Raw genomic sequence first — 110,685 nt, forward strand, 5'->3', positions numbered from 1 at the left:
CGACCTTCTTCATCTTGGTCTGATAGTCGTGGTCGTCGATGTTCGGACGCAGCTTGATCTCCTTGATCTCCTGCGTCTTCTGCTTCTTGCGCTGCTCGTTCGCCTTCTTCTGCGCCTCATATTTGAAGCGGCCGATGTCGAGGAACTTGGCAACGGGCGGATCGGCGTTGGGGGAGATCTCGACCAGGTCCAGGCCAACGCTGGCCGCCTGCTCGATCGCCTCGCGGGTATACATCACACCCAAATTCTCGCCGTTCTCGTCAATCACCCGAACCTTGGGCGACTGGATGAACTCATTGAAACGCGGGCCGGTCATCGGCGGCGGGGACATCGGGCGGCGGGTCAGAGGCGGACGTATGGCTGGGTCTCCGTTGAGAATGGACTTCTGTCGCTGCGAGCTAAGGACTCAACGCCCTCTTGAAAAGAGGCGCCGGGCTCATTCCCGTCGCTTTTGCGCCGCGCTGTGGCGGCGTGGCGTCAGTCGCGCGCCGCCAGGAAATCGCGCACGGCGGGGGCCAGATCCTCGCGCTCCATCGCCAGCGCGAGGGTCGCCAGCACATAGCCGGTGCGGTCACCGCAGTCGTGGCGGACGCTGTCGACCTGGACCGCGTGGAACGGTTGGCGGCCGATCAGCTTGGCCATCGCGTCGGTCAGCTGGATCTCGCCGCCGGCGCCCGGCTCCTGCGTGTTGAGCTCATCCATCACCTCCGGCTGGAGGATGTAGCGGCCGATCACGCCCAGCCGCGATGGCGCGACCTCCGGCTGCGGCTTCTCGACCAACCCGCGTACCTCGGTCAGCGCGCCGTCGTTCGCGCCCGGGGTGACGATCCCGTAGCTCGCGGTCTTGTCGGCGGCGACTTCCTCGGCGGCGAGCACGTTGCCGCCGACCCGGTTGTAGGCCTCGACCATCTGCTTGAGCGCGCCGGGCATCATCAGGTCGTCCGGCAGCAGCACTGCGAAGGGCTCGTCACCGACCACGTGGCGCGCGCACCAGACTGCGTGGCCGAGTCCCAGCGGCTGCTGCTGGCGAACGGTGATGAGGTCGCCGTAGGGGACCATCGAGGGCTGCAGCGGCGCGAGGCTCTTACCCTTGCCGGTCATCGTCGCCTCGAGCTCGAAGGCGCGATCGAAATAGTCGACCAGGCTCGACTTGCCGCGCCCGGTGACGAAGATCAGCTGCTCGATCCCGGCCTCGCGCGCCTCGTCCACCGCATATTGGATGAGCGGCCGGTCGATGACTGTCAGCATCTCCTTCGGCATCGTCTTGGTCGCGGGGAGCAGGCGGGTGCCGAGGCCGGCGACAGGGAAAACGGCCTTGCGTACGGGTTTGATGCTCATCGGGGGGTCACGGGTCCGGGATCGTCGGTGCTGGGCTGCACCTGGGTGGCGGTCTGCGGTTGGGGAGCGGCGCCCCCGTCCGGCGGCGGAAGGTCGAAGCGGTCGGCGCGGCGACGCTCGCCCACGCCTTCCAGCTCGTCGACGCGGTGCGGCCGCGCATACGGCGGCGCGGTCAGCAGGTCGGTCGGCGTCGGAGTGACGGTGGCGAACTTGGGCCGGACCGGAAGCGCATGGCCCGGCGCCGGCTGGAGATCATTGACCCGGCCACAGCCGGCGAGCGCAATCAGGGCAGCAGCGGGGAGGAGACGCTTCATCCGCGGCCCTGCTAAACGCTTTACCGCGCGCGCGCCAGCTTGCCGCTGCGCATCGCGCTTTCTATTTCAGCCGCATGCGTCGCTTCGTCCTGCTCCTCGCCCTGCTCGCCTCGGCGTGTCAGCAGTCCTCCCCGGCCAACCGCCAGGACAATGCGCCGGCTGCATCGGCCCCGCGTACCGGCGCCAAGCTGGACCGCAGCCACGCCGGCGCCGCGCTGCCGGACCTCGTCATCAAGGATCCCGACGGGGAGGACATGTCGATGAGCGAGCTGGGCGGCAAGCCGGTGCTGGTCAACCTCTGGGCGACCTGGTGCGCGCCGTGCATCAAGGAGTTGCCGACCCTCGACGCGCTGGCGCGAGAGCCGGGGGCGCCAAGCGTGGTCGCGGTCAGCCAGGACATGGAACCGCAGCCGGTCGTCGCCGACTTCCTCGCCCGCAACCACATCGGCAAGCTCGAGGCCTATCAGGACAGCGAGAACCGGCTGATGGGTGAGCTCAAGGTGGAGGTCCTGCCGACCACCATCCTCTATGATTCGACGGGCCGCGAAGTTTGGCGCTACACCGGCGAGAACGACTGGAAGAGCTCCGCTGCCAAGGCGCTGCTCGCCGAGGCGAAGTAGGAAGCGCCAGAGGACTGGTTCTGCTCGGCGGTTCGAACCTTTCCCAAGCCCGGTTCGGAGCTCAGTGACCAGCCGAGATGGTTTGCGAAAGCTGATCCTGACGCGTGGTCGGCGTCCCAGACGCGCCCCGGCGCGAGCCCAATTTACCCGCCTGAACAATAGGATTGCGCCTGCTTCGCTGACCGGTTGGCGGCGTCCGCAGGCTCTTTCTCATCGCCGGTCGGTCTTGCGAAACCATCGTCCGGCAGTGTGACCTTTGGAACCTTTCGCGTGCTTTCGCGGCTCTTTTACCGCGAATAGAGCGTCTTGCCTCACCCGCAATGAGCCTCCGCTCAGTCGCGAAGCAGCTCGTTGATGCTCGTCTTGGACCGGGTCCGCTCGTCGACCCTCTTGACGATCACCGCGCAGGCGAGGCTCGGGCCGCCGTCCTTGCCGGGAAGGCTGCCCGGCACCACGACCGAATAGGCCGGCACGCGGCCGTACATTACCTCGCCGCTCGCCCGGTCGACGATCTTGGTCGAGGCGCCGAGGAACACGCCCATCGACAGGACCGAGCCGCGTTCCACGACCACGCCCTCGGCCACTTCCGAGCGAGCGCCGACGAAGCAATCGTCCTCGATGATCACCGGGCCGGCCTGGAGCGGCTCGAGCACGCCGCCGATCCCGGCGCCGCCGCTGATATGCACGTTGCGGCCGATCTGCGCGCAGCTGCCCACGGTCGCCCAGGTGTCGACCATCGTCCCCTCACCGACGTGCGCGCCGAGATTGACGAAGCTCGGCATCAGCACCGCGCCGGGCGCGATGAAGGCGCCGCGACGGACGATCGCGCCGGGTACCGCGCGGAAGGCGGCCGCCTTGAACTCCGCGTCGCCCCATCCGGCGAACTTGGACGGCACCTTGTCCCACCAGTGGGCGCCGCCCGGACCACCGGCGATCGCCTCCATCGGGTTGAGTCGGAACGACAGCAGCACCGCCTTCTTGAGCCACTGGTTGACGGTCCAGCCGTCCGCGCCCGGCTCGGCGACCCGCGCCGCGCCGGAATCAAGCAGGGCGAGCGCTTGGTCGACCGCCGCGCGAACGTCCCCGCGGGTTTCGACCCCCACCGTGTCGCGCGTTTCCCACGCGGCCTCAATCGTGGCTTGCAGGTCGGTCATTCCTCTTCCCCCAGGATGGACGCGAGCCAGTCGCCCACGTCGCTGATCTCATGGTCGATGAACCCGCCGCCGGCGAGATGGTCGCCATGTTCCGAACCGTTGTTCACCCACACGGTAGTCATGCCCATCGCCTTGGCGGGCTCAAGATTGCGGGCCATGTCCTCGACCAATACTGCCGCGTCCGGCTCGATCCCGAAGCGCTCGACCAGCAATCGGTAGCCATGCGCGTCGGGCTTGGGGAGGTAGCTGCAGGCGTGAATGTCGACCAGCCCATGGAAATGGTCGCCGATGCCGATCGCCCGGAGCACGCGCTCGGCATAGCTCTGGTTGCCGTTGGTGAAGACGAAGCGGCGCCCGGGCAGCGCCTCGAGTGCTCTGGCCAGCCGCTCGTCATGAGCGACCCGGTCGAGCGCAATGTCGTGGACGTCGTCGAGAAAGTGGTGCGGGTCGACGTCATGATGGCGGATGAGACCTGCCAGTGTGGTGCCATGCTCGCGGAAATACTGCTTCTGAACCGAGCGTGCCTGCTCGGGCGCGCAGTCCAGGAGTCGCTGGACATAGGCGCTCATCCGCTCGTCGATGAGGTCGAACAGCCGCGTGCTCGCCGGGTAGAGCGTGTTGTCGAGATCGAAGATCCAGTCGCGGATATGGGCGAAACGGGGGTCCATTGGCCGCCGGCCGTAGACGCAAAGACGGCTTCAGCAAATCGAAAGCTTTCGTTAACCATATGGATGCAGTTTTATCGTTGTGGGACAGCTGTTTGCGTAGTGGAAGGGGTGGGGTGATGATGAGACGGTTCCTGGGCTCGAGCGCGTGCGCGCTGGTTCTCGGCCTGTCGGCCTGCGGCGGCGGAGGCGGTGGCGGCGTGAGCCCGATCCCGATTCCGCCGGCAACGCCGACCCCGACGCCGACGCCTACCCCCACTCCGACTCCGACGCCCACTCCGACTCCGACACCCACCCCCACTCCGACGCCAACCACGACCAACTACAACACGCAGGAATATCAGGTCTCCAACGCTGCGGTCGCCGCCAATGCGCTGACCGCCTACAACGCCGGCGCGACCGGCAGTGGAATCAAGGTCGGCGTCGTCGACAGCGGCGTGAACTCCTCGCTGGCCGAGTTCACCGGACGCATCGATCCCAATAGCCGCGACATCGCCGGCACTCGCGGGATGGGCGACGAGGGTGGTCACGGCACGGCGGTGTCGGGGATCATCGCCGCCAATCGCAACGGCGTGGGCTCGGAAGGCATCGCGTTCGACTCGACCGTCTTCATGGCCCGTGCCGACACGCCCGGAAGTTGCACCACGACCGGCGACGACGGCGGCTGCAAGTTCAACGACAACAACATCGCCGCCGGCATCGACGCGGCGCGGCAGGCCGGAGCGCGCATCGTCAACCTGTCGCTGGGCGGCAGTTCACCCAGCTCGATCCTGCTGGTGGCGATGCAGCGGGCGGTGAGCGCCGGGATGCTGATCGTCATCTCCGCCGGCAACGATGGCGAGACATCGAAGGGCGACAACCCCGATCCGTTCGCCGGCCTGCCCGCGTCGCAGTTCCCGAACAACGTCATCATCGCCGGCTCGGTCGGCGACTGGACCGACTCGAGCCAGACGGCGGTCACCCTCGACGTCCTCTCCTCCTTCTCGAACAAGGCCGGCAACGGCGCTGCCAACTATCTCGCGGCGCGCGGCTTCCGCGACCGAACGGTGGATGAGAACGGCACGGCGACCCTTTGGACCGGCACCAGCTTTTCCGCCCCGACCATCGCCGGCGCTGCGGCGCTGCTGATGCAGGCCTTTCCCAATCTCACCGCGTCGCAGGTGATCAAGCTGCTGTTCCAGACCGCCGACGACCTCGGCGCGCCGGGAGTCGATCCGGTGTTCGGCCAGGGGCGCCTCGATCTCACCAACGCTTTCAAGCCGCAGGGCTCGACGAGTCTCGCCGGAACCACCGTGACGGTCTCGACGACGAGCGGCACCGGCGACCTGCCGGCGGCGGCGGGTAATCCCGCGCAGAGCGGCAAGGCGCTCGGCGTCGTCATCCTCGACGGCTATTCCCGGGCCTACGCAATGGACCTCATGTCCACGCTGCGGACCGCGAGGCTCGACCAGCCGCTCGAACAGGCTCTGTCTGGCTTCGCCCGCATTTCCGCCGCGTCCGCCGGCCCGATCTCGGTGGCGATGACCGTCACGGACCACCGCGGCCTTCACGGAGAGCACGGCTTCGCGCTGGAAAAGATGGGGATCGGGCCAGAGGACGCGCGCCGCGCCCGGCTGGTCGCTGGATCGATGGTCGCGCAGATCGATCCCAGGACTGCAGTAGCGATGGGCTTTTCGGAAGGCGCCAAGGCGCTCGAGCGGCAACTCAGCGGACACGGCGCCGGCGCCTTTCTCGTCGCCCGCGACATCGCCGGCGATCCCGGCTTCACGGCGCGCCATGGCGCAAGCCTCGCCTTCCGCCATGGCCTGGGCTTCGCCAACCTCACCGTTGCCGGCGAGAAGGGCGAAGTCTGGCAGCGCATCCAGACCAACACCACGCCGCGGCCCTACAACTGGACCAGCGTCGGTCTCGACCGCCAGGTCGGCCGCAACTGGCTGTCGGCCAGCGTCGGTCGCCTCGCCGAGCGGGACACGCTGCTCGGCGGCCAGCTCGGGGCGGCATTCGGCGGCGGCGGTTCGGACAGCCTGTTCCTCGACCTTCAGGCCGAACATGATTTCGGACGCGGCTTCAGCGCTAGCCTGCTCGCCCGGCGCGGCTGGACGAGCTTCGCCGGCGGCCGGTTCCGCACCGGCGCCTACAGTTTGGACCTAGCCAAGGTGCGGCTGTTCACCGCCCGCGACCGGCTCGGCCTGCGGATCGCCCAGCCGCTACGGATTGAGAGCGGCGGTATCTCCATGTTCCTGCCGACTTCTTATGACTATGCGACCGGGACGGCGACCCAAACGCTCACCACTTATTCGCTCACGCCCGCCGGGCGCGAGATCGATGCGGAGCTGAGCTATGGTCGCGGTCTTTGGCGGACCGGCTGGATTGGTGCCAATCTGTTCGCGCGCCGGAACCCAGGTCATTTCGCAACGCTCGGACCCGATCTCGGCGCGGCAGCGCGGTTCAGCGTCGGCTTCTAGCTGCTAGCGCTGCCGGTGCTGGTCGAAGCCGACCTTCACCGGCACCAATGGTAGACGGCCCTGTAGCCCTCCGCCGGCGGCAGCCGGTCGAGCTGGTGGAGGAGCGGCGCTCCGACCTGCTTGGCTTCCCGCGCAATCAGCGGAGCGCAGCGGGGATCGACGTCGAGCGGAGTAGTAACGGCAGCGGCTGCGAACAGCAGGACAAGCATGGCGACTCTCCTAAGGAAGACGCCGGTCTACGCTCTTCCGCTCAGACGGTGAAGCTCTCGCCGCAGCCGCAGCTGCCCTTGGCGTTGGGATTGTCGAACACGAAGCCGGCGGTGAAATCGTCCTCGCGCCAGTCCATCACCGAGCCGATCAGGTACAGAACCGAAGCTCCGTCGACGTAGAAGGTGCCGCCCGGCGTGACGATCTTCTCGTCGAATGCCTGCTCGTCGGTAACATAGTCGACCGAGTAGGCGAGCCCCGAACAGCCCCGGCGCGGGGTCGACAGCTTGACCCCGATCGCATCCGCGGGAGCCTTCCCCATGAGATCGGCGATCCGCTGCTCGGCGGCGGGCGTGAGCGTGATGGCGGCCGGTCGCGGCGCACGGGCGCGGGTCGGTGCGTTCATCACAGCATCCCCAGTTCAAGCCTTGCCTCGTCGCTCATCTTCGAAGGATCCCACGGCGGATCCCACACCAGCTTGACCTCGGCGTCGCGGATCCCCGGCACCGACAGCACCCGCATTTCCACCTCACCCGGCATAGATTCGGCGACCGGGCAATGCGGGGTAGTCAGCGTCATCGTGACCACCGCATCACCCTCCTCGTCAACGCTGACGTTGTAGATCAGGCCGAGCTCGTAGATGTCGACCGGAATCTCGGGATCGTAGATCGTCTTCAATACGTCGACGATCGCCGCCTGGAGGTCACCGCCGGGTCCGTGCGCAGGCTCGTCCTTCGGCTCGGCCAGGAAGCCGGCGAGGTAGTCGCGCTTGCGCTCGAAGGTCTCGGCCGGCGTCTCCAGCCGCGCACGCGGCGGAGTGGCGACGCTCTCCACCTCTTCAAACTCGATCTTCTTCTCTTCACCCATTGCCAAAAATCCGTTGCACTCGGTTGAGGCCGTCGACGAGCGCATCAACGTCGTTGAGGGTCGAATGAGCCGCGAAGCTGGCGCGGCAGGTGGCGGGAACGCCGAGCACGTCCATCAGCGGCTGGGCGCAATGGTGCCCGGCGCGGATCGCCACGCCGGCGTCGTCGAGGATGGTCCCGACGTCGTGCGGATGGACGCCTTCGACCTCGAAACTGACAATCCCCGCGCTGTCCTCGGGTCCGAGCAGCCTAATCGAGTTGGTCCGGCGCAGTGCCTCGCGGGTCGCGGCGACAAGCGATGTTTCATGATTGTGGATCGCAGCGCGACCGATACCCTCGACCCAGTCAATTGCGGCATGGAGCCCGATCGCGCCGACGATGTGCGGGGTTCCTGCCTCGAACCGTGCGGGTGCGTCGAGGAAGGTCGAGCTCTCAAAGCTCACTCGGTCGATCATCGCCCCGCCGCCCTGCCAAGGCGGCATCGACTGCAGCAGCTCGTGTCGGCCGAACAGCGCGCCGATCCCGGTCGGGCCGTAGAGCTTGTGGCCGGAGCAGGCGTAGAAATCGCAGCCGATCTCCGCGACCTCCACCGTCAGGCGCGGGGCCGACTGGCAGCCGTCGAGCAGCAGCAATGCGTCCTTTGAATGCGCGATATCCGCCGCCCGTCTTGCATCGAGGATCGAGCCGAGCACGTTGGAGACATGGGCGAACGCCACGACCCGATGCTCCTCGCTGACCATTCCCTCGGCGGCGTCGAGGTCGATCCGGCCGTCGGTGGTTAGCGGGACGACGTCGAGCTGGTAGCCGGCGAGCTGCCACGGGACGATGTTCGAGTGATGCTCGAGCGCCGAGACGAGCACCCGCCCGCGGCCTTCCTTCGGCAGCTGCCGCGCGACCAAGTTGATCGCCTCGGTCGCGCCTCGGGTGAAGACGATCTCGTTTGCCGACGCGCCGATGTAGCGGGCGAGCGCAAACCGAGCGTCTTCGAACGCCAGCGTCATGTCCGACGAGCGCTGGTAGACTCCGCGGTGGACGGTCGCATAGTCGCGCCCATAGGCAAGCTCGATCGCGTCAAGCACCGCTTGTGGTTTCTGTGCAGTGGCGGCGGAATCGAGATAGTGCCAGTCGCCCAGCGCCGGGAATTGGTCGCGGACGTCGAGATCGGCACGGATGCGGGTCTCAACGCTCATCGTGCCACCTCGCGGAGCATGGCGCGGCTGTGAACGCAGAGCGCCTCGCGGGTCATCTCGTCGGCGACTTCGTCCCACAGGCCGAGCACGAACCCTTCGAGGAGCAGCGCCTTGGCCTCGGCCGGCGGCAGCCCACGCGACAAAGCGTAGAAAAGCTGGTCGGGGTCGAGTTCGCCGACGCTCGCGCCATGGGCGCATTTCACATCGTCTGCGTAAATCTCGAGCTCGGGCTTGCAGTTGGCGGTTGCGCCGCGATCCAAGAGCATGGCCTTGACCGACTGCTCCCCGTCGGTTTGCTGCGCGCTGCGGGCGACATGGACCTTGCCGAGGTAGGAGCCGGTCGCCTTGCCGCCGAGCACGGAGCGGACCACCTGCCGCGACACCGCGCCGGGTTCGAGATGGCGGACGTTGGTCACGACCTCCAACGTTGCCGTACCAACGCCGAGATTGGCGGCGTCGAAGTGGAAGCGGCTGCCTTCGCCAAGGAACACTTCCAGCTCGACCCGGCCATAGGTGCGCGCGGTGTTAAGGGCGAACAGCTCGGCCTCCGAGCCTGCCGCGAGCTCGACCCGGGCGCGTCGCACTTCCACTGCATCCCCGGACGGAAGCCAGACTTGCTGCAGAGTTTCGTTCGCCGCGACCCGGATCAGTTCGGGCTCGGGCAGCGACGACCAGATCGAGGCGAGCGCATCGGTGTCGGCGTAGCGATAGGCCTCGAGCTTGCGGGTCGGGAGCGCCGTCATGCGGCCGCCTCGACATAGCCTTCACGCTCCAGTTCGAGCGCGAGTTCGGCGCCGCCCGAGCGCTCGATCCGGCCAGCACGCAGGACGTGGACGCGGTCCGGTCGCACATAGTCGAGCAGCCGCTGATAATGGGTGATCAGTAGCACGCCCTTGTCCGGCGCCCGCATGATCCGGTTGATGCCCGCGCCTACGGCCCGGAGCGCGTCGATGTCGAGCCCGGAGTCGGTCTCATCGAGGATGGCGAACCTAGGATCCATGATCCCCATCTGGACCATCTCGGCGCGCTTCTTCTCGCCGCCGGAGAAGCCGACGTTGACCGGCCGCTTGAGCATCTCCGCGTCCATCCCAAGCTCGCCGGCCTGAGCGCGCGCTAGCCGGATGAACTCGGCGCCGGACAGCTCGGCCTCGCCCCGCGCGCGTCGCTGGGCATTGAGGCTCTCGCGCAAAAATTGAAGGTAAGAGACGCCCGGGATCTCGACCGGGTACTGGAACCCCAGAAACAACCCCGCCGCTGCGCGCTCGTGCGGCTCCCGCTCGAGCAATTCGACGCCGTCGAACAGCACCGACCCGCCCGTCACCTCGTAGTCCGGGCGGCCGCCCAGCACATAAGCGAGCGTCGACTTGCCAGCACCGTTCGGCCCCATGATCGCGTGCACCTCGCCGGCCGGAATCGACAGGGTCAGCCCGTCGAGGATCGGCTTGCCGGCGACGGTCGCGTGAAGGTCGCGAATCTCGAGCATCTTACTTCTTCTTGTCCTCGCCCACCGGGCAGTTGATCAGGTAGAACTGGCGCAGGCTGTCCATCGTGTTCTCGCGATACCCCTCGAGCATCCGGCGATCGTTGAGCGCCTTCTGACGATCGTCGAGCGCGGCCTCCTGCAGCTTGAGCTTGCGATCCTCATCGACGCTCACCGCCACTCCCTCGCGCTGCGCGCGCCGGCGATCGGCCAGGACGAGGCGCTCGGCGACGATCGTCTCCTGGTCGCGATACGCATCGAGCAGGAAGCGGCTCCGCCGCCCGGCCTCGCCCATGAAGGCAGGGTTGACCGCACGGCGGTCGCACTGGCCGACGTTCGCCTGCAGCGAGTCCATCTCCGACGAAACCGCGACGTACAGCAACAGAGGAATCACCCGACGCTTCCTTCCAGACTGATACCGAGCAGCTTCTGCGCCTCGACCGCGAACTCCATCGGCAGCTGCTTCAGCACCTGGCGGGCAAAGCCGTTGACGATCAGCGCTACCGCTGCTTCCGGGTCGAGCCCGCGCGCCTGAGCGTAAAAAAGCTGGTCCTCGCTGATCTTCGAGGTGGTCGCCTCATGCTCGATCTGCGCGGTCGGGTTCTTCACCTCGATATAGGGAACGGTGTGGGCCCCGCAGCGGTTGCCGAGCAGAAGGCTGTCGCATTGGGTGAAGTTGCGGACGTTCTCGGCGTTTGGAAGTACCCGCACCAGCCCACGATAGGTGTTGTCGGAACGGCCAGCGCTTATCCCCTTGGACACGATGGTCGAGCGCGTGTTGGCGCCGATGTGCACCATCTTGGTGCCCGTGTCGGCCTGCTGGCGGTTGTTGGTCAGCGCCACCGAGTAGAACTCGCCGACGCTGCCCTCACCCTTGAGAATGCAGCTGGGATATTTCCAGGTGATCGCGCTACCGGTCTCGACTTGCGTCCAGCTCACCTTCGAGCGGTCACCCGAGCATAAGGCGCGCTTGGTGACAAAATTGAAGATGCCGCCCCTCCCCTCGGCATCTCCCGGGTACCAGTTCTGGACAGTCGAATATTTCACCTCCGCATCTTCGTGGGCGAAGATCTCGACCACCGCGGCGTGCAGCTGGTTCTCGTCGCGCATCGGCGCGGTGCAGCCTTCGAGGTAGGAGACGTAGCTGCCCTTGTCGGCGACGATCAACGTCCGCTCGAACTGGCCGGTATTCTCGGCGTTGATGCGGAAGTAGGTCGACAGCTCCATCGGGCAGCGGACGCCCTCGGGAATGTAGACGAAGGTGCCGTCGGAAAAGACCGCGCTGTTGAGGCAGGCGAAGTAGTTGTCACGCTGCGGCACGACGCTCCCGAGATAGCGTCGGACGAGGTCGGGGAATTCCTTCACCGCCTCGCTGATCGAGCGGAAGATCACTCCCGCCCTGTCGAGTTCGTCGCGAAATGTGGTCGCGACCGAGACGCTGTCGAACACCGCGTCGACCGCAACCTTGCGCGCACCCTCGACCCCGGCGAGCACCTTCTGCTCCTCAATCGGAATGCCGAGCTTCTCGTAGGTGCGGCGAATTTCAGGGTCTAATTCGTCGAGGGAAGCCAAGGTCGGCTTCTTCTTGGGCTCAGCGTAGTAATAGGCGTCCTGATAGTCGATCGCTGGGATGTCGAGCTTGGCCCAGTCGACCTCCTCCATCTCCAGCCAAGCGCGATAGGCCTTAAGCCGCCACTCGAGCAGCCACTCGGGCTCGCCCTTCTTGGCCGAGATGTAGCGGACCGTCTCCTCGCTGAGACCCTTCGGGGCACGCTCGGACTCGATGTCGCTGGTGAAGCCCCACTCGTAGGTGGCCAGCTTCTCGGCGGCTTCATGGACTTCACGATTACGGATGCTGGCGTCGTCGGTCACTTAGGCTTCGCTCGCGAGGGACTGGAGGGAGACCGCGCCGAGTGCGCCGCGAACGGCGCTGCTGACGATGGTCATGTGCGGCTTGACCCGGCAGTGCGTGTCAAGCGCGCAGTCGCTGGCCTCATCTGAGCCGCAGCACTGTGTCATGGCGATCGGGCCTTCGACGGCTTCGACAATATCAGCAAGGCTGATCTCGGCGCCGGGACGGGAAAGGGCGAAGCCACCGGCCGCGCCGCGAACGCTTGACAGGAGGCCCGCCGCGGCAAGTCTGCCCATCACCTTCTGCGCGGTAGGCAGCGGAACGCCGGTCTCGCCGGCGAGCTCGGTCGCACTGAGACGCTCGCCCGCAGGACGGCGGGCGGCGGCGGTCAGGATCACGACCGCATAATCGGCGAGATGGGTCAGGCGCATGGCTATTCGGATGGCTCTGGTAGGAATTAGGGACTTGGCGCGGCAAACACAAGGGAAGTGGTGATGCTGAACTTGCTTCAGGAGCTGTTCCGTCACGTGAACATCGGCTTGCGGATGGGTGCTGAAACAAGTTCAGCATGGCGGTAGAGGGATGCGCATGGCCCTTTACCCTCTTCTTCGCCCCTTTGTTTTCCGGCTCGACGCCGAACAGGCGCACCGGGCAACCATCGCGGCACTCAAGCTTCGCAGCGGAACGGGGTTGACGCCTGAACCCGCCTCTACGCCGCGACTGGGTACCCGGGTCGCAGGTCTCGACTTTCTGAACCCGATCGGTCTTGCCGCCGGCTTCGACAAGGACGCGGAGGTGTTCGGGCCGATGCTGAACCTCGGTTTCGGGTTCGTGGAGGTCGGTACGCTCACGCCGAAGCCGCAGGCGGGTAATGGCAAGCCGCGCCTGTTCCGGCTGGTCGAGGATCGGGCGGTGATCAACCGCTTCGGCTTCAACAACCGCGGCCAAATAGATGCGCTGCAGAGGTTGAAGGCGCGTCGGCGCGGAAGCAGGATCGTCGGCGTCAACATCGGTGCCAACAAGGACAGCATCGACCGGATCGCCGACTATTCGGCCGGAGTGCGCGAGATGAGCTCCGTTGCCGACTATCTCACCGTCAACATCAGTTCGCCCAACACGCCCGGTCTTCGCCAGTTGCAGGACGAAGGCGCGGTGCGCGACTTGCTGGCCGCCGTTCGCGGAGCGCGAGCGGCAGATGGCCCACCCATCTTCCTGAAGGTCGCGCCCGACCTTGGCGAACAGGAGCCGCGCCAGATCGTCCGCGCCGCGCTCGATCAAGGGATCGACGGGCTAATCGTCAGCAACACGACAGTCAGCCGCCCTCCGCTCCGCTCCCGCCACGCGTTAGAGAGCGGCGGCTTGTCGGGCGCTCCGCTGCGCAGCCTTGCACTCGACGCGCTTCGGCGATTCCGGGCGGAGACCGGAGGACAGCTGCCGCTGATAGGAGTCGGCGGGATCGCCTCGGCGGACGACGCTTGGGAGCGGATCCGCGCCGGTGCCGACCTCGTTCAGCTTTATAGCGCGCTGGTGTATGAAGGACCCGGCCTCGCCCGCCGGATTCTTGCCGACCTCGAGCGCAGGCTCGACCAGGCCGGGCTGGCGAACATTGCCGAGGCGGTGGCAAGCGAGTAGCCCCTCGCCTATGCGTTCCCGCCTTTTCCTAGCGTTCGCCGTCCTGTCGCTGACCGGCTGCGCGACCACCACCGTCCTTCCGCCCCCAGCCGCCAGCCCGGTCGGTCTCGAGAGCGGGATGATCAGCGCCGCCGACCCGCGGGCTGCCGCAGCCGGAGTCGAGATGCTGCGCCAGGGCGGCACTGCCGCCGACGCAGCATTGGCGACGATGGTGGCGCTAACGGTGGTCGAGCCGCAGTCGAGCGGAATCGGTGGCGGCAGCTTCATGGTCACTGACGACGGGCGCGGCCATGTCCAGAGCTACGATAGCCGCGAGGCGGCGCCGCATGCCGCGAGTGGCGACTGGTTCTTCGTCAACGAACAGCCGCTCACCGTCCCCCAAGCAATCCCCGGTGGCCGCAGCGTCGGCGTGCCCGGCAACATGCGGCAGATGGCGCTGGTTCACCGCGACCACGGCCGGCTCGCTTGGGCCGCGCTATTCCAGCCCGCGATCAGGCTCGCCCGCGATGGTTTCCACATTACGCCCCGGCTGTTCCAATCGCTCGGCACCTACCGCGAGACGGGCGCGCTGAGCGCCGAGGCCCGCGCGCTCTACTACCAGCCCGACGGCAGCCCGAAACCGGTCGGAACGCTGATCCGCAATCCCGCGCTCGCCGCCTTCCTCAAATCGGTTGCCGCGCGCGGACCCGAGGCCTTCTACCATGGCGACAATGCGGGGCGGATCGTCGCCGCGGTCACCACCGCGCCGCGCAACCCGGCGCCGATGGCTGCAGGCGACCTCGCCACCTACGATGCAAAGGAGCGCATACCTGTCTGCGGCACTTACCGCACTTACCGGATATGCGGGATGGGCCCGCCATCCAGCGGAGCGACGACCGTTTTCGCGACTCTGAAGATGTTGGAGCGGTTCGATCTGTCGCGGCTCGGCCCGGACAACGTCACCAGCTGGCATCTGATCGCCGAGTCGATGCGTCTCGCCTACGCCGATCGCGACAAATATCTAGCCGATAGCGACTATGTCCATGTGCCGGTCGCCGGGCTGATCGACGCGGGCTACCTGTCGCAGCGCGCGCAACTGATTGCTCCGGACCGGACCATGACCAGCGTCGCCGCTGGCAACCCGCACGGAGCGCCAGTTGCCGCGGACCGCCCGCTCCAGCCGGTCGAACATGGCACCTCGCACTTCGTTGCAGTCGACCGCGCCGGCAACATCGCTACCATCACCTCGACGATTGAAAGCCCGTTCGGCTCGGGCCTGATGGTCAACGGCTACTATCTCAACAACGAGCTGACCGACTTCAGCCTGGTGCCCCAAATGAACGGCACGCCAGTCGCCAACCGGGTCGAGGGCGGCAAGCGGCCACGCAGCTCCATGGCGCCGACGATCGTCTATGCGGCGGACGGGCGTCCTCGCCTTGCGGTCGGCGCGGCGGGTGGGGCGACCATCCCGGCGCAGGTTCTGAAAGCGATTATCGGGGTGATTGACTGGCGTCTGTCGGCCCAACAGGCGATCGCCCTGCCGGTGCTATTCAGTCCCGGCGACACCGTGTTTGTCGAGCGTGGGAGCAGCATGGAAGCCATGGTGCCGCAACTGGAGGCGCTCGGGCACAAGGTCCAGGTTCGCGATCCGAGCTTCAAGGCCAATGCGATCGAGTGGGTCAACGGTCGGCTGGTGGGGGCCGCCGATCCGCGCAGCGAAGGGGTCGCGATCAGCGAATGAGAGGGGGAGAGGCGATGGCAAGACGCCAGGCGCTGGAGCCGTTCAACAGTCTCGTTTCAATGTTCTTCACTCGTGCGGCAGAGAAGGGCGACAAGCCCTTTCTCTCGGCCAAGCGGGACGGGGCGTGGCAGCACGTCAGCTACGCCGATGCGGCGCGCCAAGTCGCCGCGTTGGCCGCCGGGCTCCGGCGGATCGGGCTTCAGCCCGGCGACCGAGTCATGCTGGTCAGCGAAAACCGCCCGGAGTGGCTGATCGCCGACCTCGGCATCATGGCCGCAGGCTGCGTCACCGTCCCGACCTACATCACCAACACGGTCCGCGATCATAGCCATATACTGGCCAACTCGGGCGCGAAGGCAGTGATTGTCTCCAGCCAGAAGCTCGCGCAGCAGCTCGTCCCGGCTGTGATCCTTGCGCCCGACTGCCACCATGTCATCAGCATCGACGAGATCCGCCGGGCGCAGAGCGAAGCCGAGTTCCACCGCTGGCACGAGCTGACCCGGGACGGCGACGTTCAGACCATACGCACCCAAGCCGCGGCTTTCCGTCGCGAAGATCTTGCCTGCCTCATCTACACCAGCGGTACCGGCGGTGCGCCGCGCGGGGTGCGCCAGCACCATGGCATGATCCTCCACAATTGCGCGGCCTGCGTCGATGTGATCGCTAACGACTTCGGCTGGGACGAGGAGGTGTTCCTCTCCTTCCTTCCCGCCAGCCACGCCTATGAGCATAGCGGCGGACAGCATTTCCCGGTCAGCCTCGGCGCGCAGATCTACTATGCCGAGAGCCTCGAAAAGCTCGCCGCGAACATCGAGGAGGTCCGCCCGACCATCATGGTCGTCGTACCCCGACTCTTCGAGATGCTGCGGCAGCGCATCCTCAAGCAGATGGAAAAGGGCGGCGCGCTGACCCAGCACATGCTGAAACGCGCGTTGGCGATCGGGCAGAAGCGCTACGACGGCCATGTCCCCGTGTGGGACCTTCCGATGGATCTCATCCTCTCGCAGACTGTGCGGAAGCGGGTTCAGGCGAAATTCGGCGGCCGGATCAAGGCGATGGTGTCCGGCGGTGCGCCGCTCAACCCCGAGGTGGGGATTTTCTTCTCGTCATTGGGCCTAACCTTCCTTCAGGGCTATGGCCAGACCGAGGCGGGACCGGTGATCAGCTGCAACCGGCCGAGCGTCGGCATCCGCCTCGATACGGTCGGGCCACCGCTGCTCAATACCGAGGTCAGGATCGCTGGCGACGGCGAGATCATGGTTCGTGGCGAGAACGTGATGCACGGCTACTGGAACAACCCGGAGGAAACTGCCCGGGTGCTTCAGGACGGCTGGCTCGCCACCGGCGACGTCGGCCATTTCGACGACCATGGCCGGATCAAGATCACGGACCGCAAAAAGGACCTGATCGTCAACGACAAGGGCGACAATGTCTCGCCGCAGCGGGTCGAGGGCATGCTGACGCTGCAGCCGGAGATCGCCCAGGCGATGGTGTACGGCGACCGCCGTCCGCACCTGGTCGCCTTGCTTGTCCCCGAAGCCGAATATGCCGATGCGCCGGATCTTCAGCAGCGGCTCGCCAAGGCGGTCGACCGGGTCAATGCCGAACTCAGCGTGATCGAGAAGGTACGCCGCTTCATTATCGCCGACGCGCCGTTCACCACCGACAACGAGATGCTGACGCCCAGCCTCAAGATCCGGCGTCACATGATCCGGGCCACCTATGGCGAGCGGCTCGACGCGCTTTACGGCGGCGGCGGAGCGAAGTCCTAGCGGTTGGCGACCCGGGTGTAGGGCACGAACTCGCCAATGGCGCAGCTGCCCACCGTGAAGCCGCTCGCCGTGTCGATCACCCGAGCGACATCGCCGTCGCACAGGCCGAGCCCGCCGAACTGCTTCGTCAACAGGGCATAGCCGCCGAAACCGAGGTTGGTGCAGCTCCCGCGCAAGTGGTTGACGTAGGTGGTCCGGCCGTTGCGAAACAGCAGCGTGCGATCGTCGACCGTCACCATGTCGTTGGAACGCCAGTTCGACAGACAGCTCACCGGCTTGCCGGGAACGCGGCCGGCGAGTTCGCGGGCGATCTGGGCCTGAGCGCGGGCGCTGCGGGTCGGCGGGTCGGCGGGGTAGGCGCTGCAGGCGGCGAGGCCGGTCAGGAGCAGGAGGGGAATAGCGGCGGCACGCATGGCGTCTCTCCGAGTCTGATGAACCCGATCATGAACGGCTGTTCATGAACGATAGCTGTCCTTCGCTGCTCGAAGCCTCCCGAACTCCGCGGCATTGCCAGCGCGAACGAAGGGGTTGCTGTCGCGTTCCTCTGCGATGGTGGTCGGCAAGGTAATCTTGCCGGCGGCGCGATCCGCCTCGACCCGCGTGAGCCGGTCGGTGATCGCCGTCATTTCGGGCATCACATGAGTCGCAAAGCGCGCATTCGAAAGCGTATATTCGTGCGCGGCATAGACACGCGTCTCGCCCGGGAGTGCCGCGAGCCGCTGAAGCGAGGCATACATCTGCTCGGGTGTCCCCTCGAACAGGCGCCCGCAGCCCATCGCGAACAACGTGTCTCCGACAAAGGCGATTCCTGCCTCGCGAAAGACGTAGGCAATGTGCCCGAGCGTATGTCCGGGCACCTCCCACACCTCGCCATCAAGCGCGCCCACCTGCACTCGATCTCCCTCGGCAACGGTGCGATCGACCGCCGGGATCCGCGCTGCCTCCGCCGCCGGAGCGGTAATCGTGCAGCCGGTCGCCGCCTTCACCTCGGCGTTGCCGCCGACATGATCGGGATGCCAGTGAGTGTTGAAAATCTGCTTGGCCTGCCATCCCCGCGCTTTGAGGCCCGCGAGCGCCACCGCCCCGTCGCCGGGATCGATCACCGCCGCTTCACCCGTCTCGGGGTCGCGCAGCAGCCAGATATAATTGTCGCTGAACGCCGGCAAGGCGACGACCTCGGCCGCACGCATCACCATTCGCCGGTGTTGGGCATCGACGACCAGGGCTCGGCCGGAATCATGGCGCCTCCCTTCTGGAGCAGTTCGACGGAAATGTTGTCGGGGGATCGGACGAATGCCATGCGGCCATCCCGAGGCGGTCGATTGATCGTCACGCCGGCTTCCATCAACCGCCGGCAGCTCTCGTAGATGTCGTCTACCTCATAGGCGAGGTGCCCGAAGTTGCGGCCGCCGCGATATTCCTCCGGATCCCAGTTGTGGGTGAGTTCGACCTCGCCACCCTGATCCCCCGGAACGCCGAGGAAGATCAGGGTGAAACGCCCCGCCTCATTGTCGATCCTCCGACGCTCCTCGAGACCGAGGCGTTGAAAAAACGCAACAGTGCGCTCCGGATCAGCAACCCGAAGCATGCTGTGTAGAAATTTCACTTCGTCGACACTCCGTTCATCGTTATAAATGCACCGTTCGTCGCTCACGCCAACCGGCAATACCGCACGGGGGCGAGCAATCATACGACGAACGCAGGATGAAATGCGATGATCCAGCTTGCTCAGGGCCGCGCCGTCCTACTCGGCGCAGTTGCGATTTTTGCTCTTGGTCTCACCACCAGCGGCTATGCGCTTGGCGACGGGCTGCGCCGATCCAAGATGACCGAGCACCGGACGGTGACGGTCCGCGGCGTGTCAGAACGCAACGTGACCGCCAATCTCGCCACCTGGTCGGTCGGCTTCTCGCACGAGGGCAGCGATCTGAGCTCGGTCCAGCAGTCGGTCGACGAGCAGGCGCGCGCAGTGCGCCTGTTCTTCCAGCGCGCGGGCTTCCAGCCCGACGAGGTGGCCGATACCGACGTGTCATTCAGCCGCGAGCAGCCGAAGGACAATGACGGTCATCCGGTCGGGCCGCAGAAGCTGGTGGTCAGCCGCTCGATTCAGCTGAGAACGCGCGACGTCTTGCGCGCCCGCGATGCTTACACCCGCCAGGCGGACCTTCTTCGCGCCAACGTCGAGCTGTCCGGAAGCAACATCAGTTACACATTCACCGGGCTCAACGGCCTGAAGCCGGAAATGATCGCCGAGGCGAACCAAAACGCGCGCAAGAGTGCCGAGCAGTTCGCGCACGATAGCGGCGCCGCTGTCGGCAAGATCAAGACCGCGAGTCAGGGCTATTTTTCGGTCGGTGCGCGCGACGGCGAGGATTGCGACAACTGCGGCTCGTCAGGGGGGAGTTCGCCCTTTCAGAAGGTGCGGGTCGTCACCACCATCGACTACGATCTCGGCTGAGCCGCTGGCCGCGCCGGTGCCCGTTGGGGTGCCGGCGCCGTCACGGGACGACGGACGCTGAGCGGGACTTCGCTCATCGCAAGTGCCTCGCGCGCGGCCTTGCCCGTGGCTCCGGTCGGGTCGCCGGCCGCGGCACGGGTCCAGAAGTTGCGCGCTGTCGCTTCCTCGCCGGCCATGCTGGAAACGTGCCCCGCTTCGAACAACACGGTGGGATCGTTTGGTGCGAGCGTCAGCGCGCGGCCGATGGCCAGCTTGGCGGCCGGCACGTCGCCCTCGCGGATCGCCAGCGCCGTGCTGAAGTACCACAGGAAGGCGTCGCCGCTGATCGTCGCCGTCGCCTCGCTGACCTTGGCACGGGCCGTCTTGAGGTCGTTCTGCGCCTCGGCTGCGCGAGCTCGGTCGAGCAGGGCCTCGCCGCGCTGTTCGGCCTGCAGCCCGGTCCCGGCGAGCGCCCGGTCGAGGTCGAGGGCGGCCTTGCCCGGCTGGCCCGCGGCGATCCACAGATTGCCGGCGGCGGCCAGCGCGCGGGCCGTTGCGGGATCGCCGGGCTTGCCCGCCGCGGCAGCTGCCTCGAACTGGAAGGCAGCGTCGGCCGGCCGGCCGGCAGCGTTGGCCTCGAGCGCACGGCATACCGCCGCATCGGCGCTAGCGCCTGCGGGGCAGCGGCTGGCGAGCGCGGGCGCGGCAACAGCGGCGAGCAGGAGAAGGATCATCGGGCGAGCTCCACAAGATCAGCCAGAGCGCGGAGGATGGCGCGGATCTCGCGCGATTCCGACAGGCGATGTCCGCCGCCCTTGACGAGATGGAGCTGGACATCGGCTGAACGAAGCTGGTCCTTCAGCTGTACCGCGACAGAGAAGGGCACCTCCTTGTCCCGATCACCGTGCACAAGCCGCACCGGCCGATCGATCGCGATCTCGCCGTCGAGCAGCTTCAGGCGCTCGCCCGACTGCCAGAAGGGGAGGAAGGTTCGTCCCGGCTCGGGACCGTAGGGATTTGGCCGCTCGAGTCGGCCGATTTCCGCGAGCGCAGCCTTTTCGTCCGCAGTGTAGCCCCAGTCGGTGAAATCCGGTGCGGCCGCAATGCCGAGCAGGCCGCGGAATTGGTCGCCAAGTCGCAGTGCCAGGTGAAGGGCGATCCACCCGCCCATCGACGATCCGGCGAGGATCAGCGGGCCGCCTTCCGCCAGCGCTGACACATCTGCCGCGTCCTGCAGCCAGCCCTCGAGCGTGCCGTCCTCGAACTGCCCGGCAGAAGAGCCCGTCCCGCGATAATCGAAGCGCAGGCAGCCAATCCCCTGCTCGCCGCACCAGCCGTCGATCGCAACCGCCTTTCCGCCTTCCATGTCGGACGCATAGCCCGGCAGGAAGACAAGGGTCGGCGCCTCGGTTGTTGCCGGCAAGCGGTGGCGGACCGCGAGCGGACCGAGGGCCGTGATCGGCGGCTGGTGGGGAGCGTTCATCAAGTAGCCCCTGCCTCATCCGCACCAACCCGGCCAGAGAACGGCGACCAACTATTTCGCTTCGAGACAGTTCGATGACGCTTTTGCGTCATACAAATAACAATGGATTTTCACTATTCTGACCCTAATGAGACTGGTCCCATGAAAAAGCAGCTGCTCGCCGCGGCCGTCATGGTCGCTCTCGCCCTGCCGTCGGCCGCCTCGGCGGCGACGTCGGACTCCCAGGTCTGGACGACCGCCAACCTCACCGTGAAGCTCGCCGACAAGTGGCGGCTGCAAAACGAGCTGGTGCTCCGCTTCAGCGACAATCGCGACGGTCTCTACGAGATCGAGAACAACACGCTGCTCGGCTATAAGCTCAACTCCAACCTGACCTTGTGGGGCGGCTACACCTTCAACCCCCAGTACAGCCACGGCGACCTCACCACCCGCGAGCACCGGTTGCGCGAGCAGCTGACCGCCGACAAGCTGGCGATGATCGGGAACGGCAAGCTCAGCGGACGGCTCCGCACCGAGCAGCGGTGGCGCGAGAACGCGGACGGCACCGGCTGGCGCGTCCGCCCCTATCTGAAATACGCCCTTCCGCTCGGAGCCAAGTCGAAGACCGCGCTCATCCTGACGCACGAGAGCTTCCTCAACCTCAACACCACGCCGTTCCAGAACCGCCGCGATTACCGGATGCGCAACCTAGTCGGCATCTCGACCCCACTCAGCAAGCAGTTCAGCCTCGAGGCGGGCTACATGAATCAGTATACCTTCGTGCATGGCCGCACGGACACCAGCGACAACATCCTGTCGCTGACGCTAGGGGCGTCGCTCTAGCCTTCAGCTTACAAGAACATCATCTTTGCAATTGCCGCGGATTTGCGCTCCCCTGTTCGCCTGACCGGAAGAACAGGGGAGTGACCATGCGCCGAACGTTGCTGGGGTTGGCTGCGGCCGCCGCCATCCTCCATGCCGTACCTGCGGCCGCGCAGACAGCGCGTCCCGACCAGGCCCGCTTTCGCGAGCTTTACCGCGAGCTGGTCGAGACCAACACTACGCTTTCATCGGGCAGCTGCACGCAGGCTGCGCAGCAGATTGCCGCTCGGCTCAAGGCGGCCGGCTATGCGGACAGCCGGATCACCCTGTTCTCGGTGCCCGACCATCCCAAGGAAGGTGGGATCGTCGCCGTGCTGCCCGGCAGCTCGGCCAGCGCCAAGCCGATTCTGCTGCTCGCGCACATCGACGTGGTCGAGGCCAAGCGCGCCGATTGGACCCGCGACCCGTTCAAGTTGGTCGAGGAGAATGGCTATCTCTATGCGCGCGGAACGTCGGACGACAAGGCGATGGCCGCAATCTGGGCCGACGACATGGTCCGCTTCAAGGAGAGCGGCTACCGGCCGAAGCGAACGATCAAGATGGCGCTGACCTGTGGTGAGGAGACCACCTACGCCTTCAATGGCGCGCAGTGGCTGGCGCAGAACCGGCCCGACCTGGTTGCTGCCGAGTTCGCCCTCAACGAAGGTGGCGGGGGCGATACTGACGGGCATGGCAAGCTGCTGGTCCAGCAGATGCAGGTTGGCGAGAAGGCCGTGCAGAACTTCCGGGTCGAGACCCGCAATCCGGGCGGACACAGCTCGCAGCCGGTACCGGACAATGCCATCTACGAGCTTGCCGCCGACCTCGGCCGCCTTGCGGCCTACGATTTTCCGCTTGAGATGAGCGACACCACCCGGACCTTCTTCGCCAGGACCGGCGCCACGCGCGCTGACGCGATCGGCAAGGCGATGGTCGCGCTTGCCGCCAATCCGCAGGACAAGGCGGCCGAGGCGATCGTCAACACCGACAAGGCATATCATTCCATGCTGCGGACGACCTGCGTGGCAACGCTGCTCGAGGGCGGGCACGCCAACAACGCGCTTCCGCAGCGCGCCGCCGCCAACATCAACTGCCGGATCTTCCCCGGACACCGAATCGAGGAGATCCAGGCCAAGCTCGCCGAGGTCATGGCCGACCCGAAGGCCACGCTGACCGCGGTCCCCCCGGTGCGCCCGACCGCCAAGTCGCCGCCCCTTGACGCCAAGGTGATGGGACCGGCCACGACGCTCGCGGCAAAATATTTTCCGGGCGTCCCGGTAATCCCGTCGATGTCGACGGGCGCCACCGACGGCATCTTCCTCGAGGCGATCGGCATTCCCGTCTACGGCGTGCCGGGCCCGTGGGGAGATCCGGACGGCAACGGCGTGCACGGTCTCAACGAGCGGATCGAGGTCCGCTCGCTGATGGTTGGCCGCGATTATCTGACCGATCTTGTCAAGGCCTACGCCGACAAGGTCTGAGCGTGACAGGGCGGCGGGGACCGGCCATCGTCCAGCAATGAGCGATGCCCCGCCGCACCAGCCCGTTTCCCGCGCCTCCACCCTGATCGCGGCCTTCTCGACCATCGTCGAGTGGTACGACTTCACCCTGTACCTCTACTTCGCGACGGTGATCAGCCGCGTCTTCTTCGGGGGCGGCGCGGCATCGCTGGCGACGGCCCTGGCCGGTTTCGCCATCGCCTACCTCATGCGTCCCCTCGGCGCGCTCTACTTCGGCCATGTCGGCGACCGGCAGGGCCGCCGCCATGCCATGCTCCTGTCGGTAGCGCTGATGACCGCTGCCATGCTCGCCATCGCGCTGCTCCCGACCCGCTCGGCAATCGGCCCTCTGGCGGGCTGGCTGATGCTGGCCCTACGCTGCGTGATGGGTTTCGCCGTGGGCGGCGAGTATACCGGCGTGGTCGCCTATCTCCTCGAAGGTTCGCGCCCCGAGCGGCGCGGGCTGATCACGTCGCTGGCGGCGGCGGCGAGCGAGGTGGGTGGGCTGCTCGCGGTCGGCGTCTCGGCTGTCACCGTCGCGCTGCTCGACGCCGCTGCGCTCGACGCGTGGGGCTGGCGCATTCCCTTCCTGGTCGGCGCGGGCCTCGCCGCGAGTGTGTGGGTCGCCCGCTCGGCGATGCATGAGAGCCCCGAGTTCCGACGCCAGCAGGCCGAAGGAACTGTCCCCGACAATCCGCTTCGCCACGCCCTCACGCATCATCGTGCCGGCATCGCCCGCGCTTTCGCCATATCCGCGCTGGGCTCGATCACCTACTATGTCGGTATCACCTATGTTCCCGCCTTCCTGACCACCGTAGGGGCGATGAGCGAGGAGCAGTCGCTGTCCTTGTCGACCATCGCTGCGGTCGCGGTTATCGCAGTCACGCCGCTGGTCGGCTGGCTGTCCGACCGGCACGGCCGTCGTCCCGCGCTGCTCCTGTTGGCGTTGCTTTCGGCAGTCCTCCCGGTGACGCTCTTCACCTTGATGGCCCAAGGGTCGACAGGCGAAGCGCTGGGGGGCGCCGTGCTGCTTGCCGCGGTCGCGGGCGGCGTCAGTGCGGTGGGCGCGGTGGCGACCGCCGAGCAGGTCGGGGGCGAAGGTCGGCTGACCGGGCTGGCACTCGGGGCGACCGGGGCGACCGCCATCTTCGGCGGCCTTACCCCTTGGGCGGCGCAGTGGCTGACGACAGCGACGGGGTGGCCAGCCGTTCCCGGAGCGATGATCGCCCTGGTTGCGCTGTTCGTCCTTCCGGTCCTGTGGCGGACTCGCGAGACCGCCCCTATGAAAAACGCCGCCCTCCCGAGGGAGAGCGGCGCCTTGCTGCCGTGAGTAGCCGGCTCAGTAGCCGTAGCGCCAGCGCCGGTCGCGGTAGCGCCGGTCAAAGTCACGGTAGCGGTAGCCGCGATAGCGGGGGTGGCCGTAGTAGCCGTAAGTGATGTTGTAGCTCGGATAGGAATAGCCGTAGCTATACCCCGGGTAGCTGTATCCATAGCCCGGGTAGCCATAGCCATAGCTGTAGCTCGGGTAGGCGTAGCCGTAGCTCGGGTAGGAATAGCCGTAGCCAGGATAGCCGTAGCCATAACCACCATAGCCGCCGAACGACGTGCCGATGCCGATCGACACATAACCGCGGGCGTTCGCAGGGGCAGCGGCAAGGGTCATCGCGCCAAGCGCAGCAGCCGCCAAAATCATCGGTTTGAACATGATGCTTCTCCATCCGCGCTGCTGGCAGTAAACGCGCCAGCAACGCCCAATTCGACTCAACCCGCTGAATTTGCTGGACGTTTCGTTAACCTGAGGCAACAAGATCAAGCGTTGCTTACGAGCGACGAGCTGCCCCGGGAACGTTCGCGTGTCAGGCTCGCTTCTTGCCCTGAAGGAACAGTGGGAGAGACTGGTCATGCGTTCGATTTTCTTGTGGCTGATCGGGATTCCGATCCCTCTGATCCTCCTCCTGGCGCTCTGCACGCACCACTTCTAGGCCTTCCCGATCGCTCGGCTCGCCGCTTCCTCGATCGGAGCGGGAACGGCGCTCCCGGGCTCCCGTTGAGTGGCCGACCAGCGACGGGAGAGGACCATGCAGTGTCGGCATTTCGGAAACAGCGAGCTGCGCGTCTCAGTCATCAGCCTGGGCAGCTGGCTGACCTACGGCGGCGGCGTCGAGGCGGAGCAGGCGCGGGCCTGTGTCGATGCAGCCTTCGACCACCAGATCAACTTTATCGATACCGCGAACGTCTATGGCCGCGGCGCCGCCGAACGCTTCCTCGGCGAAGCGCTGAAAGGCCGCTCACGCGACTCCTATGTGCTGGCGACCAAGCTCTACTTTCCGATGAGCGACAGCGACCGCGGTCTGTCGCGCCAGCAGATCGAGAAGCAGCTCGATGCCTCGTTGGAGCGGCTACAGACCGACGTTATCGACCTCTACCAGTGTCATCGCTTCGACGAGGCGACTCCGCTGGAGGAAACGATGGAGGCGCTGACGCGCGCGGTCGAGAGCGGGAAAGTCCGTTATCTCGGCTTCTCCGAATGGCCCGCCGACAAGATCGAGGCTGCGCTCGCCATGACCGGGGTCGCCCGCTTCGTCTCAAGCCAACCGCAGTACAGCCTCCTGTGGCGCAAGCCCGAGGAGCAGATCATCCCGCTCTGCGCCGCCAATGGCGTCTCGCAGATTGTCTGGTCGCCGCTCGCCCAGGGCGTGCTGACCGGTAAATATGATCCTGACCAGCCGCCGCCGCGCGACAGCCGCGCGGCAAGCAACGAGATGAGCGGCTGGATGGACTGGCTGATGGAGCGGCCGACGCTCGAAGCGGTACAGCAGCTCAAGCCGCTCGCGGCCGAGGCGGGGCTCAGCTTGGCCCAGTTTGCGCTGGCCTGGGTGCTGCGCGAACCGAACGTCGCCAGTGCGATCGTCGGCGCCTCGCGCCCTAGGCAGGTCGTTGACAATGCCGCCGCTGCGGACGCGCGGGTCGATCCCGAGCTGTTCGCGAAGGCCGAGGCCATCACCGCGCGGGCCGGCCAGCACGAGCCGGCCTAGGAGGACGGCGGCTCGAAGATCGCCTCGATCGGCAGGTCGAACAGCCGGGCTATGCGGAAGGCGAGCGGCAGCGACGGGTCGTACCGGCCGGTCTCGATTGCGTTCACCGACTGACGGCTGACCTCCAGCTGCACGGCGAGATCCTGCTGGCTCCACTCGCGCTCGGCGCGGAGAACCCGGAGACGGTTCTTCATGCCCGCTCGTTGCGGCGGCGGGCGGCGAACAGCTCTATGCAGCCGAACAGGCCCTGCATTGCCACCCAGAGGATCGGCACCCAGTATGCCTCGACCAGCGGCATCAGGCCGGATGGCTGCAGGAATCCCCACAGCACGGCGGCGCCCATGGTCGCATTGGTCGCAATTGCGATTCGGCGAAAGGTCAGTCCCTGCTGATATTCGTCACGCTCGTCGGAGAGATAGCGTCCCCAGCTCGCGAAGAGGCCGAGCACCGGCATCGCAGCGACGAGTGCCATGACGAAAGTCGCGAGATCGCTGACGTGTCGATGAGCCCGGATCCAGATCAGCGGCGGCAGGACCAGCCCGTAGGCGAGAAGGAGCCACAGCGTTCGCCGGATGTGCGTACGCTGCGCCGGGGTATGATCACTCTCCTTGGCGGCGACAATCTGACAAGCTCCTTTGCCTTTATGATAAGCGGCCTTTACTTAGTTATTTTGTATATTGTCGAGCAACCTTGACCCGATCCCTTCTTCGCTGTCGGTTGAGGCGAAGGCCGCGCGTCGCTACATGGCGATCATCATGACGAAGATGTTCAAGATCGCGCTTCCCGACGGCTCCGTGCGGGAGATGCCGGAAGGATCGACCCCCGCGGACGTGGCGGCGGCGATCGGGCCCGGATTGGCCAAGGCGGCGATCGCCGCCCGGGTCGACGGCGAGCTGCGCGACATCACCCGCCCGTTTGAGGGCGATTCGAGCCTCGCGCTGGTCACCGGCCGTGACGAGAAGGACGCGCTCGAGCTGTTCCGCCACGACTATGCGCACATACTCGCCGAGGCCGTGCAGAACCTCTTTCCCGGCACGCAGATCACCTTCGGGCCGGCGACGGACGACGGCTTCTATTACGATTTCGCCCCGGCTCCCGGGCGTGGCCCGTTCACCGAGGAGGATCTGCCCGGGATCGAGGAGGAAATGCGTCGCGTCATTGCTCGCGACGAACCGCTCGTCCGCGAGGTCTGGCAGCGCGAGGACGTCCGCGACTTCTTCCAGCGCAGCGGCGAGCGGTTCAAGGCCGAGTGGGTCATGGAGCTGCCCGAGGGCGAGCCTATCACCATGTACCGCTCAGGTCGCGGCGATGGCGCCTGGATGGACCTGTGCCGCGGCCCGCACCTCGCCTCGACCGGCAAGCTCGACCCGCAGGCGTTCAAGCTGACCCGCGTATCGGGCGCCTACTGGCGCGGCGACCCGGCCAACCCGATGCTCAGCCGCATCTATGGGACAGCCTGGCTCAACAAGAAGCAGCTCGACGCCTACCTCGTCCGGCTGGAGGAAGCGGCCAAGCGCGACCACCGCAAGATCGGTCGCGAGATGGACCTGTTCCACCTCCAGGAGGAGGCGCACGGCAGCGTCTTCTGGCATCCTAAGGGGTTCCTGCTTTGGCGGCAACTTGAAGCCTACATGCGCCGCCGGCTCGATGCTGCCGGCTACGAAGAGGTCAAGACGCCACAGTTGATGGACGCGCGCCAATGGGAGCGCTCGGGACATTGGGGCAAGTATCGCGAGAACATGTTCGTCGTTCCGGACGAGATTCCCTCGACCGAGGACGAAGGCCCGATCTTCAGCGGCGCGGCCGACCTGATGGCGCTGAAGCCGATGAACTGCCCCGCGCATGTGCTCATCTTCAAGCAGGGGATCACCAGCTACCGCGAACTGCCGATCCGCATGGCCGAGTTCGGCTGCTGCCACCGCAACGAGCCGCACGGGGCGCTGCATGGCATTATGCGCGTCCGCCAGTTCACGCAGGACGATGCACATATCTTCGTCCGCGAGGACCAGCTCATCGACGAGGTGCGCCGCTTCTGTGATCTGCTCGACACGGTCTACAAGGACCTCGGCTTCGAGAACTATGCGGTGAAGCTCGCACTGCGTCCCGACAAGCGATTCGGCACCGACGAGATGTGGGACAAGGCCGAGGACGAGCTGCGACAGGCGGTTATCGCCAGCGGCCGCGCGACCGAGGCATTCGGCTGGGAAGAGCTCCCGGGTGAAGGCGCCTTCTATGCGCCCAAGCTGGAGTTCCACCTGACCGACGCGATCGGTCGCACCTGGCAGGTCGGAACGATCCAGTCGGACCGAGTGCTGCCCGAGCGGCTCGACGCGAGTTACATCGGCGAGGACGGGGAGAAGCACCGGCCGGTCATGCTCCACCGTGCCATTCTCGGCACGTTCGAACGTTTCATCGGGATCTTGATTGAGCATCACGCCGGCAAGTTCCCGCTCTGGCTCGCGCCCGTGCAGGCGGTGGTCGCCACGATTGTCAGCGACGCCGATGGCTACGCGCAGGATGTCGCTGACCGGCTGCGCGCGATGGGGCTGCGGGTCGACACCGATATTCGCAACGAGAAGATCAACTACAAGGTGAGGGAGCACAGCCTCGCCAAGGTCCCGCTGCTGCTGGTGGTCGGCAAGCGCGAGGCTGAGGAGGGCACCGTCGCTGTCCGCCGTCTCGGCAGCGAGGAACGGCAGCTTGTCATGAGTCTCGATGAGGTCGGCGCCCTCATGGCCGCCGAGGCAACTCCGCCGGACCTTGTCCGAAGCTAGGCAGGCGCTCGAGCAGCGCTGGCTCGAGCTCACCCGCACGCTGCTGCCGGGGATCGCACGCGAACGCGGCTGGCCGGTCAATCTCGATCATTGCTTCCAGCGGATCCTGCTCGACCATGCCTGCGGGAGCTGCTGGTACGAGGCGATCGCCGGGCGGCCGGCTTACCGCAAGGCCAGCGACGAGCAGCTCGCGGCGGCGGTCGACGCCGGGGAACAGGTGCTGTCGGGGACACTCGACCTCAAGCGGCTCAACCGGGAGTCGCTGCGTCACCGAGGCAAGCGGGGCCGCTAATCCTCCTCGGCGATCCGCACCGTCAATCCTTCTAGCGCGGGTTCAACCGTGATCTGGCACGATAATCGGCTGTTCTCGTCACGGTCACCGCTGCTGTCGAGCAGGTCGTCCTCGTCTCGGCTCATCGTCGGCAGCGAGCCCGCGAAGGCCGGGTCGACATGGACGTGGCAGGTCGCACAGCTGCAGCAGCCGCCGCATAGCGCCAACAGTTCGTCGAAACCGTTGTCGCGGATGCTCTCCATCAGCGTCTGCCCGTCAACCGCGGCGATGATTCGCTCAGTGCCGTCGCGGGTGACGACCGTGATCTGGGTCATGGATTTCCTCTCGGGGTAACCCGACCCGGCTAGGAACAGCGGGGCCGCGGGTCAACGCCCGCGCACGCCTTTCAGCCAACCCGTCCGAGCTCGGCCTCAAGCGCCTTCAGCCGGTCCCGCGCCTCGCCCAGCTCGATCGCGCGACGGACAACCCGCTCGTCGAGCGTCGCGTTGTCCGCGGCAAGCTGGCGTACCCGCGTCGAACGCTCGAGCAGGCGGGCAATGCGTGCGGTGAGCACTTCGAAGTGGAAAGGCTTGACCACCACGTCGTCGGCGCCGGCGGCGAGCGCGCGGACGACACCGTCCGCCTCCGATCGACCGGAGATGAGGATGACTGGGAGGTCGCGCCAGGCAAGCTCGCGTCGCACGACCCGGGTCAGCTCCGTCCCGCTCATTAGCGGAAGGGCAAGGTCGGCGATGAGCAGATCCACCGGAACCCGCTGCAGCTCGCCTAGTGCGGTTGTAGCGGTCTCAGCGACCATCACGCGATATCCCTCGGCACCGAGGCGCCGTGCGAGCACCGCCAGATTGTTGCGGCTGGAGTCGACGATCAGGATCCGCGGCGCCGCCGCAGAATACACGGGCTGGTCCATGCGGACGATCTAAACGGAAATGGTAAACGCCTTCTTAAGGAGCTCCGCGGATCAAGCGTCCAGCTCGACGTCCCAATATAGATAATCGCGCCAGCTCTGGTGCAGATAGTTGGGCGGGAAGGCGCGGCCATGTTCCTGCAGTTCCCAGTGGGTCGGCCGGTCAGGCCAGCGCACAATGTGCATCTGCGCCTGCGCGGGAGTGCGGCCTCCCTTCTTGAGATTGCACGGGGCGCAGGCGGTCGCGACATTCTCCCAGCTGGTCCGGCCACCCTGGGCACGTGGGATGACATGGTCGAAGGTCAGCTCCTTGTGCGAGCCGCAGTAGACGCAGCGGAAGCGGTCGCGAAGGAACAGGTTGAAGCGGGTGAACGCCGGATATTCGCTCGGCCGGACAAACTGGCGGAGCGCGATGACGCTTGGGAGTTTGAGCGAACAGGTCGGCGAGTGGACCTCGCGGTCGTACAGCGCGACCACGTCGACCCGCTCGAGGAACATCGCCTTGACCGCCGTTTGCCATGGCCAGAGGCTCAGCGGATAATAGGAGAGCGGGGTATAGTCGGCGTTGAGCACCAATGCCGGGCAGCTGTCGGGATGGCGGATGATGTCGGGATGGTACACGCGACCTCTTTCGTTCGGATCGAACCGAACAAAAGCGCTCCCCGGCCCCGTCGCACGCAAGGAGGAGAGGACCATTGTCGGCCCACTTCCCTTGTGACGCACCGGATGCCACGCCGGTGTGACAGGATGAGAATCGATTGATTACGATGATGGGTCAAGTGATTTCGCGGTGACGACCACAAGATTTGCCCCTTCCCCGACTGGGCACCTCCACATCGGCCACGCCTACAGCGCGATCGTCGGCCGGAGCTACGGCGATCGTTGGCGGCTGCGCATCGAAGATCTCGATACCGGTCGATCGCGGCCCGAGTTCGTCGGGGAAATCCACGCCGACTTGCAATGGCTCGGACTGGAGTGGGACGGGGCAGTGCTGGTTCAGTCCGAGCGGAGCGCCGCGTACGCCTCGGTGCTCGACAATCTTCGCGCCGATGGGCTGGCCTATCCCTGTTACTGTACCCGGGCCGATATCGCCGCAGCGCTCCAAGCGCCGCACGGGGATGCTCGGGCCCGCTATCCCGGGACGTGCCGAACTCTGCCCGACGATCCGGAACGCCGCGCCACGCGGCCGCATAGCTGGCGGCTTGATGCGGAGAAGGCGCTGGAGCGGAACGGGCTGCCGAGCTGGCTCGAGTTGGACGGCAATCGCTTTGCGACCGGGTGCGCCGACTTCGACGACGTGATTCTCGCCCGCAAGGACGCGCCCGCCGCCTATCATCTCGCCTGCGTGATCGACGATGCGACAAGCGGCGTCGACCTGGTCGTCCGCGGCGAAGATCTCAGGTCCTCGACACCGGTCCAGCGCCTGCTGCAGCTGTCGCTTGGACTGCCCGAGCCGCGCTACCTCCACCATCCGCTGGTGCTTCATGCCGACGGGCGACGGCTCGCGAAGCGCGACAAGGCGCCCACGCTGGCGGCGATGCGCGCTGATGGGATCGACGGTCACGCTCTTGCCGCTCAGCTGCGCAAGGGCCGGTTGCCCGCTGGATTCAGGCTAGGAAACGCCTAAATAGGAAACATGTCGATCCTCCTCATCATCCTGCTCGTCGCGGCCATCGGCGCGACCGCCTACGTCCTGGTCCGCGGGGTGCTGGCGATGGCCTCGGGCAAGGACCTGACCGGGGAACAGCAGCAGCAATGGATGCGCAAGCGCGTTCTGTTTCAAGGCATTGCGATCGTCCTGATAATCCTCATCCTGACCCTCGTCAGCTCTCGGGGCTGAGCCGCTGGTCAAGCTCAACCGGATCTACACGCGGACGGGTGATGCCGGCTCGGCCGGGCTGGTCGACGGCTCGCGTGTCAGCAAGGCGTGCCTGCGCATGGCTGCGATCGGCGAGGTTGACGAGGCGAACTGTGCAATAGGGGTCGCGCGGGCCCTTGCCCAAGGCGACACAGAGCGGGCGCTCGGCCGAATCCAGAACGAGCTGTTCGATCTCGGCGCCGACCTGGCGACGCCGGGAGAGATGGAGGGTGCGCTGCGCATGGTCGCGCCGCAGGTCGAGCGGCTTGAGCGCGAGATTGACGCGATGAACGAGACGCTTGCGCCGCTCAGCAGCTTCATCCTGCCTGGCGGCTCGCCTGTCGTTGCCGCGCTCCATCTCGCCCGAGCCGTCGCGCGTCGAGCGGAGCGGGCAGCTGTCGCGCTGCACGAGAGCGCGCCGCTGAACCCGCTTGCGCTGGCCTATCTCAATCGCCTGTCCGACTGGCTCTTCGTCGCCGCTCGCCACGTGGCGGCGCAAGGCGGCGGCGACGTGCTGTGGGAGCCTGGCGCGACTCGCTGAGCGCGGGAGCCTTTCCGCCGCATCGTCGTTCAGGTTTCGTAACGAGACGGGAGGCTGCTTGTGGCCCTGACGGCGATCGCCCTTAATTGCACGCTGAAGAAGAGCGGCGGTGAGAAGAGTTCGACGGATCGAATGATCGAGCTGATCGCCGGTGAGCTGAAGAAGCACGACGTCACGCTGAGCGAGACGATCCGCCTCGCCGACCATGACGTTTTCCCCGGCGTCCAGAGCGACGAAGGCCCCGGCGACGCTTGGCCCGAGCTTCGCCGCCGGATCCTTGATGCCGACGTTCTGATCCTCGGCACCCCGGTCTGGATGGGGCAGATGTCGAGCATCGCCAAGCGGGTACTCGAGCGGATGGACGCCTTTCTTAGTGAGACCGACGAGCAGGGCCGAACCCCCGCCTACGGCAAGGTCGCCGTCTGCGCCGTCGTCGGCAACGAGGACGGCGCCCACCACATCAGCGCGACCGTGTTCCAGGCCTTGAATGACGTGGGCTGGACCGTTCCGGCGGCGGCCGCCTGCTACTGGGTCGGCGAGGCGATGGGCTCGACCGACTTCATCGACCTGCCGCAGGTTCCGGAAAAGGTGCAGCAGACCGCGACCATGCTGGCGTCGAACACCGCGCACCTCGCCCAATTGCTGGCGACGGCCTATCCGGGCGTGAAGCAGGGCTGATGGCGCTCGCCGACCCGCCGCCGGAGCTCGGCCGCCGGCTGTTGGCCACGCGGCGGCTGACGCTCGACCTCGCGGCACCGCTCAGCGACGCCGATGCGACGATCCAGCCGATGCCCGACGCCTCTCCGGCCAAGTGGCACCTCGCGCATACGACATGGTTCTTCGAGACCTTCATTCTGCGGGACCATGCGCCGGGCTATCGGCCGTTTGACGAGCGCTTTCCCTTCCTCTTCAACAGCTATTACGAGGGCGAAGGTGAGCGGCACGCCCGCCCGCGCCGGGGCATGTTGAGCCGTCCCAGCCTCGACGAAGTCCGCACCTATCGGATCCATGTCGATGAGGTGCTCGAGCGGGTTCTGCCAGCGCTTTCGCCCGAGCTGCTCGACCTCGTCGAGCTCGGCATCCACCACGAGCAGCAGCATCAGGAGCTGTTCCTCACAGACATTCTCGCCACCTTCGCCGCCAACCCGCTCGAGCCGGCATACGGCAGGTTTGAACCCGCTGCCCACGCCAGCACGGACGCGCTCCAATGGACGGAGGGGCGCCACGGCCTGGTCGAGATCGGTGCCCCTGCGGCCGGCTTCGCCTTCGATTCGGAGCGCCCGCGTCACCAGGCGCTGCTCCATCCCAATGCGATCGCCGACCGGCCCGTCAACAACCGGGAGTGGCAGGAGTTCGTCGCCGACGGCGGCTATTCCACCGCGACCCTGTGGCTGAGCGAGGGCTGGGACTGGGTCCGCAGCGAACGAATCGTCGCCCCGCTTTATTGGGACGCAGAAGGGACCGCCTTCACCCTCGCCGGGCGCCGCCCGCTCGACCCCGCCGCGCCCGTCGCCCACATCAGCTACTACGAGGCCGAGGCCTTCGCCCGCTGGGCCGGCGCCCGCCTCCCGACCGAGACCGAGTGGGAGAGCTTCGCCGCCACCGCCGACCCCGCCGCCGGCAACCAGCTCGACCGGGCCGGACCGGTCACGCCCTCGTCGGGGCCGGGCCCGTTCGGCGATGTCTGGCAATGGACCGGCTCGGCCTTCCTCCCTTACCCCGGCTTCGCGCCCGCCGAGGGCACGGTCGGCGAGTACAACGGCAAGTTCATGTGCGGCCAGTTCGTGCTGAAGGGCGCCAGCTGCGCCACCCCGCGCGGGCACAGCCGCGCCTCCTACCGCAATTTCTTCCCACCCAGCGCGCGCTGGCAGTTCACCGGAGTCCGCCTTGCTCGCGATTCTTGACCAGGCCTTCGCCGCCGATGTCCTCGCCGGCCTCAAGGCGCCGATTCCGGCCATTCCCGCCCGCTGGTTCTACGACAAGCGCGGGTCGGAGCTGTTCGACGACATCACCCGCCTTCCCTCCTACTATCCCAGCCGGACCGAAACGGCGGTGCTCGAGGCGATCATGCCCGAGGTCGCCGCCCTTGCCGGGCCCGGGCGAGCGGTAGTCGAGTGGGGCGCCGGCTCCCTGACCAAGACTCCGATCCTCCTCGAGGCGATCGATCCCGCCGTCTATGTCCCGATCGACATCAGCGGCACCTACCTCCGCCAGAGCGCACGCGACCTGCGTGACAAGCTGCCGTGGCTCGACATCATTCCGGTGGAGGCTGATTTCGCCCGCCATGTCGAACTGCCGGGCGCCATCGCCGCGCTTCCCAAGCTCGGTTTTTTCCCCGGGTCGACCATCGGCAATTTCGTGCCGGGAAGCGCGACCGACCTCTTGCGCTCGTTCCGCGCCGAACTCGGCACCGGCGCGCTGCTGCTGATCGGGATGGACCGGGTCAAGCCGGTCGAGCGGCTGGTCGCAGCCTACGACGATCCGGAAGGGGTCACGGCCGCCTTCAACCTCAACCTGCTGGAGCGGATCAACCGCGAGCTCGACGGCACGGTCCGTCTCGCCGACTGGCGCCACGAAGCGCGCTGGAACGACATATTGTCGCGGATCGAGATGCACCTGGTCTCCGTGCGCGACACCAGCTTCGAGGTGCTGGGCGACCGGTTCGCCTTCCGGGCCGGTCAGAGCATCCATACCGAGAACAGCCACAAATATGGTCCTCGCGGTGCCCGCGTGCAGCTGCTGACCGGCGGCTGGACCCCGCTCAAGGAGTGGACCGACCCCGCCGGCGACTTCGCGGTCATGCTCGCCCGCGCCGAAGCGGAGCGATCAGCCCCCTAGGACGATTGCCGGATTCCCGCGGTCCCGCTAAGTCGCGGCCATGCTGCTCGCCCTTCTCGACATTCTCGATATGCTGCTGCGGATCGTCACCTGGATCATCATCGGCCAGGTCATCCTCAGTTGGCTGCTCGCCTTCCGAGTGATCAACCCGTCGAGCGACGGGGTGCGGCGATTCATCTACGCGCTCGAGAAGATGACCGAGCCGATCTACCGGCCGATCCGCCGGATCCTGCCCGACTTCGGCGGGATCGACTTCTCGCCGATGGTGGTCCTGATCCTCGTCGCCATCCTTCGTCGACTGCTGGCGGGCGTGGCGGCGGACGTGGCGGTCTAGTCGATGTCGGCCGCGATCATCGACGGGAAGGCGGCCGCCCAGGCACTTCGCGACCGGATTGCGGACGAAGTCGGTCGTTTCCGTTCTGCCACCCGCCGCGCGCCGGGCCTCGCCGTCGTGCTGGTCGGCGAGGATCCGGCAAGCGCGGTCTACGTCCGCTCCAAGGGGAAGGCAACGATCGCCGCCGGGATGGAGAGCTTCGAGCACCGGCTGCCCGCCGATACGTCGGAGGAGCATCTTCTCGCGCTGGTCGAGAAGTTGAACCACGATCCGACGGTCGATGGCATCCTCGTCCAGCTGCCGCTGCCGGCGCAGATTGACGAAAGCGCGATCATCCTCGCGATCGACCCGGACAAGGACGTTGACGGCTTCCACCCGGTCAACGCCGGCCGGCTCGCGACCGGGCTGCCCGGCTTCGTGCCCTGCACGCCGCTCGGCTGCCTGAAGCTGCTTCAGGCGGCGCTAGGCGATCTCAGGGGCAAGGAGGCTGTGGTGGTCGGCCGCTCCAACATCGTCGGCAAGCCGATGGCGCTGCTGCTGCTCGGCGCCGACTGCACCGTCACGCTGGCTCACAGCCGAACCCGCGACCTCCCTGAGGTCGTGCGCCGCGCCGACATCGTGGTCGCCGCGGTCGGCCGGCCCGGGTTGGTCCGCGGCGAGTGGATCAAGCCGGGAGCGGCGGTGATCGACGTCGGCATCAATCGCACCGAGGGCGGGCTCACCGGCGACGTCGACTATCCGGCGGCAAGCGCGGTCGCCGGTGCGATCACCCCAGTCCCAGGCGGGGTCGGGCCGATGACCATCGCCTGCCTCATCCGCAACACGCTGGTGGCCGCCGCGCGTCGTGACGGCCACCTGCTTCCGGCTGACCTGTGATCCTGGCGCCATTGCTCGCGGTGGGCCTCGGCGCCGCGGCACCCGACCCGGTCAGCGTCGAGCGCGCCTTCGCCGCAGACGCCCGCAAGCTCGGTCAATGGACCGCCTTCCGCTCTTATGCCGCGCCCAACGCAGTGATGTTCGTCCCGCAACAGGTCGAGGCGGATCGCTACCTCCGGGGCCGTGCCGACCCTCCGTCCCCGCTCAGCTGGCAGCCGGTAGTCAGCTTCCAGTCCTGCGACGGATCGCTCGCAATCGACCAGGGACCTTGGCAGGACTCGGGTAGCCGTTTGGGCCGCTTCACCACCGTCTGGCTGCGGGCCGAGACCAGTGCCGGCCGCCGCTGGATGTGGGTCTATGATGGCGGGGAGACGCTTACCCGGCCACTGGCCAGGGCTGCCCGCGCGGTCGGCCGGCGTGCGTCTTGCACCGCCCTGCCGGCAAACGTGCCCGACGCGGACAGCCGCGAGCAGGGCTTCCTGCCCCCGCCGGATGCGCCGATGCCGACTGCGCAGGCCCATCATTCGGCGGATTACAGTCTTCGCTACGCCTACTGGAGCGACGCTTCCGGACGCCGGACCTTCCGCGCGTGGCTCTGGAAAGGACGAGCCTGGCAGCTGATCATCGACCAGAAGATCGCGGCTTGATGTTCGCGCTGTTCAGTTCTGCCTTCGTCACCTTCCTGGTGATCATCGATCCGCCCGGCTGCGCCCCAATCTTTGCCTCGCTGACCAACGGCGCCAGCATGGCGCAGCGGCGGCGCATGGCGATCCGCTCGAGCCTGATCGCCCTCACCATCCTCGTCTTCTTCGCGCTGCTCGGGGAGGCGCTGCTGCGCCAGCTCGGGATCACTCTCGCCAGCTTCCGACTGGCCGGCGGCATCATGCTGTTCATCATCGCGCTGGAAATGGTGTTCGAGAAGCGTACCCAGCGGCGCGAGGAGCGCGCGCGGTCGATTGAGCAGACCCCCGAGATCGAGGACATCAGCGTCTTCCCTATGGCTATCCCGATGATCGCCGGTCCGGGATCGATCGCCACCGCCATGCTTCTCACAGGTCGTGCCGAAGGACTGACGCAGACGCTGGTCGTGCTTGCAGCCATGACGCTGGTGATCGGGCTGACGCTGCTGTCGCTGCTCGCTGCGGGACCGCTGATGCGGCTGATCGGCCCCAAGCTCGAGGCGATGATCACCCGTATCCTTGGGGTGATCCTCGCTGCACTCGCCGCCCAGTTCGTTGTGGACGGGCTGAAGCAGAGCTTCCCGGCGCTGCTCCGCTAGCCGCTCAGCCGACCACCTTCCACATCTTCATCGGCCAGTCCTTGCCCAAGTCGATCGGCTGGAGCCAGGCCGGGACCTTGCCCGCGGCAAGCTGCATATAGAAGCCCTTGGGGGTTTCGGCGGCGTAGATGGTGGACTGCGACATGTTGGGACAGATCAGCACATAGTCGCTGTGCGTCCGGCGGGCGATTTCGTGTGCCTCGGCTTCCGAGTTGCGGAAGAAGTGCTGCGCGTCGAGGATCGCTGGTCCGTTGCGGTGGTAGGGACCGGCGATCGAGCTGTGATGGGTAACCGCGATGAGGCGAGGAGCGAGGTCGACGAAGGTCATCACCGTCCCGGCCGGCTGCAGCGCCACAGGGTGCATGGCTGCCATCGAGTTGCAGCTTCCGTTAGCCCGATTGATCTGGCGTTCGCGCGGACTGGTGGTCTTCTTGGGGATCTGATCGATCACGGCCGGAATCGCCGCGCCTGCGCCGATCAGAAGCGCTGCGCTGGTCCCGAGCACCACCACCGCAGTGTTCTTGGATTTGAAGGCGCGCGGGGCGAGCAGCGCGATGATCGCCGCGCCGCCAGGAATGGCGAGCAGCTGTGCGGCAGGTCCGGCCCGGGTCTGCCAGAATAGCAGCAGCGTAGCGACGACGCAGATGGCGGCACAGGCGAGGACTCGGGATAGCAGCGCCGGATCGTTGCGACGAAACCAGGCGAGCAGCGCATAGCCGACGCACCCGGTTGCCGGCATGGCCATGATCAGCCAGGCGATCTGCCGATCTTGCTTGTAGAAGGGGCGGGCCTCACGGACGTGGCTCAGCCACAGCTGATCAACCTCCGGTGAAACGCCTTCAAGCCGCTGCAGACAATGCGGCCACATCAGCGCATGGAAAGCCGCAATCACCAGCCCGGCCGCCACCGCGGCGCCGAGCCGGATCGTCCGCCGCTCGGACCGCAAGCGCGAAAGCCCGAACATCAGGACGCCGGCAATCACCGCGTCGGACAGCCACACCGGCGACAGCGCATCGCAGACCGGTGCTCGGTTGGCGTAGGACGCGAAGGCCGCAAAGCCGATCGCCGTGCCCCCGGCCAGCGCAACGGCATAGCTGGCGAGCCGCTCGCGCTCCTCATCCTGGCGGTGAACCCAGAACAGCACCACCGCCATCCCGGCAATGGCGAGATAGATGATCATCTCGAGCCCGATCGCCAGCGAGATGGCGGTTGAGATGCCGAGTACCATCCCGCCACGCTGAGGGCGGGGATCGGCCAGCCCGGCCATGCTCAGTGCAAGCAGAGCGAGCTGCCAGTTGTGGTGGTCGATTCGGGTGGGCACGAACATGCCATTGGTCGAACCGGCGAAGAACAAACCGAGCAGCGCGGCAAGGAAGGCGGCCGGGGCGACCAGCCGGCGCGTGACCAGCGCCAGCGATGCCATCAGCAGCGAATAGGGGATGAGCGGAGCGATCGCGATCGCCGCCTTTTCCGCGGTGGCGCCACTCACGAACCAGCGCCCAACCACGATAATCGCGGCGATCGGCAGGTCGACGATCCGGGACCAGTGAATGTTGGCGCCGGTCGGAGGGCTCAGTCGATACTGACGGAGGTCGTACCAGCCCTGCCCGTTCAGCCAGGCGCGGACCTCCATCATCCGCATATTGTCGTCCGTGTCGCCAAGCGCGAAGGCGTTGATCCCGCCCCAGCGCTGATAGAGCAGCCAGGCGCAGGTCGCCACGAAGGCCAGCGCAACCACCCACCGCCAGTGCCGATCCGCCCAGCCGACTACCCGCTCCATTGCCTTCCGACCCCGAATTTGCTTCTCGCGCGCTCTAGCGCCTTGCCCCCTTTAGGACAAAGCCGAGTGATTGACCGCTTTCCAATCTTTAACCGACTGCCGCCCGAACGACAGGCCGTCCTCCTCCAACTGTTTCGCTTTCTCATCAGCGGAGGATTGGTGACGGCGCTCGGCGTCGGCATCTACTCATTCATTGCCCTGGTCTTGCGCTGGCATCCACAGCTCGGCAATTTCCTGTCCTATCTCATGGCGATGGGGGTCGGCTATTTGCTCCACAGCAAATGGAGCTTTAAGGGACATGGCAGCGAACGGACCGGGGCTACGCAGGTCCGCTTCGTCAGCGTCTCGCTGCTCAGCCTCGTGCTCAACAGCCTGTGGGTCTGGTTGCTGACCAGTCACTACCATCTGCCGGCGTCGTGGCCGATCCTGCCGATGCTGTTCGTGACGCCACTGGTGACCTTCACCTTGAACAGGACCTGGGTCTTCGCCTGATGGATCGCACAATCTACGACCGAATGGCCGAGAGCGACGAGCAGCATTGGTGGTATCGGGCGCGAAGGCAGATTCTCGCCGAGCTCATCCGCCGGGAAGTGCCAGTGAATGTTGGCGGGCGGGTGCTCGAGATCGGCTGCGGAACCGGGCACAATCTGCCCATGCTGGCCGAGTTCGGGTCCGTCGACGCGATCGAAGTGGACGAGCAGGCCCGAGCGCTTGCCACGAACCGGCTCGGGCGACCGGTAGGAGCTTCGCCGCTACCGGCACTCCAAGGCGTTCCCGACCGAAGCTATGACCTGATCGGCGCCTTCGATGTGATCGAGCATATCGAGGACGATCACGCCGCCCTGGCGAACATCGCGGCGAGGCTGCGGCCCGGTGGACGCTTCGTCCTCACGGTGCCCGCGCACCAGTGGATGTGGTCGGCTCACGACGTTCTCAATCACCACTTCCGCCGCTACTCGAAGCGAAGTCTGCGCACGCTGATCGAGGACTCACCGCTGCGGCTCGAAAAGATCGGCTACTTCAACAGCATCCTGTTCCCGCTAGCGGCGGCGTCGCGCCTGGCGGGCAAGCTGACCGGCAAGGAAGACAGCGACGACAAGGTTCCGCCCGCGCCGGTCAACCGGCTGTTCGAGGCGATCTTCGCCAGCGAGCGTCACTTGATCGGGAGGATTTCCCTTCCGACCGGCGTGTCGCTTTTCGCGGTGTGCAGCGCCACCTGACCCAGCCGGCCGACCTCGGTCCCACGGGCATTGGCGATATCCTGGACGATGTAGAGCGGCCTGCCCTTGGCCTGGCTGTAGAGCCGCCCGAGATACTCGCCCATCATGGCGAGCACGAACATCTGCACCGCGCCGAGCACGACCACGACCAGCATCAGCGAGGTCCAGCCCTGGATGTTGCGGCCGGCAATCCAGTTCACGAGAATATAGAAGACGATCAGGACGGACCCGAGCGAAAGCAACAGCCCCGCGTGGCTGGCGAGCTTGAGCGGCGCCGACGAGAAACCGGTTAGCGCGTCGAAGGCGAAGCGAAGCATCTTGGCGAGTGGATATTTGGTCTCGCCGGCCAGCCGCTCGTCACGAGCATAAGGGAACGGAACTTGGCGGAAGCCGATCCACGCGACCATGCCCCGGATGAAGCGTGCCTGTTCCGGCATCGACAGCAGCACATCGAGTGCGCGGCGGGTCATGAGGCGGAAGTCGCCGGCGTCGAGTGGAATATCGACCTCGGTCGCACTGGCCAGCAGGCGATAGAAGAGATGGGCCGTTGCCTTCTTGAAGTGGGACTCGCCTGCACGACTGGAGCGCACGCCGTAGACGACGTCGGCGCGCTCGCATTCCATGACTTCCATCATTTCGGGCAGCAGCTCGGGAGGGTCCTGAAGGTCGGCATCGATGATCAGGATCCGCTCGCCCTGCGCCAGATCAAGCCCGGCCGTGAGCGCCAGCTGATGCCCATGATTGCGCGATAGATTGATCGCCTTCAGGTGGGGATCGGTCGCAGCGATCTCCGACATGATGCGCCAAGTCCGATCGCGCGAGCCGTCATTGACCAGAATGAGCTCGTAATCCTGGCCGACAGCGCTCCGGGCGACCTTGGTCAGGCGCTCGTGCAGAGCCGGGAGACATGCTTCCTCGTTGAAGCACGGCACCACGATGGAAAGGCCGATCATTGAAACTCCAGTCAGGTCCGTGCCGCTGAGTAACGGTAGAGGAAGCTTCCGGGTCCACTCCATACCAATTGCCAATCACGCAGGACACGCGTGTCGAACGGACCGGGATCGATCAGCCAGAGATAGTCGAAGGCGCCCGCCGGGATCCGCGGGATCGATGTGTCGAGCGTGCGGGTGCGGCGATGGCGGGCACAACGCTGCGCGGCCACCAGTTCGCTTTCGTCCACGTCGAACGGCCGCGCTTGCGGATAGTGGATGGTGAGAGGGTTGCCGCCTTCCATCACCCACTGGTCGTTTGAAAAGCCTTCTCGCCGGACGGTGACCATCGACGGTAGGTGATCGTTGCGGGTGAGCGCCCATTGTCCGCAGCGGCTGACGAGGGAAACGACCCGGGCGTACCGCGGAACATGGTCGAGCGCAGCCAGCTTGGCCTGCTGATCGAAGCCAGCCATCGCGAGGCTGGTGGTCACTGTAGCCGTTCGGGCTAGCACGAAGGCTAAGCCGACAAATGCCAGTGTCCGCGCCAGCCGGAGATCGGTCTCACGTTTGAAGCGGATGGCGAGCACAGCGATCGCCGCGGCGAACGGGGCCAGCCGCATGTCCGCATAGGCGGACCCGAAGATCATGCGCGGGAGAACGATGAACGCCGCTGCTAGCAGCAGAGTAGAAAAAGCGAGGTTCCGCGAAAATGTTAGCTTGGGGACTACGATCGCGAGGAACAGCAGCAGCCCCACCAGCGCGGCGCTGGTCTGGTCCCAAATGATCCAGCGGTCGCGGAGGATGCTGTTGAGATATTGGAGCTTCTTGCTCCACGCGAAGAAATCGATGGTGCTCCCGCCGGCCGACGAGCGCCACAGCAGCATCATGACGACCGGCAGCGCCAGGCAGGCTGCCTGCAGCGCGGCCCGGTAGGCAGCCTGCCACCATGGACGACCTTCGTCATGCTGGCGGACAGCTTCCGCCGAGAAGGCCAGGAGCCCGAGCACGCCCCAGCCAAACGTATGGGCGACCCAGACCACACAACTGATGGGTGCGAATAACGCGAGCCGGAGCCGGAAACGTCGCTTTCGCGCCAGTCTCAACCAGAAGCCAAAGGCGAGGAACGCCAGCGCCATGGACAAGGCGAAGTTCACGAAACCGAACAGGAAGGGATAGCTGTAAGCGAAGGGGATCGCGAACAGCACGGTGGGCGGCAGACGGTGGTGGACTTCGCGCGCAACCCACAGCATGCCTGCAACCGTCATCGCCGGGATGGACAGGATGATCAGCTTCACCGCTGCTTCAAGCCCGATCAGCTTGGCCAGGGGATAGACCAGCAGGTCGACGCCGAGATTGCCGATCAGCTTCAGATCATAGCCGTACCAGCCGGCGAGCGGACTGGGGTGCCCAACCGCGAGCGCGACCCGGTACCGCCCCATGTGCGCCGGCAGGTCAACCAGCGGCGGCACGGTCGGATAGAGCAGCGGGACCGTCGAGAGCAGGATGAGGAACACCACGAAGGGCCGCGTTTCCCACCAGGGGCGCGGACCGGTGACCGTGGCGGCAATCGGCGCTGGCGGGTTCATGCTCGCGCCCGCCCCTGCCATAGCCGGCATCGCGGTTTCAATCCGGGAGCGTTCAAGATTCATACAGCGCACCGCCGCTAGTCGGCTCGGCCTGTGTTGAGGAGTTACAAAGATGAAAAAGCTGGTTGCCGGTACGCTCGCCTTCAGTGCCGTTTGGGCGGCTGCCGGGGGCGCTGCAGCAATGGTGCTGGCCCAGCCGATGGCTGGCGAGCGCTCTCACGAGACCGCGGGCGGGCGAACCATGGCGCGAGCCGACGTGGCCCAGCATGTTCAGCAGCTTTTCGCCCGCTTTGATGCCAACCATGACGGGGTGCTCACGCCTGACGAGATCGCCGCGGCGACCGGCGGGGGAATGCGCGGCGGCCATGGCCGCGGCGGAGCGGATGGCGAGAGTCGAGGCCGAGGCATGGGCGGCATGGGCGGCATGGGCGCTCGCCTCTTCGCCATGGCCGATGCCAATGGCGATGGCCGTGTCACGCTCGCGGAGGCGCAGGCCGCCGCGCTGGCTCACTTCGACATGATGGACGCCAACCATGACGGCCTGCTCACGCCCGACGAGCGGCAGGCCATGCGCCAGAAGATGATGGACATGCGCAACGGCAACTAGGCCGTCGCGCAGATCGAAGAAGGCCCGGCGCGCCAGCGTCGGGTCTCTTTGCATTCGGCTCAGGTCAACTCGCGATAGCGGCGCTCGGCTTCGAACATATAGTCACGGATCAGCGGCAGCGCATGACGGTCGCGGACATACTGCACCTGGAAGTTGTTCATTGCGCCATTGTCGAAGGCGACGATTCCCGCTGCGAGATAGAACTCCCACATGCGGAAGAACCGCTCATCGTAGAGAGCCACGATCTCCGCTCGCTTTTCTTTGCAGTTCTTGAGCCAGTGACGGAGCGTGTAGGCGTAGTGCACGCGGAGCGTCTCGATGTCCGTGACAATCAGCCGGACGTCCTGAGACGCCGCGTTCAGTTCCGACAGCGACGGCAGGTGATAGCCGGGGAAGATCCACTTGTCGGTAAATGGGTCCGGCCCGCTCGAGTTGCCGTACTTGCCGATCGTGTGCAGCAGCATGACGCCGTCGTCGGCCAGCAACTCGCGGCACTTGGCGAAGAACTCGTGGAAATGTGCCGCGCCGACATGCTCGAACATGCCAACAGAGACGATGCGGTCGAAGCGTCCGTCGAGCGAACGATAGTCGATCAGCTCGAACTTGACCCTGTCGGCAACCCCTGCCTCTTCTGCCCGTCGCCGAGCAACTGCCAGCTGCTCGGTCGACAATGTCACGCCAAGCACATCGACGTCGGCGACCTTGTTCAGGTACAGCGCCATGCCGCCCCAGCCACAGCCGATGTCGAGCACCCGCTGCCCTGGCTTCAGCCACAGCTTGGCGGCGATGTGCGCTTTCTTGTCTCGTTGCGCCTGCTCGAGGCTGTTGGCCGGATCGGTGAAGTAGGCGCAGCTGTATTGTCGGTCGGCATCCAAGAAGAGGTCGTAGAGCCGGTCATCCAGGTCATAATGGTGCGCGACGTTCTTGCGCGACTTGGCGGCATCGTTCCGACGAAGCAGCTTCTTGAGCTTGCTCAGCTTGCCCTTCTTCAGCTTCCCCTTGTGCCCGCCGGCCTCGAAGCGATTGGCGCCGACAACCATTTCGAGCAAATCGAGGATCCCCCCGTGCTCGATGCTGATCCGACCATCCATATAGGCCTCGCCGATCTTGAGGCGCGGATTGCGGACGATGTCGAACAGAACCCGCTTGTCATGTAGACGGACGGTAACGGACCGGCTGCCGTCACCGCCGCCGTGCGTCTCGCGGCTGCCGTCCGGCTGGATCAGGGTGATGCGGCCGGTTGGCAGCAGCTGGTCGATGAAACGGCCGATAATGCTCATGCGCGGACGTGATAGTTTCTCCGCGAAGCCGCGCAAGTTACCGCGGGGACAGGGCCCAGCGGAGCGTCTTGGCAAGCCCCAGCGTCGCCCCTGAAACGGCCGGCCGGGCGAGACCGGACGAACTCAGGCGATGCATCCGGCGCGCCCAGTCGGGCATTAGGTCGATCGCCGCGCGCGAAAGCAGGAACTGAACCGGACGGTCGCGCAGCCGGTCCACCTTCGGCTCGAGGATCGCATGGCGGATCGCCACGGTCCGCTGGTCCGCGCGGAGCTCGTTTCGGTAGTCCCGCATCAGTTCGCTTGCCGCCTCGACCGAACGCGGGATCGGATCGGCGCCAAGCCGCTCGGCAATCGGCGCCACGTCCGACCAGTATCGATCCTGGTCCGACATGCTCATGTCAGGCTCGCCGAACCTCTTCCACCCGGCCAGGAACATGGCGGAACCGGCAAGATGCACCCAGGCGAGCAGCCGCGGGTCATTGGCGTCATAGGTCGTGCCGTCCTGGAGGATCCCGTTCACCTGGTCATGGATCCGCCGAACCCGCGCGATGGCCGCCTCCGCGTCCGCTTGGCGCCCATAAGTCGTGACCGCAATGAAGCGCGCCGTGTTGCGCAGCCGTCCGTGCATGTTCTGCTCGAACTCGCTGTGATCCCAGACCCCCGCGAGCGCACCGGGGTGGAGCATCTGCAGCAGCAGCGCGGCTACGCCGCCGACCATCATCGAGGTCACGTCGCCATGGACACGCCAGGCGACCGATCCGGGCGGCACCAGCGCCTCGTGCGAGCGAACGATAGGCTGCTGACCGCGTGAACGGTCGTTGAAGAAGTCGACAACCTCGCCGGCGATCCGACGGCGCAGCTGTTCGGTTGGAGGGAGCGCGCGAGTGGCCATCAGCAACTGAACGCGGGAACGGCCAACGCGCTCCGGCTCAGGCGTAAGCCCGCCAGAAGAAGACAACCGTCGTCGCTGCAGTCACCAGCAAGGTCCAGGCGCGCACCGCTCCGTTGGGGAGCCGCTTGCCGAGATGCGCTCCAGCCCAGCCGCCGACGATGCTACCGGCCAGCATCGCCAGGCACGGCGGCCATACCACCATCGCGAAGGACACGAAGACGATGGCCGCCGCCGCGTTGGCGACTGCCAGCATGGTGGTTCGCGGGGCGAACAGGCTGCGTGGATGCAGCCCCGCCAGCAGTCCGTAGGTCGCGGTCATCATCAGCCCGACACCGCCGCCAAAATAGCCACCGTAAATGCCGAGCAGCGCCTGAATCCCAACCAGCGTGCAACGCTCGATACGGACCCGAGCGGCAAGCCATTCCGCGGCCCGCTTGCCAGCAGCCAGCACCACCAAGGCGTAGAGCACCAGCCAGGGAATGATGAGGTCAAAGGTCCGGGTCGGCGTCATGACGAGGAGCAGGCTGCCGATCAGCCCGCCGCCGAAGTTGACGATCGCCAGCAGCTTCCAATCGACACCGCCGACCGGCCCGAGTTCGTCGCGGAACGCCCAGGCGCTCGCCGCGGCGCCGGGCAGCAAGGCCACATTGGACGTCGCGTTAGCGGTGTTGGCCGGCAGCCCGATGGCGAGGAGAGAGGGCAGGGTAGCGAAGGTACCCCCACCCGCCAGCGCGTTCATCGCGCCTCCGACCAGCCCGGCACCGGCGACCAGCGCCAGCCCGGCAAGGTCAGCCAATCGCGGCCAGCTTGGCTTCGGCCTGACGGTCCAGCTCGGCCCGGCTGCGCTTCTCGGCGGCGGTCTTGAGCTGGCCGCAGGCAGCGTCGATGTCGCGCCCGCGCGGAGTCCGCACCGGCGCCGAGATGCCGGCCTCGAAGATAATATTGCTGAATGCCCGAACCCGCTCCGGCGTCGAACATTCGTACGGCGCGCCGTCCCACGGGTTGAACGGGATGAGGTTGACCTTCGCGGGCAGCCTGAAGTGACGGATCAGCCGGACCAGCTCGCGCGCATGCTCGTCGCTGTCGTTCTTGTCCTTCAGCATCACATATTCGAAGGTGATGCGGCGGGCATTGTTCGCACCGGGATAGTTGGCGCAGGCCTGAAGCAGTTCCTCAATCCCGTACTTGCGGTTCAAGGGCACGATTTCGTCGCGGATCTCCTTGGTCACCGCGTGCAGCGATACCGCGAGATTGACCCCGATCTCCTCGCCGCAGCGCTCCATCATCGGCACCACACCCGAGGTCGACAGCGTGATCCGCCGCTTGGAAAGGCCCAGCCCGTCTCCGTCCATGACGATCTTCAGCGCGTCGCGGACATGCTCGAAATTGTAGAGGGGCTCGCCCATGCCCATCATCACGATGTTGGTGAGCATCCGTCCCTCGGGCTGGCTGGGCCACTCGCCAAGCGCATCACGGGCGAGCATCACCTGCCCGACGATCTCGTTCGGCTCGAGATTGCGGACCAGCCGCATCGTGCCGGTGTGACAGAAGCGACAGTTCAATGTGCAGCCGACCTGGCTGGAAACACACAGCGTTCCGCGGTCCGCATCCGGGATGAACACCATCTCAAAGTCGTGACCATCGCGTGTGCGGAGCAGCCACTTGCGGGTGCCATCGGTGGAGACCTGAGCTTCGACCACCTCGGGCCGGGTGATGGTGAACCGCTCGGCAAGCCAAGGCTGCTGGGCCTTGGCGATGTCGGTCATCTCAGCGAACTCGGTTGCGCCCCGGTTATAGGTCCAGTGCCAGATCTGCTTGGCGCGGAGCTTGGCCTGGCGCGGCTCGAGACCGGCCTGCTCCAGCATCGCGCGTATCTCTTCGCGCGGCCGGCCCACGAGATTGGGTCGCTCCTCGACCGGCGACGGGCGGGGAATTGGCACGGGATCGACCGGGCCGGGAATCGGCATCAAGGCAGTATCGGCGCTCATGGCAGGGAGGCCATGTAGGCGAGACGACCCGCTTTTGCCAGTGTCAGCGGCTGCAGGTGGCTGCCGCGGAGTCGATCGCCGTCGCGGCTCCTCCGAGGAGAAAGCGATCGCTGTACCCGCCGCCGCCTTGGGCGCGATAGCTGAGCTTCGCAGCGCCGCCTGACCGCAGGCTGACGAGAATGGCCGCATCTTGGGCGGAGTCCCGGCTCCACGCGCGATCGCCGGACGCGAGGAGCAGGAACGGTCGTTCTCCGACCTGCAGCAGCGGCTGAGATCCGTTGCGTACCAGTCGACCCAGACGCACACTCACCTGGCCGCGACGCGTACCGCCGCGGTCGAACGCGACGGCGATGGTCGGCTGGACCTTGCCGCGCGGCGCCACCAGCTCCGAGCGGGCCATTGCAAGGCAGCTCTGTCCCGACGTGAGTGCGGCCCAGTTCGTGCCAGCGTAGATCGGAGTCGCCGTTGCCAGCAGCAGGAGAATCGAGCCCATCTGCTCTTCTAGCGCGGCAGCAGCCCAGCCGTCAGCAAGGCACCGCTGGCAATGGCCACGCCATAGGGAATGCCACCGCGTCGACGCAGCACCACCACCCTGTCCCTGGCACCCGCGCCCCACGGCACCAGCCGCACCGCAAGGATGATCATGGCGAGAAGACCGCCGGCCAACAGGGTCAGCATCAGGAAGCGCCAGGCGCCATCGAGCGAGAACCACAGACCCGCTGCGGCGAACAGCTTGACGTCCCCGCCCCCAAACTTGCCCGCGGCGAAGATCGGTAGGCCAACGCCCAAGAGCGCCGCGAACACGAGGAGGTTCTGCCACAGCGACGGTCGCGGACCGGCGAGCCATGCCGCGGCGAATGCGGCGGCGATCAGGCCGAGACAGGTCCAGTTGGAGATGCGCAAGCGCCAGCTGTCCTCGACCGATGCCAGGACCAGGAGCAGGACGAAAAGTCCGGCAAGCCACGTCGGGGCGACGAGAGGAAGGTTCATGGGGGCGGTGGTCCTAGGCGAGCAAGGTTGTTGGCCGCGCGCAGATAATAGTCGGGGCGAGCCTCGATGGCGCGGGCAAAAGCCGCACGGGCGCGGTCTCGCTGTCCGTTACGATCAGCGACCACCCCGGCATCGTTGAGGCGAGCCGCATAAGCTTCGTCGGCCTCGCCGGGCCGGCGACTTGGCAGGTCCGCGGCGGCGGCAGTGCGGGCCAGTTCCAGGTTGTCGCTGATCCGCTGCTGCTCGGGTGCCAATGCAGCGGCGTGCTCTAGCCAGCTGATCGCTTCTGCAGGCCGGCCACGCAGCAGCAGCGACCAGCCCCGATTGTTGAGCGGCTCCATCCGTTCAGGCGCCAGGCGTACCGCAGCCGCGTAGCAGCGGTCGGCGAGCGCCCAATCGCCGCTCCTATCGGCTAGGCTGCCCCGGGCGTTCCACGCGCGCCAGCCTGCTGCAGGTGCCGCGACAGCCTTGTCGAGGAGAATCGTGGCCCATTCCGGCTGGTCGCTGCGAAGCGCCGCGATTCCTGCGCGTTCGAACAGCTGCGGGTCGCTTGGATTCCGCTTCAGGAGCAGCTGATAGGCGGCGAACGCCTCGCTGTCTTCGCCGCGCGCAAGGGCAAGGTCCGCCAGCAGGCGGTCGAGCCTATCTCCGGCGGCACCCTCCGCGACGGCGGCGCCGATCATCAGGCGGGCTTGCTCGACCCGGCCCGCCTCTAGTGCATGGGCCGCCTCGGCAAGACTCGTCGAGACTCCCGGCGCTGCCGACACCGGCGCGCCTGCCAGTACGAGAAGTGCCGCAATGAGGCTCACGACGACCGAAGCAGCTTGCTCCCCGCCGCGTCACGGGCAAGGATCAGCGTCATTCCAGGATCGGCAGACAGCTGCTGCCGCACCGTTACGCCAAACTGCGCCGCCAACCGCAGCGCCTCGGGGCGGCGGGGGGCGGGGTACAGAATAAGGGTAGCCGTCGCGGTCCTCGGGGCATTGCCGATCGCGATGTTGCGCCAGCCGCGCTGTTGGAGCCGCAGCCGGGTCCGCCGCGCCAGCCCTTCGATCCGGCTGGCGTTGAGGAGGGTCAGCACCGGCCCGCGAGCCCGCGCTCTGGGCAGCACGAAGGTGGCGCTGCGGGCCCCGACGCGGACCGGAACCGCCGCCCACAGCGGACGCGAGCCGGTGACCAGCGCGACCTCGCCGAGCGAAAGCCGCTCAAGCCTCGCCGGCGGGAGGGCCGGCGCGGCCGCGGCGAGGCGGACCGTGACGCTTCGCGCAGTGGGCGGCGGGGAAGCTTCCGCCGGACTTGCCGCCGCCGCTGCTGCAGCAGCAGGGACTGGGTTCGGAGCCGGAACCGGGATTGGCAGCAGCGCGGCGACCGTTCCCCGCTCCGCCGCTTTGAGCCGGGCCGCATATTCCGACTGCAGCGCCGCCGCCTCCCGGGTCCGTCCCTGCAGGGTGAGCGAGAGCGCCAGGTTGCGGTAGAGCCGCGGATCGCCCGGAGCGATGGCAAGCGCGTCCTCATAGTAGCGGCGCGAAAGATCGAAACGGCCCATCCGGTCGTAGCAGGCCGCCATGCCGTTCAGCGCGTCGACGCTGGTCGGATCCTCGCGCAGCCCCTTGCGGAAGGCTTCAAGCGCCAGCGCCACATTGCCGAGCGCGAACTGCGCCCGACCCTCCGCCACGCGGACGTTGAGCGGCTGCTCGCCCGCTGCCAGCGGGCTCGCCCCGAGCGGACGCACGGCGACTGGGTCGCCGGCCCCGGCGCAGGCCGCCAGCGCACCCGCGCTCGCCGCCAGGAGAGGCCATGGAGCCCACCGCATCATTCACCCCCCTCGCTTGCTCAATGAGCCGTGAACGCCCGTACCACCCGGATCACCGCGGGCAGCATTAACACCCCGATCATCGCCGGCAGCATGCAGGCGACCAGCGGAATGGAGAGGAGCACCGGCAGCCGGTGCGCCTTCTCCTCCGCCCGCATCCGCCGCTTCTCGCGCATCTCGCTGGCGTAGGTTCGAAGCGTCTGCGAGATCGACGAGCCGAGCTTGGTCGACTGGATCAGCAGGGTCGCGAAGGCCCGGATCTCGTCCACCTCGGCGCGGTCGGCCATCCGCCGCAACGCGTCCTCGCGGCTCCGCCCGGCGCGCAGCTCGAGCACGACCATCCCGATCTGCTCGGCGATCAGCGGGTGCGAATGGGTCAGCTCCATGCCAACCCGCGAGAAGCCGGCCTCCAGCCCGAGCCCGGCCTCGACGCAGACCAGCAGCAGGTCGAGTGCGTCCGGAAAGCCGTTGACCAGCTGCTCGCGGCGGCGATCGGCCTTGGCACGGATGAACAGGCTCGGGCCGTAGAGGCCGAGAACCGCGCCGACCACCGCGGTGAACCACAGGGTGACGATGCCGGGCCGGCGCCCGGTCAGCCAGAACAGCAGGAAGATGGTGACCGGCAGCGCGACCACGAGGATCAGCCGGATCAGCGTGTAGACCCGCGGCGTCTGCGGCGCGGTGTAGCCCGCCGCGACCAGCCGCGAGCGGAGCGCCTCGTCCTTGGTGTCGGCGAGGCTGAGACCGGTCTTCTCGATCGAGGTGACGAGCCGCGACCAGGCGCCCTCGGCCGAATGGCCGCGCAGCGACCCAGACGGCGACACGCTGACCAGCTCGCTCCGCGGGGTATCGCCGACCAGCCGCTCGCGCGCCGCGCGCCGGTCGCCGAACATGGTGGCGGCGACGAAGCCGATCCCGGCGACGAAGACGAAGATCAGCCCGAGCAGGGCGATCCGCGCGATCTGGTTCTCGGCGATGAGTTCGGTCACGTCACACCTTCAGGTCGACCATCCGGCGGATCATGACAAAGCCGATGGTGTAGAGGACGGCGAGGCCGACGAAGCCGGGGACGAACGCCCGCGAGTCCGCGACGTCGAGGAAGAAGCGGGGATTGGCCGTGAACAGGAGGAGGAAGGTCAGGATCGGCAGCGCGGTCAGCATGTAGCTGGTCATCCGCCCCTCGCTCGACAGCGCCCGGACCTTCATCATCATCGAGGCGCGGTCGCGGATCACCTTGGAGAGATTCTCCAGGATCTCGGCGAGGTTGCCGCCCGTCTCGCTCTGTACCGCGAGGCTGACGACAAACATCCGCATGTCGTCGAGGTCCCATCGCTCGGCCATGTTGTGGAGCGCGTCGCGGAGGTCGGCGCCATAAGTCACCTCGTCGACCACCAGCCCGAACTGGCTGCCGATCGGGTCGGGCATCTCGACCGTCAGCAGGTCGAGCGCGGCGGCGACCGGGTGGCCGGCGCGGAGGCCGCGGACGAAGACGTCGAGCGCGACCGGGAACTGTTCCTCCATCTTCTTGCGCATCCGGGTCGCGCGGAACGACAGGACGTAGAGCGGCAGCGCGAGGCCGACGAGCCCGCTGATCGTCGCGAGCAGCAGCAGCCGGCCCATGTTCATCGGGCTGCCGAGCGCCAGCAGCACCAGCACCATGATACCGAGCAGCACGAAGGGCGCGAGGAGAAGGCCGATCATCAGCTGGCTGGTCGCCGTGGTGATGCCGGCGGCCATCACCATCTTCTCGAACCGGCGCGCCGGGCCGATCAGCCAGGCCGGGAGCGTGTCGGGAACACTGTTGTCGCGGCGGCGGAGAAGGTTGAGCGTCTCCTCGCGCGACCGCCCGCTGTTGATCATCCGGAGCCGGAGGTTGATCGCCCGGCCTTTCGAGCGGCTGGTCGACACGGCGGTGACCAGCACCTCCACCGCCAGCAGCACCGCCGCGAAGACGCTGATCAGCGCGAGGACGCGGATCCAGTCGGAGCTCATGCGTCGAATCGCTGGTCGGGGTGGAACAGGTCGGCGCTCAGCTGCATGCCGTAAGCGGCGACCTGGTCGACGAAGCGCGGACGGATGCCGGTCGCCTCGAACCGGCCGAGCACCGTCCCGTCGGCGCTGATCCCCGTCTGCCGGAAGCGGAAGATCTCCTGCATGGTGATGACCTCGCCCTCCATTCCGCTCAGTTCGGCGAGGCTGATCAGCCGGCGGCGCCCGTCGGACAGGCGGGCGACCTGGATCACCACGTTGATCGCCGAGGCGATCTGCGCCCGGGCCGAGCGGGCGCTGATGTCGATCCCCGACATGCCGATCATCTGCTCGACCCGCGACAGGGCGTCGCGCGGGGTATTGGCGTGAACGGTCGTCATCGAGCCGTCGTGGCCCGTGTTCATCGCCTGGAGCATGTCGAACGCCTCGCCGGCGCGAACCTCGCCGACGATGATCCGGTCGGGGCGCATGCGGAGCGCGTTCTTGACGAGGTCGCGCTGGGCGATCTCGCCCCGACCTTCGATGTTGGCGGGGCGGGTCTCCAGCCGCGCCACATGCGCCTGCTGGAGCTGGAGCTCGGCCGAGTCCTCGATGGTGACGACCCGCTCGCGATTGTCGATGAACGCCGACATGGCGTTGAGCATGGTTGTCTTGCCCGAGCCGGTGCCGCCCGAGATGAGCACGTTCCGGCGGCAGGCGACGATGCTCCGGAGCACCTCGGCGATCGGCGGCGGGACCGACCCGATCTCCACCAGCCGGGCCATCGAGATCGGCACCTTGGCGAACTTGCGGATCGACAGGAGCGAGCCGTCGAGCGCGAGTGGCGGAACGACCGCGTTGACGCGGCTGCCGTCGGCGAGGCGCGCGTCGCACATCGGCTGCGACTCGTCGACCCGGCGCCCAACCGCGCTGACGATCTTCTGGATGATCCGCAGCAGGTGCCGCTCATCCTTGAAGCGGACCGGGCTCGCCTCGAGCGATCCGTAGCGCTCGACGAACACATGGTCGTGGCCGTTGACGAGGATGTCGGTGATCGTCGCGTCCTTGAGCAGGGGCTCGAGCGGCCCGAGGCCGAGCAGCTCGTCGAGTACGTCGTCGACCAGCTGGCGTCGCTCGGCCGCGTTGAGGGCGTGGCGCTGCTTGTCGATCTCCTCGTTGAGGATGTCGCCGACCTCGCTTTCGATCTGCTCGCGCGACATGTTGTCGAGCGCGGACAGGTTGATGAGGTCGAGCAGCCGCTGGTGGAGTTCGACCTTGAGCTCGGTGTTGACGTCGCGCTTGGCGAAGGCGCCGGCATCGCCGACCGTCATCAGCCGCCGCTGCTCGAGCTTGCGCTCCTCCGACTGGGGATCGGCGCCGAGCTCGTCCGGCCTCCCGGCGGCGGATGAGGCGCTGGGCTTGCGGATCTGCCACATGGTCAGCGCTCCAGCCGCAGGGCGTGCACGAGCCCGGCGTCGATCGCGTCGAGGTCGCGGCCCAGCCCGCTCTTGCGCTTGAGCTCGCCGATTGGAACGCCGCGGTCGATCGCGGCGTCCATCAGCTCCCGGTCGTCGCCGACGAGGAAGGCGGCGGGCCGCCCCAGCGCCTGCTCGACATGCTCGGTGCGGAGCGGCTTGAAGAGGCCGCCGCCGGCGCGGTTGACGACGACCCGGACGTCTAGCGCGCCCAACTCCTGCGCCTCGATCAGGTCGAGCTGGCGGCGCGCGCGGTTGAGGCTGGGGATGCTGAGCTCGGTGACGAGGAGGACGCAGTCGGAGCGGGCGAGAAGCGACATGGACCAGTTGGTCCAGTTCGCCGGCAGGTCGAGGAAGACGGTTCCGAACTCGCGCTCAGCCCGCTCGACGATGGCGATCGCCGCCTCGTTGCTGAGCGTGTCGAGCGGCAGCAGCGCGGTCGGCGCGGCGATGACGTTGAGCCCGCTATGGTGGCGGGTGACGATCTGGCGCATCAGCTCGCCGTCGAGCCGGCTGCCGGCCTCGACGAGGTCGGACAGGGTGAGCGAGGGCTGGAGGCCGAGCTGGAAGGCGGCGTCGCCATATTGGAGATCGAGGTCGATCAAGCAGGCCTCGCGCCCGGCCTTCGTCTCGCGCTCGGCGAAGCGCACCGCGAGCTGAGTCAAGAGCGCGGTCGCGCCGGCGCCGCCGCGGCTCTTGACCACGCTGACCAGCCGGGCGTTGCGGACCAGCTTGTCGGCGGCATCGGCGCTGCGCCGCTCGGCGAGCGGGGCGAGCGCCGTCTCGAGGTCGTCGAGCGCGAGCGGCAGCGGAAGCACGTCGTGCGCGCCGAGACGGATCAGCGAGCGGACCAGCGCCAGCGGCGGTTCGTAGCAGGCCGCGAGCAGCGGGGTCTGGCTCTCGCCCGCCAGCTTCTCGAACCGCTTGATCGAGGCGGGCGTGTCGGCATCGACCTGGACCACCGCGGCGGCGGCACCGGCGACCTCGGCCCGGTCGATCCATTCGGTCACCGGGATGAGGTTGAGCACGAGCGGCAGGTTCGCGGCGCGGCAGCCGACCAGCGCGCTGGCATCGCCCGACGCGCCCGACAAATAGAGCTGCACCGGCGCCTCGCGGCCCTGCGGCCGGAAGCTCCTGCTCTCATGCATCGGCGGCATGGCGGTCACGACCGGCTCCCTAGTTCGAATAGGCGCCGAGGCTGTCCTCGGCGCTCAGGGTGGAGGAGAGAGCCGGCACGGTGACCGACAGCAGCATATATCCGCTCAGCGGCTGGAACTGCAGGCCGCTGACCCTGACGGTGACCAGCGGGCTGATGTCCATGCCCGACGGGTCGCCGGCGTAGCCGAGCCCGGAGCCCTCATATTGGACGGTGACGTTGGCCGCGCCGGCCTGCGGCAGCATCGCGGTGACCCGGCTGACCACGGCGTTGAAGCCGGCGGCGCTGACCGTCGACATGCTGACCGGGCAGGCGGCCGTGGGCGTGCAGCTGCAGCTTAGCGTCGCGGCGGGCTGGGCGCAGGTGATGGTGCCCAGCGCTGAGGGCTGGAGCGGATCACCCTGCGTGTAGGTGACCCCGTTGACCGTCTGGCCGACATATTTGAAGCTCGCGAGGTTGCTTGGAATGAGGGTGGTGACGACCGCCACCCGTGCGCCCGCCTGCGCCGCCTTCTCCGCCTGGTTGTAGAGCCAGGCGAGCCGACCGGCGTCGATGATACCGAACAGCAGGGTGAGCAGCAGCGGCGTCAGCAGCGCGAACTCGGCCGCGCTTCCGCCGCGCTGGTCCCGGAGAAGGCGGATCATAGCCCCACCACCGCAACCTCTTCGGTGGCGTGGAGCTTCTGCCCCCATCCCGAAAAGCCATAGGCGCCGATCACCGGGCGATAGGGGAGGCTCGCCTCGAGCCTCACCACCGGGGCGCCTCCGCTCACGCCCTTGTAGACGCCGCTCATCGTCTGCCCGGACGCCGTGGTCGAACAGCTCAGCGCGAGCTGGAAGCAGCCGGCAGCGGGCAGGGGCGAACAGCTGTCGGTTACGCTCGACCAGTTAGGCAGACGGTCGGCGGCCGTGCTCGCCAGCGTTCCCTTGCTGGCGAGCAGCCTGGCCCGGTCGTAGACGGTCGTGCCGGAGGCCAAGGTCCCGGTGCAGCTGGTGAAGTTGGTGATCGACTGGCGCGCAACGAAGCGGCCGGCGTCGCGCAGTCCCTCGGCGAGTATGTGCTCGTCATGGAAATAGTTGCCGAGCTCGAAGCTGCCGCCCATGATGATCAGCAGCAGCGGCACCGCGAGCGCCATCTCGGCCGCGGCCGCGGCGCTCCGGTCCCGCCAGAGACGGTGATGGTGAAGCCGGCTCATCGGATCAGATAGGCCTTGTCACGGCGGACGAACTGGCTGGCCGTGCCGCCCGTCCCGGTCGAGGTCCGCCCGATCACCTCGACATAGATGTCGCCTTTCTTGGTATAGTCGGTCGTCACCTTGCTCTTGCCGCTGCCGGTCGTCACCGAGCGGTCGGTGGACGGCTCGATCAGGAAGACGTCGATCCAGTCGATGGGATTGACCGGCTTCTTGCCCGAAAGGCCCGAGCAGTTCACGACGGCGACGGGCAGCACCCGCCGGTCCGCGGTCGTGGAGGCCGGGATGGAACCGCTCCGGCAGACCGGCTGTCCATAGTCGGTGCCGACCCCGGTTACGGCGCGTCCCGCGGTGGGGAGTTGCGCCGCGCGATTGGCGGTCTCCCACTTATAGACCTGGTAGCGGGTCGGGTAGGAGCGGGTCACGGTCGCCGGCAGCGGGGCGGCGGCCATCACCGCGGCGTTGAAGGTGGTGGGATAGAGGCCGCCCGTGGCGATGCTCGACTGGTGGTTCACGCGCCAATAGGCATTGATGTCCCAGTCGCCGGAACCGATCCGGCCGCCCGAGCAGTTGCCGAGATTGTCGATCGCGTGGCACTTGTCGCGCGGGTAACCCATCGCGTCCGGCGTCGCGCTGTAGGTCGCGATGGTGGCGCTGGTCGGCCGGTAGGGCGTATTCGAGACGGTCCAGCCCTTGGTGCCCCCGCCGGTGACCAGCCCGCAGTCGCCCAGCTTAGTCGGGTCCGACCCCGACTTGAGCACCAGGTCCTTGCGGCTGTTGATCGACGGCGGGCACTTGCTGCCTGAGTAGCAGTTGATGCTGTCGCCGCTCTCGAAGATGTCGAAGCGGGTGTTGAATTCGTTGATGACCGACGACAGCGAGCCGGGCTCGGTGGACGGCTGGGTCACGTCGACGCATTCGAAATTGCTGCTGCCATAGCCCATCAGCTTGGCGAGGTCGCTCGCTCCGGCGCCGACGTCGAGGAAGCCGAAGTCGCCGGGCGCGTAGCTGCCCCCGCCGCCGGTCGCGATCAGCCGGATGCCCTTGCCGATATAGCTGTCGACATCGAACGCGCTCGACGAGGCGGCCGGGTTGCACATCATCACCGGCGGTTCCTTGCAGATCGCCGAGCTGAGCCCCGCCACCGCGTGCGCGCCGACGTTGCCCGAGGCGAGCAGGCCGACGATGGGCGTGAGGGCGTAGCGGGCGGCGCGCTGCCCGACCTTGACGATGACGTAGCGCGCGCTGCTGTCCGAGGTCGTCGTCGTGCAGGCGCTCGCCTCGTCGGCGGTGGCGTCGTTGAAGGCGCTGCAGAAGACGACTTCGGGAACGGTCACCCGGGTGCCGCTGGTCGCGTCGGAGATCCCGAACCGGGTTTCGTTGCGGATCAGCGCCTGCGCGGCGGCGGTGGCGCGGAGGATCGCGCCCGACTGCTTGTCGAGCTGGGTCGCCGCGGCCAGCGCGGCATGGTCCGCGGCCTGCTGCAGCTCGGTGTCCATGGCGGCGAGCCGCGCATAGTCAAAGGCGATGCCGCCGGCGGCGATCAGCGCAAACAGCGACAGGGCGACAGTCGGCGCGACCGCTCCGCTGCTGCTATCCGCGAACCTTCGAACCGAGCTTTTCACCGTTCACGTCCCTACCTCGGGCCACCGCCGGAGCTGCTGCCGCTGGATGTCGACTGGACTTCGAGCTGCTTGACCTGACCAGTCCGATAGTCGCGGACCGCCTTGGCGCCGTGAGCGCCACTGTCGCCGGGCTGCGCGCCGCCCGCCGGGTAGCGCGGATCCGGGTTGATGGTCTGTACGAGCTGGTCGTACTTGACGGCGTCGCCGAGCCCCGGGTCGACCGGCGTGCAGCCGGCCGTCGCGAGGAGCAGGCCGGCAACGAGCGCCGAGCGCCGCCGCGGATCAGAGAACATGGCCATAGTCCTTCTCCAGGCCCGCCGGAGCGGTCTTCTGCGCCGTTCCGCCAGCCGCCGGGACCGGGATCCTCGCGGGCGGGGCCGGCGGCGCGGGCTCGCCGAGGGAACCGCCGCGTCCGCTCGGCAGGTCGGGGACGGTGCGGACCCCGTTGTCGGTGCGGCCGAGCAGGAACAGGTCCGCTTCGTTGGGCGGGCTGGCGCGATCGGTGGGCACCTTCATCGCCATCGCCGGCACCGGTCGGACCAGCCGCGGGGTGACGATGATCACCAGCTCGGTGTCGTTCCTCTGGAACCCGGTAGAGCGGAACAGCGTGCCGATAATCGGGATCGAGCCGAGCAGCGGGAATTGCCGGATCGTGCTCTGGAAATCCTTCCGCAGCAGGCCCGCCATGGCGAAGCTCTCGCCGTCGCGCAGCTCTACCGTCGTCTTGGCGCGGCGGGTCTGCAGCCCGGGGATGGTCAGCCCGTTGATGGTGATCGACGCCGACGGATCGATCGAACTCACCTCCGGCGCGACGACGAGGTTGATGACCCCGTCGGCGAGCACGGTCGGGGTGAAGGCGAGGCCGACGCCGAACGGCTTGAACTCGACGCTGATCGCGGCGCTGTTGCCGGTCCCGGTCCCCGTCCCGCCATTGCCCTGCGCGACCGGAATCGGGAATTCGCCACCGGCAAGGAAGCTCGCGGTCTCGCCCGAGAGCGCGACCAGGGTCGGCTCGGCGAGCGTGGTGATCGCGCCCTTGCGCTCGAGCGCGTCGAGGATGCCCTCGAAGTTGGCACCGAAGGCGCGGAAGGTGCGGGTGAAGATGCCGAAGCTGTCGGCGATCGAGCCGAGCTTGATCACTCCGGTGCCGTCGGCCCCGGGAGTCAGGCTGGCGCCACCGCCGATGGCGCCGTTGAGCGCGCCGCCGTCGGAGCGGACGAAGAAGCCGGCGCCGATCTGCTTCAGGGCCGAGCGCTTGACCTCGGAGAAGCGGACCTCGAGCATGACCTGCTGGGCCGAGCCGATCTGGAGCAGGTTGATGACCTTGCCCGGGGCATAGGTCTCGGCGACCTGCATCGCGCGGTCGGCGGCGGGCGCGCTGGAGACGACGCCCTCGAGGACGATGCTGTCGTTCGACATGCGCGCGCCGACCCGGTCGCCCGGCATCAGTTCGCTCAGCTGGCGCTTGAGGCTGGTGACGTCGGGCCCGACCGCGACGTCGACCACCGCGATCAGGCTGTTGCGCCCGTCGTAGAGGGTCAGGCTCGTCGTCCCGACCTTCTTGCCGAGCACGTAGAGCGACTGGTTGGTCAGCGGCAGCACGTCGGCGACGTCGGGGTTGCCGATCAGCGCCTTCGCGTAGGGCCGATCCGAGCGCAGCACCTGGCTCTTGTTGATCGGGACGGCGAGCTCGCCGGCGTGGACGCCCTCGGCCGTGCTGATCGCCGCGAGCTGGGCCGTGGCCGGAACGGCCGGAGTGACGGCGACCAGCGCTCCCCCGAGCGCCGCCGCCAGCAATCGCTTAGCGTTCATAGTCCCCCACCTGATACTGAGTGCCCGTGGTGCCCCGGTAGACCTGGACGTTGGACCCGGTCTGGATCGGGGTCGGCGCCTCGCGCGGGGCGGCGGCGGGGCGGATCACCACCGTCCGGCGCGGCGCGGCAGCGGGGCGCGGACGGAGCGGGCGGGCGATCGCCCGCGCCTGCGCCGGCGGCCCGTAGAGCCCGTAGCGGAGATCAGCGAGGCTGACCGTCTGGACGCCGGGAATGTCCTGGTCGGCGCCGGGCTTGCGCAGGACGAGGCTGAGCCCGCCGACCTGCTCGCCCAGCGCGAGCTTCTGCGCATCGACCGGGGTGACCTCCAGCGTGGCCGTGCGGCCGACCTTGGGTTGGCCATTGTCGTCCTTGGCGGTCTGGTCGATCGCGATCACCCGAACGTTCTGGAGCAGCACGTCGGTGACCTGCTGGGCGGTCACCCCCTGGTTCTGGCGGGTGATCAGCACGTCGACGCTGTCGTTGGGCTGGACGAAGCCGGCGACCCCGGAGACGTCGTTGATGCGGACCGCTGCGGCGCGCTTGCCGTCCGGCAGCAGCGCGGCGAGCGAGGCGCCCTGGCCCTGGCCGGACACCTTGGAAGCGAGGATCGGCTCGTTGATCGCCATCGGCCGAAGCGCGACCCGGGCCTTGCCGCCGGGCATCAGCGACGCCGCGGTCGCGAAGCTTCCGGGCGGGATGCTGGCGGTAGGAAAGTCGACGAAGCGGACCTTGTCCGGCGTGACCGGCGATCCATAGTCGAGCGGAACGCCGGCAACGGCGACCTTGGCGGTGCCCAGCGGCGCGCTCGCGCTCTGCCTGGCACTGGCGGCGATGAAGGTGTTGGCAAGGTAAACGGCGACGAGGCCGAGAACCACGGCAACCCCCAAGGCCAAGAGTGACTGACGTCTCAGCATCGCAAAACCCCCCGCCCGCTACATACTCCGTTTCGTTACGCCTACACAACAGTTTGCCGCTGATGGCCGGTCAAAAGCACTGTCCGCTCCCGAGCGAGCCGGAAGCGGACAGTGCATCAGAGATTACGAAGCCGTGGAACAGGCAGCGTTCGGGTTGCTCGCGGTACCCGGCGCATTGATGCAGTCCGCGGCCGAGTTCATGCGGTTCGAAATCGCACCGCCGAGCGTGAGAGCTGCGACCGCAATGGCCGAGCCGACGATCGCGAGGATCAGCGCATACTCGGCAGCCGACGCGCCGGATTCATCACGAAGCAGATTGAAAAGCGTCTTCATTGTTAAGTCCCCTTGCTCAATTCGACGCCAGGTGGCGCCTTGGTCCAGAGCTTCGGGATGTCCCCCACACGGAGACGTGGCTTGACGGCATTTCCAGTGGTGTGCCCGAGCCCCGCTCCGTGCGGTCCCACCGCCCGGATGCCGACAGGGGGTCGCAAACTTAATTTGCTGTCAAGCATGGTATTTTAACGGTCGTTAAGAACCATTTTCGGCGAGAAACCGGTAAATTCTTGGACTCATTAATTTTTCGGCAGGCAGATACGGACGCTAAGTTTCTTCCGAATGTCTGCCAATGGGACAAAAATACGCGCTGCTGACAAGCGATTCAGTGTCGCGGAAAGCCGCTATCGGCACGGAGCCGTAACGGATGTCTGCCGGGAGCTGCCGAGTCGCGGCTCAAGCAAGGACGCGGTGCCGGTAGGTGACGTTCACTCGCCGGGACAGCAGCAGGTAGGGCAGCCAGAGCGCAGCGCTGATCAGCACTTTCTTGATGTTGCCTTCTAGCAGGCCCTGCAGCGCGGCGGCGACGTCGGCCGGCACCCGGCCCGAAGCCATCACGCCATCCGCAACCACCAGCTGCATCGCGAGATCGACGCACCACACCGCAACCAGCAGTCGCGGAAAGAGGGGAACGCCCCGTAGAGCCGCCACGAACGCGACCGCGTAGAGGCTGGTGAGCAGGACGGCATCGAGGCTCATCAGGAAGTGCAGGGTCGAAAGCCAACCGGGGACCGGCTCCGTCAGCGCGGGGCTCGCCGCCAGGAACTCGAGCGCTCGGACCGGGACGTTCAGCAACATGCCGACGAGCAGCGACACCATGACCCCGCTCGGGCCATACAGCGGGTGGCGCCGAGCCTCGGTTCGGGAGAGCGCGGTCCAGCGGCCAACCCGGGCGAGGCGGAAGGCGGGCTGCTCGAGACGGTCGCCGTCGCGGAACCAGCGAAGCGCGAGCAGCATCGAGGCGGCCGGCATGACCGTCAGCAGAAGATAGGGCGAGATCGACGAGGGCGGGACGAGGCCGTGCGGGATCGGACTGGTCGCCAGCCGGAGCGCGCAGGCGAGACCCGCCAGCAGCAGCCAGCCGATGACGAGGCGATCAAGCCCGCCCTCGATGGTGGCCAGCATGGCCGTCGATCGGACCTGGAGACGTTGGCGGAGTTGCACGAGCATGGGCGAGGCCGTTCCTATCGCAGTTCCGGACGGCCCACCGCATTATCCATCGCCCGTTTCGATCACGTAAATGTCACGGCGGGCCCTTCGGTTCCGGCGCGCGCCGGTCAGAACAGGCCGGGCACGAGCCGCCACCGGACGCGGCCGGCATAACGGCGATAGTCCGGATCCTCGCGGAGCAGCTGCTCCTCCTGGAGGATGCGCCCGACCTGCAGCCCCCAGGCGAGCAGATAGAGGCCGAGGGTGAGGAGGGAGAAGCTGGTCAGCAGGAAGCCGATCTCGCCAACGACATAGCCGAGGTACATCGGGTGGCGAACGAGACGGTAGGGCCCAGCCCGCTTGATACCGCGGTTGGCGGCGACGATCCCGAAGCTTCGATTCAGGAACAGCTTGGCGGCGATCGTCAGCAACAGCCCCGCCATCATCAAAGCCGTGCCGACCGCCGGCGGAGCGATCATCGTCGCCGAGGGGTCGGGACGGACCAGCAGCGGAAGCGCGGTCCCGAGCAGGCCAAGGATCCAGGCGGAAGGGCGCTGGCGGACGACGCCGCGGCGATGGATGAGGATGAAGAAGACGGCCAGGGTTTCCGACAGCGCCAGCAGCACAAGCTGCGGTTCAAACGGAAGCGCCTTGTAGAAGGCGACGAGGAAAGGCGCCGCGAGCAGGACGAGGAACAGCTTCTCGCAGACATCGAGAAGGCGCTCCATCGAGATCACGCCGTCCTGACCGTCGAAGCAGGGCGGATCTCGCGCGGCTCCAGCGCAGCCGCGAGCTGACCCGACAACCGCCAGATCAGCGCCATGCCGACGATCGATGCGGCGCCGTCGCTGACATAATGCCAGCCGAGCAGCACCGAGCCGATGCAGATGATCGCGAAATAGAGGAACGCGGGAACGACGAGGATCGTCCGCCGGAGCACCAGCACGAACCAGAGCGCGATCGCGACGTGGAGCGAGGGGAACGCCGAGATCCCACCGCCGAGCTCCATCGCCCGCGCCGAATAATGATCCCACAGATAATCGGCGACATAGCCGGTGCGGGTCGGCACCAGGATTTCCGGGTCGAAGCGGGCTACCCCGGTGAGCCGATCGTAGAAGATCGGCCCGACGGACGGCAGCACATAGGCGACGAAGGTGCCGAGCAGGGTGAAGCCAAGAAAATAGGCGCTGATCGCCTGCGCGCGGAAGCGGGACGGCGGCAGCGCGAAGAGAATGTAGAGGAGCAGCAGCTGCAGCGGCAGCCAGCTGTAGTAGCAGGCCTCGATCGGCACCACGAAATCGTCGAACACGGGCTTGAGCAGGTGCGCCGGGTCATGCCCGAGCAGCAGGCGCTCGAAGTCCGCGATCGGCTGGTCGGCCCAGAAGCCGACCGCGAACGGCATGCCGAACTTGATCGCGCCGAACAGGCCGGCGCAGGTCGAAACCAGCAGCAGCCCGAGCGCGAGAATGGTCAGCCGCGGGACCGCCGCGAAGCTGCGCTGGATGAAGCCGCGCGCGGGCGAGTCGTCGTGACGGATGCGCCAGCAGGTGAGCAGCAGCCAGCCGGTGATCGTCGGCGGCAGGCCCAGCGCGGTGATCGTCAGGTTCGACGTCAGCAGCGGGGTCGCAGCCGCACCCTGCCAGTAGAGGGTCGTCCAGAACAGGCTGAGCACGAGCAGGCAGCCCGCGACCACGACCAACCATGCCGCATCCGATCGAAACTGCCCCCGCATGGCGGCAGAATATCCGAAATTTTAACGTCGGAAAACCGGGCTTTTACGGCCCGCTTCGACCTACCAGGTGTAGGCGAGCCCGACCGCGCCAAGCCACTGGGTCGGGCTGCCCCGCTGGTTGACGATGGGCGAGCGGCGGAAGTCGTTCTGGAGGCGCGCGTAGCTGCCGGTGCCGAACAGCGATAGCCCGTGCAGGAGGTCGCCTGTCAGCGACTGGTTGGCGATCAGCGACAGCTTCCAGTTCTTGTAGCCGCCCGAGGCATCGAAGGCCGGCAGGCCGCTGGCCACCGCCTCGGCCGGGCTGATGCTGTAATAATAGCGCGCATAACGGTCGCCGACGAAGTCCGCCGACGCCGAGAGGCTGACATAGGTGTGGCGGCTGAGCGGCGTCGCGAAGTCGACCGATGGAGTGATCACGGTCGAGCGATGGGCCCCGGCGACGTCGTGGACGACGTCCACATGGACGCCCAGGCTGTCGTAGGGGTTGGTCAGCCCGCTGAGGCTCACCCCGGCGAAGGCGCCGAGCTCGATCGCGGTCTTGCGGCGGGGCAGGAGGTCGACGACCGGGTCGTGGATCTTGGAGCGGCGATTGAAGCGGACCCCGGCGATCGGGCCGGCGTTGAAGCTGAACTTGCCCGGGGTCCGCGGGACCAGGTCGAAGTAGACGTAGCTGCCCTTGCTGTAGAAGCTGTGCCCGCTGACCCGGCCGCGGATCACCGGCGCCGGGATGAAGCGGTAGTCGTCCGACCCTTCATAGTCGGGAAGGAAGGCAGCGGCGGCCCCGATGGTCAGCGTGTCGCGATTGTCGAACGGATCCGGGAGCGGTTTGCTCTCGCTCTGGGCCCAGGCGGGCGTACCTGCCAGCAGCGCGGTCGCCAGCGCCGCGAAGATCATGCGCATCGAAGAGAACTCCCCTGTTCCCGCCCCGCGTCGGGGCGAACGCCATTGCGGCCGCTTGTTACGGCACTGTGCGGGGCTCCAACTCCCCAGCCCGGCTCAGTCTCCCGCGCCGGGATCGGCCGAAAAATATTTGTCGTACTTGCCCTCTTCGCCCTTGTGCTCGTCGGCGTCGGCGGGGCTGTCCTTCTTGCGGGTGATGTTCGGCCACTGCGCCGAGAAGGTCGAGTTCAGCTCCAGCCACTGCTCGAGCCCGCTCTCGGTATCGGGCAGGATCGCCTCGGCCGGGCATTCCGGCTCGCACACGCCGCAGTCGATGCACTCGTTCGGGTTGATGACGAGCATGTTGTCGCCCTCGTAGAAGCAGTCGACGGGGCAGACCTCGACGCAATCCATATATTTGCAGCGGATGCAGGCGTCGGTGACGACATAGGTCATGGCAGAAGAAGCTCCCTTGTTGGCGCGTGGCTAAGTCGCGGCGCCTGCGGCGTCAACGATCTCCTCATAGCACAGCTGCGCCTCGCTCGCCGGGCCGCGCCGTTCGGGCAGCGCCAGCACCCGAAGCACGCGGATCCGCCCGTTCAGCGGGAGCGCGATGACGCTGCCGACCCGCACCTCCTCGCTGGGCTTCTCGACCCGGCGGCCGTCGAGGCGGGTGCGCCCCTGCTCAATGACGGCTTGCGCGAGCGTGCGGCTCTTCACCAGTCGGATGCAATGAAGGAAGCGGTCGATCCGCAAGTCAACGCTTCAGCCCGGCGAGCGCCGCGAAGGCGTTGCCGGGGCGCGGCGCGGCGACCGGCTTCTGGCGCTGGTGGCGGGGCTTGCGCCAGCGCCACTCGCCGTCGCTCTCGCTGAGGCCGATCTCCGCCAGGAGCCGCGCCAGCGCCTCGGCGGGTAGACCCAGCGAAGTGACGAAGTCGCGGTCAACCGGCTCGGCATCGCCGCCCCTCTGGCGGACCTCGTAGGCGTGGGTGGCGACCCGGTCGGCGAGGTCGATCCGCAGCCAGTGGGCGCCGAGGCGGCGATAAGCGAGGCGCGCGCCGCGGGCATCGGCATCCGGCGGCAGGGTCGCAGCGCCGGGCGGCGGGAGGATTGGCATGGGCTCGCCGGCCCGAACGGCCGCCAGCGCCGCCCGCCACCGCTGCGCCTCCGGCTTTAGGAGCGCGGGAACGAACAGGTCGAGCGCGCCGAGACGAATCCGCAGCCGGTAGAGCCGCGCGCGGTCGTCCTTGCTGAGCTGCCCGATCGTCTCGATCATCAGCTTGCGCGGGGCGACTCCGCCGGAGTCGCCGAGCATCGCGGTGAGCGCCCGGACGGCGGGCGGGCTTCCCTTGTCGTTGGCGGCCGCGGCGAGCGCCAGCAGCGGCTGGAGATGGCGGGCGACCTGCGCCTCGACCCAGCGCTCCAGCCGCGACCGGAGCGCGGCTCGGCGCGGGGCGCTCAGCCGGTCGAGCGCGCGCACGGTCCTCAACGCCGGCTCGGCCAGCGAACGGCCGGGCGACAGCCGGGCGAGGACATGTCCTTCCCACGTCACCGCCACGCCGTCGCCAGGCTCGGCGCGGAGGGCGAAGCTCGTGTCGGGGGCGTCGATCAGCGTGGCGGCGCGGCGATCGAGCTCGTCCCCCAGCCGCCGCTCGGCCGCCGCGAGCAGCACCCGCTTCTCGGCAAGCCGGGCGGCGGGATCGACCCGGAACTCGAACCCGGTGAGATGGCCGATCGGCTCGGGTCCGACGCTGACCTCGCCGTCGGCGGCGACCGTCACCGGCAGCGCGTCGGCGCCGCGAGCGCCGATGTCGCGGACCAGCACCGCGGTGCGGCGGTCGACGAAGCGCTGGGTCAGCCGCTCGTGGAGCGCGTCGCTGAGCCGCGCTTCGACCTGCCGGGTGCGCTCGGCGCCGCGAGCCGGATCGGCCAGCCAGTCGGCGCGATGGGCGATGTAGGCCCAGCTGCGGATGCCCGCGAGCCGGTCGGCGAGCGCCTCGATGTCGCCCTGTACATTGTCGAGCCGGTTGACCTCGGCGGCGAACCAGTCCTGCGCGATGTGGCCGCCCTCGCCGATGTAGGAATAGACGCGGCGGACCATTCGGGCATGGTGCATCGGGCCGACCTTGCGGAAGTCGGGCAGGCCGCAGGCCGCCCACAGCCGCTTCGCCTGCAGCCCCTTGCGCGCGGCAATCGAGGGGTCTTCGGCGAGCGCCTTGAGCACAGCGAGGTCGATCGACAGCGGGGCCTGGCGGAGCAGCGGGTCGGCGCTCTTCTGCTCGAGGCTGGCGATCAGCGCGCGCACATCGGCGAAATCGAGGTTCGGGTTGCGCCAGTAGAGATGGTCGATCGGGCGGAAGCGATGCTCCTCGATCGCGAGGATCTCCTCCTCGGTAAAGGCCGGCCCGCTCTCCCCGCCCAGCCCCAGCGTGCCGAACGTCCCGTCACGCTGGTGGCGACCGGCGCGACCGGCGATCTGCGCCATCTCGGGGATGGTCAGCCGGCGGTCGCGGCGCCCGTCGAACTTGTCGAGCCCGGCGAAGGCGACATGGCTGACGTCCATGTTGAGCCCCATGCCGACCGCGTCGGTGGCGACAAGATAGTCGACCTCGCCGCGCTGGAACATCGCGACCTGGGCGTTGCGGGTCGCTGGGGAGAGCGCCCCCATCACCACCGCCGCGCCGCCCTTGAAGCGGCGCAGCATCTCGGCCAGCGCGTAGACCTGCTCGGCCGAGAAGGCGACGACCGCGCTGCGCGGCGGAAGGCGCGAGAGCTTGCACGACCCGCCGTAGCGAAGGGTCGAGAAGCGCGGCCGGCTGATCACCTCGGCCCCGGGCACCAGCTGGCGGACCATCGGCCGCAGCGTGTCCGACCCGAGTATCAGCGTCTCCTCGCGGCCCCGGGCGCGGAGCAGCCGGTCGGTGAAGACATGGCCGCGCTCGGGATCCGTCCCGAGCTGCGCCTCGTCGATCGCGCAGAAGGCGAACTCCCTGTCCACCGGCATCGATTCGACGGTGCACAGCCAGTAGCGCGCGGTCGGCGGCGCGATCCGCTCTTCGCCGGTCAGCAAAGCGACGCTCTTCTCGCCCTTCATCGCGACGACGCGGTCGTAGACCTCGCGGGCGAGCAGGCGGAGCGGGAAGCCGATGACCCCGCTCGAATGGGCCACCATCCGCTCGATGGCGAGGTGGGTCTTGCCGGTGTTGGTCGGACCCAGGATCGCCCGGACGGGCGCGTCGCTGTTGACGCTCATGGACCCGAGTGTGGGCATCATACCGGAAAGCGCAAGCCGAAAAGCTTGGTTCCGGCACGCGACAGGGTGAATGATTCCGGGACCTTAAACGGCTTTTAACCAAAGCTTGCGAGACGGCGGCGATGAACCAGTTCGCCCGCCTCGAGCCGGCCGCAGCGCGTGGCCTGACCGGATTTCGGCCCCGCCTGCCGCTGGACCGCGAACAGGGCGCGCTGCTGGTCGACCTCGCCGACGATCTCTTCAGCCCGCGCTGGTGGCGGGGCCTTGCCACGCTCGCGAGCCTGTGCATCGCCGCCCTGGCGCTGGCTCCGGGTCTCGAGCCGCTGCCCGGCGGCCGCCCCGCCCCACTCACCCCCGCCACCTGGGAGCAGATGGCGGCAACCGGCATCAGCCCGGCCGCCAACGGTTCGCGGACCGGCCTGCCGATGGCCGAGACGGGCGCAGTGACAACGCTGACCGATGCGCCCGAGCGCACCCGGATCGAGGTCTACGCGATGCTCGGTCCCGGGGAACGGCTGGCGTCGGCGCTCGAACGTTCCGGCGCGACGGCGGGTGACTCGGCATCGGCCGCACACCTCATCGAGGCCGCCGCCGGACGACCGCTCGCAGCGGGAACCGCCCTCCGCCTCCTGCTTGGAGCCAGCAGCGGGACCGTGCGGTCGATCGAGCTGCTGAGCCTCCGCGCCGGGCTCGACGCGCAGCTTGCCGTCGTCCGCGACAAGGATCGGCTGGTGCTGCGCCGTTCGGCCATCGCGGTCGATGCCTCCCCCGTTCGGATCAGCGGCCGCGCCGGGGACGGGCTCTACTGGTCGCTCCGCGCGGCCGGCGTGAGCGCCCAGCTCGCCGCCGACTATCTGAAGGCGCTGGCTACCCAGGTCGACGTCGGCGCGATCGGGCCGGACGACCGGTTCGACCTTGTCTACGCCAACCGCCGCGCGGCTACCGGCGAGAGCGAGGCCGGGGCGCTGGTCTATGCCGGGCTGCGGCCCGCGCTGGGGCCGCCGCTGCAGCTGCTTCGCTGGCGCGAGGGCGGCAGCGAGCAATGGCTCGAGGCCTCGGGCGTCGGCGAGCGGCGGAGCGGGATGGCTTGGCCGGTCGACGCGCCGATCACCTCCAACTTCGGGATGCGCTTCCACCCGCTCCTGCACTACTCGCGCATGCACAAGGGGATCGACTTCGGCGCCCGCAGCGGAACCCCGATCGTCGCCGCGGCAGACGGCCAGGTCGAGCGCGCGGGCTGGGCCGGCGGATACGGAAACCAGGTCCGCCTCGCCCACGGCGGCAACATCGAGACCAGCTATTCGCACATGAGCCGGATGGTCGTCGCGCCGGGGATGGCCGTGCGGCAGGGCCAGCTGATCGGCTATGTCGGGACGACCGGCCTGTCGACGGGTCCGCACCTCCACTATGAGGTGTACGAGGGCGGGACGGCAATCGACCCGCTGCGCATCCGCTTCGTCAGCCGGTCGAGGCTCGAAGGATCCTCGCTCGCCGCCTTCAAGGCGCGACTGGCGCAATTGCTCGCCCTGCCGACCGCTCCGTGAGCGCACGCTTCGGCGCAGTCCGCTTGCCCTGACCGCCCGACCCGCTAGACCTCGGCCGGGGCATGGACATCTATCTTCCGATCGCCGGCCAGTCGGTCAATGCGCTCTTCATCGTCGTCCTCGGCGGGCTGGTCGGGCTGCTGAGCGGCATGTTCGGGGTCGGCGGCGGCTTCCTGACGACCCCGCTGCTCATCTTCTACGGCATCCCGCCCGCCGTGGCGGTGGGTTCCGCCACGACCCAGATCACCGGTGCGAGCGTGTCCGGCGCGCTCGCGCACTGGCGCCGCGGCGGAATCGACGTGCGGATGGGCCTGGTGATGATCGCCGGCGGCTTCGCGGGCTCGATCGCCGGCGCCGCCATCTTCCGCCTCCTCGCGCGCAGCGGACAGATCGATACGGTGATCGGGATCCTTTACGTGCTGCTGCTCGGTTCGATCGGCGGGCTGATGCTGAAGGAAAGCATCGAGGCGCTGGGCTGGCGGACCAAGCCGCAGCCGCCGAGCCCGCGCCGGCGGCACAACCGCTGGGTCGCCTCGCTCCCGCTGCGGTGGCGCTTCTATGCGTCGGGGCTCTACATCTCGCCGCTCGCGCCGATGGCGCTGGGTTTCGCCGCGGGGATTCTCACCGTCCTGCTCGGGGTGGGCGGCGGCTTTATCCTCGTTCCCGCGATGATCTACGTGCTCGGCATGACCGCGCGGGTCGTGATCGGGACCAGCCTGCTGATGATCCTGGCGGTCAGCGCCGCGACCACCCTCATCCAGTCGGTGACGAACCACAGCGTCGACATCGTGCTGGCCGGGCTGCTGCTGGTCGGGGGCGTGATCGGCGCGCAATATGGCGCCCGGCTGACGCTTCGGCTCAAGCCCGACCTGCTGCGCCTCATCCTGTCGGTCATCATCCTTCTCGTCGCGCTGCGGATGGCAATCGGGCTCGCCTGGCGCCCCGACGAGATCTACACGATCGACGCCTTGTGAAGCCTAGACGGCTGCTTGCGCTGCTGCTGCTCGCGCCGCTGCTGGCGGGCGCCGACAAGCCGCGGCTGGTGCCGGACATCAGCGCCCGCTCGGTCCAGATCCGCTACAGCTTCAACGGCGCCCAGCTGCTGCTGTTCGGGGCGATCCTCTATCCCGGCGGACGGATCCCGCGGCAGCCCGCCGACGTGGTCGTGGTGCTGCGCGGGCCGGTGCAGCCGATCCTCGTCCGAGAAAAGCAGAAGATCGCCGGCATCTGGATGAACGCCGACAGCAACCGCTTCAGCTCCGCTCCCAGCTTCTACGCGGTCGCCTCGTCGCGGCCGATCGGCGAGCTGGTCGATCCGCTGACCGCCGCGATCTACGAACTGGGGCTCAACTATCTCCAGCTTTCGCCGAGCGGCGGCGCGCTGCCCGACAAGGAGAAGAGGTTCGAAGCCGGGCTGCTCGAGCTGCGCAGCCGGCAGGGGCTGTACAACCAGGATCCGCACGGCGTGGAGATCAGCGAAGGGGTATTGTACCGGGCGCGGATCACCATCCCCAGCCAGGTGCCGGTCGGCACCTACACCGCCGAGACCTTCCTGATCGCCGACGGCAAGGTGACCGCCGCGGCGACGCGCGACATCGCCATCAACAAGTCGGGGTTCGAGCGCAACGTCGCGCTCGCTGCCCGGCGCCACAGCTTCTTCTACGGACTGGCCGCGGTGCTGCTCTCGCTCGGGCTGGGATGGGCGGCAGCCGAGGTCTTCCGCCGCCGCGGCGGCTAGCCCCGCCCGCCACTCTCCGCGAAGGCAAATCTTAACCACATCGGGCCTAGGTCACCCTCACCCAGTTTGAGCCTTGGCGGGGTTTGCATGACCGACGAAGTGAGCCTGAAGCAGTTCCTCGACGAGCTGAACAACTACAGCGAGGAGGAAAGCAACGCCGGCGGGCCGGTCAGCTCGTCGGCAGAGGATCTGGGGACTCTCGGCCGGGTGCTCGAGATCGCCGGCTCCGGCTCGCAGATCACGCTCGACCCCGCTCGGCTTCACGCGCTGCAGAGCCATCGCGATCCGTCGGTCGCGATGTCGGGCCAGGTCGGCAGCCAGGTGAAGATGCTGGTCGGCTCGGCCTGGCTGATCGCCAACGTCCGCACCCTCCGTTCGGGCCAGGACGGCACCGTGCTCGCCGCGATCGACTTCCTCGGTGAAGGCCAGCAGAACCTCCAGGGCGGCATGTCCAACTTCCGCCGCGGCGTCACCCGCTATCCAATCCCTGGCGCGGCAGTGCAGCCGGTGACCACCGAGGACCTCCGGGCGGTGTTCGCCGCGGACGACAGCCCACATATCGAGATCGGCACCGTCTACCCGACCGACGACATTCGCGGCGCGCTCTACGTCGATCCGATGCTGTCCAAGCATTTCGCGATCCTCGGCTCGACCGGCACCGGCAAGTCGACCTCGGTCGCGCTGATCCTCCACCGCGTGTCGCAGCTCTCGCCCGAGGGCCACATCGTGATGATCGACCCGCACGGTGAATATTCGGCGGCGTTCAAGGGCTGCGGCGAGCTGTTCAACGTCGACAATCTCGCGCTGCCCTACTGGCTGATGAACTTCGAGGAGCATTGCGAGGTCTTCCTCACCACCGACGGTGCGGAGCGGCAGCGCGACGCCGACATCCTTGCCAAGTGCCTGCTCGCCGCGCGGATGAAGACCAAGGCGGCCGAGCAATATGGCAAGGTCACGGTCGACAGCCCGATCCCGTACCTCCTCACCGACCTGAGCTCGATCCTCGTCAACGAGATGGGCAAGCTCGACCGCGCGGGCGACACCACCCCCTTCCAGCGGCTCAAGACCAAGCTCGACGAGCTCCGCGCCGATCCGCGCTACACCTTCATGTTCTCGGGCATGATGGTGTCGGATTCGATGGGGAGCTTTCTCGCCAAGCTGTTCCGGCTGCCCGCCAACGGCCGTCCGATCTCGATCGTCGACGTCTCCGGCGTGCCGAGCGACATCACCAGCGTGGTCGTCTCGGTGCTCGCACGAATGGTGTTCGACTATGCCATCTGGTCGCGCACCGAGGCGCAGCGACCGATCCTCCTCGTCTGCGAGGAAGCGCACCGCTATGTCCCCAAGGACGAGAACGCCAATGGCCAGGCGGTCCGCAAGATCCTCGAGCGGATCGCCAAGGAAGGCCGCAAATATGGCGTGTCGCTGGGGCTGATCACGCAGCGCCCGTCCGACCTGGCCGAAGGCGTGCTGTCGCAGTGCGGCACGATCATCTCGATGCGCCTCAACAACGACCGCGACCAGGCCTGCGTCCGGGCGGCGATGCCGGAGGGCGCGCGCGGCTTCCTCGACGCGATCCCGGCCTTGCGCAACCGCGAATGCATCGCCTGCGGCGAAGGCGTCGCCATCCCGATCCGGGTCCGCTTCGACGACCTCGAGCCCGAGAAGCGGCCCGCCTCGGCCGACCCGAGCTTCGCCGCGCTGTGGCGCGAGACCGGCGGCGAACAGGAGATCATCAATCGGACGATCAAGCGCTGGCGCGGCCATGGCAAGTGACCGGAACCGACGCCTGACCTAGAAGTCGGCGCCGATCGTCACAGCGGGCCCGCTCCCCGGCGCGGCCTTGCCGAGCAGCCGGTAGCGATAGTCGACATGGATCGCGATGTTGCGCCGCCAGCGCATCGAGACGCGGGGACCGACGTCGAGCCGGGACAGCCCTGGCTGAGTGCCGCCCCAGGCGCCCGCGCCGACCGCGAACCGCTCGCGGAAGGGGTGGGTCAGGGTGGCGCCGCCGTCGACGAACAGGTCGCGCCGCCGCGCGCCGACCACCCCGCCCTGCACATAGGCGTTGAGCCGAGTACCGTAGGGCATGGGGTGGTCGTAGACTCCCCCTTCCGCCAGAAGCGCCCACGCATTGCGCCCCGTGCTGAGCCGGCCGAGGCGCTGGCGCCGCTCGGCGAGGAGCCGGACCGGGATCGAGCGGAACGGCTGGTAGGCGATTCCGACTGCGCCCTCGCCCGCGAGGCCGGTCTGGTCACCGGGCGCGGAGAAGCGCGCCGTGACGCTCAGCCCACGCCGGACCTGGTACGCCAGGCGGGCGCCGGCCTGACTGCCGCCGAGCGTCCCGCCTGCGGCGAGGCTCGGCGCTGCGGTCGACTGCTGGCGGAACAGGCCCCAGGCGGAGAGCGACCAGCGATCGTACCCGCGGGCCGGCAGCGCCGGTGCGCTCTGCAGCGGCGACGGTGACGCCGCCGCCGCGGCGGCTGCGGCCAGCACGCCCGCATCGGTTCGCGTGGTCGGGATCGTCCTTGCGAACGGGAATGCCTCCGACTGCGGCACCGGCGCGTCCGACAGTAACGCGGCGGCGCTCCAGCGTGCCGGCAGCAGCGGCCCCGAGGCGGGCTGCGCCACCGGTCGGCTGATGGCGACCGCCGGGTAATAATAGGCTCCCGGCATGGCCGCGGCATAAGCGGTCGGTGGGACCGGCGCCGGCATCGCGGCAGGGATCGGCGGCGCGGGAACAGCCGTGGAGGCGGCCACCGGGGCGGGGGCCAGTTCGGCAAGGGGCGTGGTCGGTGGGGGCGGCAGCGGGACGCTTGCCAATGGGGCCGAGCCGACGGCGTAAGAGATCGCCCGATAGGCGGCCCAGCCGCCGACCGTCACGAGTAGGAACCGGACGGGTGCGTTCATGACGTCAGCTCCGGAAAGATGTGGGCGGTCTTGTCCCAGCGCTTCGGGCCACCCTGGAGATATTGGGTGAGCGCCCGCCGCGAGCTGAGGATCGCGATGAAGTTGCCGACCAGCATGCGGGGGATCGCGAGCAGGCCCTGGTCGAGCCCATAGGCGGCAGTGGTGAAGCCGAACCGCATCAGCACCCGCCACGCCAGCAGCCCGGCGTTGATCGACAGGAGCAGGAGCAGGCCGGGCGACGGCGGTGGCGGCGACGGTGCCCCGAGCGCCACGGCGGTCCCGATCTGGGCGTAAAGAAGCGCGGCGAGATAGCCGGCCATCAGCAACAGCGCGGCGAGCGGCCCGCGGCGATCGCGCATCCGCATCCATCGCTCGCCGAGCCCGCCGTGCCAGCCCAGCCGGTCCCAGCCGGCGAACGCTATACCGCCGATCCACCGCGCCTTCTGCCGGACCGCCTGCTCGACCGTCCCGGGGAAATGACCGCGGCTGCAGACATTGCCGGGTTCGCCATGAGCGGTCGGGAGCCGGACGAACATCGTCCGCTCGCCGAGCGTGCCGACCCGCAGGCCCAGCTCATAATCCTCGGTCATGCTCCCGGCGGGAAAGGGTTTGCCGCCGTGGAGCGCGGCGAGTCGGCCCAGCGTGTCACGGGCGACGGCGCAGCCGACCCCGGCGAGCGGGATCGAGGCTCCGACCGCCTCGCGGACGACCATCTCCTTGCCATGTGCCTCGGCGAACTCGTCGCAGTAATGGCCGCCGACCCAGGGACTCCAACGGTCGAGTAGCGGGAGTACCGGCAGCTGGATGATCGACGCCTTTTCGATCAGCCGGTCGAACACCATCAGCTCGGCCGGATGGACGACATCCTCGGCGTCGTGGAGCACCACCAGCTTGGCGCAGCGCTTCTCCGCCTGCTCCATCTCGCCCAGCGCCGCGTAAAGACGGTTAAGGCAGTCGCCCTTGGTGGTCGGCCCGTCGACCTCGACCCGCACGGGGCGCAGGCGCGGGTCACCGATCGCGGCGATCGCGCGCGCGGTGGGCTCGTCGTTGCGATAGTAGCCGACCAGGATCCGGTAATCCGGATGCTCGAAGCGCGCGAGCGCCGAGCGGAGCATGGGGCCGATCACCGCCGCCTCGTCCCAGGCCGGAACGAACACCGCGATCCAGCCGCTGCGCTCGGCCGCCGGGAGGCGTCGCGCGTCCATGCGGGGGTGGCGGCGGTAGACGGTCGCCGAGCGCCAGAAGCGGCGCGCGAAATAGACGAGGTCGACCGCAAGGTCGTCGAGCGCGAAGAGCAGGAAGCCGGAGCCGGCGAACAGCGCCAGTTCCGCGGCTATCCGCGGCAGCAGCAGCGACGCAGCCACGGGTCAGCGCCCGTCGCTCGTCCGCCGTCCTGAACAGGAACCCGGAACGATCAGCATAGCTTCCCCCCGAAAGCCATTTCATCCCGAGCGGATGAGTTCATGTCAGAAACGGAACGAGCTGACAAGGTGACGGATCGGTCCCGTCCCGTTCTGGGTCAGAGCGAGAGGCGAGCCCAGACGGGAAGGTGGTCGCTGGCGCGCCGCGCAGCCTCGCTGTGATGGACCCCGGCAGCGTCGATCCGGAGCTCGCGCCCGACGATGATCTTGTCGAGCGCGGCGACCGGACGGCGGGCGTGAAAGCTCGGTCCCGTCGGAGCCAGCCGGTACTGGTCGCCGAGCTCGTGAAGGCAGCCGCCGGACGAGCGCCATTCGTTGGTATCGCCCATCAGGACTGTCGGCATCGGCTGCTGCCGCTCGGCGATGCGGTCCATGATCGCGCGCATCTGCCGCCGCCGCCACAGGCCGGACAGGTCGAGGTGCATGCCGATCACGCGGACCGGCTGATCATGGACGAGGAATTCGGCCAGCACCGCTCCGCGTGGCTCCAGCGTGGGCAGTTCGAGCGCCGAACAGTCCATCAGCTGGACGTGCGGGCGGACCAGCAGCGCATTGCCGTGCCAGCCGATGTTGCGTGTATCGAGCTTCAGGAAGCGGTCGAGCTGCTCGGAACCGGGCATGCCGTCGAGCATGCGACGGTTCTTCACGCCGAACGGAACCGGGCGGTAGAGTCCGTGGGTGTCGATCAGCTCGTGCGGCAGCGCCGAGCCGCGTCCGCCGAACCGCTTGTCGGCCTCCTGCAGCGCGACGATGTCGGCGCCGACCTCGTTCAGCACGTCGAGGATGCGCTGCGGATCGCGGCGCCGGTCGGTGCCGATGGCCTTGCGGATGTTGAAGGAAGCGACGGTAATGGTCGACGGGGAACTCACCTGTCCGCTAACCCCGCAGCCCGGATGGCTGTTCCGCCGCTGGTCGCCTGCTTCTCACCGCTTCTCTCTGCCGCAATGCGGAGCCCGGTTCCAGTCCGCCGTCGGACGCAGTAGACCCACGCCCGAGGAGAGTTGGCGAAGCGATGCAGAAGGAGGAGCGGAACCGGCCCACGTCGTTCGACGTCGCGGCGCGGGCTGGCGTGTCGCAGTCCACCGTGTCGCGCGCGCTGCGCGGCGACAGCTCGATCCCGCTGCCGACCCGCGAGCGCATTGCCGCGGTCGCGCGCGAGCTCGACTATCGCCCTGATCAGCGTGCGGCGCGGCTCAGGACGCGGACCAGCGGCGCTATCGCGGTGCTGCTGCTCGGCGGGGACGATGTCGAGCCCAACTCGGTCAACCTCTTCCTCTATGCGCTGGTCGGCGCGGTCAGCGCTGCCGCCGCACGCAAGGGCCTCAACGCACTGGTCGCGGTCCAGACCGACCTCGCCGACGTCCGACTCGACTTCGCCCGTTCGCGCGAGGCCGACGGCATGATCGTGATCGGCAGCGCCCGCCAGACCGCAGCCTGGGCGCGGGTCCGCCAGGCGCACCAGGCCGGCGAGCGGCTGGTCTGCTGGGGGGCGCCCGACGATGTTCTGCCGACCGTCCGATGCGACAATCGTGGAGGCGGTCGCTGTGCGGCGGAGCATCTGCTCGCCGCCGGGCGCCGCGCCATCGCCTTCGTCGGGCCGGGCTGGGATCGGCAGAAGGCGTTCCGCGACCGCCGCCAGGGCTATGCCGACGCGCTCGCCGCGGCCGGGCTGCCGACGATCGAGAGCGACATCGGAGACGGCCTGTCGCGCGAGGAGCAGGGCTATCGCGGGGTGCTCCAGCTGCTCGATGCCGGCCGGCGCTTCGACGCGCTGTTCGCGGCCAGCGACCTCATTGCTTTCGGCGCGCTCCGGGCGCTGCGCGAGCGTGGCATCGCCGTTCCGCAGGACGTCGCGGTGGTGGGCTTCGACGGCATTCAGTCGACGCTCCACGTCACCCCCTCGCTGACGACCATCAAGCAGGACTTGGAGAGCGCCGGCACCGCGCTGGTCGAGCGGCTCCTGTCGGGCGAAGCCGGAGCCGAGGTCGACTATCGACTGGCGGTGCGAGAGAGTTGCGGGAGCGCCTGACGACGCTCCCGGCTGCTGCGCTCAGACGTCGAGGTTCGCCACGCTCAGCGCATTTTCCTGAATGAACTCGCGGCGCGGTTCGACCACGTCGCCCATGAGCCGGGTGAAGATCTCGTCGGCGACGTCGGCCTGGCTGACCTCGACCCGCAGCAGCGAGCGGTTGGCGGGGTCTAGCGTGGTTTCCCACAGCTGCTCGGCGTTCATCTCCCCAAGCCCCTTGTAGCGCTGGATCGACAGGCCCTTGCGCCCGGCGGCGAGCACTGCGTCGAGCAGCTCGGTCGGGCGGGTGATCGCGGTCGGCCGGCCGCGGGTGTCCGCCTCGGCCTGCTCGAGCGCCTCCTCGCCCTCGCCGGGGCCCACCGTCGGCTCCTGCGGTGCGGTGGCGGGCGTACCCTTCTTCACCGCGCGGAGTGTCGCCGGCGTGGCGTAGGCAGGGGCCTGCTCCTGCGCCAGGCTGTGCAGCTTGCGGGCCTCTGCCGAACCGAGGAAGCTCGGCTCGACGATGGTGACGTCGGTCACTCCGCGCCACAGCCGGCGGAGCAGATAGCCGCCCTCGGCGGCCAGCTCGCCGGACCAGACTGCTTCCTCGTCACCGGCCTGGAGCCAGGCGGCGACTTTGGCGATCGCGCCCTCGCGGCCGCTGCTGTCGAGCACCGGGTCGAGCGCGCCGGCGAGCGCCAGCGCCTCGAGCAGCGCCGGGTCGTACTTCTTGGGCGCGTAGCGCATCAGCGTGCGGACCCGCCGCGCATGATCGACCAGGGCGCGCAGATCCTGTCCCTGACGCACGTCACGCGCGGTCTCCAGCTGGAGCCCGTCGAGCCCGGCCTCGACGAGATAGTCGTCGAGCTGGCCGTCATCCTTGAGGTACACCTCCGAGCGCCCGCGCGCGACTTTGTAGAGCGGCGGCTGGGCGATGAAGAGGTGCCCGGCGGTAATCAGCTCGGGCATCTGGCGGTAGAAGAAGGTCAGCAGCAGCGTGCGGATGTGGGCGCCGTCGACGTCGGCGTCGGTCATGATGACGATCTTGTGGTAGCGCAGCTTCTCAAGGTTGAACTCCTCGCGCCCGATCCCCGTCCCCAGGGCCTGGATGATCGTCCCGATCTCGCGGCTCGACAGCATCCGGTCGAACCGCGCCCGCTCGACGTTGAGCAGTTTGCCCCGCAGCGGCAGGATCGCCTGGTTGTGGCGATTGCGCCCCTGCTTGGCCGAACCGCCGGCCGAGTCGCCCTCGACCAGGAACAGCTCGCTGAGCGTGGGATCGCGCTCTTGGCAGTCGGCGAGCTTGCCGGGCAGCGAGGCGATGTCCATGACCCCCTTGCGGCGGGTCAGCTCGCGCGCCCGCTTGGCCGCCTCGCGCGCGGCGGCGGCGTCGATAATCTTCTGGATGATGGCGCGGGCGTTGGCGGGGTTCTCCTCCAGCCACTCGGCCATCTTGTCGCTCATCAGCGCTTCCAGCGGCTGGCGAACCTCGGACGAAACCAGCTTGTCCTTCGTCTGCGAGCTGAACTTGGGATCGGGCAGCTTGACCGAGACGATCGCGGTCAAGCCCTCGCGCATGTCATCGCCGGTGAGGGTCACCTTCTCTTTCTTCAGCATGCCGGACTTCTCGGCATAGCCGTTGACGGTGCGGGTCAGCGCGGCGCGGAAGGCCGCCAGATGCGTGCCGCCGTCGCGCTGGGGGATGTTGTTGGTGAACGGCAGGACATTCTCGTAATAGCTGTCGTTCCATTCGAGCGCGACGTCGATGCCGATCCCGTCGCGCACCGCCGAGATGGCGATCGGGTCGGGGAAGAGCGGGGTCTTGGCCCGGTCGAGGTATTTGACGAACGCGGCAATCCCGCCCTCGTAGTAGAGCTCGTGCTCGACCCGCTCCTCGTGCCGCGCGTCGGCTAGCACCAGCCGGACACCAGAATTGAGGAAGGCCAGCTCGCGATAGCGATGCTCGAGCTTCTCGAAGTCGAATTCGGTGATCTTGAAGGTGGCGGGGCTCGGCAGGAAGGTCACCCGGGTACCCTTCTTGCCCTCGGGCGCGGGACCGACGACCTTGAGCGGCGCCACGGCGTCGCCGTGGGCGAAGCGCATGAAATGCTCCTCCCCGTCACGCCAGATGGTGAGGTCGAGGAACTCGCTGAGCGCATTCACCACCGACACACCGACCCCGTGGAGACCGCCGGAAACCTTATAGGCATTGTCGTCGCTGGTGTTCTCGAACTTACCCCCAGCGTGGAGCTGAGTCATGATGACCTCGGCGGCCGAGACGCCTTCCTCCGGGTGGATGCCCGTCGGGATGCCGCGGCCATTGTCCTCGACCGTCACCGACCCGTCGGGATTGAGCTGGATGAGGATGCGGTCGCAATGGCCCGCCAGCGCCTCGTCGATCGCGTTGTCGGAGACCTCGAACACCATGTGGTGGAGACCCGATCCGTCGTCGGTGTCGCCGATGTACATGCCCGGGCGCTTGCGCACCGCGTCGAGGCCCTTGAGGACCTTGATGCTCTCGGCACCGTAACTGTTCTGATTGGGGTCGCTTGCCATGAGGAGGATATAGCGACTCAGGCTCCAAAGTCACGCGCGCGGGCGCGGGAAAGGGCGTGCGGCACTACGGTTGACTCTCCCCCAAATCGGCGCAGTCTCCGGCCTGGTCGCGTCATCGAAGGGGGCTTCAATGCGTCTGTCCAACCGTATCGTCCTGATCCTCGCCGTCACGTTGCCGCTGGTCGCCGCCGCGCCGCCGCCGGTCGCCCCGAACGAGCCGGTCACCGACGATTATTACGGCACCAGGGTGGTCGATCCCTATCGCTGGATGGAAAGCGGGAAGGACCCGCGCTGGATGCCTTGGCTGCAGGCGCAGGCCGGCTACACCGACCAGGTCATGGCCTCGATCCCCGGCCGCGCCGCGCTGCTGCGCGACATTCAGGCGCTGTCCGGCGAGCAGCAGGCGGTGTCGATGGTCCGCGCGGTCAAGGACCGCACCTTCATCCAGCGCCGCGACAAGGGCGCCGAGGATCCGCGGCTCTACCTTCGCGACGCGAGCGGAAACGAGCGGCTGCTGCTCGACCCGGCGACGATCCTCGGAACCCCGCAGGCATTCGACTGGTGGCAGCCCTCACCCGACGGCCGCTTCGTCGCGCTCGGCCTGTCCAAGCGCGGGAGCGAGGCCTCGGTCACCCGGGTGCTCGACGTCGCCAGCGGCAAGCTGCTCGCCGACGCCATCCCGTGGACCGACTATGGCGTGGTCTCCTGGCTACCCGACAGCAGCGGCTTCACCTATCTCGCCTTCGTCGGCGAGCATGGCACGCCGACCTATTACCTCAACAACCAGCTTCGGCTGCACCGGCTGGGCGCTGCGGGGGCGGACCCGCTGCTCCTGAGCCGCGACAAGCCGCCTTTCCCGCTCAAGCCCGAGCAGTTCACCTTCCTCGCCTTCAACGACCTGTCGCCGCTGGCCATGCTTGCGGTGTCCGACGGGCGGCGGGAATTGGCGACCTACGTCACCGACAAGGCGGCGCTGATCGCCGGCAAGGCGCAGTGGCGGCTGGTGGGCGACTTCGACCAGCAGCTGGAGAATGGCGGCCTGCTCGGCGACCAGGTCTGGCTGGTATCGACCCGCGGCGCGTCGAACGGCCGCCTGCTGGTGACCAGCGGCGCCGCCCCTGACCTCGCCACCGCGCGCACGATCCCGTTGCCCGGCAATCCGGTCATCCAGGGCCTGTGGAACGTGCCGCAGGGCTCGCTGGTCCAGACCGTCGAGGGCAGCCAGACGGGGATCTGGCGGGTGTCGTCGAACGGTCAGGCGACGCGTGTCGAGCTGCCCTTCGCCGGCAATGCGCAGATCCTCAGCACCTCGCGCGAGGACGGGTCCGCCTATATCGGGATGACCGGCTGGCTGCACGCCGCCGACATCTACCGGATGGCGCCCGACGGAACGCTGACCTCGATGAGGATGAGCGCCGCGCCAGCCGATTATGACGCGTCGCGCTACGAGACCCGCGTCCGGACCGCCACCGCGCGAGACGGAACGAAGGTCCCCTACACGGTGGTCGCCCGCAAGGGTGCGTTCGACCGCGGCCCCGCGCCGCTGCTGATCGAGGCCTATGGAAGCTATGGCGCGGCGATGCTGCCGCGGTTTCAGACCGCGCTGATCCCCTTCCTCGACCGCGGCGGCGCCTATGCCATGGCGAACGTCCGTGGCGGCGGCGAGTTCGGGCGCGACTGGCACTATGCCGGACGCGGCCCGACCAAGGCCAACACCTGGCAGGACGCGATCGATGTCGCCGAGACGCTGGTCCGCGACCGGCTGACCACGCCCAAGCAGATGACGATCATCGGCACCTCGGCCGGCGGGATCATGGTCGGGCAGGCGGTCAACACCCGCCCCGACCTGTTCGCCGGGGCGATCGCCAACGTCGGCTTCATGAATCCGGTCCGCTACGTGTCCGAGCAGAACATGACCGACATCCCCGAGTGGGGCGGCCCGATCACCGATGCGAAGACCTTCCGGACCATGTTCGACATGGACCCGTACGAGCATGTGAAGGCGGGCACCCGTTATCCGGCGACGCTGGTCATCAGCGGGCTCAATGACCCGCGCGCCGCCACCTTCCACTCCGCCAAATATGCGGCGCGGATGGCGGCGGCGACGAGCAGCGGGCAGCCGGTGCTGCTCCGCCTCGATTTCGGCGCCGGGCACGGGGTCGGGTCGACCCGGACCCAGCGCGACCGGCTATGGGCCGACGTCTACAGCTTCGCGCTGTGGCGGGCGGGCGTTCCGGACTTCCAGCCCCGCCCCTAGCCGGCGCGGCGCTGGCCGCCGCCGCCACGGCGACGCTGGCCGCCGTTCGGGCGACCGCCGCCGCCATTCCCGCCGCCCGGACGCTGACCGCCGTGGCGCTGCTGCGGCTGAGCACTGCCCGGCTGGCCGCCGGAGCGGATCGGATTGCCGACCGGACCGCGCGCCGCGCCTGGCACGCCGCGCATGCTGCGGCCGCCCTCGCGCGGGCCGTTGCGCTCTTCCGGCATGTCGCTCCGTGGATCGTTGCGCGGCAGCCCGAAGCGCTGCGGATCGCGCGAATGGCCGCGCGCGCCGCTCTCGTTGCGCTTGTTGCGCTGCTGGGGCTGAGGTGCACGGCGTGGTGCGGGCTTGAGCGCCTTCATCGCCTCGACCGCGGCGTTGAAGCCGGTCGGGAGCGGCGCCGGCAGCAGCTTCTGCCGGGTCAGCTTCTCGATGTCCCGGAGGTTGCCGCGCTCGTCGTCCGAGCAATAGGCGATGGCGATCCCGCTCGCGCCGGCGCGCGCGGTGCGCCCAATGCGGTGCACATACTGCTCGGGAACGTCGGGCAGGTCGAAGTTGATGACATGGCTGACGCCCGGGATGTCGATCCCGCGCGCGGCGATGTCGGTCGCGACCAGGATCGGCACCTCGCCCGAGCGGAACTGGGCCAGCGCCCGCTCGCGGTTGGCCTGGCTCTTGTTGCCGTGGATCGCGCTCGACGCGATCCCGCCCGCCTCGAGGAAGCGGACGATCTTGTCGGCGCCATGCTTGGTCCGGCTGAAGACGAGGGCGCGCTCGATCTTCGTATTCTGGAAGAAGATGGTCAGCAGCGCGACCTTCTCCGCCTGGTTGACGAAGGTGACGTGCTGCTCGACGCGCTCGGCGGTGGTGGCAACCGGGGTGACCGACACTTCGACCGGACTGGTCAGGTAGCTGTCGGCGAGCTGCTTGATCAGCTTCGGCATGGTCGCCGAGAAGAACAGGGTCTGCCGCTTTGCAGGGATCAGCTTCACGATTCGCTTGAGCGCATGGATGAAGCCGAGATCGAGCATCTGGTCGGCCTCATCGAGGACGAGGATCTCTAACGCCGACAGGTCGAGCGCACGCTGGTCGACGAGGTCGAGCAGCCGGCCCGGGGTGGCGACCAGCACGTCCAGCCCGCGCGACACTTCGCGCAACGAGCGGGGCACCGGCACGCCGCCGAAGATCACGCCGACGCTGAGCGGCTGGCCCTTGGCGTAGGTCCGAGCGCTCTCCGCAATCTGCGCCGCAAGCTCGCGGGTCGGGGCGAGGACCAGCATCCGGGCACGGCCAGGGACCAGACGGCCCTTGGACGCGGCGACCAGCCGGTCGAGGCTGGGGAGCATGAAGGCGGCGGTCTTGCCGGTACCGGTCTGCGCGATGCCGAGCAGGTCCTTGCCGGCGAGCACCGGCGGGATCGCCTTGGCCTGGATCGGCGTCGGAGTGGTGTAGTTCTTGGCGGCCAGCGCAGCGAGAAGCGGCTTGGACAGGCCAAGATCGGTGAATTGGGTCAATGGAAAATCCTAAGGCATGACGAGCGGCGCTGCCGCAGCGGGCGCGCCGATCGGGGCTGTAAAGAGCACCCCGCGTGACATGGAGAGCAGATCGTAACGAAGCGCGGGCCGGCTGTTTCCAGATCACTGGGCCGATCACGCCGCTTGATAAAGCGCCTCGTGGTGCGCCGCATATAAGCCGCTCGGTCGAAAAGTCCAGTACGCCTTCGCAACAATCGTCAAGGGCTGCCGCTACGCTTGCTGCGGAGGTCAGACCGGAGAAACGACTCCGCTGCTCACGCGGTAGCGGCTGGCGTCTCCGATCCCGTCAAAAAGCGCCGCTTCGGTCGCCGTCATCCACACCTGCCCGCGGCCTTCCAGCCGCCCGAACAGGTCGGCGCGACGGGTGGGGTCAAGGTGGGCGGCGACCTCGTCGAGAAGGAGGATGGGCGCGGTTCCGCGCCGCTCGGCCACCAGTTCGGCATGGGCAAGGACGAGGCCGAGCAGCAGGCCCTTCTGCTCCCCGGTCGAGCCAAGGCTGGCGGGCTGGTCCTTGGCGAGGTGGGTGACGGCGAGGTCCTGGCGATGCGGGCCCTCGGTGGCGCGGCCTGCGGCGGCGTCGCGCCCGCGGTTGGCGCGCAGGATGCGGGTCAGCTCTCCGCCGGCCCAGCCCTGGAGCGCAATACGCGCGCGTGGGAAGCGATCCTCGGGAACCCCGGCCAGCGCCTCGCCGAGCGCGTCCACGGTGCGCCGGCGAGCCGCGTCAAGCGCCGCGCCATGCTCGGCCATTCCGGCTTCGAGCGCGGCGAGCCAGTCGGGGTCTGCCCCCTCGGGCTCGGCCAGCAGCTTGTTGCGCGCGCGCATCGCCGCCTCGTAGCGCGCGGCATGGTGGGCGTGCCCTGGCTCGAGCGCGAGCACCAGCCGGTCGAGGAAGCGGCGGCGGTCGCCGGCCGGCCCGGTAAACAGCCGGTCCATCGCCGGAGTCAGCCACAGCACCGCCAGCCACTCGGACAGAGCGGTGACCGCCGTCGGCGCTCCATTGATGCGGACAACCCGGCGCTCGGGTGCGGCGGGGAGCGTGCCGGTGCCGAGGTCGACCTCGGTCACGCCGAGCCGCGCTGCGACCGCCCAGCCGCCGGGGCCCGCCTGCCGCGCCATCTCGCTCAGCGGCGTTCCGCGAAGCCCGCGCCCCGGCGCGAGCATCGACACCGCCTCAAGGATGTTGGTCTTGCCCGCGCCATTTTCTCCGAACAGGCAGACGAAGCCCGGCCCGGGACTGAGCGCCGCGTCCGCGTGGTTGCGAAAATCGGTGAGGGTCAGGCGGGCGAGCGGCACCGCCCTGCCCTGCTACGAGACCAAGTAACGAGCAAGGGACCCAGTGGCCGGCCCACTCGTTCACCCGCCATGAATGATGCACTGCAGCAATGGTCGCGCTGGTGGCGCGCCGCCGTGATGATGGGCGAAGCGGCTGAGGCTGCCGGGCACGTCATCAATCGACGCTCGGAAATCATCGCCGAGGGTATGCGCGACCCGCTTCACGCCGACTGGGTCGAGCTCAACCGCATGGTCAGCGAGAAGGCCTTCGGCGCGCTGCAGAGCTGGTCGATCCTCGCCGGAGACGCGGCCAAGCTACAGGCATCGATGTTCGTCGAAGGCCAGCGGCTCGGCCATGCCTGGCTCAGCGGCTCGACAGGCAACTGGCAGGGCGCCGCGCGGCTGGCGGACAGTGCGCTGACAACCGGCGTTCGGGCCTTCACGCCCCTGCACAAGGCGGTGACGGGAAATCGACGCCGGCTGTCGCAATCCTCGCCGCGGGCCGGCGGTCGCTAGGCGAGCGTCCGGCCGGCGCAGCGGTCCGGATCACACCCGCATCGGCATGAGGACGTAGAGCGCGCTGGACTTGTCGTTCTCGCGCAGCAGGGTCGGCGCGGCGGCGTCGGCGAGATGGACTTCGATCGTGTCGCCGTCCATCTGGCCGAGGATGTCGAGCAGGTATCGGGCATTGAACCCGATCTCGAGCCCATCGGCGCCATAATCGGCGGCGAGTTCCTCGGCGGCGGTGCCGTTCTCCGGGCTGGTGACCGAAAGAGTCACGCGGTCGCGGTCGAGCGCAATCTTGACCGCGCGGGTCTTCTCGCTGGCAATGGTCGAGACCCGGTCGACACCCGCCGAGAAGCTCTTCGGGTCGAGCTTGAGGAGCTTGTCGTTGGCGGTCGGGATGACCCGGTTATAATCGGGGAAGGTGCCGTCGATCAGCTTGCTGGTCAGCACCGCATGGCCGAGCGTGAAACGGACCTTGGTCGGCGACAGCGAGATCTCGACGGTGCCCTCGACCTCGTCGAGCAGGCGGCGGAGCTCCTGCACGCACTTCTTGGGAACGATCACGTCGGGCATTCCGTCGGCGCCGTCGGGCTTGGCGACGGTGACCCGCGCCAATCGGTGCCCGTCGGTCGCGGCGGCCTTCAGCTGGTCGTCGGCCACGTGGAGGAAGATCCCCATCAGATAATAGCGGGTTTCTTCCGACGAGATGGCAAAGCGGGTCTTGTCGATGATCTGGCGGAGTGTCGCGGCCGGCAGCTCGAAGCGGGTCGGCAACTCGCCTTCGGCGATCACCGGGAAGTCGTCGCGGGGCAGCGTGGACAGGTTGAAGCGCGAGCGGCCGGCGGTGAGCTGCATCTTGCCCTCGGCCGCCGACAGCTCGACCTGGCTCCCCTCGGGCAACTTGCGGACGATGTCGAACAGGGTGTGGGCCGACACGGTGGTGGCGCCGGGCTGGGCCACATTGGCGGCGACCGTCTCGTCGACCTGAAGGTCGAGGTCGGTCGCCATAAGGCGAAGCGCGCCGCTGTCCTGCGCCTCGAGCAGGACGTTGGAGAGGATCGGGATGGTGTTGCGCCGCTCGACCACCGATTGAACATGGCTGAGGCTCTTGAGCAGGGTGGCCCGTTCAATCGTCGCCTTCATCTCGTCTCTGATCCTTGCCCCGTGTAACCCGCCGGACGGCGGTTCGGCGCCGCGCCGGAGCCTCGTTATAGCGAGCGGATGAAGGCTTGCCAGAGCCAGATTGCGGGAGCGCCGGCATGCCGCACGATTAAGCGGGGACCAGTACCGGACCGTGCCCCGTCGCGGCGACCGCAGCCGCGGTATCGACGCCGATGCTGAGGCTTGCGAGCCGCTGCTCGAGCATGACCGGGTCGAGCGGCTTGGCAAGCACGTCGGTGAAGCCGGCCTGAGCCAGGAAACGGGCGCGCTCGCGCGAGCGATCTGGCAACAGAGCAAGGATCGGGGCGGCCGCGTTCGGTCCCGCCGAGGTGCGGATCGCGCGGGTCGCCGCCACCCCATCGAGCTCCGGCATCTGCACGTCCATGAAGATGCAGTCGAACCGCTCGGCGAGGGCGAGCCCAAGCGCGCTTCGTCCGTCCTCGGCAATGCGGACGTGATGGCCGAGTGCCCGCAACTGATCGCGCATCAGCGCCAGCCCGAGGGGATTGTCGTCGGCAAGCAGCAGGGCGAGCGGCGGACAACTGGCCGGCCGAAGCCGTGGGCGATCGTCGAACGGCGCGAACGCTGCCCCATGCGATTGCGGTGGTAGACGGCGCGCCGATGGCGGTGCCGGACGCTCCGGCTCGAGTGGGCAGAAAGGACCCAAGATCGTGTCCGTTCGGCCGAGGACTCCCACCAGGCCTGGGCGGCAATGGGTGGCACTCTCCTCGCGGTAGAGGCGGATCTCGACGTTGACGCGTGACGGCAGGTTGCCGGCAAGCCGGACTCGGAAGCGTGAGATCAGACTGCTGCGCCGGGCTGAGCGTACTTGGCGAAGGAGGAGCAGGCGGTCGCCGGAGTCGATCAGGCGAAGCGCCTCGCGAGCGCTGATCACGGTTCGGGACTGGCCAACCAGGCGGCAGGCCTCGTGCGAGCAGTCGACCTGCGCCGAGCCGGTCTCGATGCGGAAATGCCCCACGTCGGCGAGCACCTCGGCGAGGTTGAGCAGCCGGCTGACCTCCCGCAGCTTGGCCGAGGCCTCGTTCGCGACCCGCTCGGCGCGGAGCCGCGCGTCGATGTCATGGATGTTGAGCACCAGTCCGGCCCCGCCACTCGAAGAGCCGGGAATGCCCGAGACCAGCCGGGCTTGACCTTCGAGCCAGCGCTCGCCGAAGCGCGCGTCACGAACCCGAAAGCGGACGGGTGGCGCGCGCAACGTGGCCCAAGCCCGGTGGCAAGCCCGGCGGAGCCTGACGCGATCGTCAGGATGGACGAACTCGGTCAGCAGGTGGCCAGCGACCTCCTCCGGAAGCAAGCCGAGAAGCGCGCGAGCGGCAGGCGAAACGAAGCGGGTAACCCCATCCTCGCCGAGCACCACCACCAGGTCGCTGCTATTCTCCGCCACCAGCCGGAGCATCGGCAGCGCATCGCGCTCGCGCTCCGGCTCTGACATGCCGCGCGGGCATGCCGGTCCGCCTTCCTGGTCCATCCCCCTGTCCTTGCTCTTCATGCCCCCGAGTCCGAGCAGGGCATCAGGAGGCTAGTGGGAGCGCCGCCGCGCGTAAGAGCGAACCCGCTCCGGAACGGTCATGGACGCTAGTCGAGTCGGGACAGACGGATCCGGAACGGACCGGTCGCTCAGCCGGGGCTCAGCACCCCGTCGAGCTGGTGGAGAACGCCATTGCTATGCTGCTCGTCGCCGCTGGCCAGCCGGGCCTTGCCGCCATGTCTATCGGACAGGACGATGCTGCCATTCTCCTTGCTGGCGCTGATCGTCTCCCCGTTCATCGTCGCCAGCTTCGTCGTGCCTTTGCCATTCTGAATGGCGCGATCGATGTCGGCGGCGAGGATCACTCCGGGCAGGATGTGAAAGGTCAGCAGTTGGGTCAGCTGCTGCCGGCCCTCTGGCTTCATCATCGCCGCCTTGGTCGCCGGCGGGATCTTGTCGAAGGCGGCGTCGGTAGGGGCGAGCACCGTGTAAGGGCCCTGCCCCGCCAGGGTCCGGTCGAGCCCGGCCTGGTGGATCGCGGCGGCGAACTTCCTGTCGTTGCCGAGCCCGTCGGAGAGCTTGGAGCCGCCCTCGCTGCCTTTTGCCGCCTGGTTTGTCCCGGCCTGATTGGCCGCGGCGTTGTTGCCCGGCTGCTGGTGGCAGCCCGCCAGCACCGCAAGTGCAAAAGCCAGCCCGCTCCGCGAGACGCTGTTCCTCATCCTGTTCCTTTCCGTCGAAGGTTGGTGCGGGGCGGCGCGGCGCCGCCCCGGGGCCGAAGCCCGGTCAGGCGATTGCCGAGATGACCTGCTGGATAAGCCGGCTGCTCGGATCGACCTGGTAAATGTAGCCGTCGTTATAGCGGTACCAGCGATCCGGTGTGTCGTAGTAGCGGTCACGATAGGCCATCGGGACATTGTACACGTCGTAGCCGTCTGGGAGCTGGCTGCCGACGCCGAGATCGCCGGCGAGCAGCTGGACGATCCCATCGATTACGCCGTTTTGTGGGTTAAGCGAGTAAATCGCATTGTCGCCGTAGCGATAAAATTCGTCAGTCCCGTCCGGATAGTAGTTGGCGTATTGAACCGGCACATTGTAGCTCTGCCAGTCGAGCGGATAGGGCTCGCCGAGTGGGTAATAGCCGTAGCCGGTGTCGAGCGGCAGGATCTCGTCGATGAGGTTGCTGCCGCGGTTCACGCGATAGGCGTAGCCGTCGTCATAGCGATAGTAATAGCGCTGGTCGTCGGGGTACCAGCTGCGCGACCAGTCGGGCAGGTAGGAAGCGCCCCACGCCACCGGCAGGGCCGTTCCGAGCAGCTTCCGCGCCTGGCCGGGCGGCAGGCAGCCATTGTTCTTGCGGGCGAGGCCCGGCGGGCAGCCGTCGAAATAGCCGCGGCCAGGAAAGCGAGCGGCAGAGTAGCCGACCTGATCGTCGAAACGAATGTTGTTGACGGTCTGGACATTCCTCGTCTCGCCTCGCCGGTCGACGAAGTTCACGCGGTTGCGGTTGCCGTGCTGGATGACGGCGCGCGCCTCGCGGCGCTCGGCCCGGCCGCGGCCATGCTCCATCCGGACCTTGCGGTGACCGCCGCCATGCGAGGCGAAGCGACGCTCGCCGCCGCCGCCACGGTGCGCCGAATGTCCATGGCCATGACCGCCGCCGCCACGCGCGGCCATCTGCCGGCCGCCATAGCCGCCGCCATGACCTCCACCGTGCAGACGCGCCATCGCGAAGCCGCCGCCATGGCCACCACCATGACCGCCGCCGCCGCCGCTATCGCCGAAGTGCGGATTGCCGCCGCCATGGCCGCCTCCACCACCGCCGCCATGGGGACTGCCGCCACCGCCGCCGCCATGCGGTCCACCGCCGCCATGGCCACCGCCACCCCCACCGCCGCCGTGACCACCCCCCGGACCGGCGAGCGCGGGAACGGCCATCGCCAGCGCCGCAGCGCCTAGCCCAAGCATCCACTTGCGCATCTTATATCTCCTTCAGGCTCGCTCAACGCGTCTTCGGAAGCGCTCGTTCCGGCGCACGACTGCCGTCCTGACCGGCTCGCCGTGCCAGAATGAACCTCGGCTTTCAGCCGTTTTCAGGAGCGGGTCAGTCTTCTACCCAGTCGCGCTTCAGCCGCGAGGCCGCCAGCGCCATCAGCAATGCGGCGAGCAGGTAGAAGGCGAGGCACAAGGTCGCCGCGTGGCGCAACGCGTCCTGCCCATAGGCTTGCTTCATCGAGTCCGAGAGCCAGCCCATGAGGTAGGGTCCGACGCCCAGCCCGATCAGATTGTTGATCAGCAAGAAGCTGGCCGAGGCGCTCGAACGCATGTGGCGCGGCGCCAGGTGCTGGACGGCCGTGGTGACCGGACCGAGCCAGAGGATGTTGAGCGCGTTGGGGACCAGCAGGAAGGCCCAGGCGATGCTCAGGCTGGATGCGCGGAACCCGGCAAAGAAGAGCGGGGCCGACACCAGCCAGGCGAGCGCGGGAAGCCAGGCATACCAAGCGCGGTTGCCGCCGCCGAGCCGGTCGGCGAGCCAGCCGCCGCCGAACACCCCGACCGTGCCGCCGATCAGCAGTAGGCTGGAGAAGAACTGCGCGCGGTCGAGCAAGCCGAGCCCAAAGCTGCGCTCGAGGATCGAGGGTGTCCAGAGCGCGAGTCCGTAGCCGCACAACGAACTGAAGGAGGAGGCGAATGCCATCAGCCAGAAGCTCGGCTTGCTGGCGAGCAGCGGAAACACCTGGCCGATCGGCGCGGCGCTTCCGCTGGAGCGTTCGGCCGGGGGCAGGTCGCGCACCAGGACCAGCATGACGGGCGCGAGCAGAAGACCGGCCACGCCCATCACGATGAACGCCGCGCGCCAGTTCAGATAGGCGGCAAGATAGGCGCCGATCAGCGTTCCGCCGGCGAGCCCGAGTGGGATGCCGAGCGAGTAAGTGGCGAGCGCCCGGGCCCGGCGCGACGGCGGGAAATAGTCGGCGATTAGCGCATAGCTCGGCGCCACGCCGCCAGCCTCGCCCACGCCTACGCCCAAGCGATAGGCGAATAGCGAAGCGAAGCTGCCGGCCAGCCCGCACAGGGCGGTGAAGGCGCTCCACACGGCAAGCGAGCCGGCGATGACCGCGCTCCGCCGGGTCCGGTCAGCGAGGAGCGCCAGCGGTACGCCCAGCGCCGAGTAGAGGAGCGCGAAGGCTAGCCCGCCAATGGCACCGAATTGAGCGTCGGTGAGGTGGAGGTCGGCCTTGATCGGCCCGGCGAGGATGCCGAGGATCTGCCGGTCGAGGAAGTTGAAGATGTAGGCGAGGAGCAGAAGCGACAGCAGCACGGTCGAGCCGCTGCGCGCCTGCTCCCTGCTCCCCGCCACGCCGGTCAGAACTTGAGCCCGATCGAGGCCCAGAGCTGCCGCGGGTTGCCGTAGTAGCCGGTCAGCACGCCCTCGGTTCCCAGCGTCGGCTGGATCCCCGGCGTTGCGACCGAGCCGACGGCGCTGCCGCTGCGGATGAACTGCCCGGTGAAGGGATTCTGGTTGAGGAAGTTGTAGCCGGCCACGACATACTTCTTATTGGTCAGGTTGCGCCCGTGCAATCCGAGCGTCCACGGCCCGAGATTGAGCACGGCGTTGGCGTCGAGCAGCGAATAGCCCTTCTGGTCGAGCCCCGGCGTGGCCAGTTCGAACTGCTGGCTCTTGCTCCGGTACGACAGGGTCGAGTTGAGGTTCAGCTCGCCGCCGACGAACGGGGTGGTGTAGTTCAGCGTTCCGCTCGCGGTCCACTTCGGCGTGTTCTGGATCTTGCGGAAGTCCGACACGTCCGCCTGGTAGGGCGCGACCCGGGTCAGCACGCCGTTGACGTAGGCGTAGGTGAGCAGCGTCGTGTAGCGCTGGTACTTGGCGTCGAGATAGCCGAGCGACCAGCCGAAGTTCATCCGCGAACCGCCTGCGTTGCCGAACAGCCGCGCGTCGCCTTCCCACTCGACGCCGCGAATGCGGGCCTTGGCGGCATTGGTGGTGATTCCGACAAAAGTCGGCAGGCCGTTGACGACGGTGCCGGCCGAGCCCGGGATCTGCACATCCTTGTAGTCGGCATTGAACAGCGCCACCGCGGTGTAGATGCGGCGGTCGAACAGGCTGGCCTTGTAGCCGACCTCCTCGGTCCGGACCTTCTCCGGCTTGAAGGTCAGGAAGTTATACTGCTCCGAATAGTCGCGCACCCCGTTGTTGTTGGTGTCGGGAGCCTGCGTCGAGAGGCCGCGCGGATCGAAGCCTCCGCCTTTGAAGCCCTGCGCATAGCTCGCGTAGAAGGTGTTGTCGGCGTTCGGCTTGAAGCTGAGCGACACGCGCGGGGTGAAGGCATCGTCCTTGCGGCGGCCATCGAAGTTGCTGGTCGGTGCACCGAACGGAACCCCTGCGCCGCTGAACAGGGGTGAGCCGCCGCCGAGATAGTTCTGGCGGAAGATCGTCGAGTGACGCTTGTCGTTGGTGTAGCGAAGCCCGGCCGACAGCGCGAATTGCGGCGTGAAGTTGTAGGTGAAGTCGCCGAACAGCGCCCAAGCCTTGGTCTCGACATTGCCCTGAGTCAGCGCGGCCAGGCCGGCGACCGTGGTGAACAGCCGGACGTCGAAAGCGGTGAACGCCTTGGCGTTGAGGTAATAGCCGCCCAGCACGCCCTGCAGCGGACCCTTGTTGACCTGGAGCTGAAGCTCCTGGCTGAACTGGCGGTTGCGGTAGAAGGCGGGGACATCGACATCGACCGCGGCGAGCGCGTCGAAGTCGATCGGGGTGGCGCTGTTGTCCTTGCGCCAGGCAGTGATCGACTTGAAGGTCAGCCCTTCCGCGAACGTCCATTGGCCGTGCAGGTCGACGCCCTTCGAGACGACCTTCTGCTTGGGCGAGACCAGCCCACCCTGCGAGTCGAACACGTCGGCCAGGACCGGCGCTCCGGAGCGCTGGCCGGGGATCAGCCGGTGGCCGCCGCGCGTGCTGCTGTCGTCGCGGGTGTGGTCGGCGTTGATTCGAAACATCAAATCGTCACTGGTGCCGAACTCGGCCGAGACGCGCGCGGCAGTGACGTCCTTGTCGTAGTTGCTGTAGCCGGTGGTGAGATTGCGGCCGTAACCGTCACGGGTGAGCCGGGCGACCGCGCCGCCGATGCGGAACCAGTCGGCGATCGGCAGCGAGCCCGAGACCACCCCGTTGACCATGTCGTGGGTGCCGGCGTCGAGCCGGGCCGAGATGGTCGGCCGGTTGGCCAGCCGGCGGGTGACATATTTCACCGCGCCGCCAATGGTGTTGCGGCCGTAGAGCGTGCCTTGCGGGCCGCGCAGCACCTCGATCCGGTCGACGTCGTAGATGTCGAGCACCGCGCCCTGCGGCCGGTTGAGGTAGACGTCGTCGAGATAGATGCCGACGCCCTGCTCGAAGCCGGCGACCGGGTCCTGCTGGCCGACGCCGCGGATGAAGGCGGTCAACGTCGAGTTGGTGCCGCGCGAGACTTCGAGGGTGACGTTCGGGGCCGACTGGGCAACATCGGTGATGTCGATCGCGCCCTGCTTGTCGAGCTGCGCACCGGTGATCGCGGTCACCGCGATCGGGACGTCCTTGAGGCTTTCCGCGCGGCGCCGGGCGGTGACGACGATGTCGCCGGTGCTGGCATCGCCGGGCGAGGTGGCGGTAGTCTGGTTGATCGCCTGCGCGGTCCGCTCTTCCGGGTTGCTGGCGGGGGGAGCGGCGATGTCCGGCTGGCTCGGGGTCGGCTGCGCCTGCGCGAAGGCCGGCGTTGCGGCGAACACGGCCATGGTCGAAGCGCCGACGAGAAGCACGCGGCGGTACAGCGTCGAGGACGACATGATTGAAAACCCCTCCTGTTCACGGCGCACCGTCAATCCGGTTGCGCTCCCTTGCTCGCTTCGACTAATGAAAGTCGAACCGGCTTTCAACTTCGTTTGCAGGAAGTGGGTTGAGAAACGAGCGAGCCGTTGCTGGGGCGACACATGAGGGGTCGGTGGGGATGAAGGAAACGGCGTCGAGAAACGCCGCTGCTAGCGCGGGGACGGGGGATGGATCGGCGATGCTGCGTCTCGAGTCGGGCGGTGGTAGCGCGGCCAGCGACGGCAAGGCCCCGCGGACCGCGCGCGGTGAGCGGACGCTGCGCAAGATCCTCGACGCGGCGCGGGTCGAGTTCGGCGACAAGGGCTTCGCGGACAGCTCGATCGTCGGCATTACCAGCCGTGCCAAGGTCGCGCTCGGCACCTTCTATACCTACTTCGACAGCAAGGAGGACGTGTTCCGCGCGCTGGTTCGCGACATGTCGGACCGAGTCCGCGAACATGTCGCGCCGTCGCTCAGCGGAGCCAGCGACGGGATCGAGGCCGAGAGCTGCGCGCTCGAGAGCTTCCTCCGCTTCGTCGAGCAGCAGAAGCAGGTCTATCGGATCATCGACGAAGCCGAGTTCGTCGATCCGCAGGGCTTCCACGACCATTACCAGACCACCGCCACCCGCATCGCCGCCCGGCTCGACGCGGCGGCGGCCCGCGGCGAGGTCCAGCCGGCCGCCGACCCGCTCGAGAGCGAGGTGCGCGCCTGGGCGGTCATGGGAATGAACGTCTTCCTCGGCCTGCGCTATGGAGTCTGGTCGCACGAGGAACCGGAGAAGGTCGCCGCCGCCGCCGCCCGGCTGCTCCGCGGCGGATTAGCCAAGCGCTAGCGGCGGGCGCGGGCCGTCCAGCGCATCGCCTGATCTAGCATCCGCAGGTAGAGCGGCTCGGCATATTGCTCGGGCCGGTGACCGATCGCCGAGTAGAAGACCCGCCCGCGGCCGAGCATCCGGGTCCAGGCGATTGGATGGTCACCCATCCGCAGGTCCTCGCCATTCATGCCGACCAGCCGGTAGCTCCGCTCGTCCAGGGTCGCGAGAACATGGGCGCCGCTCGCGCGCGGATTGGCACGGAAGCTGTACCACTCGTCGGTCATCGACCAGCTCGGCGGAAGCCCGCTGGTGACCGGCCCCGAACGATCCTCCAGCCGGATCGTCGCCGCCTGGAACTGCGGACTCATCGGGTGGCCGAGGAAGCGGGCGCCGATCAGACGGTCGCTGTACCAGTCCCAGAAGGTCGCCGGGTCGCCCGCCGAGCCGTGGACTGCGACGAAGCCGCCGCCGCGCTCGACGAAGCGGCGGAGGGCGGCCCGCTGCGAGAGGGTCAGTACGTCGCCGCTGATGTTGTTCCAGATCACCGCATCGAACGAGCGCAGCGTCGCGGCATTGATCGCACCGCCGCGATCGGTCGAGGCGAGCGCCCAGCCGTGGCGCCGGGCGATGGTGACGAAGGCGGCGTGCGCGGCGTCCACCGACGGCGAGTCGCGGAAGCCGTTGATCTTTTCGAACAGGAGAAAGCGCGGGCGTCCTGCGGACAGCTTGAACGCCGGCCGGTCGTCGTCGTAGCGGGCGCAGCGCTGGCGCCGATCCTCCGCCGTGACCGGCACGGCTGCGAGCGCCCGGTCGAGCCGCTCCAGTTGGACCGAGGCGTCCGGCCCCTTCACCACGTCGCGGACGGTCAGGATGGCGGCGAAGCTTGGCGCCTCGGTGCGGAGGAAGTCGGCGGGCAGGCCCCGCCCGAGATCAGGCACTCTTTGGCGGAGGATCGCCGCGGCGCGCGGGCTCAGCAGCAGGTCGATCAGCGGCGATCGCGAGGAGAAGGGCGCGTCGCGCAGCGGGCAGTCGAGCGGCGCGGCCATGGCTGGCGTTGCAGCCAACAAGGAGAGTAGGGCCAACAAGAATCTACGCATCGACACTCCCCCTCACGTTCGCACGGGCCCGGTCCGGCCTACAGGTTGCGCAGCGCCTCCAACAGAAGGTCGACATCCGCCTCGTCCTGGTAGAGCCCGAACCCGATCCGCAGCACGTCGCCGCGCACGTCGGTGACGATGTTGCGCGCGCTGAGCGCATCGCACCAGCCCTTCGCCGCGGGCGAACGCAGCGCGAGGAAGCGGGCGTGTTGCTCCCCGGATGTGGGGTTGAGCAGTTCCGCCGTGCCAAGCACGCTGTCGCCTAATTCGTCGATCAATCGTTGCTGGAGTTCTCGTACCAGCCCCGAGATCCGGGCGGTCGTCAGCCCATTCGCCGCCAGCATCCCGCGCACGGCGAGGAAGCGGTAGAGCGCGCTGGGGTCGAACGTCGCCCCCATGAAGCGCATCGCGTCCGGAGCGTACCCGATCTGGCCTGGCGGAAGGGTCAGGTCCTCGAATTCTGCGTACCAGCCGGTCAGCGGCGGCCGCGCGCCGAACTCCGGCGGGCAGTGGAGAAAGCCCATCCCCTCGCCGCTCATCGCATATTTGTAACCGCCGCCAAGATAGAAGAGCCGCTCGCCCAGCGCGGGGGTGAGCGGCGCGTCGAGCGCCATGAAGGCGTGATAGCCGTCGACGACCACCCAGGGTCCGGCCGGATCGGCGAGCCGCGCGAGCTCCTCCAGCCCGGCGAAGACGCGCCCGCTTCCGAACAGGACGTGGCTGACGAGGATGAGGTCGTGCTCGCCCGCGGCCGCCCGCGCGAGGAAGCGATTTGCAAAGTCGTCGAACGGCTCGGCCGCCACCACGTCGAGGGTAACGCTGCCCTCCTCCGCCCAGCGCGCGAACTGTCGCCGGGCACTGTGGAACTCGCCGTCGCTGGTGAGGATCCGCAGCGGCCCGCCAGCGCGACGCGGCGCCGCGCCCCATAGTCGGACGAGGAAGTCGTGGGTGTTCGCCGCGAACACTACGGCGTCCGATTGGCCAGTCCCGAGCTCAGCCGCGACCTCGGCCTGGGCGGCGGACCAGATCTCGCCCATCACCCGCTTCCACTTGCGGTCGGCGAGCCGCGCCGCATCATCCCAGCATTCGATCTGTCCTTCGCGCGAGGCGTCGGGCCAGAGATGATGACTGTGCGCGGCGAAGTGGAGCCGGTCCGGATCGGCCGCCAGGCTACGCGCGAAGAGCGGCTTGAAGCTCATAGCTCGGTCCTCAGCCGCCACAGCTCGGGGAAGGCACGCTTGGCGAGGGTGGACTGGAGATAGGCGACACCCTCCGACCCGCCCGTCCCGGGCTTGCCGCCGATGATCCGCTCGACCGTCAGCACATGCTTGTGCCGCCACCCGGCCAGCGCATCGTCGATGTCGACCAGCTTCTCGGCCATCTCGTAGAGGTCGAACCAGCGGTCGGCGTTGCGGTACACGGCGAGCCAGCTCGGCGCCCCGGCCCGTTCGCGCGCCGCATCGCAGACCTCCCACAGGCTGGGTGCCTCGAGGGCGGCCGCGAGCCGCGCATGCCCTTCGCCGCTGCCTTCGTGGAACCGAAGGAAGTTGGGATCTTTCAGCCCAAGCCGATATTCGAGCTCACGGAATTGCGCCGACTGGAAGCCCGACGAGGTGCCGAGCACCGCCCGGAACTTGCCATAGTCGACCGGAGTCAGGGTCGCGAGCACGTCCCAGGACAAAGTCATGACCGACTGGATCCGGCTAACCCGGGCCAGCGCCTTGTAGGCCTCCGCGGGGCGGTCGGCGGCGATCAGCTCGATCGCCAGCGCCACCTCGTGAAGCATCTGCTTGAGCCACAGTTCCTTCGTCTGGTGGATGACGATGAACAGCATCTCGTCGTGGAGGTCGCTGAGCGGCTTCTGCGCCGACAGCAGCGTCGGCAGCTGGAGATAGTCGGCATAGGTCATGCCGGCGGGCGTCGCGGTCATGCTCGTGGCCTAGGCCAAAGCGGGCGCCGCGTCACGCCGCCCGCGGCAGGGTTCAGCTGCCGGGCGAGCTGTCGCCGCCGGCACCAGGGGCCGCGCCGACCACGCCGATGTTGCCGAAGATCTCGTCGAAGAAGCTCTTCTTGCGGCCGAGGGTCGGCGTGAGGTCGCGGCTCGGACGGATGTAGCGGACCAGCTCGCGCCCGGTCTGGTTGACCGAGGCGACGTTTCCGGCCTGGTCGAACTTCACCCGCAGCACGGTCTGGTCGGTGACCCGCGGCTGGCGGAAGGCGATGGTGGTCGTCTTGCGCGCCACATAATACCATTCGCTCTGGTCGAACTGACCGGTGAAGGTCGGCCGGCCGAGCGCCTTGGCGACCGAGTCCTTGTTGTCGACGCCCGGCTGGATGGTGGAGGCGAGCTGCTTGTCCATGACGAAGCCTTTGGTGTCGTGGACGCCCGCGCAGCCCGCCAGCGCGCTCGCACCGAGGACCAGGCCTGCCAGGGTCATCGCTCGAACAGTCATCACTTCACTCCATTGGGGAGAGCGCCGCCCTTGCGCGGGTGCACCCCGGCCCTCCATATGCGCGCCAGCCGTTTGCGCAAGTGCGCGGGCGCTCCTGAACGGAGGATGACAGTGAAGGCGCTGATGCGTCTCTTCAAGAGCGAACCCAACGTCGCGCGTCCGCTCTACAACGCGGTGGTGGAGCGCGCCCGCGAGCCGGACTGGTATCGCGACCTCGGCGTGCCGGACACGATCGACGGGCGCTTCGCCATGCTTGCGACCATCCAGGCGCTGACCACGTTGCGGCTCGAACAGGGCGAGGACGAGGCGCGGCGGTCCAGCGTCGCGCTGACCGAATGCTTTATCGAGAACATGGACGTGGAAATGCGCCAGCTCGGCATCAGCGATCCCGGCATCTCGAAGAAGGTCGGCAAGCTGGTCGGCTCGCTTGGCAACCGGGTCGGCGAGTGGCGCCGGGTCGCCGCCGGCGAGGCGAGCTGGACCGCGGCGACCCACCGCAGCGTCTATCGCGAGGTGGAGGTCGAAGGATCCGTCGCGGCGCTGATGGAGCAGCGGCTGCGCGCTTTCTGGGCCGCGCTGCAGCGGACCTCCGACGAGGCGCTCGTCGCCGGCCAGCTGCCGTGAGCGACTTCGCCCACCGGCTGAACCTCGCGCAGGTCCGCGACGGGCAGCGGCTCGACCTCGTCGCCGACGATGCGGAGCGCGACGCGGTGCGCGACCGGCTCGGGCTGGCCCGGCTGGAGCGGTTCGAGGCGCATGTCGCGCTGACCCGAGAGGGCGAGCGGGTCCATGCCGAGGGACGGATCCGGGCGGCGCTCGAGCAAAGCTGCGTCGCGACGGGCGAGCCGGTGCCGGCCCATGTCGACGAGTCCTTCGCCATCGACTTCCTGCCGGAACCGCACGGCACTGCGCCCGACGAGGAGATCGAGCTGAGCGAGGCGGACTGCGACGTGGTGTTCCACGACGGCCAGTCGATCGATCTCGGCGAGGCGCTCGCCGACACGCTGGCGCTGAGCCTCGATCCCTATCCCAGGGCGCCAGAGGCTGACACCGCGCTGCGCGAAGCCGGCGTGCTCAGCGAGGAGCAGGCCGGGCCGTTCGCGGCGCTGGCAGCGCTCAAGCAGCAGAAGTCCCCCGAATAATCGTCCCGCCGCTCGGCACGCTCGCTCCAGCCAAGTTTTTCTCTGCAACCGGAAATTCCCTTCGCAGCGGGGCGTTGCTGCTTTGCGAGAGATTACAGGACAGAGAAAGCGATCGACGATGAATGAAGAGCGGCAAGCGGGCAGCGGCGGCGAAACCCATCAGCAGGGGAGCGACTATCCCGTCCTCACCACCAACCAGGGGATCGCGATCGCCGACAACCAGAACAGCCTGAAGGGTGGCGAACGCGGCCCGACGCTGCTCGAGGACTTTGTCCTTCGCGAGAAGATCTTCCACTTCGACCATGAGCGCATTCCCGAGCGGATCGTCCACGCCCGCGGCTCCGGCGCGCACGGAGTGTTCACCGCCACCGACGACTTCTCCGACGTTTGCAAGGCGGCGCTGTTCAAGAGCGGCACCGAGACCCCGGTGTTCGTCCGCTTCTCGACGGTCGCCGGCGGCGCGGGAAGCGTCGACACGCCGCGCGACGTGCGCGGCTTCGCGGTCAAGTTCTACACGAGCGAGGGCAATTGGGATCTGGTCGGTAACAACATCCCGGTCTTCTTCATCCAAGACGCGATCAAGTTTCCGGACCTGATCCATGCGGCCAAGATGGAAGCCGACCGGGCCTATCCGCAGGCCGGCACCGCGCACGACACCTTCTGGGACTTCGCCTCTTTGATGCCCGAAACGACCCACATGCTGATGTGGGCGATGAGCGACCGCACTCTGCCGCGCTCGCTGCGGATGATGGAAGGCTTCGGAATCCACAGCTTTCGGCTGATCAATGCCGAGGGCAAGGAAAGTTTCGTCAAGTTTCACTGGAAGCCCAAGCTCGGCATCCAGTCGACGATCTGGGACGAGGCGCTTAAGCTCCAGGCCGCCGACAACGACTATCACCGCCGAGACCTCTACGAGGCGATCGCCAGCGGCGACTATCCCGAGTGGGAACTCGGCGTGCAGGTGTTCGACGAGGAGTTCGCCCGAGCGCAGCCATACGATGTGCTCGACTCGACCAAGCTCATCCCCGAGGAAGACCTGCCGGTGCGGGTCATCGGAACCCTCCAGCTCAACCGCAACCCGGACAATTTCTTCGCCGAGACCGAGCAGGTCGCCTTCTGCCCCGGCAATGTCGTGCCCGGCGTCGACTTCTCCAACGACCCGCTGCTGCAGGGACGGCTCTTCTCCTACCTAGACACGCAGAAGTCGCGGCTAGGCACAGCCAATTTTCACCAATTGCCGATCAACGCCCCGCGCTGTCCGATGATGAACTTCCAGCGCGACGGGCAGATGCAGATGACCGTCCCGCAGGGCCGCGCCAACTATGAGCCGAACAGTCTATCGCAGGGTGGCGAGGACGGCGGCCCGCGCGAATGCCCGGCGCGCGGCCATTCGCCCGCCAATCTTGCCAGCGGGGAGCGGGAGAGCGGGCCCAAGCTCCGCGTCCGTTCGGAGCTGTTCGCCGACCATTACAGCCAGGCGCGGATGTTCTGGCTCAGCCAGGACCCGCACGAGCAGGCACATATCGCCTCCTCCTTCGCCTTCGAGCTGAGCAAGGTCGAAATGCCGCAGATCGCGCCGCGGCTGGTTGCCAACCTGCGCAACGTCGATGAGGGGCTCGCGCAGCGCGTCGCCAACGCGCTCGGTCTCCCGCTGCCCGAGAAGGCGCCCGCCTCGCGCGAGCCGGTCGACATGGAGCCGTCCGACGCGCTGTCGATCCACAAGAACATGAAGCCGCTGCTAAAGGGCCGGCAGGTCGGGATCCTGATCGCCGACGAGACCGACGCAAACCAGCTCCAGCAGCTGGTCGACGCGGTCGGGGCGGAGGGCGGCAAGGCGATGATCGTCGCCCCGCGTATCCACGCCACCAAGCTCAGCGACGGAACCATGCAGAAGGCCGACGGCGGCCTGCTGGGAACGCCTTCGCAGATCTTCGATGCGGTCGCGTTGCTGCTGTCGGCCGAGTCGGCGCAGCTGCTCGCCCGGCAGGGCGCGGCGGTGCAGTGGGTGATGGATGCCTTCGGCCATCTGAAGGCGATCGGCGCCACCCCCGAGGCGCAGCCGCTGCTCGACAAGGCCGGGGTCGAGAAGGACGCCGGCGTGACCGACCTCGACGGCTTCGTCGAGGCGGCCAAGCACCGCTATTACGATCGCGAGCCGACCCTGCGCATGCTCGCCTGATCAGGCCGCGGCGGCGACGTTCCCCTTAGAAGGGAACGTCGTCGTCGAGGTCGCTGTCGAACGCCGCCGGCTGCGGACGTGCGCCGGAGCTTCCGCCACGCCCGGATCCGCCGCCGCTGTAGCCGCCCGACCCGAAGCCGCCACCACCGCCGGAACCGCCGAAGCCCTCGTCGTAGCCGCCGCTGCTGCTTGAACCACCACCGAAGCCGCCGCCACCGCCGCCTTCACCGCGGCCGTCGAGCAGCACCATGCTGGAGTTGAAATTGCGCAGCACGACCTCGGTCGAATAGCGGTCCTGGCCCTGCTGGTCCTGCCACTTGCGGGTCTCCAGCTGGCCCTCGAGATAGACCTTGCTGCCCTTTTTCAAATAGCGCTCGGCGACGTTGGCGAGGCCCTCGCTCATGATCTTGACCGTGTGCCATTCGGTCTTTTCCTTGCGCTCGCCGCTGTTGCGGTCCTTCCAGTTCTCCGACGTGGCGATGCGCAGCTCGACCACCTTGCCGCCGTTCTGGAAGCTCCGGCTCTCGGGATCGCGGCCGAGATTGCCGACGAGTATGACCTTGTTGACGCTGCCCGCCATGCTTCTCTCCGCTACAGGCCGGCGAAGCGCGCCAGCCAATAAGTTGCTCCTGCCGCGATGTAGGCCAGCGCGAACAGGTAGCCAACCATGAACAGCGGCCATTTCCAGCCGTTGGTCTCGCGCCTCGTGACCGCGATGGTCGAGATGCACTGGGGAGCGAAGACGAACCAGGCGAGGAAGGCGAGCGCGGTCGGCAGCGGCCAGCGCCCGCGCAGCCGATCCTCGAGATTGGCCGCCTGCTGGTCCTCGTCCTTGCTGTCGACCGAGTAGACGGTGGCGATGGCGCTCACCGCCACCTCGCGCGCCGCCATCGCCGGGAGCAGCGCGAGGCTGATCTCGTGGTTGAACCCGACCGGGCGGACCACCGTCTCGATCCCGTCGGCGATGTGGCCGGCGATCGACACTTCGCTCTGCTTCTGCCCGGGCCCGGCCTGCGGGAAGCTGGTCAGTGCCCAAAGCACCAGCGTGGTGACGAGGATGATCCCGCCCGCCCGCTTGAGGAAGATCGCGGCGCGCTGCCACAACCCAAGCGCAACGTCCTTGAGGATCGGCAGCTGATACTTGGGCAGCTCCATCATGAAGAAGCCGCTCGCTCCCTTGGCGACGCTGCGCCGGAGCACCGCGGCGGCGAGCAGCGCACCGACGATCCCCGCGAGGTAGAGCCCGAACAGGACCAACCCCTGAAGGCCGATCACCCCGCCGACCTTGCGCGCGGGTATGAACGCGGCGATCACCAGCGTGTAGACCGGGAGCCGGGCCGAGCAGGTCATCAACGGCGCGACGAGGATGGTCGTCAGCCGGTCCTTCTCATTATCGATGGTGCGCGTCGCCATGATCCCCGGCACCGCGCAGGCGAAGCTCGACAGGAGCGGGATGAAACTCCGCCCAGACAGGCCGACGCGGTGCATCAGCCGGTCCATCAGGAAGGCGGCGCGAACCATGTAGCCGGTCGCCTCGAGCAGCAGGATGAACAGGAAGAGGATGAGGATCTGCGGCAGGAAGGTGATCACCGCCCCGACCCCGTTGATCGCCCCGTCGACCACGAGCGAACGAAGGATGCCCGGCGGCAAGGTCGCGCTGGCGCGGTCGCCGGCCCAGGCGACCAGCGTCTCGATCCAGCCTACCGGCGTCTCGGACCAGGCGAACACCGCCTGGAACATGACGAACAGGATGCCGGCGAGGATCAGCGGGCCGGCGACCGGGTGCAGCAGCACCGCGTCCAGCCGATGGGTGATCCGCCGCACCGGGGTCTCGCTCCGGACCGCGTGGGCCGCGATCGAACGGGCGCTCCGCTGCAGCTGCAACGGGTCATGAGAGGGAGCGGCGCCCGCGCGGATCTTGCGCGGACCGAGCAGCAGCTCGGCGAGGCTGCCGCGCAGCTGCTCGATCCCGCGGCGGCGGACCGCGACGGTCTCGACCACCGGCACGCCGAGGTCGGCGGAGAGGCGCTCGGCGTCGATCTCCAGCCCGTCGCGTCTCGCCATGTCGATCATGTTGAGCGCGACCACGGTCGGCAGGCCGAGCGCGATCAGCTGGAGCGCGAAGCGGAGGTGATTGTCGAGGTTGGACGCATCGACCACGATCAGCAGCGCGTCGGGCAGCCGCTCGCCCTTCTGCTTGCCGAGCAGCACGTCGCGGGTGACCGCTTCGTCAGGACTGGAGGGATCGAGACCGTAGGAGCCGGGCAGGTCGACCAGCTCCACCGGGCGTCCGTCGGGCAGGGTCATCCGGCCGCCCTTCCGCTCGACGGTCACGCCGGGATAGTTGCCGACCTTCTGTCGGGCGCCGGTCAGGGCGTTGAACAGCGCACTCTTGCCGGCGTTGGGATTGCCGACGACCGCAACCAGCGGGGCGGGGTTCACTGGACCAGCGGCACCACGCGGACCGCCCGCGCATGGGCCCGACGGATGGCGACGGTCATTCGCCCGACGCGCACCGCCACGGGGTCGCGGCCGACCGGTCCAAGGTGCAGCGGTTCGACGGTGACGCCCTCGTCGAACCCGAAGTGGCGCAGGCGGCAGCCTTCCGCTTCCTCCAGCTCGTCCCAGCGAATCTCGACGACCCGCGCGCGGGCGCCGACCCGCAGTTGGTCCAGTCCGATCGCGAAAGCCTGGGTGGTCATCGGCGCCGTCATTTGCGAGTGATTATCATTAACTGTTGGGAAGCGCCAGTGATTCCCTGTTCATCCTGTCAGCGTGCAGGATAGCGCAGTCGACCGAGGAACCGGCTGAGGCTCGGGCGCCGGATGGCATTCGCGGACCAGCCAGACTTCCACTTCTCGAACTGCATGACATTCTCGATTCGGCGGTCGAGAAAGGCGCGGGTTTCGCCGTATCCCTCGCTCTCGTCGGTCAGCAGCGCGAGCAGGGTCGAGCCGTAGACGGCGGACAGGGTCGTCCGCTTGGTGTAATGATTATAGTCGGTCGCCGTGTCGCCGGCGAGGCGCCACATCAGGTTCGCGCTGTTCCACGAAGTACGCAGCGCGGTCGGGACGTTCTGCGGCAGCGCAAGTATCGACAGGGCACTGCGGAGCGCCTCGCGCGTCGCCGCGGCCTGTTCGATGCGGAACCAAACGAGTTCGGTGATCCGCTGGCGGATCGACAGCGCGGCGATCCGTTCGGGCGGGAAGGCGGCGACCATCGCCAAGTCGATGCTTTCGATCCAGGCGCTAACGAGATCGAGTGGCCGGGCCCCGAGCGCGAGCCGGGCCTGGGCCACCGGTACTTCGGCCTGACCCGCCGCGGAATCGACCGCCTCCTCGGTCCAACCGTCGAACACGGCGTTTTCGGCGACCAGCGGGGCGAGGCGGAGGCGCAGGGCGGCAAGCGGGGTCATCTCGGCCATGAAGGTCAAGTGGCGCCTCGCCCGCGCGGTTGCAAGCGGACCAGCACCAGCGCGGCGGCGATCGCCACCATCCCGGCGAAGTCGGCGGCGCTTAGACGCTCGCCATAGGCGATCCATCCGACCAGCGCGGAAATGGCCGGCTGGGTGAGCAGCGCGAGGCCGACCACCAGCGGCGGAAAGGTGCCGATGGCATAGACCAGCAGACCTTGGCCGATCACCTGGCTCGATAGCGCGAAGATCAGCAGCGGGGTCCAGTCGTGCGGGACGATCCGCTCGCCGATCGCCAGACACAGCGGCAACAGCATGGCCGCGCTGAACAGGCTGGAGAGGACGAGAACGGGGAGTGGCGGGAGCTCGGCCCGCGCCCGCTCGATGAAGATCAGATACCCGGTGTAGAGCAGGCCGGCGATCAGGGTCAGCAGATCGCCATGAAGATAGCGCACGTCTAGCTCGTAGCTGCTTGCCATCAGCAGGGCCGTGCCCGCGCCGGCGAGCAGCAGCGCGGCTCCTTGCAGCCGCGATGGCCAGCGCCGCGCCAGCCAGAGGCCGTAAGCGGCGAAGCCGAAGCTGGCGAAATTGCCGAACAGCGCGCTGTTGCCGAGCTTGGTCATGCGAATGCCGACGTTCCAGCTGGCAAGGTCGGCGGCGTAGAAGAGCGCGCCGATGGCGATCGCCACGACCAGCGCGCGCCGCGGCCAGTGCGCCGGCTGCCCGGTGACGCGGGCGAGCAGGAACAGCACCGGCAGCGCGAGGCTGAGCCGCCAGAAACCCGCTGCGACTGGCCCCGTGTCGGCCAGCCGGACCAGCCAGGGCCCGAAGGCCAGCGCCACATTGCCGAGAAGCAGCGCGGCGAAGGCAAGCGGGTGCGGCTTGGCGGGATCTCGCGGGTTCACCGTCGCGCCCTAGGCACGGCCGCCCGCCGCGCCAACCGAAAAGGAACGGCGGCATGGCGTCGCGCATTGTTCGCCTGAGGGCGACGGAACGAAGGGGCAAGTCATGCGCAAGGCAGTCATCGGCGGAGCAGCGGCAGCCGGAGCAGCGCTGCTCGGCGCGGCCGCCATCTACTATTTTCGCGAGAAAGAAACGCCTGGGCCGACCTATCGCGTTCTGCGCAGCGAAGGGGAGCTGGAGATCCGGTCCTATCCCGCACTGACCGTCGCCGAGACGGTGGTGCAGGGCCCGCGCAAGCGCGCGCTCGGCGAAGGCTTCCGCCGGCTCGCCGACTATATCTTCGCCAAGTCGCGGGCCGGCGAGGCGCTCCCGATGACCGTTCCGGTCCTGCAGGAATCGGCCGAGCACGACACGCCGATGTTCTTCGACGACACTGCCGAGGGCGGCTGGCGCGTGCGGTTCGTCATGCCCGACGGACGAAGCGAGGAGAACCTCCCGGATCCGCCGGCCGAGATCGAGCTGGTGCTGGTGGCCGAACGGCGGGTCGGCGCGATCCGCTTCTCGGGCGTGGCGTCGGACGACAAGCTGACGGTCCACGAGGACCTGCTGCGCGGCTGGCTGACCCGGCTCGGCGAAGCGCCTGCCGCCGAGCCCGAATATGCCTTCTACAACTCGCCGATGATCCCGCCGCCGCTGCGCCGCTGCGAGGTTCTGCTGCCGCTCAGCTAAAGCGGTTGCGAAGTTCGAACAGGGCGATCGCGGCCTTCGCCGCTCCGCCGCCCTTGTCGGACTGAGCGGGATCGGCCCGGACAATCGCCTGCGCTTCGTTTTCGACCGTCAGCACGCCGTTGCCGACCGCCAGCCCGTCGAGCGTCAGCGCCATGACCCCGCGGGCGCTCTCCTCGGCGACGATCTCGAAGTGATAGGTTTCGCCGCGGATCACCACGCCGAGCGCAACGAAGGCGTCGAATCGCCCGCTCTCCGCCGCCAGAGCAATGGCGCCGGGGAGCTCCAACGCTCCGGGAACGGTCACCGTTTCGTGGCTGTGTCCCCCGGCCTCGATCGCTCCGCGCGCGCCTGCCAGCAGCATGTCGTTGAGATGGCCGTAGAAGCGCGCCTCGACGATCAGCACATGCGCCATCAGTTCACTCCCTCGATCGGACGCTCTTCGACGATGCTCAGCCCGTAACCGGCGAGTCCGACCGGCGAGTGGCGGGTGTTGGTGAGCAGGATCATTTCATGGATGCCGAGCGCCGCGAGGATCTGCGCCCCGGTGCCGTAGCTGCGGAGCATCTCACCCTCGGCGGCGCTGCCCTGGCGGCCGACCTTGCGCGAGAGAAAGGACGGGTCCGATCCCCACAGCGTGACGAGCACGCCCGAGCCGTGCGTCTCGATCATCCGCATCGCGCCCTGAAGCAGCCCGGCGCGCGGGCCCTGCTCGCCAAGCGTGTCGGCGAAGAAGTCGAGCCCGTGCATCCGCACCAGCGTCGGCGTGTCCGGTTCGATCCGGCCCAGCACCAGCGCCAGCTGCTCGACCCCCGACGCCTTGTCGCGGAAAACCTGCGCCTGCCACTCGGTCCCGCTGGCGCTGCGGAAGCCATCGGTCGCGACCCGTTCGACCATATGGTCGTGCTTGAGTCTGTAGGCGATCAGGTCGCGGATCGTACCGATCTTGAGCCCATGCTGGCGGGCGAAATCCATTAGGTCGTCGAGGCGGGCCATGGTCCCGTCCTCGCGCATGATCTCGCAGATGACCCCGGACGGGTTGAGACCGGCGAGGCGCGAAACGTCGACCGCCGCCTCGGTATGACCGGCCCGGACCAGCACGCCGCCCGGGCGGGCAATCAGCGGAAAGACATGGCCGGGAGAGACCACCGCGTCAGGGCCGTTACCCGAATCGATCGCTACCGCGACGGTGCGCGCGCGATCGGCCGCGCTGATGCCGGTGCTGATTCCTTCGCGCGCCTCGATCGAAACCGTGAAGGCTGTCTCGTTGCGGCTGCGATTGTGCTGGCTCATCGGCTTGAGTTCAAGCTGCTCGGAGCGCTCCTTCGTGATCGCCAGACAGATCAGCCCGCGCCCGTGTCGCGCCATGAAATTGATCGCGTCCGGCGTCGCCATCTGCCCGGGGATGATGAGGTCGCCCTCATTCTCCCGGTCGGCATCGTCGACCAGAATGTACATCCGGCCGTTGCACGCCTCGTTGATAATCGCCTCGGCGCCCACCAGCACATCAGTGGTGCCGCGCTGGATCAGCTTTTCCAGCCGGGTCAGCGTATCGGCGGTCGGGTTCCAGTCCGGCTGGCCAAGCTTGCGCAGGGAATTAGGATGAAGCCCGGCAGCCCGTGCCAGCCCGGCCCGGCTGATCTCGCCGGTGGCGATGATGGCGTTAAGCCGTTCGATGAGCGACTGCGACATGGGCCAGCCGTATCACATCCAAATGTGTGTGTCGCGACCAAAGATCAGCTAGTCTGCTGTGATCTGCTGATGGTTATGCGGTCAATATAGCGAGCAATCACATCAATCTCGACATTCAGCTGGCAGCCAGCCTCCGCACCACCCAACGTCGTTTCCTGCGCTGTGTGCGGAATGACGTTGACCGCGAACCGCGTCTCTTCCGCTTCGTCTTGGATGCCATTGACGGTAAGCGAGACGCCGTCGAGGGTGACCGAACCCTTGGCGGCGACGTAGCGGCCCAGGTCGGGGCTGATGGCAAGCTCGATCCGTCGGCTGTCGCCTTCGGGAGAGACCCCAACAACGGTCGCAAGCCCATCGACATGCCCCGTCACGAGATGACCGCCGAGTTCGTCTCCCAGCCGCATCGCGCGCTCAAGGTTGAGCCGGGCACCTACTCGCCACTGTCCGGGCGCGGTCCGCGACAGCGTCTCGCCGGAGACGTCGACCGCGAACCAGTCGTCGCCCTTGTCGACCACGGTCAGGCAGACGCCCGAGCAGGAGATCGACGCGCCGAGATCAACCGACGCCATGTCATAATCACAGCCAATCACGAGCCGAGGGTCGCCCCGCTGCTCGACGCTGCGGACCGTTCCGACGCTGGTGACAATGCCGGTAAACATGCGCGCGGTTCCTAGTGAAGGCGGATCCGGCCGCGACACGCTGGAGCGGGCGAAGGGATTCGAACCCTCGACCCCAACCTTGGCAAGGTTGTGCTCTACCCCTGAGCTACGCCCGCTCTGGCGAAAGGCCGGAAGGACCGGCCGGGTGAGGCGGCGCGCCTAGCACGCGTTTCGCGGCCCGCGCAACCCTCCTTGTGGCATCGCCCCCTCGCGCTCATATGGCCGACGAACAATGAGGGAGTGAGCGTGGCGACTCTGGGTCTGAACGAGGCGGAACGCGCGGCGGTCGAGCGCTTCGAGCGCGAGGTGATGACGCCGTCGATGTCCAGCCTGGTTGTGCTTCAGTTCACCGCCAGCTGGTGCGGTCCCTGCAAGCAGCTGTCCCCGATCCTCGAAAAGGTCACGGCCGAGCTCGCGCCACAAGGCGTTCAGCTGGTCAGGATCGACATCGACGAACAGCGCATCATCGCCGACCAGTTCCGCATCCAGTCGGTGCCAACCGTC

Annotated in this window: 116 protein-coding genes and 1 tRNA gene (2 of these 117 cut by a window edge); 38 read left to right on the forward strand and 79 right to left on the reverse strand. The window is 67.8% G+C overall.

Annotated elements, in window-relative coordinates; genetic code table 11:
- The 3 genes from infC to HMF7854_RS01465 form a co-directional block, all read right to left on the reverse strand.
- Positions 1-346, reverse strand: the 5' portion of a protein-coding gene (gene infC, locus HMF7854_RS01455; protein ID WP_126717481.1) for a translation initiation factor IF-3. It extends 188 nt beyond the left edge of the window; 346 of the gene's 534 nt are visible here — the first part of the coding sequence; it begins with the start codon at positions 344-346; its stop codon lies off the left edge, out of view.
- Between the two features lie 131 nt (positions 347-477).
- Positions 478-1,338: a UTP--glucose-1-phosphate uridylyltransferase gene (locus HMF7854_RS01460; RefSeq protein ID WP_126717482.1), complete on the reverse strand. Its 861-nt coding sequence runs from the start codon at positions 1,336-1,338 to the stop codon at positions 478-480.
- Positions 1,335-1,652: a hypothetical protein gene (locus tag HMF7854_RS01465; protein WP_338056324.1), complete on the reverse strand. Its 318-nt coding sequence runs from the start codon at positions 1,650-1,652 to the stop codon at positions 1,335-1,337. The genes HMF7854_RS01460 and HMF7854_RS01465 overlap by 4 nt, the downstream gene beginning before the upstream one ends.
- Before the next feature lie 74 nt (positions 1,653-1,726).
- Between HMF7854_RS01465 and HMF7854_RS01470 the strand changes: the two genes are divergently transcribed.
- Positions 1,727-2,272, forward strand: a complete 546-nt coding sequence (locus HMF7854_RS01470; RefSeq protein ID WP_126717483.1) for a TlpA family protein disulfide reductase — start codon at positions 1,727-1,729, stop codon at positions 2,270-2,272.
- Between the two features lie 332 nt (positions 2,273-2,604).
- Here the strand turns inward: HMF7854_RS01470 and dapD are convergent, their stop codons facing one another.
- Positions 2,605-3,426 (reverse strand): 2,3,4,5-tetrahydropyridine-2,6-dicarboxylate N-succinyltransferase, encoded by an 822-nt coding sequence (dapD, locus tag HMF7854_RS01475; RefSeq protein ID WP_126717484.1) that lies wholly within the window; start codon positions 3,424-3,426, stop codon positions 2,605-2,607.
- On the reverse strand, positions 3,423-4,094 hold the full coding sequence (locus HMF7854_RS01480; RefSeq protein WP_126717485.1) for a pyrimidine 5'-nucleotidase: 672 nt from the start codon (positions 4,092-4,094) through the stop codon (positions 3,423-3,425). Before HMF7854_RS01480 ends, dapD begins: the two co-directional genes overlap by 4 nt.
- A 116-nt stretch (positions 4,095-4,210) precedes the next feature.
- Here HMF7854_RS01480 and HMF7854_RS01485 point away from each other — a divergent pair, with 116 nt between their 5' ends.
- Positions 4,211-6,556 carry a S8 family peptidase gene (locus HMF7854_RS01485; protein WP_126717486.1) on the forward strand — a complete coding sequence of 782 codons (2,346 nt, stop codon included), beginning with the start codon at positions 4,211-4,213 and terminating at the stop codon, positions 6,554-6,556.
- Between the two features lie 35 nt (positions 6,557-6,591).
- Here HMF7854_RS01485 and HMF7854_RS15625 read toward each other — a convergent pair whose 3' ends face one another.
- From HMF7854_RS15625 to HMF7854_RS01525, 9 genes are read right to left on the reverse strand one after another with little or no spacing between them, the layout of a single operon-like run.
- Positions 6,592-6,765 (reverse strand): hypothetical protein, encoded by a 174-nt coding sequence (locus HMF7854_RS15625; RefSeq protein ID WP_185829115.1) that lies wholly within the window; start codon positions 6,763-6,765, stop codon positions 6,592-6,594.
- A 41-nt stretch (positions 6,766-6,806) separates the two neighbouring features.
- Positions 6,807-7,169 (reverse strand): HesB/IscA family protein, encoded by a 363-nt coding sequence (locus HMF7854_RS01490; RefSeq protein WP_126717487.1) that lies wholly within the window; start codon positions 7,167-7,169, stop codon positions 6,807-6,809.
- Positions 7,169-7,630 carry an SUF system Fe-S cluster assembly protein gene (locus tag HMF7854_RS01495; protein ID WP_126717488.1) on the reverse strand — a complete coding sequence of 154 codons (462 nt, stop codon included), beginning with the start codon at positions 7,628-7,630 and terminating at the stop codon, positions 7,169-7,171. The genes HMF7854_RS01490 and HMF7854_RS01495 overlap by 1 nt, the downstream gene beginning before the upstream one ends.
- A complete protein-coding gene (locus HMF7854_RS01500) occupies positions 7,623-8,819 on the reverse strand; it encodes an aminotransferase class V-fold PLP-dependent enzyme (protein ID WP_126717489.1) in 1,197 nt (398 codons plus the stop codon). Before HMF7854_RS01500 ends, HMF7854_RS01495 begins: the two co-directional genes overlap by 8 nt.
- A complete protein-coding gene (locus HMF7854_RS01505) occupies positions 8,816-9,562 on the reverse strand; it encodes a SufD family Fe-S cluster assembly protein (protein WP_126717490.1) in 747 nt (248 codons plus the stop codon). Before HMF7854_RS01505 ends, HMF7854_RS01500 begins: the two co-directional genes overlap by 4 nt.
- Complete coding sequence (sufC, locus tag HMF7854_RS01510; RefSeq protein ID WP_126717491.1) at positions 9,559-10,302, reverse strand: Fe-S cluster assembly ATPase SufC; 744 nt, start codon at positions 10,300-10,302, stop codon at positions 9,559-9,561. The genes HMF7854_RS01505 and sufC overlap by 4 nt, the downstream gene beginning before the upstream one ends.
- Position 10,303: 1 nt before the next feature.
- Positions 10,304-10,693, reverse strand: coding sequence for a hypothetical protein (locus HMF7854_RS01515; protein WP_126717492.1), 390 nt, complete (start codon positions 10,691-10,693; stop codon positions 10,304-10,306).
- Positions 10,690-12,171: a Fe-S cluster assembly protein SufB gene (gene sufB, locus HMF7854_RS01520; protein WP_221766399.1), complete on the reverse strand. Its 1,482-nt coding sequence runs from the start codon at positions 12,169-12,171 to the stop codon at positions 10,690-10,692. Before sufB ends, HMF7854_RS01515 begins: the two co-directional genes overlap by 4 nt.
- The gene (locus HMF7854_RS01525; protein WP_126719996.1) at positions 12,172-12,582 is read right to left on the reverse strand and encodes an SUF system Fe-S cluster assembly regulator; all 411 of its coding nucleotides are present in this window, start codon (positions 12,580-12,582) and stop codon (positions 12,172-12,174) included.
- 157 nt (positions 12,583-12,739) lie between these two features.
- Between HMF7854_RS01525 and HMF7854_RS01530 the strand changes: the two genes are divergently transcribed.
- From HMF7854_RS01530 to HMF7854_RS01540, 3 genes are read left to right on the forward strand one after another with little or no spacing between them, the layout of a single operon-like run.
- Positions 12,740-13,783: a quinone-dependent dihydroorotate dehydrogenase gene (locus tag HMF7854_RS01530; protein ID WP_126717493.1), complete on the forward strand. Its 1,044-nt coding sequence runs from the start codon at positions 12,740-12,742 to the stop codon at positions 13,781-13,783.
- 10 nt (positions 13,784-13,793) lie between these two features.
- Positions 13,794-15,503, forward strand: a complete 1,710-nt coding sequence (gene ggt / locus HMF7854_RS01535) for a gamma-glutamyltransferase (protein ID WP_126717494.1) — start codon at positions 13,794-13,796, stop codon at positions 15,501-15,503.
- A 14-nt stretch (positions 15,504-15,517) separates the two neighbouring features.
- The gene (locus tag HMF7854_RS01540) at positions 15,518-17,275 is read left to right on the forward strand and encodes an AMP-dependent synthetase/ligase (RefSeq protein ID WP_126717495.1); all 1,758 of its coding nucleotides are present in this window, start codon (positions 15,518-15,520) and stop codon (positions 17,273-17,275) included.
- Here the strand turns inward: HMF7854_RS01540 and HMF7854_RS01545 are convergent.
- From HMF7854_RS01545 to HMF7854_RS01555, 3 genes are read right to left on the reverse strand one after another with little or no spacing between them, the layout of a single operon-like run.
- Positions 17,272-17,688, reverse strand: a complete 417-nt coding sequence (locus HMF7854_RS01545; protein WP_126717496.1) for a hypothetical protein — start codon at positions 17,686-17,688, stop codon at positions 17,272-17,274. The genes HMF7854_RS01540 and HMF7854_RS01545 overlap by 4 nt on opposite strands.
- 42 nt (positions 17,689-17,730) lie before the next feature.
- Complete coding sequence (gloB, locus tag HMF7854_RS01550; protein ID WP_126717497.1) at positions 17,731-18,465, reverse strand: hydroxyacylglutathione hydrolase; 735 nt, start codon at positions 18,463-18,465, stop codon at positions 17,731-17,733.
- Entirely contained in the window at positions 18,465-18,881 is a 417-nt protein-coding gene (locus tag HMF7854_RS01555; protein WP_126719997.1) for a VOC family protein, read from the reverse strand. Before HMF7854_RS01555 ends, gloB begins: the two co-directional genes overlap by 1 nt.
- Before the next feature lie 219 nt (positions 18,882-19,100).
- Here HMF7854_RS01555 and HMF7854_RS01560 point away from each other — a divergent pair, with 219 nt between their 5' ends.
- Positions 19,101-19,733 carry an SIMPL domain-containing protein gene (locus HMF7854_RS01560; RefSeq protein WP_239016789.1) on the forward strand — a complete coding sequence of 211 codons (633 nt, stop codon included), beginning with the start codon at positions 19,101-19,103 and terminating at the stop codon, positions 19,731-19,733.
- Here HMF7854_RS01560 and HMF7854_RS01565 read toward each other — a convergent pair.
- Positions 19,718-20,446 carry a hypothetical protein gene (locus tag HMF7854_RS01565; RefSeq protein ID WP_126717499.1) on the reverse strand — a complete coding sequence of 243 codons (729 nt, stop codon included), beginning with the start codon at positions 20,444-20,446 and terminating at the stop codon, positions 19,718-19,720. The two genes, HMF7854_RS01560 and HMF7854_RS01565, sit on opposite strands and share 16 nt — an antisense overlap.
- Entirely contained in the window at positions 20,443-21,195 is a 753-nt protein-coding gene (locus tag HMF7854_RS01570; protein ID WP_126717500.1) for an alpha/beta hydrolase, read from the reverse strand. The genes HMF7854_RS01565 and HMF7854_RS01570 overlap by 4 nt, the downstream gene beginning before the upstream one ends.
- A 141-nt stretch (positions 21,196-21,336) precedes the next feature.
- Here HMF7854_RS01570 and HMF7854_RS01575 point away from each other — a divergent pair, with 141 nt between their 5' ends.
- The 3 genes from HMF7854_RS01575 (at position 21,337) to HMF7854_RS01585 (ending at position 24,864) form a co-directional block, all read left to right on the forward strand.
- Positions 21,337-22,017, forward strand: coding sequence for a DUF2490 domain-containing protein (locus HMF7854_RS01575; protein ID WP_126717501.1), 681 nt, complete (start codon positions 21,337-21,339; stop codon positions 22,015-22,017).
- 86 nt (positions 22,018-22,103) lie between these two features.
- Positions 22,104-23,516: a M20/M25/M40 family metallo-hydrolase gene (locus HMF7854_RS01580; protein ID WP_126717502.1), complete on the forward strand. Its 1,413-nt coding sequence runs from the start codon at positions 22,104-22,106 to the stop codon at positions 23,514-23,516.
- Positions 23,517-23,553: 37 nt separating this feature from the next.
- Entirely contained in the window at positions 23,554-24,864 is a 1,311-nt protein-coding gene (locus tag HMF7854_RS01585) for an MFS transporter (protein ID WP_126717503.1), read from the forward strand.
- Between the two features lie 9 nt (positions 24,865-24,873).
- Here HMF7854_RS01585 and HMF7854_RS01590 read toward each other — a convergent pair whose 3' ends face one another.
- The gene (locus HMF7854_RS01590; RefSeq protein ID WP_221766400.1) at positions 24,874-25,239 is read right to left on the reverse strand and encodes a hypothetical protein; all 366 of its coding nucleotides are present in this window, start codon (positions 25,237-25,239) and stop codon (positions 24,874-24,876) included.
- 373 nt (positions 25,240-25,612) lie between these two features.
- Here HMF7854_RS01590 and HMF7854_RS01595 point away from each other — a divergent pair, with 373 nt between their 5' ends.
- The gene (locus HMF7854_RS01595; RefSeq protein WP_126717504.1) at positions 25,613-26,569 is read left to right on the forward strand and encodes an aldo/keto reductase family protein; all 957 of its coding nucleotides are present in this window, start codon (positions 25,613-25,615) and stop codon (positions 26,567-26,569) included.
- Here HMF7854_RS01595 and HMF7854_RS01600 read toward each other — a convergent pair.
- Together HMF7854_RS01600 and HMF7854_RS01605 are read right to left on the reverse strand one after the other, a co-directional pair.
- On the reverse strand, positions 26,566-26,763 hold the full coding sequence (locus HMF7854_RS01600; protein WP_126717505.1) for a helix-turn-helix transcriptional regulator: 198 nt from the start codon (positions 26,761-26,763) through the stop codon (positions 26,566-26,568). The two genes, HMF7854_RS01595 and HMF7854_RS01600, sit on opposite strands and share 4 nt — an antisense overlap.
- The gene (locus HMF7854_RS01605) at positions 26,760-27,041 is read right to left on the reverse strand and encodes a hypothetical protein (protein ID WP_126717506.1); all 282 of its coding nucleotides are present in this window, start codon (positions 27,039-27,041) and stop codon (positions 26,760-26,762) included. Before HMF7854_RS01605 ends, HMF7854_RS01600 begins: the two co-directional genes overlap by 4 nt.
- Positions 27,042-27,324: 283 nt before the next feature.
- Here HMF7854_RS01605 and thrS point away from each other — a divergent pair, with 283 nt between their 5' ends.
- Positions 27,325-29,343 (forward strand): threonine--tRNA ligase, encoded by a 2,019-nt coding sequence (gene thrS, locus HMF7854_RS01610; RefSeq protein WP_126719999.1) that lies wholly within the window; start codon positions 27,325-27,327, stop codon positions 29,341-29,343.
- A complete protein-coding gene (locus HMF7854_RS01615; protein WP_221766401.1) occupies positions 29,330-29,635 on the forward strand; it encodes a GCN5-related N-acetyltransferase in 306 nt (101 codons plus the stop codon). Before thrS ends, HMF7854_RS01615 begins: the two co-directional genes overlap by 14 nt.
- Here HMF7854_RS01615 and HMF7854_RS01620 read toward each other — a convergent pair.
- The 3 genes from HMF7854_RS01620 to HMF7854_RS01630 all read right to left on the reverse strand — a co-directional run bounded on the left by HMF7854_RS01620 (position 29,632) and on the right by HMF7854_RS01630 (position 31,160).
- Entirely contained in the window at positions 29,632-29,949 is a 318-nt protein-coding gene (locus HMF7854_RS01620; protein ID WP_126717508.1) for a 2Fe-2S iron-sulfur cluster-binding protein, read from the reverse strand. The genes HMF7854_RS01615 and HMF7854_RS01620 overlap by 4 nt on opposite strands.
- Before the next feature lie 71 nt (positions 29,950-30,020).
- Complete coding sequence (locus HMF7854_RS01625) at positions 30,021-30,542, reverse strand: response regulator transcription factor (protein ID WP_126717509.1); 522 nt, start codon at positions 30,540-30,542, stop codon at positions 30,021-30,023.
- Positions 30,543-30,593: 51 nt separating this feature from the next.
- Positions 30,594-31,160 (reverse strand): HNH endonuclease, encoded by a 567-nt coding sequence (locus HMF7854_RS01630; RefSeq protein ID WP_126717510.1) that lies wholly within the window; start codon positions 31,158-31,160, stop codon positions 30,594-30,596.
- A gap of 169 nt (positions 31,161-31,329) precedes the next feature.
- Between HMF7854_RS01630 and gluQRS the strand changes: the two genes are divergently transcribed.
- Genes gluQRS through HMF7854_RS01680 form a run of 10 tightly spaced genes read left to right on the forward strand, consistent with a single transcriptional unit; the run spans position 31,330 to position 38,265 of the window.
- Positions 31,330-32,166: a tRNA glutamyl-Q(34) synthetase GluQRS gene (gene gluQRS, locus HMF7854_RS01635; RefSeq protein WP_185829116.1), complete on the forward strand. Its 837-nt coding sequence runs from the start codon at positions 31,330-31,332 to the stop codon at positions 32,164-32,166.
- Between the two features lie 9 nt (positions 32,167-32,175).
- Entirely contained in the window at positions 32,176-32,379 is a 204-nt protein-coding gene (locus tag HMF7854_RS01640) for an HIG1 domain-containing protein (RefSeq protein WP_126717512.1), read from the forward strand.
- A gap of 4 nt (positions 32,380-32,383) precedes the next feature.
- The gene (locus HMF7854_RS01645) at positions 32,384-32,938 is read left to right on the forward strand and encodes a cob(I)yrinic acid a,c-diamide adenosyltransferase (RefSeq protein WP_126717513.1); all 555 of its coding nucleotides are present in this window, start codon (positions 32,384-32,386) and stop codon (positions 32,936-32,938) included.
- A gap of 60 nt (positions 32,939-32,998) precedes the next feature.
- The gene (locus tag HMF7854_RS01650) at positions 32,999-33,616 is read left to right on the forward strand and encodes a flavodoxin family protein (RefSeq protein WP_126717514.1); all 618 of its coding nucleotides are present in this window, start codon (positions 32,999-33,001) and stop codon (positions 33,614-33,616) included.
- On the forward strand, positions 33,616-34,842 hold the full coding sequence (gene egtB, locus HMF7854_RS01655; protein ID WP_126717515.1) for an ergothioneine biosynthesis protein EgtB: 1,227 nt from the start codon (positions 33,616-33,618) through the stop codon (positions 34,840-34,842). The genes HMF7854_RS01650 and egtB overlap by 1 nt, the downstream gene beginning before the upstream one ends.
- Positions 34,826-35,776, forward strand: a complete 951-nt coding sequence (gene egtD, locus HMF7854_RS01660) for an L-histidine N(alpha)-methyltransferase (RefSeq protein ID WP_126717516.1) — start codon at positions 34,826-34,828, stop codon at positions 35,774-35,776. Before egtB ends, egtD begins: the two co-directional genes overlap by 17 nt.
- Before the next feature lie 40 nt (positions 35,777-35,816).
- Complete coding sequence (locus HMF7854_RS01665) at positions 35,817-36,110, forward strand: YggT family protein (protein ID WP_126717517.1); 294 nt, start codon at positions 35,817-35,819, stop codon at positions 36,108-36,110.
- 3 nt (positions 36,111-36,113) lie between these two features.
- Positions 36,114-36,986, forward strand: a complete 873-nt coding sequence (gene folD / locus HMF7854_RS01670) for a bifunctional methylenetetrahydrofolate dehydrogenase/methenyltetrahydrofolate cyclohydrolase FolD (protein WP_126717518.1) — start codon at positions 36,114-36,116, stop codon at positions 36,984-36,986.
- Positions 36,983-37,633 carry a hypothetical protein gene (locus HMF7854_RS01675; RefSeq protein ID WP_126717519.1) on the forward strand — a complete coding sequence of 217 codons (651 nt, stop codon included), beginning with the start codon at positions 36,983-36,985 and terminating at the stop codon, positions 37,631-37,633. Before folD ends, HMF7854_RS01675 begins: the two co-directional genes overlap by 4 nt.
- Positions 37,633-38,265 (forward strand): MarC family protein, encoded by a 633-nt coding sequence (locus HMF7854_RS01680; RefSeq protein WP_126717520.1) that lies wholly within the window; start codon positions 37,633-37,635, stop codon positions 38,263-38,265. Before HMF7854_RS01675 ends, HMF7854_RS01680 begins: the two co-directional genes overlap by 1 nt.
- Positions 38,266-38,269: 4 nt before the next feature.
- Here HMF7854_RS01680 and HMF7854_RS01685 read toward each other — a convergent pair whose 3' ends face one another.
- Complete coding sequence (locus tag HMF7854_RS01685; RefSeq protein ID WP_126717521.1) at positions 38,270-40,045, reverse strand: AcrB/AcrD/AcrF family protein; 1,776 nt, start codon at positions 40,043-40,045, stop codon at positions 38,270-38,272.
- Positions 40,046-40,111: 66 nt separating this feature from the next.
- Here HMF7854_RS01685 and HMF7854_RS01690 point away from each other — a divergent pair, with 66 nt between their 5' ends.
- Both HMF7854_RS01690 and HMF7854_RS01695 read left to right on the forward strand, forming a co-directional pair.
- Complete coding sequence (locus HMF7854_RS01690) at positions 40,112-40,537, forward strand: GtrA family protein (protein WP_275401996.1); 426 nt, start codon at positions 40,112-40,114, stop codon at positions 40,535-40,537.
- Positions 40,537-41,265 (forward strand): class I SAM-dependent methyltransferase, encoded by a 729-nt coding sequence (locus HMF7854_RS01695; protein WP_126717522.1) that lies wholly within the window; start codon positions 40,537-40,539, stop codon positions 41,263-41,265. The genes HMF7854_RS01690 and HMF7854_RS01695 overlap by 1 nt, the downstream gene beginning before the upstream one ends.
- On the opposite strand, the gene HMF7854_RS01700 is transcribed toward HMF7854_RS01695, so the two are convergent.
- The gene (locus tag HMF7854_RS01700; RefSeq protein WP_126717523.1) at positions 41,199-42,218 is read right to left on the reverse strand and encodes a glycosyltransferase family 2 protein; all 1,020 of its coding nucleotides are present in this window, start codon (positions 42,216-42,218) and stop codon (positions 41,199-41,201) included. The two genes, HMF7854_RS01695 and HMF7854_RS01700, sit on opposite strands and share 67 nt — an antisense overlap.
- A gap of 11 nt (positions 42,219-42,229) precedes the next feature.
- Positions 42,230-43,804, reverse strand: a complete 1,575-nt coding sequence (locus HMF7854_RS01705; protein ID WP_185829117.1) for a hypothetical protein — start codon at positions 43,802-43,804, stop codon at positions 42,230-42,232.
- Between the two features lie 91 nt (positions 43,805-43,895).
- Here HMF7854_RS01705 and HMF7854_RS01710 point away from each other — a divergent pair, with 91 nt between their 5' ends.
- Positions 43,896-44,390 carry an EF-hand domain-containing protein gene (locus HMF7854_RS01710; RefSeq protein ID WP_126717525.1) on the forward strand — a complete coding sequence of 165 codons (495 nt, stop codon included), beginning with the start codon at positions 43,896-43,898 and terminating at the stop codon, positions 44,388-44,390.
- 59 nt (positions 44,391-44,449) lie between these two features.
- Here the strand turns inward: HMF7854_RS01710 and HMF7854_RS01715 are convergent, their stop codons facing one another.
- The 26 genes from HMF7854_RS01715 to HMF7854_RS01840 all read right to left on the reverse strand — a co-directional run bounded on the left by HMF7854_RS01715 (position 44,450) and on the right by HMF7854_RS01840 (position 68,843).
- Positions 44,450-45,670 (reverse strand): SAM-dependent methyltransferase, encoded by a 1,221-nt coding sequence (locus HMF7854_RS01715; RefSeq protein WP_126717526.1) that lies wholly within the window; start codon positions 45,668-45,670, stop codon positions 44,450-44,452.
- 37 nt (positions 45,671-45,707) lie between these two features.
- Positions 45,708-46,562, reverse strand: a complete 855-nt coding sequence (locus tag HMF7854_RS01720; protein WP_126717527.1) for an oxygenase MpaB family protein — start codon at positions 46,560-46,562, stop codon at positions 45,708-45,710.
- Between the two features lie 37 nt (positions 46,563-46,599).
- On the reverse strand, positions 46,600-47,358 hold the full coding sequence (locus HMF7854_RS01725) for a sulfite exporter TauE/SafE family protein (RefSeq protein ID WP_239016790.1): 759 nt from the start codon (positions 47,356-47,358) through the stop codon (positions 46,600-46,602).
- The gene (gene rlmN, locus HMF7854_RS01730; RefSeq protein ID WP_239016791.1) at positions 47,351-48,550 is read right to left on the reverse strand and encodes a dual-specificity RNA methyltransferase RlmN; all 1,200 of its coding nucleotides are present in this window, start codon (positions 48,548-48,550) and stop codon (positions 47,351-47,353) included. Before rlmN ends, HMF7854_RS01725 begins: the two co-directional genes overlap by 8 nt.
- 43 nt (positions 48,551-48,593) lie before the next feature.
- Positions 48,594-49,043: a hypothetical protein gene (locus HMF7854_RS01735; RefSeq protein WP_126717528.1), complete on the reverse strand. Its 450-nt coding sequence runs from the start codon at positions 49,041-49,043 to the stop codon at positions 48,594-48,596.
- Between the two features lie 8 nt (positions 49,044-49,051).
- Positions 49,052-49,540, reverse strand: coding sequence for an A24 family peptidase (locus tag HMF7854_RS01740; RefSeq protein ID WP_126717529.1), 489 nt, complete (start codon positions 49,538-49,540; stop codon positions 49,052-49,054).
- A complete protein-coding gene (locus tag HMF7854_RS01745; protein ID WP_126717530.1) occupies positions 49,537-50,349 on the reverse strand; it encodes a tetratricopeptide repeat protein in 813 nt (270 codons plus the stop codon). The genes HMF7854_RS01740 and HMF7854_RS01745 overlap by 4 nt, the downstream gene beginning before the upstream one ends.
- On the reverse strand, positions 50,346-51,356 hold the full coding sequence (locus HMF7854_RS01750; RefSeq protein WP_126717531.1) for a LytR C-terminal domain-containing protein: 1,011 nt from the start codon (positions 51,354-51,356) through the stop codon (positions 50,346-50,348). The genes HMF7854_RS01745 and HMF7854_RS01750 overlap by 4 nt, the downstream gene beginning before the upstream one ends.
- 17 nt (positions 51,357-51,373) lie before the next feature.
- A complete protein-coding gene (locus HMF7854_RS01755; RefSeq protein ID WP_239016792.1) occupies positions 51,374-52,342 on the reverse strand; it encodes a type II secretion system F family protein in 969 nt (322 codons plus the stop codon).
- 1 nt (position 52,343) lies between these two features.
- Positions 52,344-53,345 (reverse strand): type II secretion system F family protein, encoded by a 1,002-nt coding sequence (locus HMF7854_RS01760; protein WP_126717532.1) that lies wholly within the window; start codon positions 53,343-53,345, stop codon positions 52,344-52,346.
- Positions 53,342-54,652 carry a TadA family conjugal transfer-associated ATPase gene (locus HMF7854_RS01765; RefSeq protein ID WP_126720004.1) on the reverse strand — a complete coding sequence of 437 codons (1,311 nt, stop codon included), beginning with the start codon at positions 54,650-54,652 and terminating at the stop codon, positions 53,342-53,344. The genes HMF7854_RS01760 and HMF7854_RS01765 overlap by 4 nt, the downstream gene beginning before the upstream one ends.
- A 107-nt stretch (positions 54,653-54,759) precedes the next feature.
- Entirely contained in the window at positions 54,760-55,962 is a 1,203-nt protein-coding gene (locus HMF7854_RS01770; protein WP_126717533.1) for a CpaE/TadZ family protein, read from the reverse strand.
- A gap of 10 nt (positions 55,963-55,972) precedes the next feature.
- A complete protein-coding gene (locus HMF7854_RS01775; RefSeq protein ID WP_126717534.1) occupies positions 55,973-56,596 on the reverse strand; it encodes a TadE/TadG family type IV pilus assembly protein in 624 nt (207 codons plus the stop codon).
- Positions 56,593-57,147 carry a TadE/TadG family type IV pilus assembly protein gene (locus HMF7854_RS01780; protein WP_126717535.1) on the reverse strand — a complete coding sequence of 185 codons (555 nt, stop codon included), beginning with the start codon at positions 57,145-57,147 and terminating at the stop codon, positions 56,593-56,595. The genes HMF7854_RS01775 and HMF7854_RS01780 overlap by 4 nt, the downstream gene beginning before the upstream one ends.
- Positions 57,144-58,769 (reverse strand): pilus assembly protein TadG-related protein, encoded by a 1,626-nt coding sequence (locus tag HMF7854_RS01785; RefSeq protein ID WP_126717536.1) that lies wholly within the window; start codon positions 58,767-58,769, stop codon positions 57,144-57,146. The genes HMF7854_RS01780 and HMF7854_RS01785 overlap by 4 nt, the downstream gene beginning before the upstream one ends.
- An 11-nt stretch (positions 58,770-58,780) precedes the next feature.
- Positions 58,781-59,062, reverse strand: coding sequence for a hypothetical protein (locus HMF7854_RS01790; protein WP_126717537.1), 282 nt, complete (start codon positions 59,060-59,062; stop codon positions 58,781-58,783).
- Positions 59,052-60,581 (reverse strand): type II and III secretion system protein family protein, encoded by a 1,530-nt coding sequence (locus HMF7854_RS01795; protein WP_239016794.1) that lies wholly within the window; start codon positions 60,579-60,581, stop codon positions 59,052-59,054. The genes HMF7854_RS01790 and HMF7854_RS01795 overlap by 11 nt, the downstream gene beginning before the upstream one ends.
- Positions 60,571-61,497, reverse strand: coding sequence for a Flp pilus assembly protein CpaB (gene cpaB / locus HMF7854_RS01800; protein WP_126717538.1), 927 nt, complete (start codon positions 61,495-61,497; stop codon positions 60,571-60,573). Before cpaB ends, HMF7854_RS01795 begins: the two co-directional genes overlap by 11 nt.
- A gap of 123 nt (positions 61,498-61,620) precedes the next feature.
- Positions 61,621-61,830 (reverse strand): Flp family type IVb pilin, encoded by a 210-nt coding sequence (locus HMF7854_RS01805; RefSeq protein ID WP_126717539.1) that lies wholly within the window; start codon positions 61,828-61,830, stop codon positions 61,621-61,623.
- Positions 61,831-62,226: 396 nt separating this feature from the next.
- On the reverse strand, positions 62,227-63,000 hold the full coding sequence (locus tag HMF7854_RS01810; RefSeq protein ID WP_126717540.1) for a DUF2569 domain-containing protein: 774 nt from the start codon (positions 62,998-63,000) through the stop codon (positions 62,227-62,229).
- 107 nt (positions 63,001-63,107) lie between these two features.
- Complete coding sequence (locus HMF7854_RS01815) at positions 63,108-63,707, reverse strand: methyltransferase family protein (protein WP_126717541.1); 600 nt, start codon at positions 63,705-63,707, stop codon at positions 63,108-63,110.
- A 5-nt stretch (positions 63,708-63,712) separates the two neighbouring features.
- A complete protein-coding gene (locus HMF7854_RS01820) occupies positions 63,713-64,711 on the reverse strand; it encodes a phosphatase PAP2 family protein (RefSeq protein WP_126717542.1) in 999 nt (332 codons plus the stop codon).
- A gap of 60 nt (positions 64,712-64,771) precedes the next feature.
- Positions 64,772-65,611 (reverse strand): MipA/OmpV family protein, encoded by an 840-nt coding sequence (locus HMF7854_RS01825; RefSeq protein WP_126717543.1) that lies wholly within the window; start codon positions 65,609-65,611, stop codon positions 64,772-64,774.
- 96 nt (positions 65,612-65,707) lie between these two features.
- On the reverse strand, positions 65,708-66,046 hold the full coding sequence (fdxA, locus tag HMF7854_RS01830) for a ferredoxin FdxA (RefSeq protein ID WP_126717544.1): 339 nt from the start codon (positions 66,044-66,046) through the stop codon (positions 65,708-65,710).
- 30 nt (positions 66,047-66,076) lie between these two features.
- Entirely contained in the window at positions 66,077-66,346 is a 270-nt protein-coding gene (locus HMF7854_RS01835) for an RNA-binding S4 domain-containing protein (protein ID WP_126717545.1), read from the reverse strand.
- Position 66,347: 1 nt separating this feature from the next.
- The gene (locus HMF7854_RS01840; protein WP_126717546.1) at positions 66,348-68,843 is read right to left on the reverse strand and encodes a helicase-related protein; all 2,496 of its coding nucleotides are present in this window, start codon (positions 68,841-68,843) and stop codon (positions 66,348-66,350) included.
- 122 nt (positions 68,844-68,965) lie between these two features.
- Between HMF7854_RS01840 and HMF7854_RS15960 the strand changes: the two genes are divergently transcribed.
- The 4 genes from HMF7854_RS15960 (at position 68,966) to HMF7854_RS01860 (ending at position 73,901) form a co-directional block, all read left to right on the forward strand.
- Positions 68,966-70,387 carry a M23 family metallopeptidase gene (locus tag HMF7854_RS15960; protein ID WP_126717547.1) on the forward strand — a complete coding sequence of 474 codons (1,422 nt, stop codon included), beginning with the start codon at positions 68,966-68,968 and terminating at the stop codon, positions 70,385-70,387.
- A gap of 62 nt (positions 70,388-70,449) precedes the next feature.
- Complete coding sequence (locus HMF7854_RS15965; RefSeq protein WP_126717548.1) at positions 70,450-71,361, forward strand: sulfite exporter TauE/SafE family protein; 912 nt, start codon at positions 70,450-70,452, stop codon at positions 71,359-71,361.
- Positions 71,358-72,125, forward strand: a complete 768-nt coding sequence (locus HMF7854_RS15970) for a TIGR02186 family protein (protein ID WP_126717549.1) — start codon at positions 71,358-71,360, stop codon at positions 72,123-72,125. The genes HMF7854_RS15965 and HMF7854_RS15970 overlap by 4 nt, the downstream gene beginning before the upstream one ends.
- Before the next feature lie 87 nt (positions 72,126-72,212).
- Positions 72,213-73,901: an ATP-binding protein gene (locus HMF7854_RS01860; protein ID WP_126717550.1), complete on the forward strand. Its 1,689-nt coding sequence runs from the start codon at positions 72,213-72,215 to the stop codon at positions 73,899-73,901.
- 18 nt (positions 73,902-73,919) lie between these two features.
- On the opposite strand, the gene HMF7854_RS01865 is transcribed toward HMF7854_RS01860, so the two are convergent.
- The 3 genes from HMF7854_RS01865 to HMF7854_RS01875 form a co-directional block, all read right to left on the reverse strand.
- Complete coding sequence (locus HMF7854_RS01865) at positions 73,920-75,035, reverse strand: hypothetical protein (protein ID WP_126717551.1); 1,116 nt, start codon at positions 75,033-75,035, stop codon at positions 73,920-73,922.
- Positions 75,032-76,399, reverse strand: coding sequence for a glycosyl transferase family protein (locus HMF7854_RS01870; protein WP_126717552.1), 1,368 nt, complete (start codon positions 76,397-76,399; stop codon positions 75,032-75,034). Before HMF7854_RS01870 ends, HMF7854_RS01865 begins: the two co-directional genes overlap by 4 nt.
- A 155-nt stretch (positions 76,400-76,554) precedes the next feature.
- Positions 76,555-77,325 (reverse strand): endonuclease/exonuclease/phosphatase family protein, encoded by a 771-nt coding sequence (locus tag HMF7854_RS01875; protein ID WP_126717553.1) that lies wholly within the window; start codon positions 77,323-77,325, stop codon positions 76,555-76,557.
- Between the two features lie 143 nt (positions 77,326-77,468).
- Between HMF7854_RS01875 and HMF7854_RS01880 the strand changes: the two genes are divergently transcribed.
- Positions 77,469-78,485, forward strand: coding sequence for a LacI family DNA-binding transcriptional regulator (locus HMF7854_RS01880; protein WP_126717554.1), 1,017 nt, complete (start codon positions 77,469-77,471; stop codon positions 78,483-78,485).
- Positions 78,486-78,506: 21 nt separating this feature from the next.
- Here HMF7854_RS01880 and gyrB read toward each other — a convergent pair whose 3' ends face one another.
- A complete protein-coding gene (gene gyrB / locus HMF7854_RS01885; RefSeq protein WP_126717555.1) occupies positions 78,507-81,020 on the reverse strand; it encodes a DNA topoisomerase (ATP-hydrolyzing) subunit B in 2,514 nt (837 codons plus the stop codon).
- A gap of 130 nt (positions 81,021-81,150) precedes the next feature.
- Here gyrB and HMF7854_RS01890 point away from each other — a divergent pair, with 130 nt between their 5' ends.
- Positions 81,151-83,277 (forward strand): prolyl oligopeptidase family serine peptidase, encoded by a 2,127-nt coding sequence (locus tag HMF7854_RS01890; protein WP_126717556.1) that lies wholly within the window; start codon positions 81,151-81,153, stop codon positions 83,275-83,277.
- Here the strand turns inward: HMF7854_RS01890 and HMF7854_RS01895 are convergent.
- Both HMF7854_RS01895 and recF read right to left on the reverse strand, forming a co-directional pair.
- The gene (locus HMF7854_RS01895) at positions 83,274-84,791 is read right to left on the reverse strand and encodes a DEAD/DEAH box helicase (protein WP_126717557.1); all 1,518 of its coding nucleotides are present in this window, start codon (positions 84,789-84,791) and stop codon (positions 83,274-83,276) included. The genes HMF7854_RS01890 and HMF7854_RS01895 overlap by 4 nt on opposite strands.
- Before the next feature lie 249 nt (positions 84,792-85,040).
- Positions 85,041-86,105, reverse strand: a complete 1,065-nt coding sequence (recF, locus tag HMF7854_RS01900) for a DNA replication/repair protein RecF (protein ID WP_126717558.1) — start codon at positions 86,103-86,105, stop codon at positions 85,041-85,043.
- A 69-nt stretch (positions 86,106-86,174) separates the two neighbouring features.
- Here recF and HMF7854_RS01905 point away from each other — a divergent pair, with 69 nt between their 5' ends.
- On the forward strand, positions 86,175-86,600 hold the full coding sequence (locus HMF7854_RS01905; protein WP_126717559.1) for a hypothetical protein: 426 nt from the start codon (positions 86,175-86,177) through the stop codon (positions 86,598-86,600).
- A 30-nt stretch (positions 86,601-86,630) separates the two neighbouring features.
- On the opposite strand, the gene dnaN is transcribed toward HMF7854_RS01905, so the two are convergent.
- The 6 genes from dnaN to HMF7854_RS01930 all read right to left on the reverse strand — a co-directional run bounded on the left by dnaN (position 86,631) and on the right by HMF7854_RS01930 (position 95,079).
- Positions 86,631-87,734 carry a DNA polymerase III subunit beta gene (gene dnaN / locus HMF7854_RS01910; protein ID WP_126717560.1) on the reverse strand — a complete coding sequence of 368 codons (1,104 nt, stop codon included), beginning with the start codon at positions 87,732-87,734 and terminating at the stop codon, positions 86,631-86,633.
- A 127-nt stretch (positions 87,735-87,861) separates the two neighbouring features.
- Positions 87,862-89,262, reverse strand: coding sequence for a response regulator (locus HMF7854_RS01915; RefSeq protein WP_126717561.1), 1,401 nt, complete (start codon positions 89,260-89,262; stop codon positions 87,862-87,864).
- A gap of 128 nt (positions 89,263-89,390) precedes the next feature.
- Positions 89,391-89,960 (reverse strand): fasciclin domain-containing protein, encoded by a 570-nt coding sequence (locus HMF7854_RS01920; RefSeq protein ID WP_185829118.1) that lies wholly within the window; start codon positions 89,958-89,960, stop codon positions 89,391-89,393.
- Positions 89,961-90,024: 64 nt separating this feature from the next.
- Positions 90,025-91,218, reverse strand: coding sequence for a hypothetical protein (locus HMF7854_RS15905; RefSeq protein WP_221766402.1), 1,194 nt, complete (start codon positions 91,216-91,218; stop codon positions 90,025-90,027).
- Positions 91,219-91,342: 124 nt separating this feature from the next.
- A complete protein-coding gene (locus tag HMF7854_RS01925; protein WP_239016796.1) occupies positions 91,343-92,599 on the reverse strand; it encodes a spinster family MFS transporter in 1,257 nt (418 codons plus the stop codon).
- Between the two features lie 5 nt (positions 92,600-92,604).
- On the reverse strand, positions 92,605-95,079 hold the full coding sequence (locus tag HMF7854_RS01930; RefSeq protein ID WP_185829119.1) for a TonB-dependent receptor: 2,475 nt from the start codon (positions 95,077-95,079) through the stop codon (positions 92,605-92,607).
- Between the two features lie 221 nt (positions 95,080-95,300).
- On the opposite strand from HMF7854_RS01930, the gene HMF7854_RS01935 reads away from it, so the two are divergent.
- A complete protein-coding gene (locus HMF7854_RS01935) occupies positions 95,301-95,936 on the forward strand; it encodes a TetR/AcrR family transcriptional regulator (protein WP_126717563.1) in 636 nt (211 codons plus the stop codon).
- Here HMF7854_RS01935 and HMF7854_RS01940 read toward each other — a convergent pair.
- From HMF7854_RS01940 to HMF7854_RS01955, 4 genes are all read right to left on the reverse strand, one after another.
- Positions 95,933-96,964, reverse strand: a complete 1,032-nt coding sequence (locus HMF7854_RS01940) for a ThuA domain-containing protein (RefSeq protein ID WP_239016797.1) — start codon at positions 96,962-96,964, stop codon at positions 95,933-95,935. The two genes, HMF7854_RS01935 and HMF7854_RS01940, sit on opposite strands and share 4 nt — an antisense overlap.
- Positions 96,965-97,053: 89 nt before the next feature.
- Positions 97,054-98,214 carry a kynureninase/PvdN C-terminal domain-containing protein gene (locus HMF7854_RS01945; protein ID WP_126717565.1) on the reverse strand — a complete coding sequence of 387 codons (1,161 nt, stop codon included), beginning with the start codon at positions 98,212-98,214 and terminating at the stop codon, positions 97,054-97,056.
- On the reverse strand, positions 98,211-98,945 hold the full coding sequence (locus tag HMF7854_RS01950) for a tryptophan 2,3-dioxygenase (RefSeq protein ID WP_185829120.1): 735 nt from the start codon (positions 98,943-98,945) through the stop codon (positions 98,211-98,213). The genes HMF7854_RS01945 and HMF7854_RS01950 overlap by 4 nt, the downstream gene beginning before the upstream one ends.
- A gap of 52 nt (positions 98,946-98,997) precedes the next feature.
- Positions 98,998-99,453 (reverse strand): outer membrane protein assembly factor BamE, encoded by a 456-nt coding sequence (locus tag HMF7854_RS01955; protein ID WP_126717566.1) that lies wholly within the window; start codon positions 99,451-99,453, stop codon positions 98,998-99,000.
- 138 nt (positions 99,454-99,591) lie between these two features.
- Here HMF7854_RS01955 and HMF7854_RS01960 point away from each other — a divergent pair, with 138 nt between their 5' ends.
- The 3 genes from HMF7854_RS01960 (at position 99,592) to HMF7854_RS01970 (ending at position 102,789) form a co-directional block, all read left to right on the forward strand.
- Positions 99,592-100,092: a ubiquinol-cytochrome C chaperone family protein gene (locus tag HMF7854_RS01960; RefSeq protein WP_185829121.1), complete on the forward strand. Its 501-nt coding sequence runs from the start codon at positions 99,592-99,594 to the stop codon at positions 100,090-100,092.
- The gene (locus HMF7854_RS01965; RefSeq protein WP_126717568.1) at positions 100,089-100,610 is read left to right on the forward strand and encodes a YceD family protein; all 522 of its coding nucleotides are present in this window, start codon (positions 100,089-100,091) and stop codon (positions 100,608-100,610) included. The genes HMF7854_RS01960 and HMF7854_RS01965 overlap by 4 nt, the downstream gene beginning before the upstream one ends.
- A 118-nt stretch (positions 100,611-100,728) precedes the next feature.
- Positions 100,729-102,789, forward strand: a complete 2,061-nt coding sequence (locus HMF7854_RS01970) for a catalase (protein ID WP_126717569.1) — start codon at positions 100,729-100,731, stop codon at positions 102,787-102,789.
- A 25-nt stretch (positions 102,790-102,814) separates the two neighbouring features.
- On the opposite strand, the gene ssb is transcribed toward HMF7854_RS01970, so the two are convergent.
- The 5 genes from ssb to HMF7854_RS01995 form a co-directional block, all read right to left on the reverse strand.
- The gene (gene ssb / locus HMF7854_RS01975) at positions 102,815-103,369 is read right to left on the reverse strand and encodes a single-stranded DNA-binding protein (protein ID WP_126717570.1); all 555 of its coding nucleotides are present in this window, start codon (positions 103,367-103,369) and stop codon (positions 102,815-102,817) included.
- Positions 103,370-103,380: 11 nt separating this feature from the next.
- Positions 103,381-105,231: a ferrous iron transporter B gene (gene feoB, locus HMF7854_RS01980; protein WP_126717571.1), complete on the reverse strand. Its 1,851-nt coding sequence runs from the start codon at positions 105,229-105,231 to the stop codon at positions 103,381-103,383.
- Positions 105,228-105,491 carry a FeoA family protein gene (locus HMF7854_RS01985; RefSeq protein ID WP_126717572.1) on the reverse strand — a complete coding sequence of 88 codons (264 nt, stop codon included), beginning with the start codon at positions 105,489-105,491 and terminating at the stop codon, positions 105,228-105,230. Before HMF7854_RS01985 ends, feoB begins: the two co-directional genes overlap by 4 nt.
- A gap of 68 nt (positions 105,492-105,559) precedes the next feature.
- Positions 105,560-106,213: a COQ9 family protein gene (locus HMF7854_RS01990; RefSeq protein WP_126717573.1), complete on the reverse strand. Its 654-nt coding sequence runs from the start codon at positions 106,211-106,213 to the stop codon at positions 105,560-105,562.
- A 5-nt stretch (positions 106,214-106,218) separates the two neighbouring features.
- Entirely contained in the window at positions 106,219-107,106 is an 888-nt protein-coding gene (locus tag HMF7854_RS01995) for a DMT family transporter (RefSeq protein ID WP_126717574.1), read from the reverse strand.
- A gap of 103 nt (positions 107,107-107,209) precedes the next feature.
- Between HMF7854_RS01995 and HMF7854_RS02000 the strand changes: the two genes are divergently transcribed.
- Positions 107,210-107,833, forward strand: coding sequence for an SOUL family heme-binding protein (locus HMF7854_RS02000; protein ID WP_126717575.1), 624 nt, complete (start codon positions 107,210-107,212; stop codon positions 107,831-107,833).
- Here the strand turns inward: HMF7854_RS02000 and ribH are convergent.
- The 4 genes from ribH to HMF7854_RS02020 form a co-directional block, all read right to left on the reverse strand.
- Positions 107,826-108,245 carry a 6,7-dimethyl-8-ribityllumazine synthase gene (ribH, locus tag HMF7854_RS02005; RefSeq protein ID WP_126717576.1) on the reverse strand — a complete coding sequence of 140 codons (420 nt, stop codon included), beginning with the start codon at positions 108,243-108,245 and terminating at the stop codon, positions 107,826-107,828. The two genes, HMF7854_RS02000 and ribH, sit on opposite strands and share 8 nt — an antisense overlap.
- The gene (gene ribB, locus HMF7854_RS02010) at positions 108,245-109,522 is read right to left on the reverse strand and encodes a 3,4-dihydroxy-2-butanone-4-phosphate synthase (RefSeq protein ID WP_126717577.1); all 1,278 of its coding nucleotides are present in this window, start codon (positions 109,520-109,522) and stop codon (positions 108,245-108,247) included. The genes ribH and ribB overlap by 1 nt, the downstream gene beginning before the upstream one ends.
- A gap of 44 nt (positions 109,523-109,566) precedes the next feature.
- Positions 109,567-110,181 (reverse strand): riboflavin synthase, encoded by a 615-nt coding sequence (locus HMF7854_RS02015; RefSeq protein ID WP_126717578.1) that lies wholly within the window; start codon positions 110,179-110,181, stop codon positions 109,567-109,569.
- Between the two features lie 41 nt (positions 110,182-110,222).
- A tRNA-Gly gene (locus HMF7854_RS02020) sits at positions 110,223-110,297 on the reverse strand.
- 130 nt (positions 110,298-110,427) lie between these two features.
- Between HMF7854_RS02020 and HMF7854_RS02025 the strand changes: the two genes are divergently transcribed.
- Positions 110,428-110,685 carry the 5' portion of a tetratricopeptide repeat protein gene (locus HMF7854_RS02025; protein ID WP_239016798.1) on the forward strand. 651 nt of this gene lie beyond the right edge of the window, so the window shows 258 of its 909 coding nt (coding positions 1-258); it begins with the start codon at positions 110,428-110,430; the stop codon falls past the right edge of the window.

Source organism: Sphingomonas ginkgonis (assembly GCF_003970925.1).
In the GTDB taxonomy this organism is placed as follows: Bacteria; Pseudomonadota; Alphaproteobacteria; order Sphingomonadales; family Sphingomonadaceae; genus Sphingomicrobium; species Sphingomicrobium ginkgonis.

Coding starts and splice junctions, on each gene's coding strand:
- HMF7854_RS01460 (WP_126717482.1), bottom strand. CDS start 1,338: ATGAGCATCAAACCCGTACGCAAGGCCGTTTTCCCTGTCGCCGGCCTC.
- HMF7854_RS01465 (WP_338056324.1), bottom strand. CDS start 1,652: ATGAAGCGTCTCCTCCCCGCTGCTGCCCTGATTGCGCTCGCCGGCTGT.
- HMF7854_RS01470 (WP_126717483.1), top strand. CDS start 1,727: ATGCGTCGCTTCGTCCTGCTCCTCGCCCTGCTCGCCTCGGCGTGTCAG.
- dapD (WP_126717484.1), bottom strand. CDS start 3,426: ATGACCGACCTGCAAGCCACGATTGAGGCCGCGTGGGAAACGCGCGAC.
- HMF7854_RS01480 (WP_126717485.1), bottom strand. CDS start 4,094: ATGGACCCCCGTTTCGCCCATATCCGCGACTGGATCTTCGATCTCGAC.
- HMF7854_RS01485 (WP_126717486.1), top strand. CDS start 4,211: ATGATGAGACGGTTCCTGGGCTCGAGCGCGTGCGCGCTGGTTCTCGGC.
- HMF7854_RS15625 (WP_185829115.1), bottom strand. CDS start 6,765: ATGCTTGTCCTGCTGTTCGCAGCCGCTGCCGTTACTACTCCGCTCGAC.
- HMF7854_RS01490 (WP_126717487.1), bottom strand. CDS start 7,169: ATGAACGCACCGACCCGCGCCCGTGCGCCGCGACCGGCCGCCATCACG.
- HMF7854_RS01495 (WP_126717488.1), bottom strand. CDS start 7,630: ATGGGTGAAGAGAAGAAGATCGAGTTTGAAGAGGTGGAGAGCGTCGCC.
- HMF7854_RS01500 (WP_126717489.1), bottom strand. CDS start 8,819: ATGAGCGTTGAGACCCGCATCCGTGCCGATCTCGACGTCCGCGACCAA.
- HMF7854_RS01505 (WP_126717490.1), bottom strand. CDS start 9,562: ATGACGGCGCTCCCGACCCGCAAGCTCGAGGCCTATCGCTACGCCGAC.
- sufC (WP_126717491.1), bottom strand. CDS start 10,302: ATGCTCGAGATTCGCGACCTTCACGCGACCGTCGCCGGCAAGCCGATC.
- HMF7854_RS01525 (WP_126719996.1), bottom strand. CDS start 12,582: ATGCGCCTGACCCATCTCGCCGATTATGCGGTCGTGATCCTGACCGCC.
- HMF7854_RS01530 (WP_126717493.1), top strand. CDS start 12,740: ATGGCCCTTTACCCTCTTCTTCGCCCCTTTGTTTTCCGGCTCGACGCC.
- ggt (WP_126717494.1), top strand. CDS start 13,794: ATGCGTTCCCGCCTTTTCCTAGCGTTCGCCGTCCTGTCGCTGACCGGC.
- HMF7854_RS01540 (WP_126717495.1), top strand. CDS start 15,518: ATGGCAAGACGCCAGGCGCTGGAGCCGTTCAACAGTCTCGTTTCAATG.
- HMF7854_RS01545 (WP_126717496.1), bottom strand. CDS start 17,688: ATGCGTGCCGCCGCTATTCCCCTCCTGCTCCTGACCGGCCTCGCCGCC.
- gloB (WP_126717497.1), bottom strand. CDS start 18,465: ATGCGTGCGGCCGAGGTCGTCGCCTTGCCGGCGTTCAGCGACAATTAT.
- HMF7854_RS01560 (WP_239016789.1), top strand. CDS start 19,101: ATGACCGAGCACCGGACGGTGACGGTCCGCGGCGTGTCAGAACGCAAC.
- HMF7854_RS01565 (WP_126717499.1), bottom strand. CDS start 20,446: ATGATCCTTCTCCTGCTCGCCGCTGTTGCCGCGCCCGCGCTCGCCAGC.
- HMF7854_RS01570 (WP_126717500.1), bottom strand. CDS start 21,195: ATGAACGCTCCCCACCAGCCGCCGATCACGGCCCTCGGTCCGCTCGCG.
- HMF7854_RS01575 (WP_126717501.1), top strand. CDS start 21,337: ATGAAAAAGCAGCTGCTCGCCGCGGCCGTCATGGTCGCTCTCGCCCTG.
- HMF7854_RS01580 (WP_126717502.1), top strand. CDS start 22,104: ATGCGCCGAACGTTGCTGGGGTTGGCTGCGGCCGCCGCCATCCTCCAT.
- HMF7854_RS01585 (WP_126717503.1), top strand. CDS start 23,554: ATGAGCGATGCCCCGCCGCACCAGCCCGTTTCCCGCGCCTCCACCCTG.
- HMF7854_RS01590 (WP_221766400.1), bottom strand. CDS start 25,239: ATGTTCAAACCGATGATTTTGGCGGCTGCTGCGCTTGGCGCGATGACC.
- HMF7854_RS01595 (WP_126717504.1), top strand. CDS start 25,613: ATGCAGTGTCGGCATTTCGGAAACAGCGAGCTGCGCGTCTCAGTCATC.
- HMF7854_RS01600 (WP_126717505.1), bottom strand. CDS start 26,763: ATGAAGAACCGTCTCCGGGTTCTCCGCGCCGAGCGCGAGTGGAGCCAG.
- HMF7854_RS01605 (WP_126717506.1), bottom strand. CDS start 27,041: ATGGCACTCGTCGCTGCGATGCCGGTGCTCGGCCTCTTCGCGAGCTGG.
- thrS (WP_126719999.1), top strand. CDS start 27,325: ATGACGAAGATGTTCAAGATCGCGCTTCCCGACGGCTCCGTGCGGGAG.
- HMF7854_RS01620 (WP_126717508.1), bottom strand. CDS start 29,949: ATGACCCAGATCACGGTCGTCACCCGCGACGGCACTGAGCGAATCATC.
- HMF7854_RS01625 (WP_126717509.1), bottom strand. CDS start 30,542: ATGGACCAGCCCGTGTATTCTGCGGCGGCGCCGCGGATCCTGATCGTC.
- HMF7854_RS01640 (WP_126717512.1), top strand. CDS start 32,176: ATGTCGATCCTCCTCATCATCCTGCTCGTCGCGGCCATCGGCGCGACC.
- egtB (WP_126717515.1), top strand. CDS start 33,616: ATGGCGCTCGCCGACCCGCCGCCGGAGCTCGGCCGCCGGCTGTTGGCC.
- HMF7854_RS01665 (WP_126717517.1), top strand. CDS start 35,817: ATGCTGCTCGCCCTTCTCGACATTCTCGATATGCTGCTGCGGATCGTC.
- folD (WP_126717518.1), top strand. CDS start 36,114: ATGTCGGCCGCGATCATCGACGGGAAGGCGGCCGCCCAGGCACTTCGC.
- HMF7854_RS01680 (WP_126717520.1), top strand. CDS start 37,633: ATGTTCGCGCTGTTCAGTTCTGCCTTCGTCACCTTCCTGGTGATCATC.
- HMF7854_RS01685 (WP_126717521.1), bottom strand. CDS start 40,045: ATGGAGCGGGTAGTCGGCTGGGCGGATCGGCACTGGCGGTGGGTGGTT.
- HMF7854_RS01695 (WP_126717522.1), top strand. CDS start 40,537: ATGGATCGCACAATCTACGACCGAATGGCCGAGAGCGACGAGCAGCAT.
- HMF7854_RS01700 (WP_126717523.1), bottom strand. CDS start 42,218: ATGATCGGCCTTTCCATCGTGGTGCCGTGCTTCAACGAGGAAGCATGT.
- HMF7854_RS01705 (WP_185829117.1), bottom strand. CDS start 43,804: ATGGCAGGGGCGGGCGCGAGCATGAACCCGCCAGCGCCGATTGCCGCC.
- HMF7854_RS01710 (WP_126717525.1), top strand. CDS start 43,896: ATGAAAAAGCTGGTTGCCGGTACGCTCGCCTTCAGTGCCGTTTGGGCG.
- HMF7854_RS01715 (WP_126717526.1), bottom strand. CDS start 45,670: ATGAGCATTATCGGCCGTTTCATCGACCAGCTGCTGCCAACCGGCCGC.
- HMF7854_RS01720 (WP_126717527.1), bottom strand. CDS start 46,562: ATGGCCACTCGCGCGCTCCCTCCAACCGAACAGCTGCGCCGTCGGATC.
- rlmN (WP_239016791.1), bottom strand. CDS start 48,550: ATGAGCGCCGATACTGCCTTGATGCCGATTCCCGGCCCGGTCGATCCC.
- HMF7854_RS01735 (WP_126717528.1), bottom strand. CDS start 49,043: ATGGGCTCGATTCTCCTGCTGCTGGCAACGGCGACTCCGATCTACGCT.
- HMF7854_RS01740 (WP_126717529.1), bottom strand. CDS start 49,540: ATGAACCTTCCTCTCGTCGCCCCGACGTGGCTTGCCGGACTTTTCGTC.
- HMF7854_RS01750 (WP_126717531.1), bottom strand. CDS start 51,356: ATGATGCGGTGGGCTCCATGGCCTCTCCTGGCGGCGAGCGCGGGTGCG.
- HMF7854_RS01760 (WP_126717532.1), bottom strand. CDS start 53,345: ATGAGCTCCGACTGGATCCGCGTCCTCGCGCTGATCAGCGTCTTCGCG.
- HMF7854_RS01765 (WP_126720004.1), bottom strand. CDS start 54,652: ATGACGGTCGGCGATGCCGGCGCCTTCGCCAAGCGCGACGTCAACACC.
- HMF7854_RS01775 (WP_126717534.1), bottom strand. CDS start 56,596: ATGATCCGCCTTCTCCGGGACCAGCGCGGCGGAAGCGCGGCCGAGTTC.
- HMF7854_RS01780 (WP_126717535.1), bottom strand. CDS start 57,147: ATGAGCCGGCTTCACCATCACCGTCTCTGGCGGGACCGGAGCGCCGCG.
- HMF7854_RS01790 (WP_126717537.1), bottom strand. CDS start 59,062: ATGTTCTCTGATCCGCGGCGGCGCTCGGCGCTCGTTGCCGGCCTGCTC.
- HMF7854_RS01795 (WP_239016794.1), bottom strand. CDS start 60,581: ATGAACGCTAAGCGATTGCTGGCGGCGGCGCTCGGGGGAGCGCTGGTC.
- cpaB (WP_126717538.1), bottom strand. CDS start 61,497: ATGCTGAGACGTCAGTCACTCTTGGCCTTGGGGGTTGCCGTGGTTCTC.
- HMF7854_RS01805 (WP_126717539.1), bottom strand. CDS start 61,830: ATGAAGACGCTTTTCAATCTGCTTCGTGATGAATCCGGCGCGTCGGCT.
- HMF7854_RS01810 (WP_126717540.1), bottom strand. CDS start 63,000: ATGCTCGTGCAACTCCGCCAACGTCTCCAGGTCCGATCGACGGCCATG.
- HMF7854_RS01815 (WP_126717541.1), bottom strand. CDS start 63,707: ATGGAGCGCCTTCTCGATGTCTGCGAGAAGCTGTTCCTCGTCCTGCTC.
- HMF7854_RS01820 (WP_126717542.1), bottom strand. CDS start 64,711: ATGCGGGGGCAGTTTCGATCGGATGCGGCATGGTTGGTCGTGGTCGCG.
- HMF7854_RS01825 (WP_126717543.1), bottom strand. CDS start 65,611: ATGCGCATGATCTTCGCGGCGCTGGCGACCGCGCTGCTGGCAGGTACG.
- fdxA (WP_126717544.1), bottom strand. CDS start 66,046: ATGACCTATGTCGTCACCGACGCCTGCATCCGCTGCAAATATATGGAT.
- HMF7854_RS01840 (WP_126717546.1), bottom strand. CDS start 68,843: ATGAGCGTCAACAGCGACGCGCCCGTCCGGGCGATCCTGGGTCCGACC.
- HMF7854_RS15960 (WP_126717547.1), top strand. CDS start 68,966: ATGAACCAGTTCGCCCGCCTCGAGCCGGCCGCAGCGCGTGGCCTGACC.
- HMF7854_RS15965 (WP_126717548.1), top strand. CDS start 70,450: ATGGACATCTATCTTCCGATCGCCGGCCAGTCGGTCAATGCGCTCTTC.
- HMF7854_RS01860 (WP_126717550.1), top strand. CDS start 72,213: ATGACCGACGAAGTGAGCCTGAAGCAGTTCCTCGACGAGCTGAACAAC.
- HMF7854_RS01865 (WP_126717551.1), bottom strand. CDS start 75,035: ATGAACGCACCCGTCCGGTTCCTACTCGTGACGGTCGGCGGCTGGGCC.
- HMF7854_RS01880 (WP_126717554.1), top strand. CDS start 77,469: ATGCAGAAGGAGGAGCGGAACCGGCCCACGTCGTTCGACGTCGCGGCG.
- gyrB (WP_126717555.1), bottom strand. CDS start 81,020: ATGGCAAGCGACCCCAATCAGAACAGTTACGGTGCCGAGAGCATCAAG.
- HMF7854_RS01890 (WP_126717556.1), top strand. CDS start 81,151: ATGCGTCTGTCCAACCGTATCGTCCTGATCCTCGCCGTCACGTTGCCG.
- HMF7854_RS01905 (WP_126717559.1), top strand. CDS start 86,175: ATGAATGATGCACTGCAGCAATGGTCGCGCTGGTGGCGCGCCGCCGTG.
- dnaN (WP_126717560.1), bottom strand. CDS start 87,734: ATGAAGGCGACGATTGAACGGGCCACCCTGCTCAAGAGCCTCAGCCAT.
- HMF7854_RS01915 (WP_126717561.1), bottom strand. CDS start 89,262: ATGAAGAGCAAGGACAGGGGGATGGACCAGGAAGGCGGACCGGCATGC.
- HMF7854_RS01920 (WP_185829118.1), bottom strand. CDS start 89,960: ATGAGGAACAGCGTCTCGCGGAGCGGGCTGGCTTTTGCACTTGCGGTG.
- HMF7854_RS15905 (WP_221766402.1), bottom strand. CDS start 91,218: ATGCGCAAGTGGATGCTTGGGCTAGGCGCTGCGGCGCTGGCGATGGCC.
- HMF7854_RS01930 (WP_185829119.1), bottom strand. CDS start 95,079: ATGTCGTCCTCGACGCTGTACCGCCGCGTGCTTCTCGTCGGCGCTTCG.
- HMF7854_RS01935 (WP_126717563.1), top strand. CDS start 95,301: ATGCTGCGTCTCGAGTCGGGCGGTGGTAGCGCGGCCAGCGACGGCAAG.
- HMF7854_RS01940 (WP_239016797.1), bottom strand. CDS start 96,964: ATGGCCGCGCCGCTCGACTGCCCGCTGCGCGACGCGCCCTTCTCCTCG.
- HMF7854_RS01945 (WP_126717565.1), bottom strand. CDS start 98,214: ATGAGCTTCAAGCCGCTCTTCGCGCGTAGCCTGGCGGCCGATCCGGAC.
- HMF7854_RS01950 (WP_185829120.1), bottom strand. CDS start 98,945: ATGACCGCGACGCCCGCCGGCATGACCTATGCCGACTATCTCCAGCTG.
- HMF7854_RS01955 (WP_126717566.1), bottom strand. CDS start 99,453: ATGACCCTGGCAGGCCTGGTCCTCGGTGCGAGCGCGCTGGCGGGCTGC.
- HMF7854_RS01960 (WP_185829121.1), top strand. CDS start 99,592: ATGCGTCTCTTCAAGAGCGAACCCAACGTCGCGCGTCCGCTCTACAAC.
- HMF7854_RS01970 (WP_126717569.1), top strand. CDS start 100,729: ATGAATGAAGAGCGGCAAGCGGGCAGCGGCGGCGAAACCCATCAGCAG.
- ssb (WP_126717570.1), bottom strand. CDS start 103,369: ATGGCGGGCAGCGTCAACAAGGTCATACTCGTCGGCAATCTCGGCCGC.
- HMF7854_RS01985 (WP_126717572.1), bottom strand. CDS start 105,491: ATGACCACCCAGGCTTTCGCGATCGGACTGGACCAACTGCGGGTCGGC.
- HMF7854_RS01990 (WP_126717573.1), bottom strand. CDS start 106,213: ATGGCCGAGATGACCCCGCTTGCCGCCCTGCGCCTCCGCCTCGCCCCG.
- HMF7854_RS02000 (WP_126717575.1), top strand. CDS start 107,210: ATGCGCAAGGCAGTCATCGGCGGAGCAGCGGCAGCCGGAGCAGCGCTG.
- ribH (WP_126717576.1), bottom strand. CDS start 108,245: ATGGCGCATGTGCTGATCGTCGAGGCGCGCTTCTACGGCCATCTCAAC.
- ribB (WP_126717577.1), bottom strand. CDS start 109,522: ATGTCGCAGTCGCTCATCGAACGGCTTAACGCCATCATCGCCACCGGC.
- HMF7854_RS02015 (WP_126717578.1), bottom strand. CDS start 110,181: ATGTTTACCGGCATTGTCACCAGCGTCGGAACGGTCCGCAGCGTCGAG.